93 protein-coding genes, 3 tRNA genes and 4 pseudogenes are annotated in these 108,251 nt (G+C 42.6%); 38 read left to right on the plus strand and 62 right to left on the minus strand.

The annotated features are described in order from the left end of the window. From VB073_RS16200 to VB073_RS16215, 4 genes and pseudogenes are all read right to left on the minus strand, one after another. A pseudogene (locus tag VB073_RS16200) lies at window positions 1–408 on the minus strand (IS21 family transposase); the annotation flags it as partial. A 240-nt stretch (window positions 409–648) separates the two neighbouring features. Then, window positions 649–722: transfer RNA gene (locus tag VB073_RS16205), tRNA-Asp, on the minus strand. Between the two features lie 189 nt (window positions 723–911). Continuing rightward, on the minus strand, window positions 912–3,020 hold the full coding sequence (locus VB073_RS16210) for a prolyl oligopeptidase family serine peptidase (RefSeq protein WP_416349568.1): 2,109 nt from the start codon (window positions 3,018–3,020) through the stop codon (window positions 912–914). 115 nt (window positions 3,021–3,135) lie between these two features. Further along, window positions 3,136–3,792: an ABC transporter ATP-binding protein gene (locus VB073_RS16215; protein WP_323405234.1), complete on the minus strand. Its 657-nt coding sequence runs from the start codon at window positions 3,790–3,792 to the stop codon at window positions 3,136–3,138. A gap of 221 nt (window positions 3,793–4,013) precedes the next feature. Here VB073_RS16215 and pdxH point away from each other — a divergent pair, with 221 nt between their 5' ends. Next, window positions 4,014–4,652: a pyridoxamine 5'-phosphate oxidase gene (gene pdxH, locus VB073_RS16220; RefSeq protein WP_323405235.1), complete on the plus strand. Its 639-nt coding sequence runs from the start codon at window positions 4,014–4,016 to the stop codon at window positions 4,650–4,652. 29 nt (window positions 4,653–4,681) lie between these two features. Here pdxH and tsaB read toward each other — a convergent pair whose 3' ends face one another. The 3 genes from tsaB to VB073_RS16235 all read right to left on the minus strand — a co-directional run bounded on the left by tsaB (window position 4,682) and on the right by VB073_RS16235 (window position 8,114). Beyond that, window positions 4,682–5,380 (minus strand): tRNA (adenosine(37)-N6)-threonylcarbamoyltransferase complex dimerization subunit type 1 TsaB, encoded by a 699-nt coding sequence (gene tsaB, locus VB073_RS16225; protein WP_323405236.1) that lies wholly within the window; start codon window positions 5,378–5,380, stop codon window positions 4,682–4,684. Between the two features lie 111 nt (window positions 5,381–5,491). Further along, complete coding sequence (locus VB073_RS16230; protein WP_323405237.1) at window positions 5,492–5,812, minus strand: RNA-binding protein; 321 nt, start codon at window positions 5,810–5,812, stop codon at window positions 5,492–5,494. 208 nt (window positions 5,813–6,020) lie between these two features. After that, window positions 6,021–8,114, minus strand: a complete 2,094-nt coding sequence (locus VB073_RS16235) for a M3 family metallopeptidase (protein ID WP_323405238.1) — start codon at window positions 8,112–8,114, stop codon at window positions 6,021–6,023. 287 nt (window positions 8,115–8,401) lie between these two features. On the opposite strand from VB073_RS16235, the gene VB073_RS16240 reads away from it, so the two are divergent. The 7 genes from VB073_RS16240 (at window position 8,402) to VB073_RS16270 (ending at window position 17,870) form a co-directional block, all read left to right on the plus strand. Beyond that, a complete protein-coding gene (locus VB073_RS16240; RefSeq protein ID WP_323405239.1) occupies window positions 8,402–9,814 on the plus strand; it encodes a PhoH family protein in 1,413 nt (470 codons plus the stop codon). A 236-nt stretch (window positions 9,815–10,050) separates the two neighbouring features. Further along, window positions 10,051–11,418 (plus strand): histidine--tRNA ligase, encoded by a 1,368-nt coding sequence (gene hisS, locus VB073_RS16245; protein WP_323405240.1) that lies wholly within the window; start codon window positions 10,051–10,053, stop codon window positions 11,416–11,418. Between the two features lie 26 nt (window positions 11,419–11,444). Then, window positions 11,445–12,833, plus strand: a complete 1,389-nt coding sequence (locus VB073_RS16250) for a retropepsin-like aspartic protease (RefSeq protein ID WP_323405241.1) — start codon at window positions 11,445–11,447, stop codon at window positions 12,831–12,833. 19 nt (window positions 12,834–12,852) lie between these two features. Further along, the gene (locus VB073_RS16255; RefSeq protein ID WP_323405242.1) at window positions 12,853–14,769 is read left to right on the plus strand and encodes an ABC-F family ATP-binding cassette domain-containing protein; all 1,917 of its coding nucleotides are present in this window, start codon (window positions 12,853–12,855) and stop codon (window positions 14,767–14,769) included. Window positions 14,770–14,877: 108 nt separating this feature from the next. Continuing rightward, a complete protein-coding gene (locus tag VB073_RS16260; RefSeq protein ID WP_323405243.1) occupies window positions 14,878–15,420 on the plus strand; it encodes a 1-acyl-sn-glycerol-3-phosphate acyltransferase in 543 nt (180 codons plus the stop codon). Window positions 15,421–15,487: 67 nt separating this feature from the next. After that, complete coding sequence (locus tag VB073_RS16265) at window positions 15,488–16,039, plus strand: hypothetical protein (RefSeq protein WP_323405244.1); 552 nt, start codon at window positions 15,488–15,490, stop codon at window positions 16,037–16,039. Window positions 16,040–16,073: 34 nt separating this feature from the next. Then, entirely contained in the window at window positions 16,074–17,870 is a 1,797-nt protein-coding gene (locus VB073_RS16270) for an HAD-IA family hydrolase (RefSeq protein ID WP_323405245.1), read from the plus strand. Window positions 17,871–17,955: 85 nt separating this feature from the next. On the opposite strand, the gene dinB is transcribed toward VB073_RS16270, so the two are convergent. The 11 genes from dinB to VB073_RS16325 all read right to left on the minus strand — a co-directional run bounded on the left by dinB (window position 17,956) and on the right by VB073_RS16325 (window position 32,457). Beyond that, window positions 17,956–19,044: a DNA polymerase IV gene (gene dinB, locus VB073_RS16275; protein WP_323405246.1), complete on the minus strand. Its 1,089-nt coding sequence runs from the start codon at window positions 19,042–19,044 to the stop codon at window positions 17,956–17,958. 95 nt (window positions 19,045–19,139) lie between these two features. Beyond that, window positions 19,140–20,198, minus strand: coding sequence for a winged helix DNA-binding domain-containing protein (locus tag VB073_RS16280; protein ID WP_323405247.1), 1,059 nt, complete (start codon window positions 20,196–20,198; stop codon window positions 19,140–19,142). Further along, window positions 20,191–20,892 carry a type 1 glutamine amidotransferase gene (locus VB073_RS16285; protein ID WP_323405248.1) on the minus strand — a complete coding sequence of 234 codons (702 nt, stop codon included), beginning with the start codon at window positions 20,890–20,892 and terminating at the stop codon, window positions 20,191–20,193. Before VB073_RS16285 ends, VB073_RS16280 begins: the two co-directional genes overlap by 8 nt. A 148-nt stretch (window positions 20,893–21,040) precedes the next feature. Then, window positions 21,041–22,198, minus strand: coding sequence for a sodium ion-translocating decarboxylase subunit beta (locus VB073_RS16290; protein WP_323405249.1), 1,158 nt, complete (start codon window positions 22,196–22,198; stop codon window positions 21,041–21,043). Between the two features lie 6 nt (window positions 22,199–22,204). Next, a complete protein-coding gene (locus VB073_RS16295) occupies window positions 22,205–22,636 on the minus strand; it encodes a biotin/lipoyl-containing protein (RefSeq protein ID WP_323405250.1) in 432 nt (143 codons plus the stop codon). Between the two features lie 22 nt (window positions 22,637–22,658). Next, entirely contained in the window at window positions 22,659–23,561 is a 903-nt protein-coding gene (locus tag VB073_RS16300; RefSeq protein ID WP_323405251.1) for an OadG family transporter subunit, read from the minus strand. 452 nt (window positions 23,562–24,013) lie between these two features. Further along, window positions 24,014–24,613 (minus strand): nitroreductase family protein, encoded by a 600-nt coding sequence (locus VB073_RS16305; RefSeq protein ID WP_323405252.1) that lies wholly within the window; start codon window positions 24,611–24,613, stop codon window positions 24,014–24,016. A gap of 103 nt (window positions 24,614–24,716) precedes the next feature. Further along, on the minus strand, window positions 24,717–25,949 hold the full coding sequence (locus VB073_RS16310) for a TlpA disulfide reductase family protein (protein ID WP_323405253.1): 1,233 nt from the start codon (window positions 25,947–25,949) through the stop codon (window positions 24,717–24,719). Between the two features lie 85 nt (window positions 25,950–26,034). Next, window positions 26,035–27,564 carry a SusD/RagB family nutrient-binding outer membrane lipoprotein gene (locus VB073_RS16315; protein ID WP_323405254.1) on the minus strand — a complete coding sequence of 510 codons (1,530 nt, stop codon included), beginning with the start codon at window positions 27,562–27,564 and terminating at the stop codon, window positions 26,035–26,037. A 141-nt stretch (window positions 27,565–27,705) separates the two neighbouring features. Continuing rightward, window positions 27,706–30,903, minus strand: coding sequence for a SusC/RagA family TonB-linked outer membrane protein (locus tag VB073_RS16320; protein WP_323405255.1), 3,198 nt, complete (start codon window positions 30,901–30,903; stop codon window positions 27,706–27,708). 258 nt (window positions 30,904–31,161) lie between these two features. Beyond that, window positions 31,162–32,457: an O-acetylhomoserine aminocarboxypropyltransferase/cysteine synthase gene (locus VB073_RS16325; protein ID WP_323405256.1), complete on the minus strand. Its 1,296-nt coding sequence runs from the start codon at window positions 32,455–32,457 to the stop codon at window positions 31,162–31,164. A gap of 429 nt (window positions 32,458–32,886) precedes the next feature. Here VB073_RS16325 and VB073_RS16330 point away from each other — a divergent pair, with 429 nt between their 5' ends. The 4 genes from VB073_RS16330 to VB073_RS16345 are packed head-to-tail and all read left to right on the plus strand — an operon-like array spanning window position 32,887 to window position 35,285. After that, window positions 32,887–33,711: an ABC transporter ATP-binding protein gene (locus VB073_RS16330; protein ID WP_323405257.1), complete on the plus strand. Its 825-nt coding sequence runs from the start codon at window positions 32,887–32,889 to the stop codon at window positions 33,709–33,711. A gap of 14 nt (window positions 33,712–33,725) precedes the next feature. Further along, complete coding sequence (locus tag VB073_RS16335; RefSeq protein WP_323405258.1) at window positions 33,726–34,520, plus strand: hypothetical protein; 795 nt, start codon at window positions 33,726–33,728, stop codon at window positions 34,518–34,520. A gap of 7 nt (window positions 34,521–34,527) precedes the next feature. Continuing rightward, window positions 34,528–34,896: a GntR family transcriptional regulator gene (locus VB073_RS16340; RefSeq protein ID WP_323405259.1), complete on the plus strand. Its 369-nt coding sequence runs from the start codon at window positions 34,528–34,530 to the stop codon at window positions 34,894–34,896. After that, on the plus strand, window positions 34,893–35,285 hold the full coding sequence (locus VB073_RS16345; RefSeq protein WP_323405260.1) for a hypothetical protein: 393 nt from the start codon (window positions 34,893–34,895) through the stop codon (window positions 35,283–35,285). The genes VB073_RS16340 and VB073_RS16345 overlap by 4 nt, the downstream gene beginning before the upstream one ends. Window positions 35,286–35,304: 19 nt before the next feature. On the opposite strand, the gene arfB is transcribed toward VB073_RS16345, so the two are convergent. Continuing rightward, entirely contained in the window at window positions 35,305–35,718 is a 414-nt protein-coding gene (arfB, locus tag VB073_RS16350) for an alternative ribosome rescue aminoacyl-tRNA hydrolase ArfB (RefSeq protein ID WP_323405261.1), read from the minus strand. An 84-nt stretch (window positions 35,719–35,802) separates the two neighbouring features. Between arfB and VB073_RS16355 the strand changes: the two genes are divergently transcribed. The 4 genes from VB073_RS16355 to VB073_RS16370 all read left to right on the plus strand — a co-directional run bounded on the left by VB073_RS16355 (window position 35,803) and on the right by VB073_RS16370 (window position 39,340). Next, window positions 35,803–36,447 carry a response regulator transcription factor gene (locus VB073_RS16355; RefSeq protein WP_323405262.1) on the plus strand — a complete coding sequence of 215 codons (645 nt, stop codon included), beginning with the start codon at window positions 35,803–35,805 and terminating at the stop codon, window positions 36,445–36,447. Between the two features lie 142 nt (window positions 36,448–36,589). Beyond that, the gene (locus VB073_RS16360; RefSeq protein WP_323405263.1) at window positions 36,590–37,096 is read left to right on the plus strand and encodes a pyridoxamine 5'-phosphate oxidase family protein; all 507 of its coding nucleotides are present in this window, start codon (window positions 36,590–36,592) and stop codon (window positions 37,094–37,096) included. A gap of 27 nt (window positions 37,097–37,123) precedes the next feature. Then, window positions 37,124–38,329 carry an FAD-binding oxidoreductase gene (locus VB073_RS16365; RefSeq protein WP_323405264.1) on the plus strand — a complete coding sequence of 402 codons (1,206 nt, stop codon included), beginning with the start codon at window positions 37,124–37,126 and terminating at the stop codon, window positions 38,327–38,329. Window positions 38,330–38,584: 255 nt separating this feature from the next. Further along, window positions 38,585–39,340 carry a gamma-glutamyl-gamma-aminobutyrate hydrolase family protein gene (locus tag VB073_RS16370; RefSeq protein WP_323405265.1) on the plus strand — a complete coding sequence of 252 codons (756 nt, stop codon included), beginning with the start codon at window positions 38,585–38,587 and terminating at the stop codon, window positions 39,338–39,340. Between the two features lie 21 nt (window positions 39,341–39,361). On the opposite strand, the gene VB073_RS16375 is transcribed toward VB073_RS16370, so the two are convergent. Then, a complete protein-coding gene (locus VB073_RS16375; RefSeq protein WP_323405266.1) occupies window positions 39,362–39,781 on the minus strand; it encodes a Fur family transcriptional regulator in 420 nt (139 codons plus the stop codon). A gap of 71 nt (window positions 39,782–39,852) precedes the next feature. After that, complete coding sequence (locus VB073_RS16380; RefSeq protein ID WP_416349569.1) at window positions 39,853–41,814, minus strand: heavy metal translocating P-type ATPase; 1,962 nt, start codon at window positions 41,812–41,814, stop codon at window positions 39,853–39,855. Window positions 41,815–41,977: 163 nt separating this feature from the next. Here VB073_RS16380 and VB073_RS16385 point away from each other — a divergent pair, with 163 nt between their 5' ends. Further along, window positions 41,978–43,615 (plus strand): ATP-binding cassette domain-containing protein, encoded by a 1,638-nt coding sequence (locus VB073_RS16385; protein ID WP_323405267.1) that lies wholly within the window; start codon window positions 41,978–41,980, stop codon window positions 43,613–43,615. Between the two features lie 42 nt (window positions 43,616–43,657). After that, window positions 43,658–45,256, plus strand: a complete 1,599-nt coding sequence (locus tag VB073_RS16390) for an ATP-binding cassette domain-containing protein (RefSeq protein ID WP_323405268.1) — start codon at window positions 43,658–43,660, stop codon at window positions 45,254–45,256. Window positions 45,257–45,315: 59 nt separating this feature from the next. Here VB073_RS16390 and VB073_RS16395 read toward each other — a convergent pair whose 3' ends face one another. Further along, on the minus strand, window positions 45,316–46,209 hold the full coding sequence (locus VB073_RS16395) for a metallophosphoesterase family protein (RefSeq protein WP_323405269.1): 894 nt from the start codon (window positions 46,207–46,209) through the stop codon (window positions 45,316–45,318). Between the two features lie 275 nt (window positions 46,210–46,484). Here VB073_RS16395 and VB073_RS16400 point away from each other — a divergent pair, with 275 nt between their 5' ends. After that, complete coding sequence (locus tag VB073_RS16400; RefSeq protein ID WP_323405270.1) at window positions 46,485–48,944, plus strand: outer membrane beta-barrel family protein; 2,460 nt, start codon at window positions 46,485–46,487, stop codon at window positions 48,942–48,944. Between the two features lie 90 nt (window positions 48,945–49,034). Here VB073_RS16400 and VB073_RS16405 read toward each other — a convergent pair whose 3' ends face one another. The 8 genes from VB073_RS16405 to VB073_RS16440 all read right to left on the minus strand — a co-directional run bounded on the left by VB073_RS16405 (window position 49,035) and on the right by VB073_RS16440 (window position 61,477). Next, window positions 49,035–50,360, minus strand: a complete 1,326-nt coding sequence (locus tag VB073_RS16405) for a glycerophosphodiester phosphodiesterase family protein (RefSeq protein ID WP_323405271.1) — start codon at window positions 50,358–50,360, stop codon at window positions 49,035–49,037. A 90-nt stretch (window positions 50,361–50,450) separates the two neighbouring features. Further along, window positions 50,451–51,701 (minus strand): BACON domain-containing protein, encoded by a 1,251-nt coding sequence (locus VB073_RS16410; protein ID WP_323405272.1) that lies wholly within the window; start codon window positions 51,699–51,701, stop codon window positions 50,451–50,453. Window positions 51,702–51,721: 20 nt separating this feature from the next. After that, window positions 51,722–52,618: a BT_3044 domain-containing protein gene (locus tag VB073_RS16415; protein WP_323405273.1), complete on the minus strand. Its 897-nt coding sequence runs from the start codon at window positions 52,616–52,618 to the stop codon at window positions 51,722–51,724. Window positions 52,619–52,654: 36 nt separating this feature from the next. Beyond that, entirely contained in the window at window positions 52,655–54,694 is a 2,040-nt protein-coding gene (locus VB073_RS16420; protein ID WP_323405274.1) for a RagB/SusD family nutrient uptake outer membrane protein, read from the minus strand. A gap of 23 nt (window positions 54,695–54,717) precedes the next feature. Then, window positions 54,718–57,810 carry a TonB-dependent receptor gene (locus VB073_RS16425; protein ID WP_323405275.1) on the minus strand — a complete coding sequence of 1,031 codons (3,093 nt, stop codon included), beginning with the start codon at window positions 57,808–57,810 and terminating at the stop codon, window positions 54,718–54,720. A gap of 21 nt (window positions 57,811–57,831) precedes the next feature. Further along, window positions 57,832–59,157: an IPT/TIG domain-containing protein gene (locus VB073_RS16430; RefSeq protein WP_323405276.1), complete on the minus strand. Its 1,326-nt coding sequence runs from the start codon at window positions 59,155–59,157 to the stop codon at window positions 57,832–57,834. Between the two features lie 431 nt (window positions 59,158–59,588). Then, window positions 59,589–60,494, minus strand: a complete 906-nt coding sequence (locus tag VB073_RS16435; protein ID WP_323405277.1) for an alpha/beta hydrolase — start codon at window positions 60,492–60,494, stop codon at window positions 59,589–59,591. A gap of 164 nt (window positions 60,495–60,658) precedes the next feature. Then, on the minus strand, window positions 60,659–61,477 hold the full coding sequence (locus tag VB073_RS16440) for an AraC family transcriptional regulator (protein ID WP_323405278.1): 819 nt from the start codon (window positions 61,475–61,477) through the stop codon (window positions 60,659–60,661). A 398-nt stretch (window positions 61,478–61,875) separates the two neighbouring features. On the opposite strand from VB073_RS16440, the gene VB073_RS16445 reads away from it, so the two are divergent. The 6 genes and pseudogenes from VB073_RS16445 (at window position 61,876) to VB073_RS16470 (ending at window position 65,342) form a co-directional block, all read left to right on the plus strand. Beyond that, window positions 61,876–62,112: a hypothetical protein gene (locus VB073_RS16445; protein ID WP_323405279.1), complete on the plus strand. Its 237-nt coding sequence runs from the start codon at window positions 61,876–61,878 to the stop codon at window positions 62,110–62,112. Window positions 62,113–62,209: 97 nt separating this feature from the next. After that, entirely contained in the window at window positions 62,210–63,016 is an 807-nt protein-coding gene (locus tag VB073_RS16450; RefSeq protein ID WP_323405280.1) for a DNA alkylation repair protein, read from the plus strand. 43 nt (window positions 63,017–63,059) lie between these two features. After that, window positions 63,060–63,410 (plus strand): DUF4180 domain-containing protein, encoded by a 351-nt coding sequence (locus tag VB073_RS16455; protein WP_323405281.1) that lies wholly within the window; start codon window positions 63,060–63,062, stop codon window positions 63,408–63,410. A 4-nt stretch (window positions 63,411–63,414) separates the two neighbouring features. After that, window positions 63,415–63,675, plus strand: a pseudogene (locus VB073_RS16460) (class I SAM-dependent methyltransferase); the annotation flags it as partial. 666 nt (window positions 63,676–64,341) lie between these two features. Continuing rightward, complete coding sequence (locus VB073_RS16465) at window positions 64,342–64,788, plus strand: DUF1016 N-terminal domain-containing protein (RefSeq protein WP_323405282.1); 447 nt, start codon at window positions 64,342–64,344, stop codon at window positions 64,786–64,788. After that, entirely contained in the window at window positions 64,728–65,342 is a 615-nt protein-coding gene (locus tag VB073_RS16470; RefSeq protein ID WP_323405283.1) for a PDDEXK nuclease domain-containing protein, read from the plus strand. Before VB073_RS16465 ends, VB073_RS16470 begins: the two co-directional genes overlap by 61 nt. 192 nt (window positions 65,343–65,534) lie before the next feature. Here the strand turns inward: VB073_RS16470 and VB073_RS16475 are convergent. After that, window positions 65,535–65,619: transfer RNA gene (locus VB073_RS16475), tRNA-Ser, on the minus strand. A gap of 136 nt (window positions 65,620–65,755) precedes the next feature. Between VB073_RS16475 and VB073_RS16480 the strand changes: the two are divergent. Next, window positions 65,756–67,033 (plus strand): annotated as a pseudogene (locus tag VB073_RS16480) (DEAD/DEAH box helicase); the annotation flags it as partial. Window positions 67,034–67,718: 685 nt separating this feature from the next. Here the strand turns inward: VB073_RS16480 and VB073_RS16485 are convergent. The 14 genes and pseudogenes from VB073_RS16485 to VB073_RS16550 form a co-directional block, all read right to left on the minus strand. Next, on the minus strand, window positions 67,719–68,273 hold the full coding sequence (locus VB073_RS16485; RefSeq protein ID WP_323405284.1) for a 2-oxoacid:acceptor oxidoreductase family protein: 555 nt from the start codon (window positions 68,271–68,273) through the stop codon (window positions 67,719–67,721). A 14-nt stretch (window positions 68,274–68,287) separates the two neighbouring features. Beyond that, the gene (locus VB073_RS16490; RefSeq protein ID WP_323405285.1) at window positions 68,288–69,049 is read right to left on the minus strand and encodes a thiamine pyrophosphate-dependent enzyme; all 762 of its coding nucleotides are present in this window, start codon (window positions 69,047–69,049) and stop codon (window positions 68,288–68,290) included. 244 nt (window positions 69,050–69,293) lie between these two features. Beyond that, window positions 69,294–70,376 carry a 3-methyl-2-oxobutanoate dehydrogenase subunit VorB gene (locus VB073_RS16495; RefSeq protein ID WP_323405286.1) on the minus strand — a complete coding sequence of 361 codons (1,083 nt, stop codon included), beginning with the start codon at window positions 70,374–70,376 and terminating at the stop codon, window positions 69,294–69,296. Window positions 70,377–70,412: 36 nt separating this feature from the next. Next, on the minus strand, window positions 70,413–70,643 hold the full coding sequence (locus VB073_RS16500; RefSeq protein ID WP_323405287.1) for a 4Fe-4S dicluster domain-containing protein: 231 nt from the start codon (window positions 70,641–70,643) through the stop codon (window positions 70,413–70,415). 174 nt (window positions 70,644–70,817) lie between these two features. Beyond that, on the minus strand, window positions 70,818–71,576 hold the full coding sequence (locus VB073_RS16505) for a Rossmann-like and DUF2520 domain-containing protein (protein ID WP_323405288.1): 759 nt from the start codon (window positions 71,574–71,576) through the stop codon (window positions 70,818–70,820). A gap of 17 nt (window positions 71,577–71,593) precedes the next feature. Beyond that, the gene (locus VB073_RS16510; RefSeq protein WP_323405289.1) at window positions 71,594–72,082 is read right to left on the minus strand and encodes a gliding motility lipoprotein GldH; all 489 of its coding nucleotides are present in this window, start codon (window positions 72,080–72,082) and stop codon (window positions 71,594–71,596) included. A gap of 13 nt (window positions 72,083–72,095) precedes the next feature. Beyond that, window positions 72,096–73,214 (minus strand): annotated as a pseudogene (locus VB073_RS16515) (PSP1 domain-containing protein); the annotation flags it as partial. 194 nt (window positions 73,215–73,408) lie between these two features. Beyond that, on the minus strand, window positions 73,409–74,518 hold the full coding sequence (locus VB073_RS16520) for a DNA polymerase III subunit delta' (protein ID WP_323405290.1): 1,110 nt from the start codon (window positions 74,516–74,518) through the stop codon (window positions 73,409–73,411). Next, complete coding sequence (locus VB073_RS16525; protein WP_323405291.1) at window positions 74,519–75,469, minus strand: methylenetetrahydrofolate reductase; 951 nt, start codon at window positions 75,467–75,469, stop codon at window positions 74,519–74,521. Window positions 75,470–75,542: 73 nt separating this feature from the next. Beyond that, window positions 75,543–76,865 carry an RIP metalloprotease RseP gene (gene rseP, locus VB073_RS16530; RefSeq protein ID WP_323405292.1) on the minus strand — a complete coding sequence of 441 codons (1,323 nt, stop codon included), beginning with the start codon at window positions 76,863–76,865 and terminating at the stop codon, window positions 75,543–75,545. A gap of 40 nt (window positions 76,866–76,905) precedes the next feature. Further along, window positions 76,906–78,069, minus strand: coding sequence for a 1-deoxy-D-xylulose-5-phosphate reductoisomerase (locus VB073_RS16535; RefSeq protein WP_323405293.1), 1,164 nt, complete (start codon window positions 78,067–78,069; stop codon window positions 76,906–76,908). Window positions 78,070–78,076: 7 nt separating this feature from the next. Further along, window positions 78,077–78,598: a ribosome maturation factor RimM gene (rimM, locus tag VB073_RS16540; protein ID WP_323405294.1), complete on the minus strand. Its 522-nt coding sequence runs from the start codon at window positions 78,596–78,598 to the stop codon at window positions 78,077–78,079. Between the two features lie 6 nt (window positions 78,599–78,604). Continuing rightward, the gene (locus tag VB073_RS16545; protein ID WP_323405295.1) at window positions 78,605–79,198 is read right to left on the minus strand and encodes a DUF4290 domain-containing protein; all 594 of its coding nucleotides are present in this window, start codon (window positions 79,196–79,198) and stop codon (window positions 78,605–78,607) included. Between the two features lie 94 nt (window positions 79,199–79,292). Further along, window positions 79,293–80,243 (minus strand): glucosaminidase domain-containing protein, encoded by a 951-nt coding sequence (locus tag VB073_RS16550; RefSeq protein WP_323405296.1) that lies wholly within the window; start codon window positions 80,241–80,243, stop codon window positions 79,293–79,295. A gap of 1 nt (window position 80,244) precedes the next feature. Between VB073_RS16550 and cdd the strand changes: the two genes are divergently transcribed. Beyond that, window positions 80,245–80,724 (plus strand): cytidine deaminase, encoded by a 480-nt coding sequence (cdd, locus tag VB073_RS16555; RefSeq protein ID WP_323405297.1) that lies wholly within the window; start codon window positions 80,245–80,247, stop codon window positions 80,722–80,724. Here cdd and VB073_RS16560 read toward each other — a convergent pair. Further along, entirely contained in the window at window positions 80,716–81,213 is a 498-nt protein-coding gene (locus tag VB073_RS16560; RefSeq protein ID WP_323405298.1) for a DUF4348 domain-containing protein, read from the minus strand. The two genes, cdd and VB073_RS16560, sit on opposite strands and share 9 nt — an antisense overlap. Window positions 81,214–81,391: 178 nt before the next feature. Between VB073_RS16560 and VB073_RS16565 the strand changes: the two genes are divergently transcribed. From VB073_RS16565 to VB073_RS16580, 4 genes are read left to right on the plus strand one after another with little or no spacing between them, the layout of a single operon-like run. Continuing rightward, window positions 81,392–82,234, plus strand: coding sequence for a DUF4922 domain-containing protein (locus VB073_RS16565; protein WP_323405299.1), 843 nt, complete (start codon window positions 81,392–81,394; stop codon window positions 82,232–82,234). Window positions 82,235–82,245: 11 nt separating this feature from the next. After that, window positions 82,246–83,478, plus strand: a complete 1,233-nt coding sequence (gene serB / locus VB073_RS16570) for a phosphoserine phosphatase SerB (protein WP_323405300.1) — start codon at window positions 82,246–82,248, stop codon at window positions 83,476–83,478. A 25-nt stretch (window positions 83,479–83,503) separates the two neighbouring features. Then, window positions 83,504–84,415, plus strand: coding sequence for a hypothetical protein (locus tag VB073_RS16575; RefSeq protein ID WP_323405301.1), 912 nt, complete (start codon window positions 83,504–83,506; stop codon window positions 84,413–84,415). Then, window positions 84,412–86,631: a hypothetical protein gene (locus tag VB073_RS16580; protein ID WP_323405302.1), complete on the plus strand. Its 2,220-nt coding sequence runs from the start codon at window positions 84,412–84,414 to the stop codon at window positions 86,629–86,631. The genes VB073_RS16575 and VB073_RS16580 overlap by 4 nt, the downstream gene beginning before the upstream one ends. Here VB073_RS16580 and nadD read toward each other — a convergent pair. The 5 genes from nadD to VB073_RS16605 form a co-directional block, all read right to left on the minus strand. After that, a complete protein-coding gene (gene nadD / locus VB073_RS16585) occupies window positions 86,609–87,223 on the minus strand; it encodes a nicotinate (nicotinamide) nucleotide adenylyltransferase (protein WP_323405303.1) in 615 nt (204 codons plus the stop codon). The two genes, VB073_RS16580 and nadD, sit on opposite strands and share 23 nt — an antisense overlap. Window positions 87,224–87,305: 82 nt before the next feature. After that, a complete protein-coding gene (locus tag VB073_RS16590) occupies window positions 87,306–87,554 on the minus strand; it encodes a GlsB/YeaQ/YmgE family stress response membrane protein (protein ID WP_323405304.1) in 249 nt (82 codons plus the stop codon). Window positions 87,555–87,664: 110 nt separating this feature from the next. After that, window positions 87,665–88,807 carry a carboxynorspermidine decarboxylase gene (nspC, locus tag VB073_RS16595; RefSeq protein WP_323405324.1) on the minus strand — a complete coding sequence of 381 codons (1,143 nt, stop codon included), beginning with the start codon at window positions 88,805–88,807 and terminating at the stop codon, window positions 87,665–87,667. Window positions 88,808–88,819: 12 nt separating this feature from the next. Then, the gene (locus VB073_RS16600; RefSeq protein WP_323405305.1) at window positions 88,820–90,421 is read right to left on the minus strand and encodes a beta-N-acetylhexosaminidase; all 1,602 of its coding nucleotides are present in this window, start codon (window positions 90,419–90,421) and stop codon (window positions 88,820–88,822) included. Further along, window positions 90,418–90,966: a nitroreductase family protein gene (locus tag VB073_RS16605; protein WP_323405306.1), complete on the minus strand. Its 549-nt coding sequence runs from the start codon at window positions 90,964–90,966 to the stop codon at window positions 90,418–90,420. Before VB073_RS16605 ends, VB073_RS16600 begins: the two co-directional genes overlap by 4 nt. A gap of 215 nt (window positions 90,967–91,181) precedes the next feature. Between VB073_RS16605 and VB073_RS16610 the strand changes: the two genes are divergently transcribed. The 4 genes from VB073_RS16610 to sucD all read left to right on the plus strand — a co-directional run bounded on the left by VB073_RS16610 (window position 91,182) and on the right by sucD (window position 94,792). Continuing rightward, on the plus strand, window positions 91,182–91,895 hold the full coding sequence (locus tag VB073_RS16610; protein WP_323405307.1) for a hypothetical protein: 714 nt from the start codon (window positions 91,182–91,184) through the stop codon (window positions 91,893–91,895). After that, on the plus strand, window positions 91,888–92,493 hold the full coding sequence (locus VB073_RS16615) for a helix-turn-helix transcriptional regulator (protein ID WP_323405308.1): 606 nt from the start codon (window positions 91,888–91,890) through the stop codon (window positions 92,491–92,493). The genes VB073_RS16610 and VB073_RS16615 overlap by 8 nt, the downstream gene beginning before the upstream one ends. A gap of 144 nt (window positions 92,494–92,637) precedes the next feature. Then, window positions 92,638–93,768 carry an ADP-forming succinate--CoA ligase subunit beta gene (gene sucC, locus VB073_RS16620; protein ID WP_323405309.1) on the plus strand — a complete coding sequence of 377 codons (1,131 nt, stop codon included), beginning with the start codon at window positions 92,638–92,640 and terminating at the stop codon, window positions 93,766–93,768. A gap of 157 nt (window positions 93,769–93,925) precedes the next feature. Beyond that, window positions 93,926–94,792 carry a succinate--CoA ligase subunit alpha gene (sucD, locus tag VB073_RS16625; RefSeq protein WP_323405310.1) on the plus strand — a complete coding sequence of 289 codons (867 nt, stop codon included), beginning with the start codon at window positions 93,926–93,928 and terminating at the stop codon, window positions 94,790–94,792. 155 nt (window positions 94,793–94,947) lie between these two features. On the opposite strand, the gene VB073_RS16630 is transcribed toward sucD, so the two are convergent. From VB073_RS16630 to VB073_RS16680, 11 genes are all read right to left on the minus strand, one after another. Beyond that, window positions 94,948–96,360, minus strand: a complete 1,413-nt coding sequence (locus VB073_RS16630) for a Gfo/Idh/MocA family protein (RefSeq protein ID WP_323405311.1) — start codon at window positions 96,358–96,360, stop codon at window positions 94,948–94,950. 298 nt (window positions 96,361–96,658) lie between these two features. Next, window positions 96,659–99,421, minus strand: coding sequence for a M60 family metallopeptidase (locus VB073_RS16635; protein WP_323405312.1), 2,763 nt, complete (start codon window positions 99,419–99,421; stop codon window positions 96,659–96,661). Window positions 99,422–99,449: 28 nt separating this feature from the next. Then, a complete protein-coding gene (locus VB073_RS16640; RefSeq protein WP_323405313.1) occupies window positions 99,450–101,513 on the minus strand; it encodes a M60 family metallopeptidase in 2,064 nt (687 codons plus the stop codon). 122 nt (window positions 101,514–101,635) lie between these two features. Next, window positions 101,636–102,007, minus strand: a complete 372-nt coding sequence (locus tag VB073_RS16645) for a hypothetical protein (RefSeq protein ID WP_323405314.1) — start codon at window positions 102,005–102,007, stop codon at window positions 101,636–101,638. 13 nt (window positions 102,008–102,020) lie between these two features. Continuing rightward, window positions 102,021–102,653, minus strand: coding sequence for an HU family DNA-binding protein (locus VB073_RS16650; RefSeq protein ID WP_323405315.1), 633 nt, complete (start codon window positions 102,651–102,653; stop codon window positions 102,021–102,023). Between the two features lie 39 nt (window positions 102,654–102,692). After that, window positions 102,693–103,985: a 30S ribosomal protein S12 methylthiotransferase RimO gene (gene rimO / locus VB073_RS16655; protein WP_323405316.1), complete on the minus strand. Its 1,293-nt coding sequence runs from the start codon at window positions 103,983–103,985 to the stop codon at window positions 102,693–102,695. Between the two features lie 51 nt (window positions 103,986–104,036). Beyond that, on the minus strand, window positions 104,037–104,990 hold the full coding sequence (ftsY, locus tag VB073_RS16660) for a signal recognition particle-docking protein FtsY (protein WP_323405317.1): 954 nt from the start codon (window positions 104,988–104,990) through the stop codon (window positions 104,037–104,039). 218 nt (window positions 104,991–105,208) lie between these two features. Continuing rightward, window positions 105,209–105,370 (minus strand): DUF4295 domain-containing protein, encoded by a 162-nt coding sequence (locus tag VB073_RS16665; RefSeq protein WP_019539519.1) that lies wholly within the window; start codon window positions 105,368–105,370, stop codon window positions 105,209–105,211. Between the two features lie 13 nt (window positions 105,371–105,383). Then, window positions 105,384–105,572 (minus strand): 50S ribosomal protein L33, encoded by a 189-nt coding sequence (gene rpmG / locus VB073_RS16670; protein ID WP_323405318.1) that lies wholly within the window; start codon window positions 105,570–105,572, stop codon window positions 105,384–105,386. A 19-nt stretch (window positions 105,573–105,591) separates the two neighbouring features. Further along, window positions 105,592–105,831: a 50S ribosomal protein L28 gene (rpmB, locus tag VB073_RS16675; protein WP_294081180.1), complete on the minus strand. Its 240-nt coding sequence runs from the start codon at window positions 105,829–105,831 to the stop codon at window positions 105,592–105,594. Window positions 105,832–106,014: 183 nt separating this feature from the next. Continuing rightward, window positions 106,015–106,560: a hypothetical protein gene (locus VB073_RS16680; RefSeq protein ID WP_323405319.1), complete on the minus strand. Its 546-nt coding sequence runs from the start codon at window positions 106,558–106,560 to the stop codon at window positions 106,015–106,017. A 324-nt stretch (window positions 106,561–106,884) separates the two neighbouring features. Here VB073_RS16680 and VB073_RS16685 point away from each other — a divergent pair, with 324 nt between their 5' ends. The 3 genes from VB073_RS16685 to VB073_RS16695 all read left to right on the plus strand — a co-directional run bounded on the left by VB073_RS16685 (window position 106,885) and on the right by VB073_RS16695 (window position 108,197). Then, on the plus strand, window positions 106,885–107,589 hold the full coding sequence (locus VB073_RS16685) for a tetratricopeptide repeat protein (RefSeq protein WP_323405320.1): 705 nt from the start codon (window positions 106,885–106,887) through the stop codon (window positions 107,587–107,589). A 5-nt stretch (window positions 107,590–107,594) separates the two neighbouring features. Beyond that, on the plus strand, window positions 107,595–108,086 hold the full coding sequence (gene ribH / locus VB073_RS16690; RefSeq protein WP_323405321.1) for a 6,7-dimethyl-8-ribityllumazine synthase: 492 nt from the start codon (window positions 107,595–107,597) through the stop codon (window positions 108,084–108,086). 25 nt (window positions 108,087–108,111) lie between these two features. Further along, window positions 108,112–108,197, plus strand: a tRNA-Tyr gene (locus VB073_RS16695). Window positions 108,198–108,251 lie beyond the last annotated feature (54 nt).

The following is a 108,251-nucleotide window of genomic DNA, read 5'->3' on the forward strand; positions in this document are numbered from 1 at the left end:
GCTTACTGCCCGGTTCTCCCTGCGCGCAATATGATTACAAACCGTGGTATAGCCAATGTCAAACCCTCGCCGGTGAAGTTCCTCAAGGATGTCCTTTTTCTTTAGCATCTGCTTGCGCAGGCCTTGCCCACGCTTACGCTCGTTGTCTTCAAGTAATTCATCGATGACAGTTTCCACCTCGCGTGTTAATTTGAGCCTCAGACGAGGTGTAGCCATTTTATAGACCGGTTCACTGGATAGATTACCCGATTGGGATGTTTCTATACAGACTACCAATTGCAATGCCTTTTCGTGTTCCTGCAGGTACTTCCTGATTGTTTTGCGGCTAATTTGCAAATCACGGGCTATTTGACGCTGACTTTTTCCATCGCGGAAGCTGCTTATTATAATCTCCTGTTTTGTATACATACTTATCATTCGTTATGAACGAAGTTGTTCCGTTCAAGTTTGTAAGTGGTATACTTTTCGATTGAAATGTGGGGTCCTTCTTAATTAATATATACATTGAGGTGGTTTTTTGTGTTGTTATGCGGGTATGATATAAGAGTATGCACATAAAAAAACCTACACTTTTAAAGAGTAAATCTTTATAAATGTAGGTAATTTTGTAGGTAAATTCTGTAATATGCTTATTATCAGCACCGTTTGCGGTATGGACGGGACTCGAACCCGCGACCCCCTGCGTGACAGGCAGGTATTCTAACCAACTGAACTACCACACCATTTTTATTTGCTTTCGTGACTTAAACCACCACTGTGGCTCATCATTTCGATAGCGAGTGCAAAGGTAAGGATATTTTCAGAATTACAAAATATTTGGTGAGATTTTTTCTATCAAAAGTTCACTTTTTTACTCTCGCTACCGAATAAGAAATTATTTCAAGGAGCTAATTACATCTTCAAAGAGTCGATCACTTCAACCACTGATCGAACCAGCGGAAGAACTCGCGCTGGAAGAGGATTCCATTCTGCGGCTTGGCGATCCAATGATTCTCGTCGGGGAAGATCAACATCCTCGACGGAATACCTCTCAACTGGGCCGCATTGAATGCCATCATACCCTGCGATGCCAGAATGCGGTAGTCATTCTCACCATGGGAAATCATGATCGGCGTATCCCATTTATCAATAAACTTATGTGGGGAGGTTGCATAAGTCTTTTGCGCCACGGCATTCGACTTATCCCAGAAAGGACCGCCCATATCCCAATTGGCAAAAAACATCTCTTCCGTTTCCAGATATTGCGCTTCCAGATTGAAGATACCGGCATGTGAGAAAAATGCTTTAAAACGCCCGTCGTGATTTCCGGCCAACCAGTAAACGGAGAATCCACCATAACTGGCGCCGGTACAACCGAGGCGGTTCTCATCCACATAAGGTTCTTTCGACACTGCATCGATAGCAGCAAGATAATCCTTCATATTTTGTCCACCGTAATCACCGCTGATCTGCTCCAGCCATTCCTGTCCGAATCCGGGTAAGCCACGACGGTTGGGCGCCACCACGATATAACCGTTGGCCGCCATCATCTGAAGGTTCCAGCGATACGACCAGAACTGGCTCACCATACTCTGCGGACCACCCTGACAGTACAGCAGTGCCGGATACTTTTTCGCGGGATCAAAATCAGGCGGATAGACTACCCAGGTGAGCATCTCCTTGCCATCGGTAGTGACGATCCATCGCTCTTCTACCTCTCCCATCTTTAACTGATCGAGTATTTCTTTGTTCTCAAGCGATATGTCGGTAGCCTGTCCCGTGGCAATATCCACACTGTAGATCTCTGCCGGTTGCGACATCGATACCCGTTTTGCAATCAGTTTGTCATTACCAAGGGCGACAGAGGTATAATCATACTTTCCCTTTGTAATAGGTGTGATCTCTTTAGTAACAATATCGGCTGCATGCAGTTGGGTGGTCCCTTTTACGGATGCCACCATATAAATGGTACGATTATCGCTATTCCAGACGAACTCATCGGTATTGTAATCGAACTGTTCGGTCACATAAGTTTTTTCTCCACTCGCCAGATCCATCACGAATAAGCGGTTCTTATCCGCTTCATAGCCGTCGCGTTCCATACTCTGCCAGGCAAGGTATTTCCCGTCGGGCGAGAACTGCGGATTCACATCGTAACCCATCATCCCTTCAGTCATGTTCCGGGTTTTTCCGGTCTCCAGATCATAAAAATAGATATCTGAGTTGGTAGAAACGGCATACTCCTTTCCTGTCTTTTTACGGGAAGTATAGGCAACGGTCTTGCTGTCGGGACTCCAGGCAAGTTGTTCCATCCCACCGGAGGGGAGCATCGGCGCTTCATACGGTTCTCCTTCCAGAAGGTCTTTTATATTCGACAGCTTATTGCCTGAAAGATCGGCCACAAAGGGATGGGGTATGCTCTCCACCCATGTATCCCAATGCTTATACATCAGGTCATCCACTATCCTACCAGAAGCTTTTTGCAAATCAGGATATTTGTCGGCTACAGTCTCTACACTTTTCACACTTTTGATGAAAAGCACCTTCTTTCCGTCGGGCGAATATTTAAAACCATCTATCCCACCTTCTATGTTGGATATCTGCTTCATTCCTCCCCCATCGGGATTAATCGTCCATATCTGCGAAGAGCCGGTCTCGTTGCTCAGGAAAGCAATCTTTTTACCATCGGCGATCCACTGCGGGCTATTTTCCTGGGTACTGGTGATGGTGAGTTGTTTCTTCTCAGAGCCGTCGCTTTTCATGATGAACAACTCCGAGTTAGTCTTATTCTGCGGAATACTCACGTAAGTCACCTGATAAAGGATCTGCGATTTATCAGGCGACATCTCCATACTCCCTACCCGTCCAAAACTGTAAAGAACCTCAGGTGTCATAGTACCATTCCCTATAGTGAGTTTCGCCTTTCCTATGATTTCAGCCGTTTCTTTCGTCTCTTTGGAAGACTGCGTTTGGGATACTTCATTACAAGCAAGCAGCCCCCCTGTCATAATAATTGCCATATACAGTAATTTACTCTTCATACGATCATCTTATTTTCTACTCAGAATAATTCAAAACTAGTAAAATCTAACCTTCCAACTTCTCAACTTCTTAGTCTATAAGTCTTGGTTCTAAAAGTCTTGGCTCTATACATTATTATTGCTTTACTATCTGTCCGTCTATCATATGGATGGTCCGGTCGGTGATTGATGCCAGGTGCTCATCATGCGTCACGATGATAAAGGTCTGATCAAGCTTGTCCCGCAACTCGAAAAAAAGTTTGTGAAGTTCCTCCTTATTATCGGAGTCGAGACTTCCGGAAGGTTCATCGGCAAACACCACAAGAGGATTGTTAATCAATGCGCGGGCTACAGCCACACGTTGTTTTTCACCGCCGGACAATTCCGCCGGCTTATGGGTGATACGCTCTGAAAGACCCATCATACGTAAAAGATCCTTGGCTCTTGTTTCTGCGTCGGTATGTTTTGTACGTCCTATCAACGCAGGGATCATCACATTTTCAAGAGCGGTAAACTCGGGTAATAACTGATGAAACTGAAAAACAAATCCGATGTTCCGGTTCCTGAAATCAGACAGTTTTTTTTCACTCAGTGAGCTCAATTCGTGATTGTCAATATAAATCCTACCGGAATCGGCTTTTTCCAGGGTACCCATGATCATCAGCAAAGTAGTCTTTCCGGCACCACTTGGCCCCACAATAGATACTATCTCTCCTTTTCGTACTTCCAGATCAATCCCTTTCAACACCTGAAGAGGTTCGAAACTTTTAAATATTTTTTCTGCTTTTATCATCTGATCCCTTTTCCACACATAATCAATCTGCGAAGATAAGAAAAATACAGAACTATTTAAAAGAATTAGCGTGGTTTTCAGGAGAAAATCACGTACTTTTGCAGTCGTCTCCTCTCCAAAAGATATTTTTTTGAATATAGGATCTTCACATAATTCAAGCACCGATAAAATGAATTAGGAGTACGATTGAAAAAATTCACAGCTAATAAAATTCGCAGCAGATGGACGAATTAAATAGAATGAGGAAGGAATACCGGTCAGGAAGCCTGAAGGAAACAGAGATGACTTCTAATCCGTTTGATGAATTCCAAGTGTGGCTGGAAACAGCCATTACCTCCGGCTTATCGGAACCCAACGCCATGATCATAGCTTCAGCCACTCCCGACGGAAGACCCTCCGCACGTGTAGTACTTTTAAAAGAGCTAAATAAGAAAGGATTTGTATTTTATACCAACTATATGAGTCGGAAAGGCCGGGAATTATTAGCGAATCCTTTTGCAGCAGCGGTTTTTGACTGGCATGAGATAGAGCGGCAGGTAAGGATCGAGGGTATTGTCGAGAAGGTGGAGGATGAGGAGTCAGATGCCTACTTCAATGTACGGCCCAATGATGCCAAGATAGGAGCGTGGGCATCACCCCAAAGCAGGATAGTGAGAGGACGTAAAGAACTGGAAGAGTTGGAGAAAAAATATACCACTCAATTTGCAGGTAGTGAAATACCTCGCCCCTCTCATTGGGGCGGCTTCCTGATTCAACCGACGATGATCGAATTCTGGCAGGGACGCCCCAATCGGATGCACGACCGTATGGTATATTACAAGGTAGACAAAGGATGGAACTTGAAACGATTGGCTCCCTGAATTTGTGACAAGAACAAAAAAGTAAATAATCAACTCTTTACGTCAATCACTTTATTCTTAGGTATGGTAGCTACAAATTCTTTTAGATAAAAAGGCTCGAAATAGGCTACATCCACAAACATTTTATCGGCAAACGCCTTTTCCGCCAAAGGTACCATTCCAGATGCCAGCGGATGAATATCATCAAAGAACAAAGCATTGTGGTGTGTAATAACGGAACGGCATTTCTCTGCCCCATTTCCGAAAAAGATAATTTTTCGCTCTTCAAGGAGATCATTATAACTACCCTTTTCCACGATATCTGCCGAAGTTTCACGAACCACCCGCAGTGAACAGTCGAAGAAAGTGGCATACACTTCCATCCGCCGGGCATCGATCATCGGGCAGAGCAACGTATCCTCATCAGCTCTCCCACTCATTATCGAAGCCATTATACGGGCTGTAGGAATGGCAATCAGTGGAATATCCAAGCCGTAACTCAATCCTTTGGCTTCCGATACACCGATTCGTAACCCCGTATAAGAGCCGGGACCACTACTTACGGCAATGGCATCCAATTGGATATACTGCTCCCTGGCATACTCCATGATCTCATGGACAAACAGGCCTACTTGGCTTGCATGCGACCGGCCTTCATAATTCTCTTTATTGATCAGTATCTCTCCGTTGCGAGAAAGCGCACAGGAACAAACCGGAGTAGATGTTTCAATTGTAAGCAGCGTACACATATGAGGTATTTATTAGCGGTGTAAAGATACCAAATTTTCTATCCATTGAACTGAAAGGGCATAAAAAAACTGCATCGGGTGTGATGCAGTTTCTTTAAATCTAATTAAAGATCAATACCTGTTGTTCCTGTCGCGGTTTCCGTAACCACCTCCACGGTTGTTATTGTATCTCGGACGGTCTCCACCTTCAGCACGAGGGCGAGCTACAGAGACAGACAATGTCCGTCCATCGTATTCAGCATCGTTGAGTTCTTCAATGGCGCGCTGTCCATCACCTTCATTGGACATTTCTACGAAACCATAGCCTTTTGAACGGCGGGTTTCACGGTCAGTAATAATCTTGGCAGAAGAAACGTCTCCGTATTCTTCAAACAGTTCTTTTAAATCGGCATCAGTAATCTGATAACTTAAGCCAGCTACAAAAATGTTCATGTAAAAAATAAATAAAATAAAAAAATAAATAAATTGTGCAGAAGTCCTTTCAATTAAGGAGGAGTTAGGAAATAACTTAACATTAAGGTGTGAAGAAACTAAATAACGCCGCTAAAAAAAATACTAATGCGCAACAAAGATAGGGATAATATTATTCTATCAAAACAAATCGACAATAAATTTGCAAAAAAAATTATATGTCACCGTTTTAGTTATTAATACCACTTCTTCTGAGTAAGGCATCCACACTGGGTTCCTGACCACGAAAACGCTTAAAAAGAATCGTCGGATCTTCGGTATTTCCTTTCTCTAAAATATTGATCCTGAATGAATGGGCTGTCTCTTTATCAAAAATACCGTTTTTCTTGAAAACAGAAAAAGCATCGGCATCCATCACTTCCGACCACTTATAGCTATAATAACCGGCAGCATAACCTCCCGAGAAAATATGACTGAATGATGTAGAAATACAGGCTTCAGACATAACAGGCAGGAGTTTTACACGTACCATCGCATCCTGTTCGAATGTACGCACCTCACCTTCAAACGGAGTTTCCAAAGAATGCCATGCCATATCGAGATAACCGAATGAAAGTTGGCGAAAGGTAAGATAGCCAGTATTGAAATTAGATGCATCCACGATCTTCTGCAATAATGCTGACGGTATCTTTTCTCCGGTCTGGTAATGGAAGGCGAATTTATCGAGATATTCCTTCTCTACCAACCAGTTCTCCATGATCTGTGAAGGTAATTCCACAAAATCACGATATACATTAGTGCCTGAAAGCGTACCATAAGTGCTTTTTGCCAGCATACCGTGCAGCGCATGACCGAATTCATGAAGGAATGTTTCCACCTCATCGAAAGTAAGCAATGCCGGCTTGGTTTCGGTCGGACGTGTGAAATTCATCACGATAGAGACATGCGGGCGACTATCTTTACCGTCTCTCATATATTGTTCCTTGAACGAAGTCATCCATGCACCGGCACGTTTTCCATCACGGGGATGAAAGTCAGTATATAAGACAGCTAGAAAATCTCCATTTTCATCCAGCACATCGTAAGCCTCTACTTCAGTATGATAAACCTGTATATTCGTATTTTTCTTAAATTGCAGACCATATAAGTCGGTTGCCAACCCGAAAACACCTTTTTTCACGTTTTCCAATTCAAAATAGGGGCGTGTCATCTCGTCATTCAAGTCAAAGCGGCTATCCTTCACCTTTTCGGCATAATAACTCCAATCCCACGGTTGCAAATGAAACTCACCCCCTTCCATCTGTGAGGCGAACGACTCTACATCTTTCACTTCCTGCCGTGCTGCCGGACCAAATACCTCTGCCAATTGATCAAGCAATCCGAAAACGGCTGTCTCGTTTTTGGCCATGCTATTCCTCAATGAATATTCCGCATAACTCTTATACCCCAGCAGACGGGCAATCTCCAGACGGAGGTTGACAATTTTCTGCACATTTTCCTGATTGTCGAATTCACCTCCTCCCACACCTTTCTTACTGTAAGACCGGTAAAGTTTCTCACGCAAATCACGACGGGAAGAATATTTCATAAAACCAATGTAACTGGGAGCAGAGAGATCGATCAGCCAACCTTCTTTCCCTCTTGATTTCGCCTTGGCAACAGCAGCGTCAATCAGGCTTTCCGATAATCCCGCCAGATCAGCCTCGTCGGTAAGCAACATCTCAAAAGCGTTAGTTTCCCGCAGGTTATTCTGTCCGAATTCAAGGGTGGCTTTGCTCAACTCCATGGACAACTCGCGGTATTTCTCTTTTCCCCCGGGAGATAACGTAGCACCACTGTTTTCGAAGTTTCTGTAGTACTCTTCCGTCAGACGGACCTGCTCCGGGGTTAATCCGGATGTATGGCGGGTATCGTAAACCGTTTTTACCCGGTCGAAGAGTTTTTCATTCAAATTGATATTGTTGGAATGTTCCGATAATTTCGGACTTAACCGTTGTGATATCTCCATCATCTCGTCGTTGCTTTCAGCATTTAACATATTGAAGAAGACACTGCTCACCCGTGTCAACATCTCACCCGAATACTCCATTGCTTCAATTGTATTACTAAAGGTAGGCGCCTGCGCGTTAACTATAATTGCATCAATCTCCGACTGATGTTCTTCCATCGCTTTCTCAAAGGCAGGCTCGTAATGCTCCGTCTTGATCAGATCAAACGGAACTGTTCCATAAGGAGTATTAAATGGTTTTGAAAAAGGATTTTCTTTTACACATGCGGTCATCATTACCATTAAACAGCTAATTGTTAATAATATTTTCTTCATAAAATTCATTACATTTATAGAATGTAGGAGGCACCTGAGAAAACCCTAAGCAAGCTTGTCTTTTTTCTCTGCTTTCACTACATTTGTATAATAATAGGGGTGCTTCCTTATCTCTCGGCTTCCACTATAGTTGTAGGAAAAAGAATTGTGCAAAGGTAGCTTTTTTGTTCTAGCAGAGCAAAAATCATTTCAGGTAAACATTCTTTCCCGAATTGTGTTTTTTATTACAATTAGGTAGAGATAAACAAAGAATAGAACAGGAATTACACATATTAAATTAGAATTATATGGCAACAACGAACAGTAAAACCAGTGAGAAAACAAAAACTACCGGAACGAAGAGTAAGAGTAAGACCCACACAAAAATTACAACGGCAAGCGCCAAGAAAAACTTCATCCTCGACACGAACGTGATCCTGCATGATTTCAACTGTCTCGAGAATTTCGAGGAGAACGATATCTATATCCCTTTCATCGTATTGGAAGAACTGGATAAATTCAAGAAAGGAAGCGACCAGATCAACTTCAATGCCCGCGCTTTCGTACGGGAACTGGATTTGATTACCGACGATGACTTGTTCACCAATGGAGCCGATTTAGGTGTCGGCAGAGGTAAACTCTATATAGTGAACGGTTCGAAAGACAACAGAAAAATCATCGATGCTTTTCCCGAAAAGACACCCGACAACCGTATCCTCACCGTCGTGTCGGAAGTGGGTGAAAAGCATCCTGAAATGAAAACCATCCTGGTATCGAAAGATATCAACCTGCGTATGAAAGCACGCTCCCTTGGTATGATGGCTGAAGATTATATCAACGACAAGGTGATTAATGTCGATATCTTCTCCAAAGGCGAAGAAGTGATTGAAGGCATCAATCCTGACCTGATCGACAAGATATATGCACAGGCGGGAGGAGTGGATATCGATGAATTCAACTTCGACATACAACTCGACCCCAATCAATGTTTTATCCTCAAGAGCGAAAGGAATAGCGTATTGGCGCGTTATAATCCTTTCACACAAAAGATAACCAAGATCGATAAGGAATCCAATTTCGGCATCCAGGCACGTAACGCCGAACAGGCATTTGCACTTGAAATATTGAACGATCCGGATATAAAACTGGTAGGAATCACCGGGAAAGCGGGGACCGGAAAAACGCTGTTGGCGTTGGCATCCGCCCTGAAGCAACACAAGACATATAGCCAGATATTGCTGGCACGACCTATCGTTTCCCTATCGAACAAAGATCTCGGTTATCTGCCAGGGGATGAAAAACAGAAGATCGCACCCTATATGCAACCGCTCTTTGACAATCTGAACGTAATCAAATCAGTACTAGGCCAGAATAGTCCTGACCTCAGACTGATTGATGAGTTACAGAAGTCAGGACAATTACAGATAGAAGCGCTCGCATTTATCCGTGGACGAAGTCTTACCGGAACCTTCTGTATCATAGACGAAGCCCAGAATCTCACGCCGCATGAAGTAAAAACCATCATCACACGAGCCGGAGAAGGCACTAAAATGGTATTTACCGGCGACATTCAACAGATCGATTCTCCCTATCTCGACACACAATCCAATGGTCTGGCCTATATGATCGACAAGATGCGGGGCCAAAACCTTTTTGCCCATACAAACCTGATAAAAGGTGAAAGGAGTGAACTGTCGGAGCTGGCAAGTAACCTTTTGTAGATGTAGAAAGGTGCCTGAGTGCCTAGGTGATCAGAAGGAAAGTGAATTTTATTATAGGAACAAGCGTAGAATCAAATTTATTTGAACTATGCAGAGTGACGACAGAAAATCTACAAAGTGAATAATGAGTTTCGGGTTACAGATAGATATAGTAATCCGGAACTTGTTGTTTTTAGCGATATCCCTATACGTCAAAAATCATTATCTTTGTGCGTTAAATAAAGAACAGGAGAACAATGCAAAAACCATCCATACCCAAAGGGACCAGAGATTTTACGCCTGAAGAGACGGCGAAACGGAATTATATTTTTGATACGATCAAAGAGGTGTATCGCCTCTATGGTTTCCGTCAGATTGAAACACCGGCAATGGAGAACCTATCCACGCTGATGGGTAAATATGGAGAAGAGGGTGATAAACTGCTGTTTAAGATACTCAACTCCGGCCATTTCCTGAGTGATATGAGTGTGGATGATATTACCGAAGGAAATTCGGTGAAGACCGCCAATAAGATTTCGGAAAAAGGGCTCCGGTACGACCTTACCGTCCCCTTCGCCCGTTACGTGGTGATGCACCGCAACGATATCACTTTTCCCTTCAAACGCTACCAGATACAACCGGTATGGCGAGCCGACCGTCCCCAGAAAGGACGTTACCGCGAATTCTTTCAATGTGATGCCGATATCGTGGGATCCGACTCACTCCTCAACGAGGTGGAACTGATCCAGATTATTGACAGGGTTTTTTCGCAATTCGGCATTAGGGTTTCGGTAAAGTTGAATAATCGCAAGATTCTCTCCGGTATCGCCGAAATCATCGGTGCGGCCGATAAGATTACCGATATCACTGTAGCCATCGATAAACTCGACAAAATCGGGACGGAAAAAGTGAATGAGGAGTTGGTATCAAAAGGAATATCACAGGAGGCGATAGAAAAACTGCAGCCCATTCTGCTATTGAGCGGTACCACCCGCGAAAAACTGAATCAACTGAAAGAGGTGCTTGTTTCCTCTCCTATAGGATTGAAAGGTGTGGAAGAAATCAAATATATCTTCGATAAAATAGATCTGCTTTCATTAAAAAATGAATTGACACTCGATCTGACACTGGCACGTGGACTCAATTACTACACAGGTGCTATCATCGAAGTGAAGGCGCTCGATGTGGAAATCGGAAGCATCACCGGAGGTGGCAGATACGACAACCTGACCGGTATCTTCGGACTGCCGGGCGTTTCCGGTGTAGGGATTTCGTTCGGTGCCGATAGGATTTACGACGTACTCAATCAACTCAATCTTTTCCCGGAAAATTTTACGCACACCACTGATATTCTATTTGTCAACTTCGGTGAAACTGAAGCTGCCTATCTCCTTCCCATGATACAACAGTTGAGAAGTGCAGGTGTCCGCTGCGAACTTTATCCCGACGAAGCCAAAATGAAGAAGCAGATGTCATATGCCGATTGCAACCATATCCCCTTCGTCGCCATCGTGGGTGAAAACGAGATGAAAGAGGGAAAGATCACGCTAAAGAATATGGAGACGGGAGAACAAAGGCTAGTAAACCAAGATGAAATCATGCAACAGTTCATCTCGGACAGGTAAAATTGCATCTTTCAACTATAAATTCTATGAAAAAATTTATAGCCCTTATCGCTTTTCATTCGCTTCTTTGGGGTAACCTTATTGTTGCTCAAGTAGAATCCAATCAGGCATTGGGCGATCTGATCCAGGCTGGGAACTGGTTTGAAGTCGAGAAATTCTATCAGGAAAACAGAGAGCATATCACCAACGAATTCGTGTTACTCTGGTACGAAGCTGAAACGGGAAAGAGATTCAACCGACACAAGGAGGCCATCCAAGCTTATGCGGATCTACTTGAGAAGAACTTACTCTCAATGGACTTGCTAACCTTGATGGATTTTTTTGTACAGTCAGCCGTGGATCTTTGCGCCGAGACGCAGGAATATAAGAAAGGAAAAGAGATCTGTGGAAAAATGATTTCATTGCTGGAGGATGACACCACTGTAAGCGACGATATTCGGCAAAGCCTTACACAAGACTTTAAGGGAATAATAAAGTTCTTCGAACAAATGGAGCAAGACGCCTATCCTGCACTCGAAATAGTCGACACCGATCCCGCTTCCGACGGCACAATAAAGATGATAACGGAGGATGGTGATAATTCGATACGGTTTATGGCAAACTGGAATGGGATTCCTTTGAGGACTATCTTTGATACGGGAGCCAGCGGTGGTTATATCTGGAACAGGGAGGTTGCAAAAAAGATAGGAGTCCGTTTCCTCTCGCAAGATACCGTCTACCTGAACGGGAATATCAAAGCATTACCGGCAATTATCGATAGTCTGGAATTGGGTAAGTTTAAAATAAAAAATACCCATGTTTATGTCAATATGGAGGAAATTGACATAAAAGACCCCAAGCAAGCATGGTGTGATTCCATAATGGACAGCCAACTGGATATTGTACTTGGCATGCCGATTATTCGGGAATTAGGTGTTATTGGTATCGATTTTATGGAAAAAACAATCTCTTTTCCCGGAAAGAAGAAGAATGATAAGACCTATTCAAGAAGAAATATGTTTTTGGAAAACGGGATTGTCTATTTGATGATGAAAGTGGCCGATGAAAATTTTATTACCTTCTTTGATACCGGTAGCGGTGGGGGACTTTCTATAAATGCTAACTTTTATAACAAGCATAATGAGAAGATCAAACTAAACGAAGATAAGGGTAGCAAGGATATCATGGATGTTGTGGGAGGATGTAATGAAGATAGTTTTTCAAACCGGGAAATTTATTTTTGTGATCAGATAGCCATTGGAATAAACGATATAACACTACAGTTGGAAGATAATTGCCTCATAGCAAAAGATCAAGCAAACGACAATCCACATGGTCATGTTGACGGAGGAATGTTGGGAATATATTTTTTCAAATACCTCAAGAAGATTTCCTTTGACTTTAATGACATGATCTTTTCTGTCGAGCCAAAATGAAAATTAGCAATCTGTTTTAATGATTTCAATCGAAAATATAACCGTCGAATTTGGCGGATTCACTTTACTCGACCAGATATCGTTCGTCCTGAACAGGAACGAACGGATAGCCCTCGCCGGTAAGAACGGTGCAGGGAAATCGACACTGTTGAAGATTATGGCGGGGTTGCAACAGCCCACCAACGGCGTTGTATCCTTACCCAAAGGTGTCTCCATCGGTTACCTGCCTCAACAGATGAAGTTGAGCGACAGTCGCACCGTACGTGAAGAGGCTGCGCTGGCCTTCGACCATCTGCAAAAGATGGAAAAGGAGTTGAAAGAACTTCACACTGAAATGGCAGAACGTACCGATTACGAGTCGGATGCCTATCAGACGGTCATTGAACGGGCAACCGATCTTCAGGAAATACTGCAAATGTCGGGAATCCACAATTTCGAGGCGGAAGTGGAAAAGACGCTGATGGGGTTAGGATTCCTAAGAAGCGATTTCGACCGCTCCACCCGTGAGTTCAGCGGCGGCTGGCGTATGCGTATCGAGTTGGCGAAGATACTGTTGCAGGCTCCCGATGTGCTATTACTTGATGAGCCAACCAACCACCTTGACATTGAGTCGATCCAGTGGTTGGAAAATTTTCTTACCACTCACTCTAACGCAGTGATGCTGGTATCGCATGACCGTGCTTTTTTGGATGCGGTGACCAACCGTACCATCGAGATCGTACTGGGTAGCGCCCACGACTATAAAGTGAATTACTCCAAATATCTGGAATTGCGCAAGGAACGGCGAGAGCAACAGCAGAGGGCCTACGAGAATCAACAAAAGCAGATCAAGGATACCGAAGAATTTATCGAACGGTTCCGTTACAAGGCTACCAAATCGAACCAGGTGCAGTCACGTATCAAACAATTAGAGAAGATTGAACGAATAGAGGTAGACGAAGTGGATAACTCACGTCTCAACCTGAAGTTTCCACCCGCACCCCGCTCCGGCTCCTATCCTGTCATCATTGAAGATATATCGAAAAGCTATGGAGACCACCTTGTCTTTAAAGATGTGACCCTGACTATCGAACGGGGTGAGAAGGTGGCCTTCGTAGGGAAAAACGGTGAGGGGAAATCCACCCTCGTGAAATGTATTATGAACGAAATTGACCACGGCGGAAAACTGGATCTGGGACATAACGTGAAGATCGGCTACTTTGCCCAGAACCAGGCACAACTGCTGGATGAAGAGTTGACGGTATTCGACACCATCGACTATGTGGCAGTGGGCGACATCCGTACCAAAATACGGGATATTCTCGGAGCATTTATGTTTGGCGGTGAAGCGTCGGAGAAAAAGGTGAAAGTATTGTCGGGTGGTGAACGAAGCCGACTGGCAATGATTCGCTTGCTTCTGGAGCCGGTCAACCTGCTTATTCTGGATGAGCCGACCAACCACCTTGATATAGCATCAAAAGAGGTATTGAAAAAAGCGATTAAAGAGTTCGACGGTACGGCAATTATCGTGTCACACGACCGTGATTTCCTCAACGGGTTAGTGACTAAAGTATATGAGTTTGGCAGCGGGAAAGTGAAAGAACACCTGGGGGGTATTTATGATTTTCTTGCCGAAAAGAAACTGGAAAACCTGCGACAATTGGAGCTTTCCATATCTACTGCGAAAGAAGAGAAGAAACAGGAGCCACCTTCGAAAAGCAAACTATCCTATCAGGAACAAAAAGAGTTGAGTAGAAAACAGCGTAAATTAGAGAAACAGATTGAAGAAGCCGAAAAAAAGATAGAATCGCTCGAAAAAAAGATTTCTGAGATGGAAGTCTCGCTCTCCACACCGGAAAGTGCGTCGGACATGGATTTATTACAGAAATATCTGGACACCAAAGCCCGGTTGGACCAGACAATGCACCACTGGGAGCAGTTACAGAACGAACTTTGAACCCTATCTTCATTGATTCTGTTCTATATTCATTCCAGTAAAACTCAAACAGAAACAACCCTTGAAGGTGATACTAAACAATATACCAACGCATTAAAAACAGAGAAAATGAAAGATTTCAGTAAATTTATCTTCAATAATATCCTCGGCTGGCGTATCAAGGGCGAATTTCCTGTTCTCTCCAAATGTGTGATTGCCGTGGCACCGCATACCAGCAATTGGGATTTCCTGATCGCGAAGTTGGCATACGCTTCCATCGGTAGGACAGCCAATTTCCTGATTAAGGCAGAATGGTTCATCTTCCCTTTCAACCTATTCTTTAAGAGCATTGGGGGTATCCCTGTGACCCGGGAAAAGAATTCCTCTCTTACCGATACCCTTGCAGTGGAGTTCGACCGGCGCGATCAGATGCAACTGGCCATCACCCCGGAAGGCACCCGTAAACCAGTGAAAGAGTGGAAAAAGGGATTTTATTATATTGCTTTCAAGGCGGGTATTCCTATCCTGTTAGTCGGCTTGGATTACGGCAAAAAAGAGGCTATCTCTCTTGGTGTTATCCATCCTTCGGGAGATTTTGAGAAGGATATTGAGGAGATAAAATCGCGTTACAGAAATATTCAGGCCAAAAAACCGGAAAATTTCTTATTGTAGAATTACAAAGAAATTACAAATTGCATCTGTTCACCCCAAACTCAATTCCCCCTTTAAAATAGACACCATGGCACCAGTATCAAATTTTGATCTAAAAACCAGACTATCTCAACGGATCGGGATACAAGACATTCATGAAATCACTTTTCTTATCCAAAATAACAATCAGAAAAAACAGGAGTTGTATGAATGCCTTTTTGACTCCGACGACCATATCGGATATAAGGCGGCGTGGGTAATGACTCATTTCAGCCTTAACGACAATGTATGGTTATATGGTAAACAGGACGAATTGATTGATGCCCTCCTCATATGTGAACATCCGGGAAAACGAAGGCTGATCCTCTCTTTGTTGTTTCGGCAGCCATTACACGATCCGCCACGGATCGATTTTCTGGATTTTTGCCTGGAACGGATGATCTCGAAACGGGAATTACCAGGTGTGCAGTCCCTCTGTATGAAACTGGCCTATGAACTCTGTCGTCTCACACCTGAATTGTCACAGGAACTTAAAACAATACTCGAAATGATGGAACACGATCTGATTCCATCCATACACACAGTCCGCAAGAATATATTGAAAGCAATGCCGAAAGGGAAAAGTCTGCAATCTTATTAAGATAAAATATTACCTTTACAGAAATTTGCATTCAATGAACTACACTTCCTATTTATTCGATTTCGATTATACGCTGGCTGATTCATCACGAGGAATTGTAACCTGTTTCAGGAATGTCTTTGATCGTCGTCAGTTCAGCGATATCACCGACGAAGCGATCAAACGCACGATCGGGAAGACATTGAGAGAATCATTTTCTATCCTTACGGGGATTACCGATCCTGAACAACTGACCTCCATGCAAAAAGAATATGGTAGGGAGGCGGACATCCATATGAATGTAAATACAGTACTTTTCCCTGAAACGGTGGCTGTATTAACCAAGCTGAAGGAACAGGGAGCACAGATTGGTATTGTCTCTACCAAATACCGTTTCAGGATAAAGAGTTTTCTAAATGACTATTTCCCCGATGATTTTTTTGACGTGATTATTGGTGGTGAGGACGTAGAATCACATAAACTATCACCGGAAGGCATATTCCTTGCCCTTGCCCAATTGGGTTGCACTTGTGAGGAAACATTGTATGTAGGAGACTCCGATGTTGATGCTGAAACGGCACAAGCGGCAAGAATGGACTTCGCCGGGGTACTGACCGGAATGACCACCGTCAAAGAACTTCGTATCTATCCTCACAGGGCCATACTAACCAATTTAAACGATTTGTTGCTTCCTCCTCCCCAAAAAGTAAAGAAAAATATTTTCCGCAATAAACTTCGGAAATGGGTCGCAGTCAGAAGAATGCTTCACATCAAACGAATCCGGGGACGTTCCATACCCCAAGCCGATCTGGAAGAGGTCACCATTTGCAAAAACTGTGGGCATACCTTCACCGGAAACTATTGTAACCATTGTGCCCAAAGCAAAAAAGTAGAGCGGTTCAACTTTCGGTCAGCCATCGCAAATGCATTGAGCGCAGTGAGCAGTATCGATCGTGGTTTTGGGTACACATTGCTCGAATTGATATACCGACCGGGATATATGATCAGTGATTATATTGCAGGAAAACGTGTTCGCTATTTTCGTCCCTTCCAGACTCTTTTCATATTGGCAGCTGTCTATATTTTGTTGGTTCAGTTTATCGATCCGGATGCATTAAAAAAGGATGATGATAATAGACCGGCAAAAAAGGAGCAAACAACAGATACCAAAGAGCAGACACAGGCACCACTGAATAGCACGCAGGATAGAACCGGCAAGAAAGTAACCGCACAAGATATTAAAGAGATAAATAAGTCGGAAGATAGTGGCCTCAATCAATCAAATGGTAAAAAAACTCAGGATGATGAGGATGAATCTACCGAAAGTTCTCCCGATCGGATAGACAAGTTTGTAGACAGCATTGAAGATAATCTGGCAGGTCTTTCTGAAAAAAAATTGACAGAAGGCTCTTTCCTTGATAGGGTATGGAATATTCTGAAGAACTGGGCACATGGAAACAAGGCGTTCAGTATCATTTTGACTCTTCCCCTTTTCGCGTTAGCTACCCGTATGGCTTTTCGTAAACGTACCTATAACCGCCGTTATAATTATACCGAACATATTTTTGTACAAACATATATTGCCTGTCAGATACTGATTGTGAGTACGATTCTATTGTTACTTCGTGGAAAGGCTGAACTAAATAATGTATATGATATTTCCAATTGGGGTATGTTTTTATTATTTACTTGGGATTATAAGCAACTTTTCCATGGTACCTGGTGGCAAACTATCAGACGGACAATATTAATGTTCTTTTACAGTCTTCTGCTACTTATTCTCATCGCATTCATATTGGTTGCTTTAATCGTTGCAGTAGCCTTTCTTTTAAAATCATTCGGTATTAGTTAAAAACTTTATCCTGTCTTAATGTTGTGGTAAAATATTTATCTGTCTAAACATTCAACTATTAATCAATTGGTAATTAGCAATTAACTCAGTCTTTAAAATCGAATGATAACTGAATTCCATCAATCAGTGGTTGCATTGAATCGGCGTCTGCATTTTTCAGAGTAAGCCCCATCAGGCGAATCTTTTTATCTTCCAGATCATCAACCTGGAACAGTAACTCTTTGCCTAATTCGAACAACTCCTGATAGGTTTTAATAAAATGACCCACGGTTCTACTTCGGGTAATAATTGTAAAATCGGCATACTTAATCTTTAGTGTAAGCGTTTTGGCGAGAAATTTCCGCTTTTCTGCCCTTCTTGATACCTCACGTGCAATTTCATCGAGTGCGGCGAGCATATCTACAATTTCTCCCAAATCATCTAAAAAAGTCTCCTCGGCACCCAATGACTTCCGGACTCTCTCCGACTCCACCTCCCGGTCATCCACACCTCTGGCAAAATGATAATAGGCAATGCCTGCTTTCCCGAACTCCCGGACTAAATCGACTTCGCTCCATTGTTTCAGGTCATATCCTGTTTTGATCCCCAGCTCCAACATCTTTGCAGCCGTCACTTTCCCCACCCCGAAAAACTTATCTATGGGCAGATTTTCTATAAAAGATTCAGCCTTATCCGGTTCAATCACAAACATCCCGTTCGGTTTTTTATAATCCGAAGCAATCTTTGACAGGAACTTATTGAAGGAAACACCGGCGGAGGCTGTAAGCCGTGTACGGTTGAATATCTTTTGCTTGATCTCTTTAGCAATCATGGTAGCGGAACGGAGCCCTCTGTGATTCACTGTCACATCGAGAAACGCCTCATCGAGTGACAGGGGTTCCACCTTATCGGTATATTCAAGAAAAATCTGCATGATTTGGTTGGAGACATTCCGATAGACATCGAATCGTGGCATGACAAAGATAATCTGGGGACATTTTCGCAAAGCCGTCACCGAAGCCATCGCCGAATGAACCCCATATTTCCGTGCCTCATAACTCGCAGCGGCTACCACACCCCGTTTTTCACCATATCCCACCGCAACGGGTTTACCCCGAAGTTCGGGATTGTCGCGCTGTTCAATGGAGGCATAGAAAGCATCCATGTCGATATGGATAATTTTCTTATGGTTCATGGTAACAAATATAGTCTCAATTTATTACAATTCAAAAGATATCTTTAGTTTTCTTATTTTGAGATTATTTGAGAACTTTTTTTATCCCGGGTATATCAGGTAGAATAGAATTTTTCCAACCGCTTAATTTCAGATTTAAAAAGGTCTTGTTTCTTTTTAGTTGTCTTTTCGAAAAAAGATAGTTCTATCCGTGGAGAGCCTTTTTGAGCAACTTTCTTCCATGAACCGATAATTTCTCCATTGAGTATAATCGTTGGGGAAAAGAGACCGTTTTTTGTCATTACCTTGGCATAATGATGGTCTTCAATTATTTCAGAACGATTCTGATAACTCACCACAAACTCATCGAAAGGGGGAAGCAGCAAGGCATAATCTTCATCCGTAGGTGGAATCTGGATATCGTTCTTCATCCAGAAATCACGCCCGTTGATTGTCTCACAAATAAAATCAGACTTTATCATTTCAATAGCCTGTCGGCATTGAGTGATAGTCAATCCCGACCACCAGATAAAATCATGGATGGCAGCCGGACCGTGGCTAGTAAAAAATTTTCTGGCAAGACGTTCCAATGCCTCTTCTTTATCAATGGTTTCCCGGCGGGGAACCCATTCTTCCAATAACGTGAAAGTCTGCTTATTTCCTTTTTGCCGACCATTGACCAATATTCCTTCTGTCTCAGCATAAGAAATAGACAGATGCAAAGTCCTGTCATCTAATTGTAAATCCTGCTCCGACAGTAAAGTCCCAATCTCCTGTCTTGTCAGGTGCTTTCCTCCCATCAATAATTTTTCTATCACAGGAACTGTTCGATGGATCAACGATTCATTTGCACCGGATGCCTTCGCATAAGAACGATAGATAGGTTTTAGTCGGGGGCTGGAAAGATCGAACATCCAGTGAATATCCTCTGCTGACACGAAATGCCAAGTCGGACGTAAAATATGAGTACGGATAACCTTACCAGTGTTCAATACTTCATTAATATCCTCTATATTTTTGTCTTCCAAACGTGCACCGATCGCCCATTTAGCCATCTCAAGCGCCTGGGACTGCATAGCCCCCATCCAGTAAACGATTCCTTGAGGGTCTTCTATTTCATGAGATAAAAGCAGATGGTTATATAGACGGATATTGAGTAATTCTATACTATTCATTGAATAAATTTAGTAAAATACCATCCATTATCCGATTACAGTTTTCAGTATAAACTATCATTCCAACACTTATTTGCTCTTTGGTTTGTACCCAATGACTTTCACAGAGTTCATCGGCACAGTTCTCCAATATTGATGCCACCGTTTTCTCTGTCACCTCCAGATGAAATTGCAGACCTATTACATTTTCATTGTAATAAAACGCCTGATTGCTGTTGGCGCCGGATGAAAGGAGATTGAGTGCTCCTTCCGGTATTTCAAATCTATCGCCATGCCAATGAAAAACGGTTGAATTATCTTTGAACAACTCACGAAACCATGCTAACTGCTTACTCTCTTCTGTGCACGTTACAGGAAACCAACCGATTTCCTTATGTGCAGCTTTATCTACCTTGGCACCCAAACATTCTGCTATCAGTTGAGCTCCCAGACAAATCCCCAATACTTTTTTACCGGATTGAATGCAGTTCCAGATAAATGCTTTTTCTTCCTTCAACCATGGGAAACGGTCTTCGTCATATACACCCATTGGTCCACCCATAACGATCAATACATCCACATTTTTCACTTCAGGCAAATAACAGTCTGATTCATAGAATCGTGTAAACGAAATAGTGTGGCTATTCTTCGTCAACCAATGTTCAATATAGCCCAATCCTTCAAAGGATACGTGTTGCAGATAATGTACTCTCATATTTTTTCATTATTCAAATAGTTTTATTGCTGTTACGTGGTAATAACGATTTAGCTTTGGATATGGAGACAAATTTATAAAAAATGATCGGAATTTCTTCCGACCATTCTTAACTATATAGTACAATTCTGATAACTCCTACTAAAATTTATCCTAAAAATCCGAGCATGACGCCGGCGACAACTGCGCTTCCGATGGTACTTGCAACCGTCGGTCCCATCGCATGCATCAACAGGTGATTATTCTTATCATATTCCAACCCCATCATCTGGGAGACGCGGGCTGAGTCGGGCAAGGCAGAAACACCGGCATTACCGATAAGTGGGTTGATTTTATTCCCTTCCCTGAGAAAAAGGTTAAGAAACTTCACGAAGAGTATCCCCGCGGCAGTTGCTACGATAAAAGAAATGGCCCCGATCCCGAATATAAAAAGCGATCTGGTCGTAAGGAAAGTAGTCGCTTGTGTGGAAACACCCATGGTAAGACCTATCAATATGGTAAGTACATCAGTCATCGGCCCACTGGCTGTAGTAGCAAGACGTTTGGTCACACCGCATTCTTTCAACAGATTACCAAAGAAAAGCATCCCCAGAAGTGGAAGACCTGCCGGTACAAGGAAACAAGTGAGTAACAAACCGACTATGGGAAAAATAATTTTTTCCATCGAAGAGATCACACGTGGCGGACGCATCCGTATCACTCGCTCTTTCTTCGTCGTCAACAATCGCATAATGGGAGGCTGGATAACAGGCACTAGTGCCATATAGGAATAAGCCGAGATCGCTATAGCCCCCATCAGTTCAGGGGCAAGACGCGAGGACAGGAATATGGAGGTAGGTCCGTCGGCACTACCGATAATACCGATGGCTCCTGCTTCGGAGGCTGTAAAACCAAATTGCAACGAGATCATATAAGCGGCAAAAATTCCCAATTGGGCAGCAATGCCTATCAGAAAAAGTTTCGGGTTGGAGATAACTGCCGAAAAATCGATCATGGCTCCAAGTCCCAGAAAAATCAATGGAGGATAAATCCCCTTGAGCAGTCCGAAATGGAGGAAGTAGAGCAGTGATCCTTCTTCATAGATGCCCACCTGTGTGCCGGGGAGAAAGGGTATATTCCCAATCAGAATACCAAAACCGATCGGTACCAGTAACATCGGTTCCAGTTTTCTTCCAATACCAAGGTAAAGGAATATTAATCCCATCGCAATCATGAAATAATGACCGGGAGTAGCATTGGCAAATCCGGTGAATGCTATAAACTCGTTGAGATTCTGTACCAAAAAATCAAATATTCCGTTGTCCATTATTTTCTATTTGATAGTAAGCAAAACATCTCCTTCAAGAACGGCATCTCCTCTATAGGCTTTGATCTTTTCAATAATGCCATCCCTATCACTTTCTATATTGTTTTCCATCTTCATAGCCTCAAGTACAAGTAAAAGTTGACCAGCTTTGACTGCATCGCCTTCCTTCACTTTCAGTTCCATAACTACCCCCGGAAGCGGTGATCTCAATTCATATGCTTTTCCTGAAGATATTTTAGGCTTAATAACCGGCTCTATTGATTGTAAAGTAGGTTTATGTATCTCTTTAGTCGTCAACCGGGTGGGATTGGTGGTGATCCCTTCCACTTCCACTTCGTAAGGAACATCATTCACTGTCAGATTGACGATTTTATTCTCTACATTCTTTATTTTTACTGAATATTCAGTACCGTTTATTTTTATATTGTACTTCTTCATATGTATTATAGCTTATTTATGATTATCTTCCGTTAGAGGTTTGAGAAACACCGTATATTTTCGAACTCCATGGGGAATAAACTCTTGCAACGCGATTAATTGTAAGTACAGTATCTTCAATATCATGCAAATCCTCTGAATACTTGTAAATTGCAGCAGCAATCACTACCAACTCTTCACGCGTCATCACTTCTTGTCTCACGGGCATTGCAGTACCGGTTTTAGCAGCTATCACCCTCATTTCCCTCTTTTTTGTCACCCGGATATGGAACTTGCCCATATATTTGAAGATGAAATAAAGTAAGGTGAGCGCAATAGCAACAATAGTGATAGCTGTAACTGTTAACACAAGTCCTGAAGGATCTGCCTGACGGAACAATTCCGAACGCGGTACATTATTCGATGTATTATTACTGGCTCGGGGAGTGGAAGAAGGAAGATTCATCAGTTTCTCTACGCCATCATAATCTTTAAACCATCCGAAAGATAGGTTTTCAATCATATTAGCCCTATTGAAATATAAAGAGTCAATCACCTCTTTTTTGTTGCCTGGGCCACAGAAAACAATATAATCGGTATCCTCTAATTTGAAATTGGTATAGAATGTGCCCTTATCCGTATCACCTCCCGTATAGAAAAGAATGTATCCCTGCGAACCAAGCGCTGTCTTGGGATCACCCTGAGGAATACGGTATTCTTTTCCTCTTACCCTCAGACAGGCACCTCCTACGTTTACTTTCCCATACCCGGTATTACGGAGTTCTATCCATCCCGTCGTACGTCCATAATCGTCCCTGAGGCCATCTGTATTATATACTAAAATTTCGTTGATACGAATATCTCCAATAGATTGTGCTGACACCGCAAAGACCGAAAGTATACATACGAAGAGTAATCCTGTTTTTCTCAATAATAATTGTCTCATATCTTATTTGTTTTATATATATCAATACATCTTTAGTCAATTAGTAGCTAATTAGTATTCAGATATATACGAACATGGTTTTACATAAAAATTTAACAGGAAGCTGAATTTCAGCAACTTTATAGTGAGCCACTACCGTAAATTACGGTATACACATTAAATATTTGTAGTCTACCTGTGGAAAATGAATTTTTCAGGTATAAAGATACGTTTTTTATAAGCAAAAAAATATATATATTTATTTTTATAAGATAATTTAAAAGTTCTTTTCCTTTTCCAACAATGGTTACACCCCTATTTTATCATTTTGTTCAGATAAAAAATGACGAAAGACGAACAAAGCACAAAAAAATGACACTTATTTTGTTCCTCCATTATTGTCAACAGAGTAACAAAATAAGTATCAGTATTATTCAGATGCAGACGGAATTAAAACGTAAAATTTTTTCGTTCTAAATAGTCCGGATTACATTGTCCATATCCAGACGAAATTTGGGAGTAACAGAGGGTTGGTTTACATCATCTTTATCCCGGTAACCGATAGCGACTGCAAACAATGTTTTGTAGCCGTCCTGCTTTAAAATGCGGTCATACTCTCCGATCTGGATCCCTTCCATAGGAGTAGAATCTATGCCCATATTTGCACAGGCACTCAAGAAAAATCCCAGAGAAAGATAGACCTGACACGACAACCATGATTTAATTTCTGCTTCACCTTTAGGTTTCACCATGCGGTTGTAATATGATCCTGACCTTTCCGGTAGAAGAGATAGATTCCATTTCTCAAAATCCTCCACATTTTCAATCACACTGAAAACAATGACATGACTGGCATCTTTGACTTTTTCTTCGTTATGATATGAAACTTTCGACAATTTATTTTTCGTTTCCGCATCCGATATAAAAGTAAATTTCCAGGGTTGACTGTTGATAGAAGAAGGACTTAACCGAATGATCTCTTTTAACTGTTCGATCGTTTCATCTGCAATTTTCCCATTCGGATCATACTTTTTAGTCGTGTATCTGCTCTTTGCAATATCTAAAAAACTCATATTTTCAAAACTTGATTATCCCTTTTTGCGGATACAAATATAGTAATAGTATGCCATCTCTGCAAAAACGAAAAAGCACAAGCAGTGAGAAACAGATACCGTATCATTCCGATAAAAGACTATTTATCAAAGAATTGAAGTCTCTCTTAAATTCTTCATAGAAAAGTCCTGTCGCCGGGCCGTTGAAACCGGTATGAATTTTACGTACAACTCCTTTTTTATCTATAAACAACGTAGTAGGATAACTGGAAAAATTATCCACCTCTGGAAGCGCATTAGCTACGCTTTCCCGTCCTACTTCTCCTCCAAAAAGTATCTCATAATTCGCACCGTATCTGTTTTTCAAGCGGGTCAATGCTGTCTTCGCGTAATCGAAATCGTTCTTTCGTTCAAATGCGATTCCTATAACTTCCACACCTCGCTCTTTGTTCTCATCATACCAGGGCGCAAGAAACTCCATCTCATCCAGACAGTTGGGACACCAGCTTCCAAGGATGGAGATGATAACGACTTTACCACGATAACGTTCATCGTTCAACGATATGTTTTCTCCTTCCAGATTGGGTAGGTTGAAGCCAAGAGAGCTGAATTCCGGCTTTAAATTGGCTAATGAATAAGGATCCGCCAATTCAGCGTAATCATTTCTTGTACCAACAATCCCTGTCACACCCCGGGTAGTATAGAACTTCCCGTTAAATACCGAATCATTGGAAAAACGGATCTCGAGGAGATACGGGCTTAAACCGCCAAAAGCCGACAAATTTACTCCCGACTCGGTATAAGCGCCTTCCAAGAACCGCAGATCTCCTGAATTAGTCAGGATAGAGCCGGTGACAATATTATTATTTTCCGATTTAAAAACACCCACATTACGGCTAGTATCATCCTTTTCACTGATGAAGAGAACATCCCACTTTCCGTCGATGCGGATATCAGAGATAGTCTCCACCGGCTTAAAACGCTCTTTGACTCCAAAGGTGGCGTGGAAAGGAATTCCAGGATCATTTTCAATATAATTCTTGATAAATTTCCCTTCGATGGTATCACCGGAAACAATACCTTCTATATAAGCATCATAAGCCGCGATGGGAATAATAAGTGTATCGGATTGAAGACGTACGCTGTCTAATTTCACCCGTTCTACCCCGTTCACTAACGTAACCGAAGCAGTATCAGTTCCGGCAGCACTGACCTCAAACAGGAAAGGTGCTTTCTTGTTATCCGCTACAGCGAGTTCTCCTCTCCAGACTCCATTTTGTAGTCTGTCCTGCTTTTGACACGACACAACAAAAAGTGTCATTACAACTAAATAAACCAACCATTTAACTTTCAGCATGATTTCTGATATTTTATTGTTTTACAAAGCTAAGAAACTGTTTTGAATTTAACGAATGTATACTTCAAAACAGTTCCTCAATGCATTATTTAAAAATCCATAACTTCGTTTGAATTAAATCATTCCCCTGTGCAGCAATTGCTCCCTGATAATTTTTCAGATTGACAGTCTGCTCCTTAACCGGATAATATAATCTGGCGGGAATACCACCATCTCCAAATAAGGGAGAGAAAGTATAGGAGACAGACTGCCCTTCAATCACTCCGGAGAAGATCACATCATCCTTTTTTATCAGGAAATCAGGGTATCCGGTTCGTCGGTAATCGCTCCAGGCTTCCAGAAATTGTGTAAAAAGGGCAATATATTTCTGGTTCAGCACATTCCGTTGGTTCGCTGAAGGAAGTTGGGACACGTAAGCATTGATATCGGCCGTGGCAACGCCCCATTTTTCAAGGGATGCTCTCACTCCGTTCACATAGTTGGCCTGGTTCCAGTTATTATATTCCGAAATTAAAAATTCCACTTCGGAATATTCCAATAGCACCTCCCCGAAATCAGCAGCACTATAGATAGTTCCGGGAAGACTTACATCACCTGACGAGAAACTGCCTGCCTGCGCTTCCGTCAATCCGTAAGCCAATCCTTCATATACACCAAGGTTATTTACTGCTGCATACTTACTTAAACGTGGATCGGCAAGCGGAAGTTGGGAATTTTGACCTTTAAGCAAATCGATAAACGGTTTTGAGAGAGCAAAATCCCGTCTGTTTGCTGTAACCGTAGCACGATAGTAAGGCGCTTCGTTGGGAGCAGCGGCAGCATACTTATAAACAGCATTGTCCGCATTGCTTGTAAATACTCCTTTCTGTAAAGCATCGGAAAAATGAGATTGGTACAGGGCATTATTTTTTGCTTTTAAACGGGTAGCAAACCGTAATCGCAACGAATTGGCAAATTTCGCCCATTTGACATTGTCACCACCATAGATAATATCCGAAACACCAAACGTTTTTTCTCCCGAGTACTTCAACAAAGAATCAGTCGCCTGCTCCAGTTCATTAAGGATATCTGCATAGATTTTCTCTTGCGAAGCATATTTGGGCGTTATATTATCCGGATTTTGCTGCAACGCCTGAAAATCGGGATCATTACTACCATACGAATTATAGGGTACATCACCGAAAATATCGGTAAGGGCATAGTAGGCGTACGATTTCAGTACGCGACTGATGGCTATCTGAGTGGCATTCCTACCCGCTCCGTCTGCCGTCACTAGATCTTTGGTAGCGGGATCGGTATTCAGGTTGATGATTTCCTGCAAATTGTTCAATACACTGTACAATCCGCTCCATATATCAGCCGAATAGCCAAAAGGAATATCATAACGTGACTGGCTGGTGTAAGTGACCTGACTGATTTGCTGGACAAACAGGGCTGAACTTCGCAAAGATGCTTCTTCGCCTCTTACATTGTCTATCAGATGCTTCTGTGCCGTTGAGATCAATGAGGTTGTCGGAACTGATGACGGCCGGTTGGGATCGATATTCAGATCTTCATCGATGCAGGATATAAAGCCTATCGCCGACAAAATAAAAAGTATATATAATAGTTTCATATAATTTATGATTTGTGATTTGTGATCTACTAAATGTCTTGAATCTTGTTTTTGGGACCTTTTAAGAAATAAAATGTTTCATTTCATTTTTTGAACGGAGAAACGTTCCGTGACACGTGGTCCTAAAAGTTTTGGTTCTCTTCAAAACTTAATATTCAGATTTATTCCATAAGTTAACGGGGTAGGCATATTACCACCTTCAATTCCCTGCACGTTCCCACTACTGTTTGTCAATTCAGGATCAATAGTTTTACTCTTTCTGTACAGGTAAAACAAATTGCGTGCGTAAAGTGAGGCTCCGATATTTTTAACTATCGCATTCCCGGGTAACTTGAAATCATAACCTAATGAGAGTTCCCTTAGTTTAATGAATGTAGCATCGAAAATATCAAAAGTTGTCGGCCCATTGTAATGGTTTCTTGCCCACGCCTGTGCTGTTACATTCTTAGTATTTGGGGCTGTGTTGGTTACCGAATAGGTACCATCAGCATTAAATGTTACGTCGCCAGTCACACCATCAGCCACAACTCCTGTTTCGCGGATACCGTTGGCAGCCGTTTCAGGCAGGATTCCCGAATACATCGCCACCTTGTAGGTTTGAGAGAAGAATTTTCCACCGACGCGTGAGTCGATCAGGAAATTGAAGCGCAGGTTTTTATACCGTATCCCGTTTTGAAAACTCCACAGAAAATCGGGTAAGACACTGCCAAGCGAAACCAGTTGTTGGGTACGCATGTAAAGTCCGTCACTGCCGATCACCTTTTGTCCATCAGGTGCATACACGAAGTCATAACCGTATAGTTGTCCGTAACTTTCGCCCTCCTGTGCCGCCAGACTGACCAGAGAGGTACTTAAATCGAGACGGCTTACCGCATCGGAAAGTTCAATGATCTTATTATTATTTTTGGAATAATTAACGGCGAAATTCCAATCCAGATCACGTGTCCTGACCGGATTCACTCCCAGGATCAGTTCAATTCCCTTGTTATTGATCTCTCCGGCATTAATCAGTTTTGAAGAATATCCAAATGCATCGGATGTGGGAAGCCAAATAATCTGATTGCGACTTGTATTGTTGTAATAAGTAAAGTCGATATTCAACAGGTTATTGAACAGCTGAAGTTCCAACCCGGTTTCGAGAGAAGAGGTTATCTCCGGCTTGAGATTCAGGTTATTCAACTGGCTGGGCAATGTATAGGCAATTTTCCCGTTAATAGGTGTAACGGCCTGATATACCTTATAAAGCCGGTAGGGATCGGTATCATTACCCACTTGTGCCCATCCCAAACGGTATTTGGCAAACGATAACCAACTCTGATCTTTCAAACCGGGTAAAGCACTTAAGATCACAGATGACGTTACCGAAGGATAAAAATAGGAATTATGCTTTACCGGTAAGGTCGAAGACCAATCGTTACGGAACGTACCGTCGAGATAAAAAGTACTCTTCCATCCATAAGAAACACTTCCGAACACAGAAGATAATTCTTTCTTGTATAAACCGGTTTCAGGATTAATCACTGTAGATGTAGCATTGTTCAGGCTATAATAATTGGGGACGATTAATCCTCCGGAAGTAGATATATCGCTGACACGCCGGTTCCGCTGCAGGAAGTTCGTTCCAAGATTGGCCACTAAAGAATGATCATTCCATGAACGATTGAGACTGGCTAATAATTCATAATTGAATTCACCATAATTTTGATTGTATTCCTGATAGGAGGATTGCGAACGTGAATTATAGGCGATCCTGTCCTGGAAACTATATTGAAACACATCAGCATAAATCCGGCCGGTTAGTGAAAACCAGGATACGGGAGAAACTTGTATTCCGAAGTTACCATATAACCTGTCCCTATCCTCCTGAAGATAACTTTCGTAAGCCGACCAGTACGGATTATCGATATATTTTGTTTTTTCATCCGCAACTGTATTTCTGTAGCCTGTACGGTTCCATGCCCGGGGAGTACCATCGGGACGCTTATAGTCACTCAGTTTCTTGTAATCCACTTGCACGGCACCCCACTGGTAGGCTTCGAGGATGATATTACGGTTAGATGCACCTGTCCAGGGACGGCCATTAGATACCGTCTTCAGGTAGTTGGCGCTTGCGAAGAACGAAACATATTCCCCATCCACGTTTCCCGAGACACTAAGCGAATTCTTATCGAGTGAAGCATTCGGTATGGTACCTGTGACATTTTTGTTGGTGAACGATACCCTGAAAGCGGAATTATCATTCGACCTGGAGAGCGAGATATTATTGGTATTGGCAACCCCGGTTCTAAAGAAATAATTCACATCATTTTCGGGATATAACCACGGCTCTGGTTTCAGGTACTGGTCCGGATATTCGGGGTCAAGATTGTACCAGTGCAACACAGGTGTACCGTCCAATTTAGGCCCCCAGCTTTCGTCGGCAGCATAATCTACGATATTGTAGGTTTGACCGTCGATGGTCGCGGTGGCAAAAGTTGTATTGTATCCACCCCCGTACAATTTTTGTCGTTCCGGCAGCCTTACTACATTTTCAAATTCCAGACCCGTATTAACTTCAATAGCAATTTTACCAGTTTCGCTCACCCCCTTCTTTGTGGTAATCAGGATGACTCCATTGGCTGCCCGGGATCCATAAAGTGCAGCGGCAGAAGGTCCTTTCAGCACGTTTACAGAAGCGATATCGTCAGGATTAATATCCTGAATGGTACTCCCCACATCTTTACCGGCACTACCATGAATAGTGGGGGAACTGTTCAGATCACTATTATCCAGCGGAACACCATCGATAACATACAAAGGTTGGTTATTTCCCGTGATAGAATTGATTCCACGCAAGGTGATACGGGAAGAACCGCCGAGGTTACTTCCTCCCGAAATAACCTGCAATCCTGCAATCTTTCCGGCAAGGGCAGTCAACGGATTCGTCGGCCGAGTCTGAAAAGCATCGGCAGAAACATTTTGTACTGCGTAACCGAGCGCCTTCCTTTCGCGAGGAATATTCAGGGAAGTAATTACTACTTCACTCAATGCGGTAGTACTTTCCTGAAGAGTAATATTAATCCTCTCCGACCTCAACGCCTTAATTTCCTGTGTTGAAAAACCGATATAGGAAAATTCAAGTGTTCTTCCGCTTTCGATATTGATCCGATAATCGCCGTCAATATCAGACACTGCTCCCACCCGGGGATTGTCTTTATCGACGATGGTAACACCGATAAGCGGATGGCCTTGCGTATCGGTTATTTTTCCGGTAATGGTAACCGTTCTGTTATTCTGTGCATTGAGATTCAGAATAAACAGACAGAGAAATAAAAATAAATTTGTTTTGATAACCTTCATAATCGTTCTAATATTTATATTTAAAAAAATATTTTTCGTCATTTTTCTTTATAATTCTCTTCGTTTTTCGACCGTTATGTATCAAAAAAAACGGATGATTCATATTTACTGATCAGCCGTTTCCATTATATATCTGTTTCGCTATAGACATAAGAGATGCCGACTGTCGGGTAATTTGCGACAATTCATCATCATACACATACAATTTGCCATAGCGAAAAGAGGATACATCTGATTATTCTTTAGAGGATCATATTTTTAAATTTTGTCGAGAGCCTGTTGCAAGTCGGCTTTGATATCGTCAATATTTTCAATACCGACTGAAATACGGAGTAATCCGGGTTCCACCCCACTTGCTTTTTGGGCTTCAGGCGATAACTGCTCATGAGTCGTAGCCGCCGGATGGATAATAAGGGATTTAGTATCTCCTACATTGGCAAGATGGCTTAATAACTGTACATTATCGATAAGTTTATCGGCATCCTCTGGTGTACCTTTCAGTTTGAAAGTAAGTACTGCTCCGGGGCCTTTCGGGAAATATTTCTGGGCCAACGCGTAATATTTACTGCTCTTCAATCCGGGATAATTTACATATTCCACTCTGGGATGCTGTTCAAGCCATTCGGCCAATGCCTGTGTATTCTCCACATGGCGTTCCAGACGAAGTGAAAGGGTTTCCAGACCTTGTACCAGAAGAAAAGAGTTGAACGGGCTGATGGTATTACCCCAATCACGTAATCCCTCTACCCTTGCCCGGATATTGAAAGCGATATTACCAAACGGGCCGTTAGTACCGAATACATCCCAGAATACCAGTCCGTGGTAACTTGTAGAAGGTTCGGAGAAGGAAGGGAATTTTCCGTTTCCCCAGTTGAATTTTCCACTATCGACAATGATCCCCCCAAGGGAAGTGCCGTGACCGCCAATCCATTTGGTTGCTGACTCGACCACTACTGCCGCACCGTGTTCAATCGGACGGAAAAGATAACCACCCGCACCGAAAGTATTGTCCACAATCAGCGGAATATCATGTCTGTGAGCCACCTCTGCAATGGCATCGAAATCGGGAATATTCAGTTCCGGATTACCGATCGTCTCCAGATAAAGGGCTTTGGTGTTATTGTCAATCAGCCTTTCAAACTCTTCTGGATTATCATTTTCGGTAAAGCGTACTTCAATACCCAGGCGTTTGAATTGCGAGTTGAATTGATTGTAAGTCCCTCCATAAAGGTGAGAAGTGGTCACGAAATTATCGCCCACCTGTAAGATATTGTTCAGTGCAATAAATTGTGCCGATTGTCCCGATGAAGTAGCCAGTCCGGTCACACCACCTTCCAGCGCAGCCACCCGCTTCTCAAAAACGTCGGTCGTGGGGTTTTGCAAACGCGTATAGATATTTCCGAATTTACGGAGTCCGAAAAGATCAGCGCCATCTTTTGCATCCTCAAAAACATAGGATGATGTCTGATATATCGGTAAAGCACGAGAGTGCGTTGTTTTATCTACTTCTTGTCCTGCATGCACCTGCAGGGTCTCAAATTTATAATTGCTCATATTTGTAATGTTTTATATAATATTTATGTGTGAATAGAAATAATAATGCTTTGCAATTGCAAAAGGGTATATAGAAATATAAATGTGCTGTCAGCAGCACATTCGCTTTATCTGAAGAGATATTTTGTGACAACTATTGCTGTGAAGTAGATTACTGAAATAAAAATCTGTCATTTCCATTATTTCTTTATTATTTGCCTTGTTTAACGATGCAAAGATAGGGTGAGGCATTAAGCATGACAATACCACAAATATAGTATATTTCAATCAGCCTTTATAAAACGATTGTTTTGTGGCTATCTGCTTGCAAGGCAGATTCACGTTGAAATAATATCGAAGATGAAAAAAGTTTAAATAAATTACGAAAAAAATTGTATTATAAAAAAAAGTAGATATATTTGCAGTGTATTAATAAACTAATACACTATTATGATTAAGATTGAGAATGTTCATTTCAGCTATGGCCGCCATAAGGAAGCTCTCCCGGGCATAAGTCTCGAGTTAGAAACAGGTCATGTACACGGTATATTGGGATGCAATGGCGTCGGTAAAAGTACCTTAATGAAGATCATGTCGGGGGTATTGATTCCTTCCAAAGGTTCCATTACAATCGGGAGCAATAATCCCAGTCGGCGCCTGCCTTCATTCTACCGGGAGATAATAATTATTCCGGAGGAATTCGACTTGCCCCATCTGACATTTGAGGATTACACCAGGCTCAACGCCTCATTTTATCCATCATTCTCGTCCGAACTACTCGAAACGTATGCTACAGACTTGGCCATCAAAAGAGAGGTTTATCTCGATGGAATATCTATGGGTGAACGCAAAAGGGCCTATATCGCCTTTGCTCTCGCCTGCCAGTCCCGTTACTTATTCATGGACGAGCCCACTAACGGTTTGGATATTCCATCAAAGTCAGTATTTAAGAAACTATTGGCGTCATTCATCACTCCCGAAAATACAGTTGTAATTTCAACACATCAGGTGGTCGACGTAGAGAATATAGTGGATAGTGTGGTCATTATGGATAAAAGCGGAATCCTGTTAAATGAGAACATTGAGCGTATTGGACAACGTTTACGTTTTGGAATTATTCATACTGATGAGACACCTATATGGAGCCAGGATAGTTTATTGGGCAAACGGGGAGTCATTGAAAACCGTAATGGGCAGGATTCCATCGTGGACATCGAGATACTGTTCAAGGCGGTATTGAGGGACAAGGAGCGTATTATAAAAATTATGCAATAAATCATCATTGAATCATGAACGATACTTTTAATTTCAAACGATTTGCCGGTTATACGGCAAAGGTTTACAAGGAGAATTCCCGCAATTACCTGATGTATGCCTTACTGTTATTCTGCATTCAGATAGGAACTATACTTCTAACCCTGGATAGAAGACATCCGACAGTAGTGGTATCATTCATAATTTGGATATCACTGTTATTTGGAATACTGTTTGTATTCAGTGAAATGAAACCCTTTCGAAATAAACATATCTCCATCATAAACAACACGTTACCAGTTTCCTATTTCGAGAAATATTTATTAATTTTACTCAACACGACATTGATATACATAATCGTTTACTGGGGTATTTTTTTTATAATGACATTGTTGATATCAGGCATCTTCAGCTATGGAGATATGACCAGCTATTGGCTAAGTGAAGAAGGGGTATTCTATCGAGGGAATACGACCAAAATCATGGCTATTTTTATATCTATGGCAATTTTTGCTGGAACAACAAATATAAAAAACCATCTGTTGGCTTTTCTGATTATGATGGCTGTCTCACTACCTCTCCTCACATTACCTATTTTCTTACCCACCTGGGTTAGCAATGCTTCCGATGAAGTTATTTTCTGGCAATACATGTTCAATCGATTTGAATTGATGGTCAGTTCAGGGGAAACTTCTGTAGTGTATGGCAATACACCTATTCTGGGTAATTTCTTTCGATGGCTTATTGGTCACGAATACAATTTTTTCATATGGGCGATCCTGTTTCTGGTCGCAGGTTATTTCAACTTCAAAGAACGTCAGATAAAGTAAAAAAGCGATGGAATTCAATCAGGAAAAACCGATATACCTCCAGATAGTCGATTGGATGAACGACAAGATACTGGGAGGAGAATGGAACAGCGATGAGCGTATCCCATCCGTACGCGACGTGGCCATGGTGTTGCAGGTAAACCCCAACACCGCAATGCGTGCATTCGACCACCTGCAAAGCGAACATGTCATCTACAATAAAAGAGGTATCGGCTATTTTGTCGAACCGGACGCCCGGACAAAGATTCTGGATAGTGAGAAAAAACGTTTTCTTACGGAAATATTGCCCGATATATTCACCCGAATGGAATTGCTTGGCATTTCCAGTGAAGATCTACACGAAGAGTACAAAAATCATAAAGCTTCAAAACAATGAAAACAAGCACTAAAATATTTGTTGTCTATGGATCAATCGTCGTTGCCTTACAACTGATTTTCCTCATACACGCCCTGATTCAATACCAACGATTAAAACCTTTAGGGGTCGAGATGAGTAAAAAGCTTGAAAACACAGCTATCCATCATATTGTGATTGATGCGCCAACAGCTAAGTATGATCCCGCAAAATCAGTGTTTAGAAATGCCGGATGGGACAGGAACTTCTTTTTAGATGCTTATCTTGCGACAAGCCATATCAGCAATGATACACTTTATATCAAAGGGGTAAAGGATTATAATTCAGTACTGCAAGATAAGCGATTCATTGGAGAATTACGCTCAACAACCATTTTTACCAGCAACGACACCATTCGTTTTGACTATTGAGAATTGGCATGAGAAACAGTTATATATCAAAACCACTGGAGCGGAGGCGTTTTTTCTCGGATTGTCGTTTTTTATCGTCCAGCCGTTTTTGGACGGATTGAAATGAAGGTTTGGTCGCGATCCGTTTTCTTTCTGTCTTGAGGGCTTGACGGATAAGAAGTATAAACTTTAAGGTGACCGCCTTTTTATTCAGCCATTGAGTCCGTTCGGAATCACTACTGACCTGCAGTACCCCGTTCTTATTAATACGATTGGCCAGTTTTTCAAAGATACGTTGCTTTTCTGTTTCAGTTAATATTTCGGAGGTGTTTACATCGAAGGAAAGGGTAACTTTCGAAGCCACTTTATTCACATTCTGTCCCCCGCTGCCACTACTTCTCACTGCAGTAAATTGACACTCCTCTACCAGACTCTCTATATTATCGCTCATCATTATTACATGCTAAATTGGCTGGCAAATATAAGGATATTTTGAAACTTTTGCGTAACTTCGTCGCACGTTCATTCAGACAACAAAATGCGCACTTATATCATCGCCGACAATCAGGATATTACACGGGAAGGGCTTATATCTGTATTAAAATCACAGGATATAAAAAACCAGGTGGAGACCGTACATGGCCGTAACGAATTACAGGGTCGGCTGCGCACCTATCCCGAATCGATCGTGATATTGGATTATAGGTTATTCGATTTTGTTTCCGTCAACCAATTTCTAAATATGAAGATGGGCGCAAAGAAATCGGCGTGGATTTTATTCTCCGACGAATTGGAGGAGCATTTTCTCCGTCAGGTACTGCTGATTGATCCCTCCATCAGCGTAGTAATGAAGAATAATCCCCTACAGAATATTCTCGATGCCATCACCTCTGCCACCTATGGTGAGACCTACTTGTGTGATATTGCCGAGTCGGTGCTGAATGACAGCCCTCCCCAGAAAAAAGAATCGGATAAACTGACCGTATCGGAAAAAATTATACTCAGGGAGATCGCTCTCGGGAAAACTACCAAAGAAATCGCTTTTGAAAAACATCTTAGTTTTCATACCGTCAATACTCACCGCCGGAATATCTTCCGGAAACTGGCCGTCAATAATGCCCATGAAGCCACGAAATATGCACTGCAAGCCGGATTACTCGATCTAATGGAGTACTATATTTAGTCGTAAGCATCACTATTCAAACGACTTATCTACTATCATACGATTTGCATTTAATTCCATACTCACACAAAACAAACCAAAATCACAGAAACATTGTTATAGGAAAATACTAGAATTATTCATCCTTAAAAATCACAGCCTTATGAGTACAGAAAATTTAAGCAACCGCAGTGCCATTGACAAATTGAAAGAGCTGGTCGACAAGATCGACGTCGGCATGTTATGTACCTTCGTATCGGGAAGCGATTACCCGCACGCCATACCAATGAGCAGACAGGAAGTGGACGAAGAAGGCAATATCTGGTTCCTCTTCTCTTCAGATAGTACAGCCTATCAGAACCTTCAGGGCAATAAGAATGTAAGCTTGTTGTACGCCCACGTAGGGGACTACAATTTCCTAAGTATTAACGGCACCGCCGAAATTTCTGAAGACCAGGAAAGAATTAACAAATACTGGAACAAGATGATAGAAGTCTGGTTCGAGAAAGGAAAGGAAGATCCTCGCATCCGTGTGCTGAAAGTAATCCCTGATGAAGCCCACTATTGGGATAATAAAAACAACAAACTGGTCACCCTGATGAAACTGGCAGCAAGCGCTATCTCCGGCCAGCAGATGGATATCGGCAGGGAGGGTGAATTACGTTTATAAATTCTCACCACTTTAATCGCAGACAATATGGATTTAAAATCGAACGAACCGTTCTGGTTGGTAAAGAATGGCTTATTGTCATCATACCCTTCGCTTCATGATGATGCCGAATGTGACGTACTGGTAGTTGGTGGCGGTATCACCGGCAGCCTGATAGCGCATCAATGCGTAGGAGAAGGATATAAAACGATATTGATTGACAGGCGTGAAGTGTGCAACGGGAGTTCTTCCGCTACTACTTCGATGCTGCAATTCGAAATCGATACCCCCTTGTACGAGTTGATTGAACTGGTCGGTGAGAAAGGTGCCGTAGCGAGCTACGATGCCTGCTACAAGGCAATCGACCAGTTGGGAGAAATCACTTCAAAAATAAAATCGAAAGCCGGTTTCAAAAAAAAAGACTCGCTTTACTTTGCCGCCTTAAAAAAAGATGTAAATTGGCTTAAAAAAGAGTTTGAGACCAGAAACAAAGCCGGTTTTGAAGGTAAATGGCTCGAAGCGGAAGAGATCCTGAAGAAATATGGTATACACGGTTCCTATGGTGGAATTCTTTCCAAACAGGGAGGGAGCATTGATGCTTTCTGCCTGGCGCATGATTTGCTGGAATATAACCACAAGAAAGGATTGGAGGTCTATGATAAGACCGAGTTAATGAATGTTGATTACAAAAGAAGTTTCAATCTTTGTACGACAGCCACCGGAGCGATTATCAAGGCCAAAAAGGTGGTTTATTGTGTAGGCTATGAAGCCGCCAATATGATCAAGGAGAAGTTCGTGGACCTGATCAGTTCCTTTGCCATTGTTTCGGAAGTGAATGAAAAGCTCTACCAGCAATACAAGGACGTGCTTATCTGGAACACTGCCGATCCCTATTTATATATGCGGACTTCGGATGACGGACGTTTCCTGATTGGAGGAGAAGACGAAGAATTCCGGAATCCTGCCAAACGTGATGCACTGATCGGCAAGAAAGAGCAGAAGCTTGTCAAGGCGTTCAAGAAACTTTTTCCGGACAAGGAGTTTTATTCCGATTTCGCGTGGGCAGGTACTTTCGGGGAGACTAAAGACGGATTGCCCTATATCGGTGAGCACCCCGATTTCAAAAATTCTTATTTTATCTGTGGCTTCGGAGGTAACGGTATCACTTTCTCTGTGGCAGGTATGGAAATGGTCTCCCTCTGGCTCAAAGGAAGAAAGCATTTGCTATCACCCTACTTTGCCTTCGGACGGTAAAGTAAATAAAACTATTATTCATTTTTTCGCGTGTTCACCTTTTGTGAACGTGTGTTTTCTGTGAAATACTAAAGAGATCATGAAAAGGGTTTCCTTCCCGGTGCTACTAAAGATAGTCTGATATAATTAAACATTTTTCTTTTTTAATTGTCTTAACAAAAAAGAAGAAATGAAGAAGATTTTGACATTGGCACTGTTATTCTTGGCAGTGATGAGGCTTTCCTCTAAAAATAACCAGATAAAAAAACGTCCATTATGGGTAGGTTAGTAGTTGGTATCTCCACGGAAAACGATATGCCAGAGAAGATAGCGGTAAAAAAAAGATATGTAAATGCGGTTATCCAAGCCGGGGGCATTCCTCTTCTTCTCCCTTTTACCGACAATGTAGAAGTGCTGCGATCTGTTGTTTCCCTTATCGATGGTTTACTTTTAATTGGAGGAGATGATGTTTCGCCTTTCCTTTATGGAGAGTCTCCTATTGCTGGGTGTTTTCTCATCTCTCAGGAACGGGATACATTCGACTATACTTTATTGCGATTGGCGTGTAAACGACAGATACCTGTATTCGGTATCTGCCGGGGATTGCAGGTGATTAACGTCTATTTTGGAGGTACGCTATACCAGGATCTGCCTACTCAATTCCCCTCGGATGTATGTCACAAGTCCCAATCTCCTGATAAGGTGTCACAACACAGGATTCATTGCCTGGAAAATAGTATCCTGCACACTGCCACCGGAAAAGAATATTTGGACGTATCTTCTACCCATCATCAAGCTGTGAAGGAGTTAGCGAATGGTTTTACGGCTACGGCCTTTGCCGATGATGGTGTTATAGAGGCAATCGAATCGGATTCTAATTCTGTTTGGGGTGTCCAATTTCATCCTGAACTGTCAATACCCGATAATCATGAAGATATGCAACAGATATTCAGCTATTTTATTACTCAAATGAAATTAAAAAAGGAACGACGGTATCACGGTAATCCTAATAGCGCATCAATGTATGGGTGAAGAGTATAAGACGATTACCGTTCACCGGGTGGTACATTGAGCGCAAATTCCTTTCATCACGAAATTGACACTCTCAAGGCGGAAGTTTTGGGGTAATGCAATATTGGGAATGGAAATACTCTCCATGCAGTAGGTATTGCCGCACTTGTTACAGTGGAAATGCACGTGCATATCGCCGAGGGAGCATTGGCAATCGTCACGGCAGACCGAATATTTGATAGAGCCGGAACCGTCGTCTATGCTATGGATCAGGTGATGCTCATGGAAAAGGGTTATCGTGCGGGAAAGGGTCGATTTATCCACTGTTCCCATTTCACTTTCCAAGTCGGAAAGACTGAAAGCGGCATTATGGTTCAGCATGACATCCAACACCAGCATCCTGATAGCAGTAGGTTTTATATCCCTGTGTCGAAATATTTTCTCGATATGTTCCGTATCCATAGATGGCAAACTATTTATTCAATACAAGACGTAAATATAGCCATTCCCGTCTAACTACCACCAGGAAATCCTTAAAATTTCTTCCGCATGATGCGGATAGCATTGAATATGCCCAATAGCGATACACCCACATCGGCAAATACAGCAGCCCACAAACTGGCTATCCCAAGCGCCCCGAGAAGCAATACGGCAAGCTTCACGCCAATAGCCATGGTGATATTCTGGAGGATGATCTGCCGGGTCTCCTTCCCGATGCGGATAGCCATCGGAATTTTGGTTGGCTGGTCGGTCTGGATGATTACATCTGCCGTCTCAATGGCCACATCACTACCCAGACCACCCATCGCGATTCCCACGTCACTCAGGGCCAATACCGGCGCATCGTTGATGCCATCTCCCACAAAAGCCATCCTGTTGGCACCGGTTCTCATCAACTCCTCGAATTTTTCCACCTTTCCTTCCGGCAGCAAATTACCGTAAGCATGGTCAATACCGAGCTCTCCGGCCAGTTTGGATACGATAGCCTGCTTGTCTCCTGACAGTATCACGATATCCTTTATCCCCGTTTTGCGTAACTCTTCGACAGCTATTTTTGCATCTTCTTTGGGTGCATCGGCGACAATGATATATCCAGCATACTTGCCATCAATCGCGCACAAGACCGTCGTCTCGGGAATATCCTTCACCTCATCAGGATAAGTCACACCATTGGCATGCAGCAGTTTTATATTCCCGGCAAGGATATTCTTCCCGTCTATTTCACCTTCCATCCCCTGTCCTGCCACCTCCCTGACATTCATCGGCAGGGAAGAGACCATGTTATCGGGCAATGAAGGAACAATGGCTTTGGCTATGGGGTGGTTGCTTTGCGATTCCAGTATCGCCACGGTACAAAGCAACTCATCTTTCGAAAGACCTTCCACAGGGACAATATCCTGCACCTCGAACACGCCTTTCGTTAGCGTGCCGGTCTTGTCCATCACCACCGTATTGATTTTTGTGATGACATCCAGATAATTGCCGCCCTTGAACAGGATTCCCTGACGGGAAGCGGCGCCGATCCCACCAAAATAGCCCAATGGAATACTGATGACCAATGCGCAGGGACAGGATATCACCAGGAATACCAGTCCACGGTACAACCAATCATTGAAGAGATAGGTGAATTCCGGATTGACAAGCGACCATAACCAGGGTAACATGACAATCAGCGCAGCCAACAGGGTGACCAGCGGTGTATAGATGCGAGCAAACTTGCGGATAAAGTGCTCGGCAGGCGCCTTGCGTTCGGTGGCATCTTGCACCAGTTCCAGGATGCGGGTAAGGGCGCTCTGTCCAAACGGTCTGGTCACCTTTATCCGGCAGACGCTATCCACGGCAATCATACCGGCCAACACCTCTTCATCTTTCTTGATATGCCGGGGTACGCTTTCTCCCGTCAATGCCGATGTGTTGAACGCAGCCGAACCGGAAAGCATGACGCCGTCCAGCGGGACCCGTTCACCGGCTTTCACCTCGACCGTATCCCCTACCCTGACCTCTTCAGAGAAAATGGTCTTGATACCATTCTCCGTGACCATGGATGCTTTCTCGGGACGTACATCGAGCAATGCGCCGATATTTCGCCTGGCACGGCTGACAGCCGCATCCTGGAAGAGTTCACCGATGGAATAAAACAACATCACCGCCACACCTTCGGGATACTCACCGATAAAGAAAGCGCCGATGGTGGCAACGCTCATCAGGGTGAATTCGTTGAAGACATCCTTCTTCCACATGGCTTCCCATGCCTCCTTCAACACGGGGATACCTACCGGAAAATAGGCAACAAGATACCATCCCAACCGGATCCATTGATTCTCGAAGAAAGAAACTCCCATAGCGGACAGGATGATACCTGCCATCAATAGGAAGAAAGAAATCAAAGCCCTTGTAATGGGCCCTTTTTGGGACGTACCCTCTATTTCATGTGTATGGGTGTGGGGAGTGGCCGAAGCTACCGAACAAGCACCCTCACTACAACAATGTGCCATAATTCTATTTTTTTCATATTTCTAGTGCCAAAAGTACAACCAATCCTATGCAACTGGGTTGCAAAAAATAATTATCTTTGTTGGTCATAAATAAAACCCCATTGGATTTATTGCTTCCCCCAGTCATTTTCAGTACCGGGGAGATTAAAATCACGGATAATTAATGAATTCAAATCAGGAAAGTGCTACTCGATGGCTGGGTAAGAGGGTTGTAGAAGCAAAAGGAGCATATATTGCTGCCTCGGCATTTACGATTATAAGTGCAACAAGTTTTGTAGTTTTTTGCTGGTATTTGTCGGGATTCGCAGCAGCATGGGTCGATAAGGGAGTTATACTACCCGATAGACTACTCTATGCATCACTATTTCTTACCGGAAGATATGTCTTTGCCCATTTCGCATCGCAATACAATTACAATGCCGGCAATATCATCGTCTCCAAAATCAAGAAGAGATTATATCCATTATTACTCAACAACAGCCAGTTGGATTCCACTGCGAGCGCTTTGTATGTCACAAGGATAAGTGACGACCTAAAGCCCTTCTACGCCTTTTTCATCCCTTATGCCGTTGCAACGGGATTGGTCAGTTCAGTATTATTGATCGTCTGTTTCTGGATCGAGATGTGGGTGGGTATTATCTTGTTGATATCTTTACTGGTTATCCCGATGCAAATGGCGGTTATCGGCATAGGCGCTGAAGCGCTTCACAGGAAACACACCAATTTATTCCTGAAATATTCGGCAGTGTTCTATAACCGCCTGCAGACCATCGCGGAGATTGTCAACCTGGATAACTTCAAAGCACAATACCGTTTTTTATCGGGTAAGAGCAAGGAGTTAAGCAAGGCCACTACCAGCGTGATGCGGGTCGCTTTCTTATCCTCCACCGCTTTAGAACTTTTCGTAACCATAGCGATTGCTGCTATTGCCATTTACCTGGGAATGAGCTTGCTTGGCATAATGCCCGGTGCCAGTTACGGGAAAGGATATGATTTCGGGACCGCACTCTTTTTACTGACTATTACACCTTATTTTTTCTTCTACTTACGGAAGTTCGTAAGTGCCTATCACGACCGGAACAGGGCTTTGGCATCGGCAGAATTGTTGATACCCATATTGAACCAGGAGGTTGCTCCTCCTTTGGCTGATATACACGAGAAGATCAATAATTTTACTATCAACGGCCTGCATTTCACTTATCCCGACTCACCGGCGAAAGTATTGAACAACATAAGCTTGCAGCTACCGGTAAAGGGATTGGTGTTGGTGAAAGGAATTTCGGGCTCGGGTAAGTCAACCCTGCTAAAAATCTGCACAGGAAGCTTGTTTCCTCAGGAAGGTACAGTTTCTGTCAACGGGAAGGATAACCAATGGTCACACCGCTGGTTGAAGGAGAACTCATCGTATATGAACCAGTTTCCGTTCATTTTCGACGGAACACTGCGATACAATGTTTTCCTTGGAAAGGAAACAGACCAGGATAGCGATTACCCCAAGTTTCTTGACAAGATTATTGCCAAAAAGAAAGATGGCTGGCAGAGCGAGTTGAGCCACAACGGCAAACAACTTTCCGGCGGAGAAAAGCAACTGGTGACACTTGCAAGAATGATGCTCCACCCAAAGCCGGTAGCCATTCTGGACGAACCGACAGCCAATCTGGACAGTGATACGATAGATGTTATCCTTCCTCAAATAGTTGCATTATCCAGGGAACGCCTGGTAATCGTCGCTTCACACGAGAAGATGTTCGATGCGGTGGCCGACGTCACACTGAATTTAAACTGGGGGGAACAGGTGTAATATATGAATGTGCCAATGATACAAACAAAGAAAATGAATCAAATGAATGAATTTATCATACAATATATATTGCGGCCTTTCACAGGCAAATGGATAAGAGGATTTCTGCTGCTTGCCCTGTGGACAGCAGCGTTTATTGCCATGCCTGCCGTGTCGGGATGGTTCCTGGCTATCTGTAGCATAGTATTCATTACTGCAAATACGGCGTTCTCCTACCTGATTCCGTCGGCTATTATCCGATTGCTGGCGTTATTGCGTACGTCAACAAGGTATTTCGAGCGATTGGAAAATCACAAAACTACTCTCGACGCACAACAGAACCTGCAGCTCAAAATATTTCGGTCGGTAGCCAGGTTTCCCTATTTCAAAAAGCAGGTCAATAATAACTCTACATTGCTAGAGAACAGTACCCACGGTGTTGAGCAGATACTGAACCATATCCTTTTATGGATCATGCCGCTGTGGGCATTGGTCGTTTCACTGATTATCTACTTTGTTTTTCTTTTTCTGTTTTCACAGACCATTGCAGTAGAGTTTCTGGTTTCTTCGGCCATACTACTGTTTATCGTGCCCCAATTTTTTTTCCGGAAAAATGGCAAACTCTATGACTCTTTGAAAATGCATCGGGAAGAGAATAACCAGATGTTGATCGAAAGTTTCAGAGGAAGGATAGAGATCTCGAAATACAACATGGAAGAGAAAGTCATCGGGCAATACCAGCAGAAATTGGGGCAACTGGAACGACTCGAAAGTAAACTGCAAACCAACTCATTCTATCTGCAACTGATTGCCGGACTGGGGTTGAGTTATATAGCAGCTTTCCTGCTCTGGAATTCTTCGAATGTTGGTGTTGACGGACCTACTGCAGTCGGCATTTTCTTTGGTATCATGGCACAAGCCGAATTGTCGGAGATGCTTTTCTCCGGAAAGTCGGAAAGGAGTTCGGTCAGACAGCAGATCAGCGACGTGGACTCGATCATCAAACAAGGAGAAGAACCGGATGATAAAGTTCAAGTTGATGCTACGCTGGAGAGTCTGACACTGAATGGTTTGAGTGCTGAAATCCCCGATACGCCGGTACGCACAGGCGAGGTGTCGTTGGAGATTAAAAAAGGAGATTGGATTGCGCTCTTCGGTGAGACAGGGAAGGGTAAAACCACCCTACTGAACGGTCTTTTTTACCCTGAGTACCGCCACAGCGGTTCATTGAGGTGGAACGGTGAAAAAGAACTGTCGCATTTACCCGTGCCCGAATCAGTCTATGTCACCCAGAAAGCCTATCTGCTTACCGGCACGTTGCGTGAGAACTTCGAAGGATATCCCGATGAAGCGATCGAGCAGGTACTAAAGACAGTCGATCTGTCGAGTTGGCGTTCATCGCTCCCTGAAGGATTGGGTAGCTGGCTGGGGGAAAACGGGGAAACGTTAAGCGGCGGACAACGGAAGAAACTGCTACTGGCACAGGCGCTCCTCAAAGAACCTCAACTGCTGGTCGTAGATGAGCCCACAGCCGGCATCAGTTCCGAGAATGCAATTGCCATTTTCCAAAATATCAAACGCAGATATCCTCACATCACCATACTGATGGCTACCCACCTGAGAGATTTTGAAGAGGTTGTCGATAAAGTGATCAGAATTTAAGGCCCGATCCTAATTCTTCACTCTTAATTCTTCATTTTTCACTCTTCACTTTTAATTTTTCACTTCCCTGCATCCCAGCCATAATCAACATAATCCCAAGACATGCTACCGTTCTTATAGACCCGGACGAGCATATACCCTTCCTCGGTATCAAGCAACGGACCTCCCCACCATGAAGCAGAAACCGCTCCACCGGTTATAAAATGTGTCCTGTTGACCAACATCTCCTCATACAGATGCTGGTGTCCCTGAAATATAACTTTCAGATTATATTTCAACAGAATATCCCAAACCTCCTTAAAATTAGAGAACATGTCTGCATCTTTGACTACCCCTTCCATAGCAGGGTAATAAAGCGACTGGAAAGGAACATGCGTAACCACCACCAATGGGGTTTCAGGAGATATGGCTGCCAGATCAGTTTTGAGCCATTCCAACTGTTCCGGTCCCACACAATAGTTCCTTGTAGTCTCATTGATTTGAACACTGTTCAATATCACATAATGAACGCCTTTGTGATCAAAGGAATAATAGGTATCACCATAATTTTTCTCGAAGAATTTAAATCCCGCAGGATCGGGTTCATTGTTAAAGGTATAATATCTATCATGATTACCGATAGTAAAATAAGCTTTTACGCCCGACTCGGCCACAACTGATTTAAACCGGCCCACAATCGAATTGGCTTTATCCGAATCTTGCGGCTGAAAATGATCCAGATCCGTAAGGTCGCCTCCAAAAATCACAAAATCTATGTTTTGCGACTTGGCATGTTCCAGAGCCTGCTTTAATCCGGCAGCACTGACATCTGCATTATTGGTGTTCATATGCACGTCGGTCAGGAATGCAAACCTGAATGCTACTTCTTTCCCGGGATTATTAATTTTACCGCTATTTCCTGTGCAGGAAAAAAATAAAATCATTAATGAAATGGCAATAATTAATTTTCTCATATGATTATCTTTTTATTCGGCGTACGGTTTTCACGACCATTTCACCTTGATATTTGTTCAATGACACAAAGTTAATTCAAATAAATATTATTTGTACACAAAGAAACTTTTATATCACCTTCAATGGATGATAAAATGAAGTGCGGAACTACTTTTTCTGATAGTATAATTTTAACTACATTTGTAGAATGTAACATGTGCCTCAGGCCAACTCAAGCAAGCTTGGTTCGCTATTCGGCTTTTATTACATTTGTATTTTAAAAGAATAATATTTTATGAGGTTTTTTCAGGTAACAGTTTACAATCTTCTTCTGACACTATTTCTCTTTACTGCAATCACCAGTATCTCAGCCCAAAGCAATGGAACTTCAACGAGTTATCAGTTAAAAGGCCGGATTATCAACAAAACAAACGGTACCCCTGTAGAATTTGCCACCCTTATTTTATATAACGTAAACGACAGTACGCCTGCAGATTACACTGTGACCGATCCTTCAGGTGAATTCACCCTAACTACCAAGGATAAAGGCAAATATTTCATTAAGGCCAGTTTTGTCGGCTATAAATCAATAGGGACCGATCCATTTGAGATTTCTACCGAAGGAAGAAAAATTTCATTGCCTGATATTCTGTTGGAAGAGGATGAGCAACTCCTTTCAGAAGTGGTCGTAACAGGCCGGAAACGACAGGTGGTATATAAGTTGGACAGACAAGTGATCGAAGCGGCAGAATTTCTCTCTGCCGCGGGAGGTACTGCCGCCGACATCCTGATGCAGACTCCCTCCATTCGCGTGGATGCAGAGGGTGAAATTACCTTCCGGGGGAGTTCGGGATTTAAAGTATATATTGACGGGAAACCGGGATCGCTAAACGGTGCTGCGGCATTGGAACAGATCTCTGCGGGTCAGATCGATAACATCGAGGTATTGACCACCCCTTCTGCCCGGAACGAAGCCGATGGTGCGGCCGGTATTATCAATATAAACACCAAGAAAAGTGATATAGAGGGATGGAGCGGAATGGTCAACCTGATGGGAAGCTCCGTCTGGTCGCGAAACATTGATTTTCTGTTTGCCCTCCGCAAAAAGGATTTCCGGTGGCAGTTATCGGGTGAAGCATCCCGCCGCTTTGTATTGAGCGATTATGATCAACTGAAAAAAATCATCACACCGGAGTTATTGACGACTGATCATTCCACGGGCTTAAGGAAAAGGCATACGGCATGGTATTACCTTACATCGTCTTTCGACTGGTACAGGGACAACACCACCTGGTCGGCTGCCATCACGGGAGGCTGGAGAGATCGCTGGAGAGGCGGAGAGTTGCATTACGAAGATACCTACGAAACGGTAGCCACAGGAGAAAAGAGATACGGATCTTTTAATGGCAAGGATTTCGTTCACCTGTACGAATCCCATTCCAGACTTGACTTAGGCATGGACCATAACTTCCCGGACAGGAAAGGGCACAAGTTGACTGCCTCCCTATATGGATTATACGAAGGCGGCGCAATGGAGAATTTCCAGACCGACCTGTGGGATATGCAGGGTAAGCAGGTGCAGGGACATCGTGCCTGGGAATATGAATATCGCTTTACCGGACAGGTAAAAGCCGATTATATCTATCCTTTTGGCAATGAAACCGGTAAATTTGAATCGGGTTATCAGCTGTTTTCATATACTGAAGACGGGGACTACAAGATTGATATGTTTGACCAACAACAGGATGCTTTTGTCCGTCAGGACGATCTCTATAATAAATACCTTTTTCGCAGGGATATCCATGCCTTGTATACAATGGTCTCGGATGTACACAACCGCCTCGGATATCAGTTGGGATTAAGGGGAGAGTACAGTTATCGCAAGCTGGGAAACAATTTTGAATGGGCACGTCATAACTGGCATCGTTTTGACTTCTTCCCGTCGGTACATCTTTCCTATATTTTAAATGACCATTCACAGATCCGGGCAGCCTACAGTCGCAGGATTACCCAACCGGAACTGTTTTACATGGAACCCTATGTCGTATATGTGGATTACAACACGGCCCAGATGGGAAATCCGTTCATCAAACCGGAATATACCAATTCGGTGGAGACAGGATATAATTACACTTTCAAGAATAGCAATACGATTTCTGCTACCCTCTTCCACCGTGCCCGCAAAGATAAAATTGAACGACTACGTGTCCCCTACCATTCAAGTGTCACGCTCGACTCGATGGCCAATGTCGGGAACGACTATTCTACCGGCTTGGAATTGGCGGCGAGCCTGCAACTCAATAAGTATTGGAATCTGGACGCCAATACCAGTTATTACTTCTACAAGATAAAAAATCAATTTAAGATCGATGATGACGAAGAGAGCTGGAATTGGCAGTTGGCAGTCAATAACAATTTCGATGTGGCAAAGAACACCCGTGTCAGGATGGAGGCCTATTATGTAGGACCGATGGTAAGTACCCAGGGACGTGTAGATGGGTTCTTCTACCTGAATCTCGCAGCCCGACAACAATTCCCCAAACAGAAATTGACGGCCAGCCTTGTCGTCAGGGATATTCTCTCCTCTGCAAAGTATATCAACACACGGTCCGGCATCGGTATGGAGACACTCAGTAAAATCTATCCCCGCTCCCCTCTGTTCACAATGACATTGACATACACTTTCAATAATTTCAAGCCACAGCGTAAAGCAGAAGGCCCCAATCACGATCTGTTCGAGGGAACTAACAGATAACTCATTGAGATAATGACAAGACGAACTATCTCATATTTCGGGATATAAAATGATTATAGGCACTGACTACACCTAATTTATCCCGAATAATTATTTTGAGGATAATAATTCTTTGAGGAGTTGCGGTTGATCGGTCGTGATAAAATCGACACCCATTGTTATAAAGTAATCAAAGTCTGCGTTGGAGTTGACTGTCCATACATTTGTTGTCAATCCCAGACTTCTGGCAGACTGCACCCAACCGGTGTTTGCTTTGAGTATGGCGGACGAATAATCGAGCCCCCAATATCCGTCTGCATTTAATGCTTCCGGACTCAGATTTCCATTGAGATAAGCCACACGGTTTTGTGGATTAGCAGCAATAAGTCCGTTACATATATTTTGACTGAAAGATATATAATCCACCTTATCCACCACTCCGCTATTCTTTACGAGATCGAGTACGGCAGTCACCGCCCTGTTTTCGTTGGCTGCAGAAGAGTGAGGTTTAATTTCAATGATCAACTTAGTCCGTCCTCCTTTTTTAATAAGTTCAATACAGTCCTGTAAGGTCGGAATTGGTTCACCATTGGATAATTTTATATCCTTGAGGTCTGCATAATTTGAATTTTCCACATTTATCCCACCAATAGTCGCATCATGATTTAATACCAGCGCTCCATCTTTGGTTATCCAGACATCCAGCTCTGATCCATACACACCCAGATCAACAGCTCGTTGCAATGAAGCGAGCGAATTCTGCGGATATTCCGGAACCAGCCAATATCCCCGATGAGCGATGATCTTGGTAATGGCTCTCTGAGTCACAGAGACAGAAACATGATTGGTTGTGGCAGATTCCCCTTTCGGTTTAATGATTACCAGTCCATCCCGGTAGAATAAGTCATCCGGTAAGGCTGTGAGTAAAAATGTATATTTCTTCCTGCCCTTTTGCCAAGCGTTGTCTTCTTTCTCTCTAATCCATTCGGGAAGTTCAAGGTCGAACCGGATATTAGAAGTTATTTCCAAAGTAAACTCCTGTTTTCCGAACTGTATAACCACACTATTCTTGTCTACCGATATATCAGCCTGCATACCTTTCTGGTTGATTGTAATACTTTTACTCTCCAAACCATTGCTGACCGTAACGATCGCTCTTCTATCCTGAAACGACTGATTTTCAGAAATAGCTATTTTCAGGTTATCAATTGAGACATTTGACAGAGTAGGCTTACACCAATCAGGACTATCGGAACCAACCTGAATGGATCTATCTGACTTGACAGTAAAATAGTTATTTGTAGCCTCCGCATCTAAGTTCAAAGTCAGGTTTGTTGGATTGACCGTAAAGAAATCGGTATTTCCGGTCTTATCTTCGCTACCGCATGATAATAATAAACCGATGGAAAGAAAAAAGTACGCTTTAAAAAATCTCATTATAATGTATTTCAATATATTATGCATACAGAATTGGGAGCAAAAGGGGATGTACAAATCTTCGACCTGACACCCCCTCTTTACAAAATCTTATTCAATTCCTTCTAATTCCCTGATGTCGTCTGCTGTCAATGCTCCGTTCCAGATACTGATCTCGGCAATATCAAACTCATTATCATCTTTCTTTGTCCAAGGACCTCCACATAGTATTACAGCTGCAGGATTGATCCTGAAACGGGCATCGGTGGTGGTACTGGTATGGAATAGTTCTCCATTCATGAAAAACTTCACATCTCCCGGCTTGAAAGAAAGGTAGAGTCTATTCCATACTTCGGGTTGTACATTCCCGGCATAACCGGTCGCACCTACGCCAATTGTCGCCGGGTTGGTACTTCTCACGAATATCTCGCCATCGTCGTTATTATTAAGATTGGTCTGGAAAAATGTATAGAATCTCCCTATAGCCGGAATCTTAAATTCGAAGAAGAGTGTATATTCCGTGATATAGTTTTGTTCCTCTTTGGGTATCATACCATGATCTGCCAAAAAATGACAATTGACCGGAATACGTACAGCTTTATTATTGCCCGCAGGTCCATCTACCGAAACAAATTCAGCATCAGGATTATGAGCGATATTACGTACCATCTCCAAAGCCTTTCCTACTGTAGGTTTTGTCAGGTTAGCAGGATCATCAAACAACCAGGAACCAACCTTTTTTATACGTTCCCTTTGTACAATAGGCACACTTAGCCTTGTTGAAGAACTCTCATCGGTAGCCTTGATGATAATATTACCAGAACGTTCACCCGGTGAAATTGCACTAAAAGCAAAAGTGTAGGTACCATCAGGTTGGCTGCTTTTTTCAGTTATCCAATCCGGCAACTCCAATTCATAATCAATATTTGTCGTAATCTTCAGGGTAAACTCCAGATTGTCATTATTCAGTAAAAGATATGGTTTATCGGTAGTAATAGAAGCAGTCCATGTCTGTGTCACATCAATAACAACATTATCGAATCCGGCTGAAGAAACCGTAATTCGAGTGGCACGATCGCTTGCCTGTTCATTTTTGGAGACTGTTATTTTCAGATTATCGACCTTATCATCTATTATTTCAACCGCACACCAGGAAGGGTCAGAAGATATCGCTGTAAATTGCTGATTGGTATTTACCGTAACATATTTTATTTCTGGATCTCCTGAAAAAGTCTGCGCCAAATTATTCCCGGCGATGCCAAAATAGGGTTCGGTTGACACTGTAACATTCTCATCATCACTGCAAGCAAATAATATACCTGCAAAAAAACAGAGAATACATATTCTTATTATCTTATCCATAATATAATTTATTTACAAAATTAGAATTCATCTTCTTCCAGTGGCGGTGCATCGATATTTCTTATGAAAGCAGTTACATTCTGGCGATTCGCGGCAGCGTCCGTGAATTGATAATACAACTCGAACGACTGTCTCTCAGGGTCGTATTTGCTACCACCGAGATCTGTGACATCTGCAACTCCCCACGGAGAAATAGAAACGCTGTTGTCCTTTGCTATTGTCAACACCATGAAATTGGTAAGAATATCCTCTTCATCATCAGAGAGGTTATGAATAGGCATTCTCACCTTATTAACGGACAAAGCCTTTAATACAGGTTGTATACCCGCGATACTTGCCGGAGAGGTCTGTGAACTACCATTATAATTTCCAGCATACTGGTTTATCATTTCAATCTGGTATACAATTGATTTCAATTTGGGATTTATTTGATAATCTGCATTATTTGAAACCAAAGACAAAGGCAGTACATAAGGTATGGAGGGATCTAGATCCGAAAAGTCAAACGGAATATATAAAACGCCGTATTGTTTTCCTGCTTTAATGGTAACATATTGCTCTCCATTCAATTGGTAATTATCCTCGGGTAACATTACCCTGTTAGTATAGGAAGGATTTGCCAAAAGCTGAAGGGCGTTCAGGGAGTCTAATGCAAAGCGATCGATTTTCAATCTCACCCGTAGATCCTGAGTGATAGGCTCTGACGATGCACAATACACAGAGATAGCTATTGCATCATTATCTGTATCAAATGAATGTTCTCCAACATACAATAGATTATTGCTGTTTACAAGGTACACAGTTTTTTTGTATTGCTCACCGAAATCAACTTCATTAGAACAGGATGCCAATATTAAAATCAGGCAAAACATAATGACTGTGTTCAGCCCGGTTGCTTTTATCCTATTTGTCTTCATACGATTAACTTTAATAATAATCATTATAACATTGAATTAATACCCAATCATCTGGATAAGATTGTAGTTCTTATCGATCTCTCCTTTAGGTATGGGCCAGAAAGTCTGACGGGTAGAGAATACCTTATAGAGATAAGGCCTCTCTGTAGCCTTTATAACACTATAGAATCGTTCCGGATCCTGCGTCCTGGCACTTACATCAAGACCCATAACCGGCTCATTTTCGTGAACTACAGCGGTTTTATTACGGCGTGTATCGAAATAGCGCCTTCCTTCCCACATCATCTCAAGCAAACGCTCCCGGGCTATCAGCTCTCTCATTCTTTGCTGATTGGCCACATCGGCATCAGTAATACCTGGTAGGCCTACCCTATAACGAATAAGATTGAAACAACGTTTCATTTCCGCCTGATCGCGTGAAACCGTTATTTCACCCACAGTATAACTGCCATCCAACTCGTTCATTGCCTCCACATAATTCAGGTAGACCTCTGCCATCCGGTAAAGAATTCCATATTTTGCTTTTCTTCGTCCATTAGGAAGCCAGGAATCTTCGTAATGATTGAATTTGCGGCACAAGTAACCAGTCATCGCATACTCTTCCCCTTGTGCAGAAGGACGTTGGGCTGCAGCTTCTTTTCCACTTATGCTATTGGCAAAGTATTTGGCGACTTTACCATCGGCACCCACCCTGTCGGGAGGTGTAGAGACAGATGGATAAAATGAATTATTGAATGCAACCGTAGCATAAAAACGGATCTCTCTGTTAGCGTACCACTTCCGGGTTCCAGCCAGTAAAGTGTAACCATTGGTCATCCTATCTCCGGAGAAAGTTGAGTCCCGATCGGTATATCCAGTTTGCTCATAGGGATATTGAGCGCTTGAATTGCTTATATCCCTGCCATCGGCCATATAATACATATCCACTATACGCTGCGGGAAATAGAAACCACTCCACCCGTCTATCATTCCAGGATCCATATAACGCCCGTATTCCGAGGCATCAGAGCCTTGCTTGGTAAATAATAGTTCTATGTTGGATGAGGCCTGTACACATTCTCCATTGAACATATCAATGTAGGAATGGTAATGATCTATACCTCCTGCTCCATTGGGGAAGTTTCCTTTTTCATTTTCCGGGATAGGAACATCCGGGGTATTTACCATAGCGGGAACAGTGTACAGATCATTCGATTTCAAAGTGACTAACTCTTTGGCAGCAGCAGCAGCTTTGGCCCATTTTTCCATACTCTTTTCAGGATTCAACAATGGAACTCCCGCTTTATTCCTGAAACTGGCAAACTCACCATTTTGCCCATTAAACAATGGACTGGCCGTATATAGGGTAAGGCGTGATAATACTGCCCTTGCAGAATTTTTAGTTGCCTTACCTATGCTCGACTTATCCATGATAAATTCCGGAAGTAGTGCTATAGAGGTCTTCAATAGACCTTCTACATATTCACTACATTCATCCCAAGTACTGCGTTCAACCATTAGTTCACTCATAGGAGTATCGAAATCAACCGGATAATTCGGTACAATGGGTATGGGACCATAGGCCAGCATCAACTCAAAATAGCACAATGCTTTGATAAACGAGGCTTCTCCTTTCCATTCCGATATCTGCACAGGACCTGCTTCTTTACATTCATCTATCCTCGTAAGGAAAGTATTGGCTTTACGGATACCTTCGTAAAACAACGCATAACGATTATCAAAACCATAGAAATTTTCGGGGGTCAACTCATTATTCGACCACAATGCATAATTATGATAATTACCACGTTTGTATCCTGATACAGCTTCATCGGAGATGGGTGTCCAGGGCATGGTAATATTATTTCTGCCCGGGTTTCCACGGAAAGAGCCATTATCGACTACATAACTGTAAATGTTATAGAGATATCTCTCCGCATATTCCTGCTTGGCGAACACCGAATCCAGGGTAAACAGGTCAGTAATATAGGGATCAATATCCAGAAAAGTACAGGAGGAGTGAAACACCGACCCCAGGGTTAGTGTGATACTTGCGAAAAATATGCCTAGTTTTTTTAATATTTTCTTTTGTAACATAGTAGTGATTTTTAGTCTGTTCTTTAAAAAGACATTTGTAATACAGCGGTATAAGACCTGGTAAGCGGATATACGGCACCATTATCACTGGCTTGTTCCGGATCCCAGAATTTCACTTTATCCCACACATAGAGGTTGTCTCCAATGATTGAGATACGCAAGTTGTTCATTGCCATTTTTTGAGACCATGCTTTTGGGAAGGTATAACCTATCTCCATTGTCTTTAATCGTAAAAAGCTTGCATCAGCCAACCAAAACGTTGAATTACGGTTATTATTCGGGTTATTACCATAAGTCAAGCGTGGAAAACGGGCATTGGGATTCTCAGTTGCAGGATCTCCAGAATAGGATGCCGGCGTCCATCTGTTTTTCTGATCATTCACAATGGTGAGTACGTTACCCAACTTTTCTCCAACAAAAGGATAAAAACCTGTTCCTCCAAAGAAGAAGTCCGATTTACCGGATCCCCGGAAGAAGACATTAAAATCGAATCCTTTCCATTGTGCCGATGTGGCAAATCCATATTGAATCCGGGGAATCCGGGCATTTCCGATAGGTACTACATCATAGCTGTCAATTACACCATCACCATTCACATCCTGGTATTTGATATCCCCTGGCATTACTTTTCCAAACTGTGTGGGGCTGTTCTTTACATCATCTTCATCCTTGAACAAGCCCAAAGCAATAAGTCCCCGGGTAATTCCATAAGGATTGCCTTTTCTAGCCAGATAAGGATACCTGGGTATTACCTCATCGTAGTCTATGATTTTATCCCTGGTAAAAGTAAAGTTTCCGCGTGCCTCAATAGTCCAATCTCCAAATTTCTTGGTATAGGAAGCAGTTCCGTCGGTACCCCAGCTCTTCATTCTTCCCACATTACCCCAGATAGTGGATCTCACTCCCAATGTACCGGGTAATGTATTACGTTCCATGAATATATTGTCGCGCTTGTCCAGAAAAGCGTCTACTGTAATGTTTAACGCATTATCCAGCAAAGTGAGGTCTATACCCCAGTTATGCTTTTTTGCACTCTCCCATACCAAACCGGTAGAACCCAGTTCAGAATCCGTAACACCGTAATAATAACCAGGTATATCACCGAAATAATAACCAGTGGCATTCATATTTACCCTGGTTAGATAAGGAAAACGGACCTCAGAGCCATCTCTTTCTATCTTATCATTCCCTACCAATCCGAAAGAGTAACGAAATTTTAATGTATTGATTACAGGTAATCTATCTTTCACAAACTCGTAGTTAGATACCACATAACCCAAGGCTACCGAAGGAAAGAATCCGAACCGTTGCCCTTTTGGGAAATTTTCCGAACCATTATATCCGAAATTGCTTTCTACAAAATATATATCATCCAAAGAATAGGTGAACCTACCGGCAATACCCTGATGTCTCCTTGGAATAGAAGAAAGTTCGTTATATACGTCTGTTCGCTGGTAATCTTTTTGCTGGTATAAAAAAAGTGCTCCCACACGGTGCCTGTCATTGATAATCTGATCGTAGTTCATTCGTCCCTCAATATAGATGGTACGCCTTCCATATGAACTACTTGCATAACTCATCGGAGAGGCTACCACTGTTTTTGTCGTGAGGAGCTCCCCTGTCTGCCAGTTCCGGTCGACTGCCATATACAAATCAGGCATTTTATAACGCGCTTGAGCATGATTATTATCATTATCGAAAGAAATACTTCCTGTAGCTTTTAACCCATTGACCAATCCTCCCAGATTCTGTTCTATGGTCAACAATGTTTCAATCGTATTGGAACGGTCGGACCTGTAACCGGTCTCATTAAGTAAAACAGTGGGTGAGGTACTGTTTCCCTCACCATAAGAAGGGAACATGCCATTAGAATACCTTACGGGGACCGTCATTGGCGTTATATTAGAAACAGCATTCCATATCTGTGTTGTACTACTCAGACCGGGACGGTTCTGGTCTATCAATTTTGCCGAAAGTAACAAACTAACTTTGGTAGTAGGGGTAGCATCTACATCTATATTACTCCGGAAAGAATATTGGTTACGACGTACATCGGAATGGTATTTTTTCATTCCTTCCTGTTTGTATATAGCATCGTTAGTGCGGTAAGACATACTCATATAGTATCTCGCCAATTTTCCACCACCGGATATATTGATATTACCCTGCATAGCATACGCCTTATCCCTTAATATTTCCTTTTGCCAATTCACATCAGGATAAAGGTCAGGATCCATCCCATATTGAATGATATCGAATATTTCCGGCGAATAAACCGGAAGTCCTCCTCTTACGACCCTTGCCTCATTAGCTAATTTTGCATAATCATAGGCATTCAAATATTCCGGTAATCTTGGGAGTGTCTCCATACTGCTTTTAAAATTGGCACTGATGGTTATTTTCCCCTCTTCACCTCGTCTGGTATTGATAAGAATGACCCCATTGGCTCCACGAGCTCCATAAATTGCCGTAGCTGTGGCATCTTTCAACACCGAGAAACTTTCAATATCTTCAGGTGCCAGATCATTCAGACCCGCAGTACCTCGATCTATTCCATCAATTAATACCAATGCGCTGCTTCCTCCACCAAAAGTACTGATACCACGAATCCAGAACTCCGAGACATCCGATCCCGGTTCACCACTGGATTGTACACCAATTAACCCGGCAATACGTCCTGCAAGGTTATTTGTAACAGAAGTAACACCGCCCACTTTCAGTTCATCCGGCTTTACAGTAGCTATTGATCCGACAACACTCACTTTTCTCTGGATACCATAACCCACAATGCTGACTTCTTCGAGTTCCTGGGCGGATTCTTCCAACACTACATTTATAAACTGGTTATTGTTGGTTCCAAGCTGTACTTCCTGAACAGAATATCCGATATAAGAAAAGACCAGTATACTTCCGGGCGGTACGCTTAATTCATACCTTCCGTTATAGTCGGTAATAACCCCTGTACCAGGATCCGATTTGGCATATATACTTGCACCAATAATGCTTTCACCCATTTTATCGGTAACTACACCTGAAACTTTTATATTCGATTGAGGGTAAACTGCGAAGGAACATAATAAAAAGCATGTAAATGCTACAATTTTGTTGAATTTCATTTTCATAATATCTTATAGTTATTATTGGATGGAAATACAGCGTACAACACGGTTAAACGTATCAGCCACGTAAATAAGGCCATCATATGTAGCAGTAATATCGTACGGACGGTTAAAAAGGGCTTCCTCCGGTTTTCCGTCCCTGTAGCCAGAGACAGCGGGACCTGCGGGAGGACCGGCAAATATCGTACAATTAAGAAGCGGGTCAACCTTCCATACACAATGGAATTTCTGGTCGCAGATATATACATTACCTTCATGGTCGGATCCTAAGCCACACAATGTACCTAACTGGGCTTCACGTCCGTGTCCCTCTTTCGAAGTGGAAGAGACAAGACCCGTTCCAATAATCCATTCCATATCATCCCAGGTAATCCAAGGAGTAGTCCTTCCGGGTGGAATATATTGTGGATCGAAACGCATAATACGTCCGGATGCTTCTAACGAGAGGTACATTTTACGGTCTACAGCATTGAATGTCATATGAGAATATTGTCCTGTCGGAATATTTTGACCGATCAATTCTACTTTTCTAGTTTCCTGATGAACCCTGACAAAACGTTCACCACTCTCACTCATCATATAAACATATGTATCATCAGCACCAAGAGCACATGCTGTATAGGAGCCGAATATCCAGTTTCCCTGTTCATCCTGCTGATCATAATATATATCCGATTCGATATAATTACTCGCCTTACTCATACTATAAAATAAAATGGGTCGTTCAGTGCGGTTTCTTTCCATCACGAAATTATGCGTGAATTGTTCGTTAAAGGTAGTACTCCAGGGTACTTTCATATTAAGCACTGTAGTCATTCTGTTTTCACTCGTCGATATCAACCGCATACGTGCTCCGGTCTGGTCATCCGCAACCAATACATTCCCGATATCATCGACTGATATCTTTGCAGGGCGATAGAATGTAGCATCTAATGCAGGACCGTCGACTGGAGGATTTGCGGAGACATTCCATCTCCCCGCAATAGTTGTCACTACAGCTTTTATATAGTACTGAAATTTAGTGTTTTGCAACACAGACTCCTTACCATCAACTATAACTTTAATAGTTGAATACTCCCCGGGCTGTTTGGGAACCAAAGCATAGATAGCATTATCCTGTACTTTTATGATCAATGCCTCTTTGTCATTGAAAAAAAGCCTGACCTTCTCTTTGTCATTCCCAAAATTATCCCCACTAACAACAACTTTTGTGCCTAAACCTCCTTTTTTGGGGCCAATATCCTCAATGACGACAGTTCTATTGGGATCATGAGGTTTGTCGTATTGGTTTGACTGTTCATCACTATTACCGTTACAGCCTATGAGTAACGGCAATAAAATCATAAAGAAAAATTTTATTTTACTCATGCGAATTAGTAATTAAAAATTAATAAATAGTTTTCATAGATTCTCATTATATTTATTATTAAATGGTTTTATCTTATAATATATAATGGCGATTATTCACTTATTATCCATGGATTGCCCATAAAAAGTCTGAATTGGTTTTATATAATCATCTCTGTCATTATTTTAAATAATCACAAATATATAAACAATATTTAATTAAATAAACGTTTGACTAATTTTGTATAGTTAAAAAATACTAATTCAAATAAAAACCGATTCCACATCATCGGAGGTGAAATCGGATACAACTTCTCATAGAAAATAATGGCGAGCTGTTAAAAACCCGCCACTATTATTATACACCTGTTATTAAAATTCACAAGTTGTATATTTATAATCAACCATACTCACGAAAGAGAAATACTTCATTTCAGATTTTTACGATAGAACTCTGTGAGTTTGGCGACAGCCTTATCGGTCACTTCGGGATTGTCGTACAAGTCGTAATGGCTTGCACCTTCAATAACATACAAATCCTTGCCTTTGGATGCCGCCCTTGCATACACCTCTTTTCCGGTGTTGTGAGAAGCGAATGCAGCCTTTTTATCCCCAATAATAATTTGGAGCGGCTGGGTCAATAACGTTTCTATCATATTATAAGGATCAAATGCCATCACGTTTGCCATACTTATAAAACGAAGTCTGTTAGTCGAGTTAGGATGTTGTCCACGAGGGGTACGATAATATTCATAAGCTTCCCGAAGATCGATGTCTTCCGCTTCCTTTTGGTCTTCCGTCACCCAGGGTACAATCAACGGATCGGCTCCTTGTGCTTCGGTGGTACGCTGCTTACCAATTTGTTCCAACATCTTGATAGTTGCTATGGGATCTTCTCCACGATACAATCTCCCGACGTTGGCACCTGCCGATGTAGCTACTGCTTTGATACGGCGTTCGGTCATTGACACATTGATCACATAACCACCTCCGGCACAGATACCCAATGCACCGATATGTTCGGCATCCACATAAGGCAATGTAACCAAGTAATCGATGGCACAGCGGATATCTTCCATACGTGCAGCCGGATCTTCGATATCACGGGGTTCCCCACCGCTTGCTCCCTGATAGGAAGCATTTACGGCCAGTGCAACAAATCCTTTTCTGGACAGTTTTTCAGCATAGATTCCAGCGGTCTGCTCTTTACAACTGCTGCCGGGATGGATCACTACGATAGCAGCATATTTTTCATTTTCATTACAATCTACCGGAAGATAGAGATCGGCAGCTACATCAATCGCGCGATTCTTAAAAGTGATACTCTTTTTCATTTTCTTGATTTTTATACATTAATACTACGATTTATATTCCATGCGTTTCATATCTTCGGATAAAACCTGATATTGAAATAAGCACGATACAAATTTAGTATATAAAAAAAAGAGTCTGTTTTTCTTATTGGCTCAAATATATTTTCCTGAAACGCTCACCCTCTTTACTGCGTAGGGGTAATGCCATACTGTCTTTTGAAAGCAGTGGTAAAATGTGCCCTATTCTTAAATCCCACCTCGAAACAAACATCCGCAACCTTCTCTCCCCTTATCTTTATCTTCTCATAAGCTACGTTCAATCTTTTCCGGACAATCCATTTTTGAGGCGACAACTCACTGATCTTACTGAAATCCCTTTTAAAGGTAGCGAGGCTTCTACCTGTATAGGAAGCTATTTCCTCCACGGTAAGATCGTACATATAATTCTTATTGAGGAAGTCGAGGATATCTATTTTCCAAGGCTCTGTAAAGTCGAATAGCGTTGGATAGAAATGCTGGTCGATATGGAGTAATGAAATCAATCCCTCTCGTATTTTTAACTGCATCAGTTCGTCATTGGGCTTATTATCAGAATCAAAATAAGGAATCATTGAATAGAACAGACTGTCGATATCCGGTGATTTAGAGAGTTTCACCACAGAAGAAGAGAATGATTCCAGATTTTTAGGAATACCTTTTTGATCCAACCCCCTGAAATAATCCCTCAGAAAATTACGTGCAAACGTCAATGAGATACCCTGATACCTCTCTCCATTGTACGGACCTTTGTCGAACACTACTGTATGGTCACGTTTCACAAACACACATTCTCCTGCTGTCACAGTTATCTGTCGACCATTCTCTGTAATGGACATCTTTCCTGAATAGACATATATCAGCGCATGCGCCGATGCCTTATGCGTACAGACCGAATCATCATTCACGATATAACTGAAGATAATATCCGAATAATTAAAAATGGTTGTTCCCTGTGGAATTGTCATAGTTTTGCATTTAAAATTTTACGCAAATATATACAATAAAATTTTATTATTATTTTCTATATGGCTCAAATTTATTATTCTTAAAAGTTCATTTGCTTTTATATTCAGCTGTTTTTCTAAGAGAGAGTATCGGTCCTCTATTATTACCTTCTCCCATAACAACTAACTTGCGCAACAATTAAATAAAAGTCTCATCTTTACCACTAATATTAACAAACTCTGTGAAACCTACAATTATAAAGTTTAGAAAAATCCTAATAAAAAATAGGCAATAACAATTGTCGAGGTTAAAGAAATTAATCTAATCCATGATAATTTTCAATTATTTAGTATTTTTGTGTACCACTTCTGATAATATTAAAATATCAGAAGTTCATAATTCAAATTCAAGGTAATCTATGCTCCCCGAAGAAAAGGTACGATTAGAAATAAATCAAAAACTAAATGATACCGAATGGTTAATAGCCGATAGGAAAAATTATTCACTGGTTGTTTCTGCAGTTGCTATTTCCGAAGGCATATTGATAGGAGATATAAAGGCTGATTATCTACTTTTTGAAGGTGAAGCTATTGGAGTACTTGAAGCGAAAAAAAACAGACACAACCTTATTCAATGTGGTCGCAAAACAAGCTGAAAACTATACTCATAAATTACTAAACAGGTATCAATCTTGGCAAAATCCATTTCCTTTTGTATATCTATCCAATGGTAAAAAGTTATTATTTAAGGATATGCAAAATGAAGAATCGGATTACCAGCCGTTATCTCAAATGTATACTCCTCATGAATTAGTAAAGATGGAAAGTATTATAAAAGACATCCGTCAAGCCTTGATCGACAGTATTGACTCTACGGTATTGGCATCATCTGTTCGTTACCATAAAGAGGGTGAAGCCCCAAGAGTACATGGCGTGCGAATGGGTGAAGTGAGTAAAATTGCCAAAGAGGGCCTGAAACAGATAAAATACCTTCCTAAACAGGAGATATTCAAACTTTGCGAAGAGCTTTGGAAGGCAAATTATTTGGAAGAAGCGGTCGTTGCCTGCATCTGGTCGGAATCGTTGCATAAGCAGTACGAGCCTGCCGATTTCAAGATTTTAGAGCGTTGGGTACATAACTATCTGAATAATTGGGCAGATACGGATACGCTTTGTAATCATACCATTGGGGAATTTGTAATGAAATATCCCGAATATATTACTGAATTGAAAAAATGGGCTATATCGGATAGGCGATTTGTGAGACGTGCTGCTGCCGTTACGTTGATTATCCCTGCCCGCAAAGGTCTGTTTTTGAATGATATTTTTGAAATTGCAGATACATTACTGCTCGACCAAGACGATCTTGTACAGAAAGGTTACGGTTGGATGCTGAAAGCCGCCAGTGAAGCGCATCAACAAGAAGTATTCGATTATGTGATGTCGAAAAAAGAAATTATGCCACGCACGGCATTTCGCTATGCAATCGAAAAAATGCCTGCTGATCTGCGATCAAAGGCAATGAAAAAAATAAAAACAAGAAATGGAATCATTAAATAAATACGTTGCTAAATATAAAGCAGAATTAGTGTAATTATACAACATGAGAATTGAAACACACAATGTCAACGGCAAAAAAGTAGCCGAAATTATTACGGACGAAATTATTTTAAGAACTACTGAAGATGGATTAGATTTATTGGGTAATCTATACTATCAAGAGTTTGATAAAATCATTATTCACGAGAAGAACATTACTCCTGACTTTTTTAACTTAAAAACTAAAATAGCAGGAGATATACTTCAAAAATTTACACAATATAAAATGCCATTAGTCATTGTTGGAGATTTTTCTAAATTCAAAAGTAAGAGTTTAGATGACTTCATTTTTGAAAGTAATAAAGGAACACAAGTAAATTTTATCAACTCTCAATCAGAAGCAATAAAAGCATAGACAAATGGATAGAGGTTATAAAGTTGGCGATTTAATTCATGATGCAAATATTTATGATGGAATGAATACCAATCTGACTGATTTGCAATTCCATAAACAGTGGCTGCCCAACAGTAAGGATACTCGAATACTTGAATTTTGTTGTAGTACAGGCAGACTTACTATCCCAATAGCAAGGGATGGGAATGATATTACTGGAGTTGATTACACTTCTACAATGCTTGACCAGGCAAAAATAAAAGCTTCCCAAGCAGGAATTGACATTCTATTAACAAGCAAATGATACACATTAGTTTAAAAGCAAAATACTCAACTCTACATTCTCGGGTATAAAAAAAGGGTGTAAATCCCGAGACTACTTGATTTACACCCTTTATTGCGGAGTGAGAGGGGTCACGTTCGAACACCTTATACCATTATTAAATTTTTTCAATAGTATCAAAGATCTGATTAGTAGAAAATAATCTCACTTTTACATGTAATCTCATAAAGTCAATGCCCATTGTTACAGTCATGCGTGAAATTGGAGAGGACAATGTCACAAATTCTCAAATGAGTATCCTCAAATCTCATTTGAAAAACATTCCTGTCGAAAAAATTAAATTAGTATCTATCTGAGAACAAAAAACTATTAAGAGATGAAATACGTAGGCCTGTCAAAAGAAGATCAACAGGAAAGTTATACAAATACGAGGATTGCTCCAATTCATTATCGGACAAAGATGAATTTTCTTCAGTTTATCACAATGTTTCCGGATTTTGAAGGGCATAGTGATTACAAAGCAAGAAAACCTACATTGATATCGCTGATGATATCAGGGCTAATGCAATGGACAAATTTAATCAGTTATGATATATTCTGATTATATTTGCACTACAACACGCAAGAGGTTCTTGCACAATCAAAAAAAGAAAGAAACTGATGAGCAATATGAGCACGGAACTTCGTAAAGATTCCGTTTCCGATATAAAAGCAATTATCACTTCAGCCAGAAATTCTGCAATAAGGAATGTTGACTTTGAACGGGTGAAAATGTATTGGAGATTGGGTGAGCGTATTTTCGTTGAAGAACAACAAGGAAAAGAAAGGGCTGAATATGGAAAATATCTTATTCAAAACCTTTCTAAAGAAATAGAGCCTGAATTTGGCACAGGTTTTTCAGCAAGACAATTAGAGCGTGCAAGGCAATTTTACAGAACATATCCAATTGCGTCCGCACTGCGGTCGCAATTCAACTGGTCGCAATATAAACTCCTTATGCAGATTGACAATGAGAACAAAAGAGAATACTACGAGTTAGAAGCTGCAAACAATGGATGGACAGGGCGGGAACTGGAAAGGCAAAAAATTCGGGATTATATGAAAGGCTATTGCTGAGTAATGACAAGAAAGCTATTTTAGAAGTTGCCCGCAAACAAAGAATACCGGAACAGCCCACAGAGATCATAAAAGATCCGATGGTACTGGAGTTTTTAGGACTAAAACGTGATGCTACATATTACGAGAAGGATTTAGAAAGTGCATTGATAACCAACTTACAACTCTTTTTATTGGAATTGGGAAATGGATTTTCGTTTGTTGCAAGACAAAAGAGAATCCTGCTGGAAGATGATGAATTTTTTATTGACCTGGTATTTTATAACCGTCTGTTACGTTGTTTCGTTATCACCGAAATTAAGACGCACAAGATTACCCATGCGGACATCGGACAGCTCCAGATGTATGTGAATTATTATGACAGGAATGAGAAACTATCGGACGAAAATCCGACTATCGGCATTCTCCTTTGTGCAGATAAGAATAATGCCGTTGTAAAATATACACTGCCGGAAGAGAATAAAACCATCATGGCCAGTAAATATCAGCTTTACCTGCCAACGGAAAAGCAACTATTGACAGAATTAAAACGGGAGATAAACGAGATAGAATAATTAATTATGAAGAGGCAAGTAATCTTGGAATACATAAAAGCCATCAATGAATCTAAAATTGACAAAATATATTCGTTAATGCCTCCTGACTATATTTTTATAGATGATCATGACAATTATAGTATAGTCCAAATCGAGAATATTGGGTATAAAAAGGGTGCAAATCTCGTAATTGATTTACACCCTTTATTGCGGAGAGAGAGGGATTCGAACCCCCGGAAGCTCTCACTTCAACGGTTTTCAAGACCGCCGCGATCGACCACTCTGCCATCTCTCCTTGCAATTTCTCTGAAAATGCGAGTGCAAAGGTATAACTATTTTCGGAAAGAAAAAATAGCTATCTGACATTATTTTTCACTGATTCAAAAAAAATCAATTATTCATCGTATCTTTGCGTAAACGATCAATTAGTCATGTTATTTACCGAACTTTCCCTTTGTGATACTCTGCAGGAAGGGCTGCAGGCGATGAACTTCAAAGAGACCACTCCAGTACAGGAAAAGGCTATTCCTGTCATCCTTGAGAAAAAGGATGTGATTGCCTGTGCCCAGACGGGTACGGGAAAGACTGCCGCTTTTTTGCTTCCACTATTGAACAACCTCCAGACTGATTCCCACGACGAAGGTAAGATCAACGCCATCGTGATGGCCCCTACTCGTGAACTAGCCCAGCAGATCGACCAGCAGATGGAAGGTTTCTCCTACTTCACCCCTTTCTCTTCGGTCGCAGTCTATGGCGGAAACGACGGAGAAATATGGGACATACAAAAAAGAGGGTTACAAAGTGGCGCCGATGTGGTGATCGCCACACCGGGACGACTTCTGTCGCATATCAACCTCTATAACATCGATTTTTCAGGGGTGAAATACTTCATCCTGGACGAGGCAGACAGGATGCTGGATATGGGATTTCATGACGATATCATGAGAATTGAAAAACTGTTGCCGAAAGAGAGACAGACGATCATGTTCTCGGCAACCATGCCTCCCAAAATACAACAACTGGCAAAGACAATTCTCCATAACCCGGTGGATATCACTATCGCTGTATCCAAGCCGCCGGAAACAATCCTGCAATCAGCTTATATCTGTCACGAAGCGCAGAAAATCAATATCGTCAAGCATCTCTTTAAAGAGAAAGCACCCAATAAAGTGATTCTCTTCTCCGGATCGAAACAGAAAGTAAAGGAGATTGCCAAGATATTAAGACACATGGGATTGTCGGCCGACGAGATGCATTCTGATCTCGACCAGGCCCAGCGCAACCACGTGATGCACGAGTTCAAGAATGAACGGGTGAATATTTTAGTGGCCACAGATATTGTCGCCCGTGGTATCGATATTGATGATATCTCTCTGGTAATCAACTTCGATGTACCTTATGATGCGGAAGACTACGTACACCGCATCGGACGTACGGCACGGGCTGGTGACTCTGGAATGGCTATCACTTTCGTATCGCCTGATGAACAGTATCGTTTTTCCAAAATCGAAGAATTTCTGGGGAAAAAGATCTACCGGATCCCGGTACCGTCGGAACTAGGTGAAACACCGGAATATAATCCTGTCCGCGACAACAGAAGAGGTGGCACATCCGGTCGTTCATCAAAAGGAGGAAAGAAAGGCAAAGACTCCGGAAGGAAAGGCGGAAAACCGGAAGGAAGGACAGAGAGATCAGGCAATTCCGGAGAAACAGGAAAATCCGAGAACGCAAGAGGATCAAAAAGATTCGACAAGTCGAAAAAATCCAATGACCTGGAAGGAGCACCTCAATCAGATAGAACGGAAGGAGTTGACAGGTCTGGAAAAACAGAAGAAGCTAACAAGCCGGTACGACAGGAAGGAGTCAACAAAACCGGGAAAACAGGTGTTGAAAAGTCGGATAAGGTGGAAGGAATCGAAAAATCCGGAAAGACTGAAAGAATCGAGAAGTCCGGAAATCGGGAAAGAAATGAAAGACCCGAAAAATCAAAAGGTCCCAGAAAAAACGACAATTCACAACAACAAGAGGCATCTCATTCTGAAAGGAGTCCACAAGAAGGACAGGCATCCCAAAGACAGGGAGAACATAAGAAACATCGTAAACCTAAAAGAGAAGGAACGCCTCAACCACAAGGAGGACAACAGGGTTTAACAAGAGAAAGAGAACAAAGACCACCACGGGAGCAAAGAGATGGTGAAAGATCTCATAAACCAAGGCAGCCTCGGGATTCTAATTCACCGGCAAATGATACTCAAAGAAAAAGGCCGTCAACAAACAATCCTTCATATAACAAAAGAGTATCAACTCCTCAAAAAGCCTCTCCTGCACCGGAGCAGGCTACTGAAGCCAAAAAATCAAAAAGATGGTGGTGGCCGTTTGGGAAGAAATAATTTCTTATTCCGCCTTCTGTTCCTGTTCGATAATTTCCATCCCCCGAAGGATGGCTTCTTCATTCATGGGCAGCAGTTTGTGATGACGTTCAGGAAGAGATTTTTTAAGTCCCAGCATCACATGTTCCACATCCACCATCGGTGAAATCTTGAGCAAACCACCCAGAACAATCATATTGAATACTTTCGTATTATTCATTTTCATCGATTCATCCATCGCATTGATACGATATACGTTGATATCGGTCCGTTGCACCTTCTTGTGGATACCATATCCATCATAGATCAATGCTCCCCCCGGTTTCACCGCGTTTTCAAACTTTTCGAGCGAGGGTTGGTTCAATACAATCGCAACATCGTATTTGTTCACCACAGGCGAACTGATGGGTTCATCGGAAATGATGACCGTTACATTGGCGGTACCACCCCGTTGTTCCGGACCGTAAGCCGGAAACCATGATACCTCCTTATCCTCCATAATTCCCGAGTAGGCAAGGATCTTCCCCATCGAGAGCACACCCTGCCCTCCAAAACCTGAAATGACTATCTCCTGTAACATGATATCTCTTTGCTTTAGATGTTTTTCAAATCGCCAATAGGATATATCGGGAACATATTCTCGACCATCCAGTCGTTGGCCGCTGCCGGTGTCATTTTCCAACCGGAATTGCAGGTAGAAACTACTTCCACAATAGATGTTCCTTTCCCTGCCATCGCATTTTCAAATGCTTGCTTGATCATCCGCCGGGTCTTTTTTACCGCGGCTGCCGTATGTACACTTACGCGTGTAGCAAGGCAAACACCATCGAGCAAAGCCAACATATCAAGGATTTTCAAAGGATTTCCCATCGTCTGCACGTCGCGACCATCAGGACTGGTGGATGTCACCATATTCTTCAAGGTAGTAGGCGCCATCTGTCCACCGGTCATTCCATAGATACCATTATTGATAAAGATGATGGCGATATTCTCTCCACGGTTGGCGGCATGAATAGTCTCTGCCGTACCGATAGCAGCCAGGTCGCCATCACCCTGATAAGTAAATACCATCCTGTCGGGTAACAATCGCTTGACAGCTGTAGCTACTGCCGGTGCACGTCCATGAGCAGCCTCCTGCCAGTCGATATCGAGGTACTTATAGGCAAAAACGGCACAACCCACCGGTGCGACACCGATGGTCTTTTCCTGTAAGCCTAACTCTTTGATCACTTCTGCAATCACTTTATGTACTACTCCGTGTGAACATCCGGGACAATAGTGCATGTGATTATCGTTCATCAACTCCGGTTTTGCATAAACCAGATTTTCAGGACTTACTATATTGTTTGCGTTCATAATGATTGTTTTTTTGAACTGAGAAGTTAGAAATTAGAAGTGGAAAAGTCATTCTTAATTCTTAATTTTTCACTTTCTACTGAATCTGACAATAAGATAAAATACGATAGTTGCTCCGGCAAAACTCCAAGTGAGAATCATATTCCTTTGAGAAACAAAATATACTACAACTGTTGCCACGAAAGCAATCATATACAATACCATGAATATTTTCCTTATTTTGGGATCCATTCTTGTATTTTATCTATTGAACTATTTTTTCTTTTAAGGCATTGAGCACCTCATCGGGTGTAGGTACGATTCCACCCAAACGACCGTAGTGTTCTACGGGGACTTTCCCGTTCACCGCAAGTCGTACATCCTCTATCATCTGTCCCGCATTCAGTTCCACAGAGAGCATACCCTTCACCTTATCGGCATAACTGTGCAGTATTCTGGTCGGGAAAGGCCACAGTGTAACAGGTCTAATAAGTCCTACCTTAATTCCTTCCGCCCGTGCCATTTCAATAGCCTTTAGACAGATGCGTGCTGCAGATCCAAATGCCACCAATATATAATCGGCATCATCGCATTTCCCCTCTTCATACAGCACCTCGTTCTCTTCCACGACACGGTATTTCGCCTGAAATCGTTCGTTATTCTTCTCCATTAGGGCAGAATCGAGTTCAAGCGAGGTAATGATATTGGGTTCCCTGTCCGGTGTCTTCCCTAAGGTTGCCCATGGACATTGAGCCCTCACCTCCTCTTCGGTCCGTCTGCGTCGGAATTCCGGAAGTCTTACTTTCTCCATCATCTGTCCGATCACACCATCGGTCAGGATCATCGCCGGATTACGATACTTGAAGGCCAGGTCAAATCCAAGCGCCACAAAATCGGCCATCTCCTGGACAGAGTTAGGGGCAAGAGTAATCAACTTATAGTCACCGTGTCCTCCTCCTTTCACCGTTTGAAAATAATCGGCCTGTGATGGCTGGATCGTCCCCAAGCCGGGGCCTCCCCGCTGCACATTCACGATAAGGCAGGGCAATTCCGCTCCCGCCATATAGGAGATTCCTTCCTGCTTCAGGCTTACACCGGGACTGGAAGAGCTGGTCATAGCATATTTACCGCAAGCTGCACCTCCATAAACCATGTTGATGGCAGCTACTTCACTTTCGGCCTGTAATACCACCATCCCTGTCGTTTTCCAGGGGGCTGCTTCCATGAGTGTCTCTATTATCTCCGATTGGGGAGTAATGGGATAACCGAAGTAACCATCTACCCCATAGCGGATAGCCGCATAGGCAATGGCCTCGTTTCCCTTCATCAAAGAAATTTCTTCTGACATAATAATTAGTTTGTTTCTATTCTCTTTTGAAGAAGATCACACCACTTTCTTCCGATAGACCGTTATACATCCTTCAGGACATACAAATCCACAGTTCGCGCATCCAATGCATTCATCGGGGCTCTTCATATAAGCATAATGATACCCGCGATCATTCACTTCACGCGGCTGCAAATCCAGCGTATCGGTTGGACATGATACAACGCAGAGATTACACCCCTTACAACGTCCGGTATTTACCTCTACATAACCCTTGACTTTTCCCATTATTAGATATGGTTTTTTGATTGTCTGTTACAAATGTAGCAGTTGTTTTTCAACAACTCAATTTTTCTATGTTAATTTTTCTCCTTTTGTTAATAGTTCTCCTTTTTAGATCCCACAGGCTGTATGATGGCGAACAGGTGTCTCCGCTTTCGTTGTGTGCATTTTGTAAAACTCCTATTGATGAGTTTTGTGGATGCTTCTACTTAAAAGGGAATAAATATCCTTTTTCATTGAATCATTTAACAATTCCATATGCTTTTGCATCACTTTTTCATCATACCGAATGGCGGGCCCGGTCTGAGCCTCGTACGGATCCATCACTGCCACTTTCGCCACTGTTTCGGTAATCAGTGGATTCAACAGGTGAAAAGGAAGATCCTCTTCTCCCATAATTTCCGATGCAAGGGTGTACATATGATTGGTGAAATTACATGCAAAAACAGCCGCGAGGTGGAGGAAACACCGCTTCTTCCCTGATAGTATATACACATATTGCGATATCGTTTCCGCCAGGGTTTTCAGCAGGGCTGTAGTTTCATCACTCTCCCCCTCTACAAAGAGCGGTATATCCTGAAAATTCACTTCTCTTTTCCTGGTGAATGTCTGTAATGGATAGATGACTCCAATCCGTTTATGTGGAAACAAAATGGAAACGGGAATACTTCCTGCGGTATGGGCCCACACGCCTGTGGTTGGGGGCATTTTCGATACAATATCCGGCAGGGCGTCATCTTTTACTGAAAAGATATAGAAGTCGGCATTACGATAAATAGCATCAATGTCATTAATCGGCTCAGCATCCACCTTACGAGCAAGCAGTTCCGCATTGTCAAGCGTACGGCTGTATACCTGAACAATCGAATTGTCCACTTCTTTCAGCGCCATGCTCATGTGAGTAGCTACATTTCCCGACCCGATGATAACAACATCCATGTTATGAAATGATTACATTATCGATTGCTCCGGTTGTGCTCAACCATTTTAATTCCCACTTTCTCAACCCCACGCAACAGTTCATCTTTCATACCTTGACGGATTGTCAACCTGTAGTTGGTGACCGAATCCCGTGTGATGAAAGTACGATAAGGCAAAGACAACTGGTTTAATCCTCCGGCACTACTACCCAACCATTTTCCATGCGTATCCGCCAACAGACAACGAATTGTATCGGTACAAACAAGTGAATCTGTCAGATTCTGATCTATAAGCAACCAAAGATCACGATAAGGATAACTACGGTTAGTAGCCAGTTCCACTGTCACATCATATCTTATCCCAAAAGCAGTCAATGAATCCAGAGAAAAAAAAAGGAGGGAATCACGATACCATTTCCCGTTCTCAATATGGTAAAACCGGGAATAGGTCTCTCCTCCCGCACAAGACGTCAGAATGGCGAAAAGCAAACCAATAAATAGAAAGATATTACTCTTTGTCCTCACCCGGAGATCTCCTGTTTCTGGATTTTCTGTTCTCTGATAAATTATCGGGGCGTCTTTTACGGGGTTTCCGTCTTCTTTTTTCCTGGCTTCCTGCCTGATCATCGAAACGGGTAATACTCTGGTCTCCGAGAATATCGCCGGGATAGGCTTCATTCTGAGGTTTTTCTTCCGTCTCCACTACCAACTTCACAGGCTTTTCCCCTTTTTTATTCATCCTGATGATTTCGAACACACGTTCTTTATCTATTGTCACTAAATTGGTAGCATTATACTTATCTGACGAATAGGTGATCCGACCGGAGAAAACGTCGGTTTTGAAATGGTAATAGCTCCCATCTTTCGTCTCCAGCACGATTTCGCGTGAAGGCAGGGCACGTTGTGCTTCCACATAAGCATCCACTTCGTAGTTCATGCAACACTTCAATTTTCCACATTGTCCGGCTAGTTTCTGCGGATTAATGGAGATATCCTGACACCTGGCGGCAGAAGTAGATACCGACACGAAACTCGACATCCAGCGGCTACAGCACATCTCGCGTCCACACGGGCCAATGCCGCCGATACGTCCAGCTTCCTGACGCGCACCGATCTGCTTCATTTCGATCTTCACCCTGAATTCGGCGGCCAACACTTTTATAAGCTCGCGGAAATCGACTCTATCGTCTGCAATATAGTAGAAGATGGCTTTGTTTCCGTCTCCCTGATATTCCACGTCGCCGATTTTCATCTTCAACCCCAGTTCTTCGGCTATCTCGCGGGATCGAATCATTGTAGACTGTTCACGAGCCTTTGCCTGTTCGTATTTCTCCAGGTCGGTAGGGCGTGCAATACGGTAAATCCGTTTCAACCCCCCATTGACATCATCCCGAAAATTGTTCTTCTTCATCTGTAACTCGACCAGTTTCCCGGTCAGGGTTACAGTTCCTATATCGTGTCCGGGTAAAGCTTCTACCGCGACTACATCACCCAGTTCAAGTTCGATATCGTTGCTATTGATATAATAGCCTTTACGTGTGTTTTTGAACTGGACCTCCACCATTTTCGTTGCTTTCTGCAACTCCGGGAAGTCGTGTAACCAGTCGTAGACATGTAGTTTATTATTATAACGCGTACATCCCCGGCAACTCTTCATATTTCGTACGGTAGTCGCACTCAATGGTGCAATGTCCGCTAATCTGTCTGCTAATTGTTCTTTGTCCATATATATATTAAATCGTCCTACCGCTCCCGGCAGACTAATTGAATTTTAAATCCAAATTAAAGATCGACATAGTCAAATCTTAAATCTGAAGTTTTAAATCTGAAATTTGAATGCAAGTTACAAAATTATTTTCTTAAAAGCACCGTCACTTTCAGACAAAGATCAAGGAAAATAATTTTGGCATTACCATTTTGTTCTATCTGACGATAAGCGAGTGAAAACTCATCACTCAACGCTTCTATATTTTTTTCATTGATAAAAGGAGCGAAACGCTCTCCAAACTCCCATTCTTCACCACTCAGATAAATCATTTCCGGTTGATGGAGATTACTCACAAAATATTCCCTGAACAACCTCAACGAATAGAACAGAAAACTTTTTTGCATCTCCCGTCCGATCCCTGCGATCTCACTGGCAATCTCTTTGATGGCTTTAATCTTTCCTGAAAAGGCATTCCGCATCATCTGTCTGAATAACTCGAAGAAGTACTCCGTATGTTCCAATGCCTGTATGATCTCGATAGCTTTAGTAAAACTCCCATTGGCTATATGCGCCGTCGAGCGGGCCTTTTCGACCTCCAATCCGAATTTCTGCTGTAGCGCAATTATCATCTCTTCCTTTTCAATAGCCCGGATGTGTAAAGGCTGGCATCGTGACCAGATGGTTTGCAATACGTTTTCCCGATCTTCCGAAATCAGAAGGAAAACGGTATATTCAGGCGGCTCTTCCACCAATTTCAACAATTTGTTGGCACATGCCTCATGCATCTTTTCAGGTAGCCATACGATCATAATCTTGTAAGCCGCTTCATACACTTTAAGATTAAGTTTCCGGATGATCTCATCGCTCTCTTTCGAATAGATGATTCCCTGTGCATTCTGGGCATCAATAAAGTTGAGCCAGTCATTGAGATTAAAATAGTGATGATTCGACAAGAATTCACGCCATTCAGGCAGGTACTGGTCGCTCACCTTCGATTTCACCACGGGAAACACAAAGTGCAGGTCGGGATGTGCCAGTTTATCGAATTTATGGCATGAGGGGCATTCTCCACAGGCATCCTCGGCACCAGGGTTACTGCAATTGAGGTATCTGGCATAAGCGATTGCCAAGGGTAACTTCCCCACCCCTTCCGGGCCGTAAAAGATACGGGCATGCGGAATAAACCCCTGCCGCACCGAGTTAATCAGGTGTTCCTTTACATCGTGGAGTCCTATGACATCGCGAAAATACATTTAGTATATCTCCCTTGCTACCCTACACACACTTTCGGTAGCCATCAATGAATAGAAATGAATACTTGGAACTTGATTACGGATCAACTCTTTACACTGTGCGGTACACCATTCGGCACCCACCTCTTTCGCCTCATCATCATCTCTGCATTTACGAAGTGCAGAAGCCAGTTCTTCGGGAATATCGGTTCGAAAAATACGGGGCAGCGCAGTAAGTTGGTCTTTCAAGTGGATCGGTTTGATACCCGGAATAATAGGAACTGCAATTCCTGCATCCCGACATCTTTTTACAAACTCAAAATATTTATTGTTATCGAAAAACATCTGAGTTACAAGATATTCAGCACCATTATCTACTTTCATCTTAGTATAATAGATCTCCGAGTCCATATTGGGCGACTCCTCATGTTTCTCCGGATAACAGGCCATACCGTAGGAAAAGGGTTCCTCGGGAGCGGTAAAGGGAGAGCCGTCAAAAGTGATACCCTTATTAAAGTTATTCACCTGCTCCTGCAGGCCAGTAGCATACGAGTGGCTATCCATCTTTCGCTGTTCGACATCTAACTTCTTGCTATCACCTCTTAGCAGCAGCAGATCGGTAACCCCCAGGAAAGAGAGATCAATCAATGCGTATTCGGTCTCTTCTTTCGAGAAGCCCTGTGAAATGATATGGGGAACCGCCCTTATCCCATACTTGTTCTGTATGGCAGCGGCGATAGCTACCGAGCCGGGGCGTCTACGCACATTCACCTTACGGTAAGTACCATTTTCGTCTTCCTTGTAGATGCTCTCGCTATGATGCGTCGTGATATTGATATATTTAGGGTCGAACTCCTTCAGCCGGTCAATAGTATTATACACCTGCTGAATGCTGTTTCCCTTCAATGGGGGCAGCAGTTCGAACGAAAAAGCAGTCTTCCCTGTATTGTTAATTAATTCTGAAACTTTCATCTTCAATTGATTTGTTGATTCCGACAAGTCGGGACAAGTTATGAGGATTTACTCATTTGATGATTGTTTGCGACTATTTAAAAATAGCCCTTACCACATCCATACCATTGGCATACAATACCAGACCTAAAAGTAGCACCATCCCTGCAACCTGGGCATATTCCAGGAATTTCTCGCTGGGCTTCCGCCGGGTAATCACCTCATAGAGGAGGAACATCACGTGACCTCCATCAAGGGCTGGAATAGGCAGGATATTCATAAAGGCAAGGATCACCGACAGGAATGCAGTCATCTCCCAAAATCCTTGCCAGTTCCATTGTGCCGGAAAGAGATTCCCGATTGCACCAAATCCACCTAAAGAAGAGGCACCAGCTTTCGTAAACACATATTTAAACTGTGCCACATATTCTTTCAATTTATTAATACCCAATCTTATGCCAGCCGGGAAAGATTCGAAGAAGCCATATTTAAGTGTGACGGTCTGATAGACCTGATACATTCCCTTTGCATAAAAGCCCAAAGTTCCGGCCGAATCTACATCTATGGATATTACCTGTAGCGATCCGTTACGGTAATAATCCAACGTAACTTGCTGGTTACGATTATTGTCGAGAACAGCACGCATTTCACTGAAAGTCGGCGTAGCCACGCCGTTCACACCCACGATACTATCGCCAGGAGTCAGTCCCGCCCGAGCAGCAGCCCTCCCTTCTATTGTCTCATGCACCACGGCAGGAACCCTGAAAGCAGCAAAACCCTCTTTATCTTTCAGCAGGTTTTCCATTAACCCTTCCTGCATGGTCAGTACAACCTCTTTTCCGTTACGCAATACCGTCACCTTTTCAGCTCCGGCTACATCGAGCAATGTACGGACACCGAAGCGTTGCAGCTCTTTATTATCGGCTTTTAGCAAAACATCACCATCCTGAAATCCTGCCTTATGAGCAGCCTGACTGAATTCCATCCCCTGTGTCACATTCTTCAGAGGAAGATAGGTATCGTTCCAGGTAAAGAGTACCATCGAATAGATAAAGAATGCAAGCAACAGGTTGAACAGTACACCTGCCACCATTACCATCAGTCGCTGTCCGGCTGGTTTGGAACGGAACTCCCATGGTTGCACGGGTTGTGCCATCTGCTCCTTATCCATCGATTCATCTATCATTCCTGCAATTTTCACATATCCTCCTAATGGCAACCAACCGATACCAAATTCTGTATCGCTGTTTTTGGGTTTATAACGAAAGAGTGCAAACCAAGGATCCCAGAAAAGATAAAACTTCTCCACCTTGATCTTGAACATCCTCGCAAAAATATAATGTCCGAACTCGTGTACGATCACCAGTATCGACAAACTCAAAATGAGTTGTAACGCCTTAATTAAAAATGTCTCCATTCAGTTATCACTACACACACCTTAGCGGTATGCCATTTTATCAATTTGTAAATTCAATTATTTGTTCTCTGGTTATTTCTCTTGCTTCGGCATCGCTCTGCAGATAGTCGCTTAACGACGGTGATTGCACGAACGACGCTTTGCTCATAGTTTTTTCTATTAAACGGCTCATTTGTATATAGCCTATCTTCTCCTTTAAAAAGAGTTCCACTGCCACTTCATTGGCAGCATTAAAGATACAGGGCATATTACCGCCCTTCGCAATCGCTTCATAAGCGAACAAAAGGCCAGGAAATCTATCCGTATCGGGAGGCTCAAATGTCAGTTGCGACAGTTCAAGAAAGTTCAATGGTTTCACATCTGATTCCAATCTGACCGGATATGAAAAGGCATACTGGATAGGCATACGCATATCCGGTTCTCCCAACTGAGCTATCACAGAACGGTCTTCGAACTGCACCATGGAATGGATAATCGACTGGGGATGTACGAGCACTTCTATCTGAGATGGCTCCACTCCAAACAACCACTTGGCTTCGATCATTTCTAAACCCTTATTGATAAGGGTGGAGGAGTCGATAGTAACCTTCTCCCCCATATTCCAGTTAGGATGTGCAAGGGCCTCTTTCCTTGTCACATGACGCAACTGCTCCTTCGAGAAAGTCCGGAAAGGGCCACCCGAAGCGGTAAGCAATATTTTCTCGATCTTATTATCACCTTCGCCGTTAAGGCATTGGAAGATGGCCGAATGCTCCGAATCGACCGGCAGGATAGGAGCCCTGTGTTTCAGGGCCAAAGAGGTGATCAACTCACCGGCCACGACTAAAGTCTCCTTATTGGCCAATGCGATGGTTTTACCTGCTTTGATGGCGTTTATAGTAGGCTGTAGACCCGAAAAACCGACCATCGCCGTAAGAACAATATTGATCTGTTCGTCCTGCACCACCTGTTCAACCCCTTTGCTTCCGCACCATACTTTGATAGGCAGATCGCTCAATGCCTGTTTCAGTTGCTCATATTTCGATTCATTAGCAATCACCACCACTTCAGGGAGATAGGTGCGTGCCTGTGTAATAAGCAAATCGACCCGGTTATTGGCCACTAAAGCATACACCTCAAACTGGTCGTGATGACGGGATATAACATCAAGGGCCTGCGTTCCGATTGAACCGGTAGAACCTAAAATTGCTATATTTCGTTTCATGCTTGTCTCATTCTTCAATCAATCCCTGGGGAAGATACATCTCAATCAGATTGTTCTCTTCATCGATAGCTGCAATAAAATCCTCTGTAGCAGGGATAAGACACTCTTTTTCCTCTTTTCTCACCACAAAGAGCACATTCATGGTGGAATCATCCACATCTTCTATGACACCCAATTTTTCTCCATGCTGGTCAACTACAGTGAAGCCTGTGAAATAATCCCAATCGGCCATATCCTGTTTGGTTGGAGATTTCACCAGTTCGCGTGGTAGATACATATCCATGTTGACATATCGGGCCGCTGCTATCTCATCGTCGACATCCTCAAACTTTACCCGGGCAGTGACATCAGTTGAATAAGTAAATTCCTCTATAAAGAAAGGGACGGGAATACCCTCTATTTCCAGGAAATAGTATTCTGTTTCCACATCTGCATACTCTGCCTTGCGGAATCGGATAATAATCTCACCCTTTATTCCGTAAGGTTTCTGTGTACTTCCAACCTGTAGGATATCTTTTCTGGAAATCACTCTCCGTTATTTTCTACGTTGATACTTTATATTCTTCATCTTTTCCCGGGTGCCATTTACTTTCATCTCGGGGATCACATACTCTTCCACTTCGATTTTTATCTTCCCTTCAGACAGAGCATAGAGGTCATGAAATATCTTCTGATCCTCTACATCCTTATTCCATTGAGAGTAGGAGCGTTTCATCTGGCTTAGTAACAACTTTACCAGGTAATCTTTCTTTTCTCCGTCCTCCATATTGGAAGCGATCTTGATCATTCTTTCCATGATCTTGCCATAATGACGATACTGCATTGTGGGCCGGCTATAATCGAGATGACCGGGAGGAGTATTCAATTCCTCGGGGGTGATTATCTCGTAAGGATACTCGATATCGAGTTTAAAGTCCGACATAATGGCCAAATGATCCCAAAGGAGATGTTTGAAGTTATTGACATCGCGAAGGTGGGGAAACATACTCCCCATAATATCGATAATGGTATAGGCACACCTTTTGCGCTCATCGGGATTTTTAATACCCACGCAGTGATCTACCATATTCTGGATATTGCGTCCATATTCGGGCAACACCAGTTTTTTCAATTGTGTGTTGTATTGCATTTTCAGTTTTTGTTCTATTGTAAATTTAGTTTATAGAAAACATTCAATTATTATCATACGAATTCACCTGTCCACTTACCTTTCCACTCCTGAATCATCTCAACTTCAAAATATTCCCCTCTTCAGGTATGTATTCGTAGCTTTTTTTGTTAATTCGATATAAATTACGCAGTTGAATACCATATTTCTGCGAAATGCTGTACATGGATTCCCCCACCTGTACGGTATGAAATTCATACTGCATATCGGCACGTGGCTTTTTCCTCTGGAAATAAACGATATCACCCTCGCTAAGAGGGAAGTCTTCAGGGACTTCGTTGAATTTCAACAAGTCCTTTTCCTTGAACCCGAATTCCTGTGCTATATTGGCGAATGTATCACCATCGACCGCAATCACGTATACCAGGCCATGAGTGATATAGGGTTGGTGTGTCCAGGTTACCTGTGCCACTTCTCTTTTGCGTTGCTCATTCCGCTCCTGACGGCTTATTCCTTTCCGATATTTTACATCATCGAAGCGATACAACTCATAATCCTCGATCAGTTTGATCAACTTGTTGGCATAAGCCTTATCGGTGGCGTAACCCGATTTTTGCAATCCCCTGGCCCATCCCTTATAATCGGTGATAGAGAGATCAAATAAAGTTTTATAGCGACTACTATAAGATAAAAACTCCGAATGATCCTGATAGGAATCCTCTACACTGTTATATTTCCGAAAGCAATCGTTGGGTGTATCGTCGGCAGCATAAACAGTTGATCCGTTCCACCCACGATTACATTTAATTCCAAAATGGTTATTGGAGCGGCGTGCCAGATCACTCATCCCCGCTCCCGATTCCAGAATGCCCTGTGCCAATGTAATGGATGCAGGTATTTTGTATTTCTCCATATGTTCTACAGCCAGATCACTATATTTACGAACATAATTCTCGTAGGTGCTCACTCTGGGCTGTGCCGACAGTTGCTGAATCGTGCCAAATAAAAAGGAGAAAACGACAAAGAGCAATAAAATATATCTATATTTGCGAAACAAATTTTGCATTATGAGAGAAATCAATTTAACCACAAAGATAGCTGTTTATCCGTTAGCGGAATGCTCCGAAATAGAAAAAAAACTTATTGAGGCGGCAAAAGAGGCTACAAAAAAAGCCTATGCTCCCTATTCGGGGTTTAGAGTAGGAGCAGCAGTCCTGCTGGAGAACGGTGAAATTATTTCCGGTAACAACCAGGAGAATGCTGCTTATCCGTCGGGATTATGTGCCGAAAGGACCGCCGTTTTCTTTGCCAATGCCAACTATCCCGATCAGAAAATTGAAGCTATCGCAGTGGCGGCCTGGCATAACGGAAAATTCACCGACGATGTGATCACACCCTGCGGTGGCTGTCGTCAGGTGCTATTAGAGGCAGAGAGCCGGTTCAATGCACCCATGAAGATACTGATGTACGGCAACGAAGCCGTCTATCTTCTGGAAAGTGCGAAAGACCTGTTACCACTTAGTTTCGGAGACGAGATGTTAAAATGACGCTTCGTAGAGTGTCACCAGATACCATTTCTCATCGATCAGAGCAAAGTAGTAATCCGCATAAATACCGTTGTTAATTCCACGGATTTCCACTACTGCTGTATCTTTCCGGTAACGCACACCCTGATAATACTGATCATAGGGGCGTGTCAAATAAGTGCTGTCATAGCTAAGGTCGAGCAGTTCCCATTCGTACCTCCCTACCGTCTCCTCCATAGGAGCCATCCCTTCATGTTCATTATCGGGAATAATTACATTGATCGGGAATTTAATTCTCTCCATCTGAAATGTTTCATGGGTGCTGAATTTACGAATAAACTGGTCGAAATTCTCCTCTCCGGAGATATTTTCCTGTACGCTGTTCACCCCTCTTGTTTCCGTATCCACCTTTCCTTCATCCGACAAATGTCCTTTCTTCTCCCCACCCTGTGTACAGGAGAAAAGGAAAAGGGCAAACAAGCAGAAAAAGAGACGATTCGAAATTTTCATTACCGAGTAGACACTTATTGATCGAGTTCTGATTCCAACGATCTGTTATTTATCACACAAAGGTATAAAAATTAAGGTGATAATCAAATAGTAATCTCACTATTTTTATTTCCTGTCATATCCATAAAGAGTAAAAGAAAATATACTTATCTTTGCTTTTATAAAAAATCGGTACTGAATGAATCTTCAAAGGGAAATAGGTCATTTGTTTTCTGCACAACAGAACGATTGGGAGCAATTAAGAGATGGCATTATACAGTTGGATAATCTGCGTGAGAAAGTGTTTACATGGGGAGGCGATTATCATGTAAAATTACAGTATAATCCTGCGCGGATAGTCTCTACTGCAGCCACTATCAGCAACGAGGCGATTGAAAAGCGCCCCTGCTTCCTCTGTGAATCCAACCGTCCTATTCAACAAAGAGGAATTCCTTTCATGGAGAAATATATCATTCTCTGCAATCCGTTTCCCATCCTCAAAAATCATCTCACAATCCCTCTCCATTCACATGTACCGCAGCGCATCCGGCAAAAAACGGGAGACATGCTCGCATTGGCCGAGCAACTACCCGATTACCTGATTTTTTACAACGGCCCTAAATGCGGTGCCTCCGCACCCGATCATTTCCATCTGCAGGCGGGACTCAAACAGCCTCTGTTAATACAAGGCGATAACGAACTCCGATCCTGTTTGGTAATCGAAAGTGAAAACAAAAACGAAGCACAAGGGCTTTTTGAGGATGTGTATCAATACTTTCATCATCTTCAACCGGAGGAGGCGGAACCGATGATGAATGTGATCGCTTTCACCGAAGAGAACAGATATAAGCTCCACCTCTTTCCGCGTAAGGTCCACCGCCCCGCGCATTATTACGAGAAGGGTAAAAGACAATTACTTATCAGTCCCGGTGCACTGGACATGGCCGGATTGATGATCTGTGTAAGGGAGGAGGATTTTGAGAAAATCAGCAAACATGACATTGAAGATATTTACTCACAGGTATCCATGCCTGTTATTTAAAATAAAGAGGAATGGAAAAATCAGAACTTATTTTGCTTAATATTCATGGAGAGGATAAACCGGGTCTGACAGCAGCACTCACAGAGATACTGGCACGACACGGCGCTTTTATTCTTGATATCGGACAATCGGATATCCACAGGAATCTGTCACTGGGTATCTTATTCAGGTCGAAGACCAACATCTCCGGTGAAATCATGAAAGATTTGCTGTTTAAAGCATATGAGATGGAAGTGAATGTCCGTTTCACACCTATCCCCGATGAAGAGTACACCAACTGGGTTGGTTTACAGGGAAAGAATAGGTATATCATTACTCTTTTAGGGAGGATTCTTACAGCTAAACAAATCGCTGCGGTGTCGAGAATTATAGCAGAACAAAACCTCAATATCGACAATATAGTACGCCTCACCGGCCGTATTCCGCTTGACGAAAAACAACGTGCAGCACAATCCTGTGTAGAGTTATCGGTCAGGGGTACACCCGTCGACCGCCAACAGATGCAACAAGCATTTTTGGAACTCACCTCATCACTCAATTTCGATATCTCTTTTCAGGAAGAGAGTATGTTCAGGCGGATGCGCAGGTTAATCTGTTTTGATATGGACTCCACCCTCATCCAGACGGAGGTGATTGATGAATTGGCCGAAAGAGCGGGAGTTGGCAGCGAAGTGAGGGCCATCACTGAACAGGCCATGCAAGGTGAAATTGATTTCAATGAAAGTTTCAGGCAGAGGGTAAAGCTGCTGAAAGGCCTGGATATTTCCGTTATGAAAGAGATTGCCGAAAACCTGCCCATCACCGAAGGTGTAGGGCGATTGATGAAAGTATTGCAAAAAGTAGGATTTAAAACCGCCATATTGTCAGGAGGATTTACCTATTTCGGCAATTATTTGAAAGAGAAGTACGGATTTGATTATATGTATGCCAACGAGTTGGAGATTGTAGATAGTAAACTGACCGGCAACTATTTGGGAGATATTGTAGACGGTAAGAGGAAAGCGGAACTATTAAGGCTCATAGCCCAGGTAGAAAAGATCGACCTGCGCCAAACGGTAGCAGTAGGTGACGGAGCCAATGATCTTCCCATGTTGGGAATAGCCGGTTTAGGTATTGCTTTTCATGCCAAACCAAAGGTAAAACGGAATGCAGGACAATCGCTCTCAACAGTGGGTATTGACGGCATCCTCTATTTCCTTGGTTATAAAGACTCTATGCTCGACAGCGAGATTATTAACGGTTAATTTTAATCACAAAAAACAGGGTGGTATGGATTTTGCAGATATGTTATTAAACCGTTTCGATGGTGAGGCAGAAATGAAAAAAAACAATAGTGCATTAATCTGTTTTTCTATGTTGGAAACAGGTAAATTATTGAGCAGGCTGGCCATCCGTATTACCCGATCAAAATCGGAAAAAACGTCCATCACGCTCCTGTACTTTATTGATAAATCGGAAGAGATGCTCCATAGTGAAGATATGGACGAATATCAACACAAGATCATCACTGATTTCATACCCACCGAAGAGAAAGATAAGATCACGCTGCGTCTTTTTATTCGGTCATCTGAAGATTACTATGCAGATATCATACAGATTTCGGAGGAACAGAAATCGAATATGATATTAGTAGGAATCAATAACAACGAGTTCAGTTCCCGATTACTAAAGAAATACGGACAACTCAAAAGTGAGCCTGCAAACTCAGAACTTTTCATACTCGATCAGTTTGAGGAAAAGGAGGCACAAGCATTGAAAAATATCAATGCATTACTTAATCGGGACACAGTGTCAATAGGTCTATTCTTTGATAGTGGTACGACTCTGTTCAGGAGATTATTTATTCCTATTCTGCAAAAATCCGACATCCATCTCTTCACCTATCTTTACCGGATCGGGCAGCAGGAGAACATGAAGATGATGATTTGGGATGCGATCGGTATTATTGAATCGGATGTGAAGATACAGAAACTCTACCAGTTCATTAGTAAAAAAACCGAAGGACGCATCTATTTATGGGACAATAATAAGAAGATAGGGAGCGACTTTATTCAGGAACAGGATCTTGTTATTATCGGTACGGAAGGATGGAACAAATTGATCTGCACTCCACTTCCATGGACTGACAGTCTCCCCTCGACACTGATCATCAAAGAGACAACAAATTCAATCCAATTATGAATTCATCCGATATAAAGAATAAACTGGCCCTTATTTACACATACATCGAGCAAAAGCAACTGAAAGATGCCCTTACGGCGATTAAGGAGCTTTCAGCCATGCAACAGAACTGGGCGGTAACGGAAAAAATCACAGAGTTAACCACCAACTATCAATATATGCTTCATTACCTGATTGAAGGTAAAAAAGACCCGGAACAGCAACGTATTTATAATAAATTGATTCGTGATATATATACCGTGGCAGAAGATGCTGCGGAACAGCTACTGTTGCAAGAGAGCTCTTCCATCTTTTTCGATAAAATGAAATTGATGGAAGTCCGCCCACCCGTAACAATAGAAGAATACAAAACAATTATCACCCGACAGGCAGATACCCTGTCTTTCATCGACCTGCTGGAGGAAAGTTCTGAAAAAGAGTCCAGAATCAGACAGAGTACCATCACCCGTGAAAATACGCAACAAGATTTGTTTTATACAGTTTTTGCTTCTCCACGGGCAAATGAAGATTTTATTATCGCCTGCCGTAGCTTTATGGAAGAAGAAGCTGTACCACAGCACGACAAAGCACTGTTTATCTCAGCATTGACGATAAACATTCTGCAGCGTTTCGATGCACGTAAGATTGAGCTTCTACTCGACTTATGCAACCATCCGGAAGCGCAACTGGCCATCCGCGCAGTGACAGGTATTATTCCTATTTTCCAGATATACCATTCCCGGTTAGCGTTATATTCCGGATGCAACGACCGGCTGACATTGTTATCTGATGACAAAACTTTTGGGCGTCGTTTTATCGCCGCAATCATTGGTTTTATCCAAGCACATGAGACCGAGAAGATCACAAAGAAGCTAACTGAAGAGATCATTCCCGAAATGATGAAACTGAGCCCGATGATCGGCAAAAAGATCAAACTGGACGAATGGATGGGCGAAAGCGGATTCGATGAAAAGAATCCCGAATGGCAAAAGATACTGGATGAAACAGGATTAACTGACAAATTACAAGAGTTTACCGAGTTACAGTTGGAAGGTGCCGACGTGTTCCACTCTACCTTTTCGAATCTCAAGTCTTATCCTTTCTTTCAGCAGATGAGCAACTGGTTTCTGCCCTTCACCCCGCAACACAGTAGCGTGCAGCCGCTCTTTGCCGACCGGTCGGAAAGAGATTCTCTTGTGGAGGTCCTTTCCGGATCATCGCTCATCTGTAATTCCGATAAATACTCCTTCTGCCTCAGCATCATGATGATGCCCGATAACTACCGGAGGATGATGGCTTCCCAATTGGGAGCGGAGAGTGATGAACTGAAGAATATGGAGACGGAAGAAGAGGCGTTGAAACCTTTCCAAAAGGAAGAAACAATGATCAAGCAATATATCCAGGATCTCTACCGCTTCTTTAAATTGTTTCCCCGTCGCATCGAATTCCGCGATATTTTCGAGTTGCCACTCAACTATCATCGGTTACCCGCGTTTCAACCAGCGGTGATGCAACCCAATCACTTAGAAAAAATAGCGCTCTATTATTTCGAGAAAAACAATTTCACCGAAGCACTCAGCGCCTATACCCTATTGGCAGAAACCAGGAATGCCAAGAGTGAAGTCTGGCAGAAAATAGGTTATTGCCGGCAGATGATGGCAAATATGAAAGGGGCTCTGGAAGCCTACCTGCATGCCGATCTGATAGAAGAGAACAACACTTGGGTGCTTGGCCGCATCGCACACTGCTACAGGATATTGAAAAAGCCCGCCATAGCGTTGGAGTATTACCACCGTCTGGAACAATTCCGTCCCGACGACTTGAATATACAGCTAAATATCGGGCATTGCCATTTGGAGTTGAAAGAGTATGACAAAGCGCTCAACTACTACTTCAAAGTGGAGATGCTCAATAGCAACCATACCCGTGCTTGGCGCTCCATAGCATGGTGCGCTTTCCTCTCACGTAAACTCGATGTGGCTGAACGGTATTACGCCCGCATATTAGAAACTAAACCCAATGCCCACGACTATCTCAATGCCGGGCATGTGTCACTGTGCCTTGAACAGACAAAACGATCAGTAGAACTGTATAAACTTTCTCTCGACAAAACAGGCAATTTTGAAACATTCCAATCGATGCTCGCCGAAGATGAAGATGAGCTACAAGAAGCAGGGGTAGATACCTCCATCCTGCCTATCATATTAGACAAGATCAGGTACGATAAGGAGGAGTAGCAGGAACATGACCATATAGTCCGTTTTGAACTATAAAATCATATACTTTAGGAGGGAGGAAGCCGCGCATATTCTTCCCGTTCCGAATGCTTTCACGAATAAATGTGGAGGAGACCTCCACGATGGGAGCGTCCACCACTCTCACCGAAGTGCTTAACTGATCAGGAATCACCACCGCATCTCCCAATCGCGGGTAAACAAGAAGTGGATAGTTGTTTACCAGCTTCTCACACTCTTTCCATCGATGTATTTGTCTCCAGTTGTCACCGCCAATAATGAGGGTGAAACCTTTATCGGGGTGTTCATTTGCCAGTTTTGTAAGGGTATCTATAGTATAGGAAGGACGGGGCATATGAAATTCCACATCCGAGACCTTCATTCGATCGAACTCCTCCAATGCCAATCTAACTATTTCCAGACGCAAGTCGTCATCCAGGAGATCTCCAGGATCTTTAAGCGGGTTATGCGGGCTCACCACAAACCACACCTCTTCCAAATCGGTGAATTCGCAGATATAGTTAGCCAAAATGAGATGACCGATATGGATAGGATTAAATGATCCGGAAAAGATACCAATCGATTGTTGTAACATATACTTCACACGCTTTTAAACAGAAAAACCGATGTGCGGAAAATACACATCGATTTCTCTAATTTATTTCTCAGGTGCCCCGTCACCTGTTCCTTTTAAACAGGGAAATAATCCAGAGTAGCAAAACTGCACCGACAAGGGCTGTAATAAGACTTCCTATAACTCCATCTCCGGTGCTGATACCCAGCAGGCCAAAAACCCAACCTCCGAGAACACCACCTATAATACCTACCAAAAGATTTACAAGGAAACCAAATCCACCACCTCTCATCAAATTACCTGCCAGCCAACCGGCCACGGCACCTACTATGATCCACCATATAAAACCCATAACCATTAGTTTTTAATATTAATACTCTTTGACAAGAGATCAACTCTCCTAATTTGTTAAACATTATCAGTTTAGAAATTGTTTAAAAATATCAAAGAATATTAGTTAACTTAACTCATTCTCTGCTTGTAGTCTTCATAACCGAACCGGCGATAGAGTTCGAATTCTCCCCTCGCAGTCCAAAGCCCGATAGAGGGATGGGATACACCGTTAAACATCGTGGTCTTTACAATTGTATAATGAATCATATCTTCAAAAACTACCTTGTCACCTATCTGCAGCGGTTCATTAAACGACCAGTCTCCCATAAAATCACCACTCAGGCAACTGTTTCCTCCCATGCGATAGGTCGGCTTACCCGGTACCGGCTCCTGGCTTGCCCCACGGATACGGGGTTTATAAGGCATCTCTAGACAATCGGGCATATGACATGCGAAAGAGACATTAAGCATCGCAGTCTTTATTCCCCTGTTGTCTACTATATCAGCCACCGTGGCTACCAATACTCCGGTTTCCCAGGCAAAAGCGCTACCCGGCTCCATAATAATTTCCAGATGGGGATAACGCTCTTTCAAGCCGGTCAGTACCTGTATCAGATGTTCCACATCGTAATCCTTATGAGTCATCAGATGTCCACCACCAAGATTGAGCCATTTCACCTGTCCGAAAAGATAACCGAATTTCTGTTCCACCACCTCCAGTGTCTTTTCCAGATCGTAAGAATTATTTTCACACAGGTTATGAAGGTGCAATCCCGTTATTCCTTCGGGCAACTGCTCCCCTATCCTATCGGCAGTAACACCAAGCCGCGAACCGGGAGCACTGGGATTATACAGATCGGTATCGACCACCGAAAATTCCGGGTTAATCCTTACCCCACATTCTACTTTCTTCCCTGACGCCTGTACCTGCGGGTAGAACCGTTCGAACTGCGAAAGCGAATTAAAGGTGATATGGCTGCTGCATTTCAAAAAGTGGGGAAAATCGGTGTCGGTATATGCAGGAGCATATGTATGGGCGAGACTGCCCATCTCTTCGAATGCCAACTGTGCTTCCGCCACTGAACTGGCAGTAGAATGCCCGATATATTCACGTACAATCGGGAACGCCTTCCACATGGCAAATGCTTTAAAAGCCAGAATAATCTGTACTCCACCACGATCCTGCACCGATCTGATCAACCGGAGATTACGCCGCAGTAATTCCTCTTCCATCACAAAACAGGGAGAGGGTATTTGTGAAAAATCAATCATCATTTACTCGTTTTATTCAACCTCACCATAAACGATCCCTTTATCACTCCACTTCTTCAAAAAGAACTCCAGGGCATTCAGGAAGCGCTGATAATCTTTATTATCAGCACCAGTCCAGCCTGTTTCGGCATATGCGGCAATACGCGGGTAAATCTTCATATTCATACTCTCCACTGTCGGGATAAATTCACCCCACATCTGACAACCCAGCCCCAACACAAGTTTCTTCTGTTCCGCGGTCAACCCTTCCGGTACCGGATTGAATTCGTAGGATTTCTTTAAAGGGATAGACTCGTACGAATAGTCTATATAAGTATAACTGTGGTAAGAATTCACTACTTCATATCCTTTTTCAATAGTCTCTTTAATTAAACCCGGATCACCTTTCCAGAAGTGGACAATGGTACCCTTGGCCAAATGTACATCCCCTTGGGCATCCTCTTCTGCCTGGTATTCGTGTAGCCTGGCACCCGTTATTTCATTCCATCCCATCATGCGACGATTTTTGGAAGCCAACACATTGGACATTCTATTGGTAAAAAAGACCTGTAATTCGGCAGGAGTCTTCAAGTTGTTCTCTTTCATGTAAGCTTGTACGAATGGAGATTCATTCCATTGGTTATACCTTACCTCATCACCACCGATATGGATGACCGATGAAGGGAACAAGGCAATCACCTCATCAATCACATCTTCTAGGAACTGCACGGCTCGTGGATCAGCCACATTTAAAACATCATACATTACCCCAAATCTGGCCGGCACTTTGATTTGCTTTCCGCTTGTGCCTAACCAGGGATAAGAGGCTATTGCCGCGCTTGAATGGCCTGGCATATTGATTTCCGGCACAATCATGATATGACGTTTGGTTGCATAATCAACTATTTCCCTGATTTCGTCCTGAGTGTAAAATCCCCCGTGAGGCTTCCCGTCGAATATGTTACTATGAAAATTGTTTATCTCCGACGAATCGCGGTAGGCCCCCACCTTTATCAGTTCAGGGTATTTCTTTATCTCGATGCGCCATCCCTGATCGTTTGTCAGGCCCCAATGAAAAACATTCATTTTCAGTTCGGACATATTATCCAACAACTCAAAGACGACATCCTTTCCTTTGAAGTAACGCCCCTCGTCAAGCATGAAAGCCCGCCATGAAAAGGAAGGATAATCGGTTATCACCGCCTTCTGTACTACAAAGCGTTCTCCGTCAGCCTTGATTATTTGCCGTAAGGTTTGAATTCCGTTTAACACACCGGCGGGTGAATTGCCCTTAATAACAATATTCCGCGAAGCTGCATCCAGCACATATCCTTCTTTTTGGCCGGTCAATAGAGCCGTATCCAATTCCAGCACAATATCAGCGTTTCTCTTTCCTTCCTTCAAATTAGCCTGCATAGAGAATTCAGCATTCAGATAGGACTGCAAAAGTTGTGCCTCACTGAAAAGGTCGGCAGGAAAAGCGATGTCAGGCTGTTTTTTCAATCTGACCATTCCCATAGAATATTCAATCTTCACAGGCTGAGGAATAATAGTATACTCCTCAACTTCGGATACCATACAGGAATAAAAAAAGAGAAGGCTAAGTAAAATAAGTGTTTTTATATTGTTTTTCATAATGATGTGTCAGTTTGGCGGTATGCTCCTATATGTACTTTTTCCCAATGGAGATTATCGGTGTCGGCAGGTGTTCTCTCCTTCTCTTTTTTACCAAAGGCAATCATACAGAGAACTTCCAGCGGCATGGGGATCTCCAGCACATCATTGATATATTCACTGGCAGATATACTGTCTGAATAATTCCGGTTTCTCACCTGCACCCAACAACTACCGATACCCAGTTCTTCGGCCTGCAACTGCATATTGATGGCGGCAATGGAAGCATCTTCCACCCAGGCATCACTTACCAGAGGATTTCCCAGGACAACAATGGCAAGGACGGCATCGGCAATAAATACCGCACTACCCGGTTTACAAACTGATAATTTGGAGAGGGTCTCTTTCTCTTCCACAGCAATAAACTCCCATGAGTGCCTGTTTTTGGAAGTGGGAGACAGCAGAGCCGCTTCAATAATTTTCCGGATCTCATCAGGAGATAACAATTCTTCAGTGAATTTCCTGATGCTACGGCGCCGGACAAGTAAACTTTGAAAATCGAACATTTTTTTACAATTCAGAGCACAATGATACAAAAAATTCAGAGATAAAACGTCATTTTCCAAAAAATCAAGATGACTTATCAGATATTAATATAGAACCATTCTAAATTGGGATATTTTTTGTTACTTTTGCAGAGCGTTTTCTTTAAGTAATGAACAGGAATAGAGTAATAAAAAAGTGAAAACGCCTGTTTTAGTAAAAAAATTGATTTTACGGTATGTATCATTCTTCCAGAATTAGAGTAAAGCCCTATATGAAAATGGCCGACCTGATTGACGGCAATCCTTATCTGTTATTGATGTTACAGCATTTTAACATCGACTTTCGGGTAAGTGACCGTACCGTGCTGCAACTTTGTAACCAATACGGTATCAGTGAGCAACTCTTCATCAGCATAGCCAATCTTTACAACGGTTCCGGAATTAGAGGAGAACAGCCCTTCACTAAAAAGGATCTGTTGCGGGTAATCGATTTTTTGAAGAGTAGCCATAATTACTATCGCTTCGACAAGTACCCGCAGATCAGCACTTATATCCGTCAATTACAAGAAAATCATCCCGAAAAGGAGTTGAAGTTATTAGAAAAATTCTTCAATGAGTATTTTACAGAGGTAAGGGAACACCTGGATTATGAGGATGAAGTGGCTTTCCCTTATTTCATCACACTTCTGGACAGGGAGAAGAGTGTTCATAATCAGGAAGTTTATTCATCAAGGGAATACAGTGATCATCATACTGATATCGAACTGAAGTTGAAAGACTTGAAGAATCTCCTGCTTAAATATATTAAAATCGATAACGATTTGGATCTTCGTCGTAAATTGTTTATGTCTCTTTACGAACTCGAATTCGATCTTTACATCCACTCCCTGATAGAGGAGACTATTCTGATTCCGTCGGGGATAGACATTGAAAAGGAACAAAATGAATAAGTCTGCACAACTCCATATAGCCATCCTGGAATCTTCGAAGATTATTTGCGAAGGTATACAGGCTATTCTCTACCAATCAGATATGGATTGCCGTATCTACAGGTTAGAGACACTGGACGACTTGATCGAACTTCTCGAATCCAATTCCGTCGACATACTAATTGCCAATCCGTTACAATTTGTGAACCGGGAAAAAGAAATCAAGAAAATCAGGAAGAGTTATCCTGCTATGGCTGTTGCCGGCATTGACTTCGGAATGATGCATAAACCTTCGACACTCACAGACATCACTTTTACCCTTTACGATACCACGGAACACATCGTGCATTTACTTTTAAAGCTTGACAAACAGAGTCAATCTCATCCAAGTGAAAAAGAGGGAGAAGAAAACCTCACTAAAAGAGAGATCGAAGTTCTGACCGGCCTTGTGAACGGAATGCTGAACAAGGAGATTGCCGATGCACTCAACATCAGTATTCATACCGTAGTAAGGCACAGGAAGAACATTGCCATGAAAACCGGGATACGGAGCCAATCGGGTCTCACCATCTATGCTATTTCCAAAAAAATCATCTCTATCGAGGATATAGAGATTTAGTTTAACAAAAAAATTACGGCTTAGTTAAACAATTCAACGCAATAGAGCGTTCTCTTTTAACACTATTAGATTTCTTAATTCAAAATATTTTATTAGTGTTACAGCATTTTTTAATCATTGTAAAATTTTATAGTAAAAGGCCCCATGAAAATTCATGAATATCAGGCAAAAGAGCTATTTGCAACGTATGGGATACCTGTCGACAGAAGTGTAGTATGCCGTTCAGTGGAGGATGCAGTCAAGGCATACAGTCAGTTGGATTCACAAAAAGTGATCGTAAAAGCACAGGTACATACCGGAGGCAGGGGAAAAGCAGGTGGAGTAAAACTGGCAAACGGAGAGGTAGAATTGCGTAAACATGCCGCCGCCATCCTCGGGATGGAGATCAAGGGGTTTACTGTCGATCGTATTCTGGTAGGCCAGGCGATTAACATTGAGAAAGAGTATTATGTGAGCTATGTCATCGACAGAAAATCAAAATCCGCCATCCTCATGTTAAGCAAGGAGGGAGGTATGGATATTGAGGAGGTAGCCCGCATATCACCCGAGAAAATTCATAAGTTTGTCATTGATCCCTCCATAGGTATACCCGACTATCTGGCTCGTGAAGCAGCATTTAAATTACTCGACGACATCAAACTGGTACGGCAGGCTACTCCAATCTTCCAAAAACTTTATAAGCTTTTCGTGAATACAGATGCCTCTTTGGCAGAGATCAATCCGTTAGTGCTCACCACAGAAGGAGAGATCATGGCCATCGATGCAAAAATGACATTCGATGACAATGCTCTCTTCCGCCATAACAAAATAGCAGCGCTCAATGAACCCTCCGAAGAAGAAAAGAAAGAACAAAGTGCTAAAAACAAAGGATTCAGCTATGTAAATCTGGGAGGCAAAATAGGATGTATGGTGAACGGCGCTGGTCTGGCAATGGCCACTATGGATATGATTAAACTCTATGGCGGTAACCCTGCCAATTTCCTTGATATAGGTGGAAGCTCTAATCCTACAAAAGTGATTGAAGCAATGAAACTGCTGTTGAGCGATCAGAACGTCAAAGTGGTACTTATCAATATCTTCGGTGGCATTACCCGTTGCGACGACGTAGCAAAAGGTTTATTAGAAGCTTTCAAGCAGATAAAAACCGACATACCAGTCGTGATCCGGCTTACCGGAACCAATGAGAAAGAGGGGCGTGCCATGTTACTGGAAACAGGTCTTCATGTAGCAGACACGATGGGGGAAGCAACCAGTAAAGCGGTTTCAATGGTCTAATTCGGCTTCGCTGTTATTCATGCTTCGCATGTAATTTAGTTGTTATTCATTCACACGTCGCACGTAAATACAACCAACAACAACTGAATAACAATCGAACAACTACTGAATAACTATTGAGCAACTATTGAACAACGATTAAATAAACATACAAAATATGAGTATTCTGATAGATAGTAATACCCGAGTGATTGTACAGGGAATAACCGGCCGTGACGGAGGTTTTCATACATCAAAAATGAAGGCATACGGCACCCATATAGTGGGTGGAACATCACCCGGCAAGGCGGGAGAGTTAGTAGACGGAATTCCTGTATTCAATACGGTAAGAGATGCGGTAGAAAAAACCGGTGCCGACACATCGGTCATTTTCGTTCCGGCTCCCTTCGCAAAAGATGCTATGATGGAAGCTGCCGATGCCGGAATAAAACTGATTGTCACCATCACTGAAGGGGTACCTACACTCGACGTTGTGGAGGCATACCACTATATTCGACGTAAGGGAGCTAATCTTATTGGTCCCAATTGTCCCGGGCTGATCTCTCCGGGAAAAAGTCTGATAGGCATCATGCCTTCCATGATCTTCAAGCAAGGAGGAACCGGCGTAATTAGTCGCAGTGGCACACTTACCTATGAAGTAGTTTATAATCTTACTCAAAAAGGAATTGGACAATCTACGGCTGTGGGTGTAGGAGGTGATCCTGTGGTAGGGCTCTATTTTATCGAGTTACTTGAAATGTTCGAAAATGATCCTGAAACTGATTCTATCGTGTTGATCGGTGAAATCGGAGGAGATGCCGAAGAACGGGCAGCGGCATATATCAAGGAACATGTCACCAAACCGGTAGCCGTGTTTATTGCGGGACAGCAGGCGCCTCCAGGCAAGCAGATGGGACATGCAGGCGCTATTATCTCCAGCGGAAGCGGTACAGCTGCCGAAAAGATAGCGGCTTTCGAGGCTGTAGGAGTGCCAGTCGCTCAAGAACCAAGTCATATTCCCGAACTTTTAAAAACCAGAAAATAATCTTGATTCAACGATACGAAAAATCCCTCTCAAAAGAGAGTTTAGTATAACTGCTTTTTTGAGGGGGAATTTTTTGCAATAACCCCTAAAGATCTATTCCGACCTTTAGGGGTTATTATAACTTGAGCTTTCAGGTAGTTTTTTAACTAATTCACTTAGTCAACAAAAGCGTGCCTGAAACCTTTAATCTTATCCCAGTTACCACGGGTAAAGTCGGGTATGGCAACAGAAGCACTATTATTCTCAATGGAGATACAGCTTAATTCAGCCAGAGAACACCACTCGGCCAGGTCATAGACATCCATATCAAGCGGTAATCCATTGCGAAGACAATAAATCAGGCGATAATCCATGATAAAGTCCATACCACCATGACCACCCACCTCTTTGGCTTTCTCTTCCAGTTCACGATGAATACGATGTTTATATTTCTCCATCAAAGCCTCTCTCACCTCTTTCGATACAAAGTCATGGGCGCTCAGGTTCTCATGGTCCGGCACATCACCTTCTGCAAGCGCATCGCCCTCAAGGGCATAACCCTGAGTAGGATACTTATTGGCAAACCCTTTGGTTCCACTCACCTGATACATGCGGCTATAGGGACGGGGTGAAGCAACATCATGTTGGATATGGATTGTCTTTCCCTTCTCCGTACGGATCATCGTCATCGTATGCTGTCCGTTCGCAAACTGGTAAGCACTGTCACGATCCACTCCTCTTTTCTCTATCATGTATTCAGGAAGATTTGCTGGCTTAGTGTCCATTGCTACCAGGACATTCATTTTATCTCCACGGTGAATATCCAAAGCCTGAGCTGCAGGACCCATACCGTGAGTGGCATATACATCTCCACGGAACTGCCTGTTATATTGTAAACGCCAATCTCCTTCATAATCTCCCCAGAAGTCACTCAGATTATGGATATAAGCTCCCTCGGTGTGAAGAATCTCTCCAAAGAGGCCTTTCTGAGCCATATTCAGTGTGGTTAACTCAAAATAATCATACACACAGTTTTCTAACTGCATACAATGTTTTTGTGTTCTCTCCGCGGTATTCACCACATTCCATATCTCTTCGAGAGTCATCGCCGAAGGCACTTCACATGCCACATGCTTTCCCTGCTCCATCGCATAGATCATCATGGGCGCATGTTTTGTCCAATCGGTCGCAATATAAACCAAGTCTATATCATCCCTTTCACATAACTCTTTCCAGGCCTCTGCGCTTCCACTGTAAGAAGCGGCACGGGGCAATCCGGCTTTATCAAGAATACCCTGGGCTTTCTCTACTCTGTCGGCATGCAAATCGCACAAAGCTATTATTTTTGTACCGGGAATATGTGTAAAGCGCTGTACAGCACCGGGACCACGCATACCCAAGCCTATAAATCCGACCCGTACAGTATCGATCTTGGGGGCAACCAATCCCAATACATCTTTTTGTCCTGAAGAACGTTTGGGCACATCCGTCTGAATGGTATACCCGTTACCGGATTTTTCCGTTGCTGGAGTACATGTTACAAAGAAAATCAGCAGTAACAATAAAATAAAAGAATTTGTTTTTGTCATATTGAATAAAGATTTGAATATTGAATATCTGTTATTGATCATTTTTTCCCATAAACTGCAACTATAAAAGGCCAATCCTTGTTTTCATAATGTTTAAGTCCTTTACGATATATAGATGCGATTTATGTCTGACCGCTTTATCCTCTTTCGCGCCACTACAAACAGTCACTTCGGAAGGAGAGATAATTTTATAAGAAATCTCTTGCACTTTAAAATCCTGGGCGTGAAGTTTTATAGGAGCCATCACGAGTAAGTAAATGAAGAGGCGACAGGAAAATTTATGGAATGACTTGACCATTTATAAAGTAACCTTAGTTTTATTTCCATCGTAAGCAACCGCATATACAATAATCTCATTTGTTGGCGGGCTATCCAAAGTAAACGAATTTCTGTTGGAAACGAAAAGCAATTGTTCTCCCTCGTACACTTCGTACGCCACCACATTTTTCCAACCATTCATTGTTATAGTAGATCCACTTTTAGTTGCTGTCCCCGGCTGAACGGTCAATCTGTTTTTGAATATCTCCCAATTGGCATCACAAATATATTCAATTTTTTCTGTCATGGGAGAATAATTCTTCTCTTTTATATCATTGATTAACTGATCGATCTGATATATAGTAATGGTAAATTTACCGGAACCATAGTCGTCGATTGTCCCATCATAGGGAACGAGATATCCCCAACGAGTGAAGAATCCGGTCAAATCGGTTTGAGTAATATCACACATCATCCTCACAAAATCAAGTTGTTGTTCACCGGGAGTAGGTTTATCGGGAGATGTGCGTACCCTTTCATATAATTCCTTATATGTATCATTAAAACCGCGGGCATTCGCAAAATAGAGTTGCAGTTGCCATAGTGACACAAGTTTACAGAAGACGTCCTCTTCCGCGGGATGAGGAGTTTTACGTATGAACGAGTTATGATAGGCTTTCTCATATCGGTTATTGTATCTGCCCATATTTTCGGTTTCAATTCGTGAAGGGTTTCCCCATTGTGTCTGCACATAAAGGGAATGGACATTATTGGTCACTTCGGTCATACCCAACCAACGGAAGCCGGGACGCGTTTGCAAGGTATGGCCCGTCTCATGGGCGGGTCCCCACGGTTCCGATTTGAAGCGTTGCAGCGAGAGGATATCCTGCTGCGTATCTGATATATATGCCGTACGATAAGAGGTAGCATACATGTACGAGGTGTACATGACATGAAAATAGGCACGATTGACAGTAGGTCTATTATATTTCATCAGACCCATAAACTCCTGCTCGAGGCGTACCAAATCATCGTAGGCTGCTATTAATTGAGGGCCATTATTTGCTGCATACGATCTGAAAGCTGCTGTCTCAAAGGTGAGGTGTGCATATTTTCCCAAGAGATCAAAATGCTTGTTGGTAGCGTTTGCTAAAAGCCGACTCCATTCTGAGGCATCATGCTTCTGCGAGTCAAAATAACCATTCACCTTTCCGGTAGCGAAGTGGACTGTTATCGGCTTTGCCGATTCATAATCGGACGTGTGGTAAAACAGGTAGGCCAATCCCTTATTTCGCGTCTTTATCTTATTGACTCCCGTTGTGAGGGGATAGAACGAAGCATTATTATACCCGTCTTCTCCCGGTGTATCGAGATCCTGAATCTTAAGGCTGATTGTATTTCCATGTGTATCCCCCACGAAAACAATCAATTCTTCATCTTTCGCCACTGCTATCCCTGTTGGATTATCCAACAGGCTTAAGGTAGATGTCTTATTCACTTTTGCCCATGCATCAGGATGGGGCCATGCCTTGTACTCCTGAATCCTAAACTCACGTGGATACTGATCATGAAACAGATACAAAGCAATATTACGATACAGCCTATTCGACACTTTCTCTATTTCATCGAGTGTAATGTCCGGCTTCAATTGAGTACAAGCCTGATCAACAAAGAGTTGTTGCGGGTTAAAATTATCGGGGTTGATCCGGTAAAATTCCATCTCGGCACAACTGGCAAAACCTTGTCCGTCTCCTGCACCGGATTTCACGACAAAACGGATCGTTTTTGGTTTGATCAGAGGTTGTGTAAATGCGATCTTCGAAGCTGAGCCGGATCCATTGAAATTATAATCCAATAGTTTTTTCAATACGGGTTCCGACTCGGTAGCCCCCCATATCTCAACCTCTTTGAAATTACCGTTCGACCCGCTGCTACGGGGATAGTAGACCAGATAGTCGATACTTTCCTGATTCTGGAAATGATAATCGAGCGTTATCGGGAAATAGTACTCACCGATATTATTCCAGTTAGAATGATAGATGGTCGTAAAATCATTGTCGAACGATTTTTCAATCTCTCCGCCAGGCTGTGGGTCCGGACTGGCTTTACCATTGCTTACCGGGACTTTGATATCATCTTTGATATCTTTTCCCGATTCTCCGGAATAACCCTCCTGCGCTTTCTGGACAATACGTATTTCTTTCTTGAGATCGCCACCCTTCTGTCGTACGGTCAATACGGCATTACGCACAACTTTATCACTGTTCCATACTACCTGGAACCAATGCTCTTCTTTGACCATTTCTCCCGCACGGACATCCGGTTTCTCTTTCACCCAGGTCACCTCTTCAGGTATAATCACATCATATTCAATATTGGAGGTGATTTCCAAAGAGATATCTCCACCATCGGCAGGTAAGTTAAAGGTCTCTGAAGATACTAATATAGCTGGTGCCGTACCTAATTGCTCTACTGATATCGTTTCGAAAAGGTTATCGGCAACCACTTTTATCTCTGCTTTACGCGAATCTGCCTCTCTGTTTTCTCCCACGGTTATCCGTAACGTGTTTTCACGACGTTCGACTCCAAGCCACGACTGTACATCGGGCTGGACAGATGCAGACCAGTTCTCCACACTCGTCTGCACGACAATATCGCGCGTGGAAGTCGCAGCTTTAAAATTGACTGTCTTTATTTCAATCGTAAGAAAAGGAGGGATACCATCTTCTTTCTCATCACAAGCCGTCAATAACGACAGGATAATGACGAAAAGAAACAGGAATAAAGTTGATCGTAGTCTCATCTCTTGAATATTATTGTTCAACAATCAATTAATCTTCGAATAATGTGATATCTGTTTTTGGTTTAGGCAAACTCATGGCTGCTATAGCTCTTTTAACGGAATCCACATCTTCCCGTGTCACTTCATAGCGATAGAATCCATAGTCATTGACCAATATTTCACCCACGTAAAAGAATCCCCAGCGCTCAAAGAACTCAGTCAGGTCTGTCCGGGATACTTCACAAGCCAGTCTGCAAAATTCCAGCATATTCAGATAATCCTTGCTACGGTCACCACCGCCGAGAGGTTCCTGTCGACGCATAGCAATCATCAGGTCGGGGTAGAAATCGGAATATCCCTGAGAAGTGAAATAGAGATGCAATTGCCAGAAAGGAACAAGACGATGGAATACATCGGTATTTCCACCACCTCCATATTGACTGGTAGAGACAGCCTGACCCGGGAAATAGAGGTAGGAGATCCCCTTATCGAGAATCGTTTCGCGCGCTTTTGCATAAATCCCCTGCTCGGAGAGGCGGCTTCTATTCCCAAGCTTTGTCGTGGAATAGAGCGTCATAATATTATTACTTACCTCGGTCATTCCACCCCATGTGAGTTGGGGCCGCATCTGAAGTACATGTCCCAACTCATGGCTAAACCCCCAGCAGGGATCGCCTTTGATTATGCTCGACGGATCGGCCACCAGCCTCATCGCCCAGTCTATATAGGCCACGCCATCCCGATCACGGAACATATAATAGTGGTAATTGATACGTGCCAGCACATGATTTGTAGGAAAGAACCTCTCCTTATTCCATCCGATAAAGTGACGTTGCAGCGCAACTATGCTATCAAAATTCTGCAACAGTTCCACTCCCCTGTTCCATGTAAACCGTTTAAGGCTGTCAACCGGAAAAGCCACTTGTATGTACTTGCCCCGCATATCCATCACCGGGCTGATCGCATTCTCAAGCAGGGTGTTGAAATCGCTGTCGGTATCTCCACGTGTAATATCGAAATAACCGTTTACCTTCCCGGTCGGAAAATGGACGGTAACCGATGCATGATCCTGAGGATTATCTTCGGTAAAATATTGAATATAGGCATGGCCTCCCTTTTCCAGACGAACCAGATTGACACCCTCCTGTAGGAAATGTGTCTCGCTCTTCAAACCCCATCCGGCAGGATCTTCATCGGGTTTAATCCCTTCCGGGGCCCGGCGAGTCCACTCCGGAACGATAAGTATTACCTTGGCACCTTTCGTTTCTCCGACAAAAATAACATTCTCACCTTTATCCAATACAATACCGGTTATTCCTTCATATTTACTGAATCCATCTCCAATACGCATTTTCTCGCCCAACACATCCGGGTGAAGATAAGGAGTATAATCAGCCAGTCGCAACCCCGGACTATATTTCTTTTCATATAACTGCAAGGCAAGCTCTCTGATCGCCGGGATTTTTAACCGTTTGATATCCTTCATACGGATATCCGGTTTCAATGTCGTGCCGGCCGGATCTGCAAAAACCCTACACTCCGCATCCAGTTTCGCCCGGGTAATGGCATTCTCGGGAAGCATCAGGCACTGCATTTCACCCAAACTGACCATATAAGTATCTGCAGACCGTCTATCCCGATAAGTATCGGTAATAATCAATTTAATTTTCTGGGGATTCCTGATAGGTCTATCCAACTCAAGGTGGTAGGGAGCATTCGAAAGAGAAGGATTCAGATCGGCCACTTTACGGTAAACACTTTTTTCCATCACCCATACTTCTGCTGTTTTAATAATACCATTAAGACCAATACCCCGAGGGGATAACAGTACCTTATCCAACCGTTTTCCCTTTCCCTTCAGATCGGCCTCGATAATAACAGGCTGCCTGGAAATTCCATCCCAAAGGGTATGGAAAATCTCGGAATCCTTCTCCCGTCGACCATCGGTAATATTATTTACTCCGGAATTAGGTTGTGCTATATCCGAAGGTGAAAGTGTAATATTCTCCATCGGAATAAGTGTTGCGATAAGTTTAAGGTCTCTTCTCTGTTGCGGATAAGCAACCGCAACAGTAAACACGAAAAGAAGGGAAAAAAGTGCTCTTACAGTCATATTACATTTTTAATATAATCAATTTACACGTCAAACAGCAAAGATACAAAATAATTTAAATTAATTTTAACGAATAGGAGTTTTGTTTTTATCATTGAATAAAGAGAGTTGAAAAATTACGACTAAAGCGTTCTTAATATTTCAGTTCCAAGGGATTTTGCTTTTAGAACCGATTGTGAATCTGCGGCATTAATAAAGTAAATGGATTTATCGGGCAGAACCAACTCTATACCGGAAGGGACCCTGTTTGGATTCGGTATTTTATCTTTATTCTGAAGATAGATATAGACCCAGAATTCACGGTTTCCAAAAAGATCCAAAGCCAGTAACCGTAATGTTTTACCTTGTGGAAGAATAACCTTTTTCACCTCTCCCTCAGACATTTCAACAATCGGATTGGATTGTTGTGCGGAAACAACATTTTCCTCAAGCGATTCTTCTTCTGAAAGCGACGCTGCATCTACCTGCGGAGGTACTACAGATATTCTCTCCACTAACGTTTTGTTTTTACCCGCGGCTCCTGTCCCCTTTGAAAAAAAAAAGTGATGCCACGACAATGGCTATCCCTCCCGCTATCGGGATCCAAACCGATAATGTTTTCTTATTCCTTCTTAATCCCTGACGGGAGCGGGATCGACGAGGTGGTGAGGACAACTTCTCATCTTTTTCATCTTCAACACCAGCTCCATCTTCAACGTTATCTCCAACACTTACTTCAGCGTCATCATCCTTTTCCTGTTCCCCCACCTCCAGTTCAGGAATCCCTGGAAACATTAAGCCTTCATCCAATGGAGTAGGTTCAAACGGTGAGAAAGAACTGTTTATCTCATTATGTAATTCTTCTGCTGCTATAAAATTGATAGTAGGAAATGACTCTGCTTCATTCTCCAGAGAAAGGCCTTCGAAAACAATTTCTACGGCAGGGGGCATCAGGAATCGCTCTTTGGTTTCCGGATCCACCAGGATATATTCGGGTTGAATATCGGTCTTCAAAGTTCCGAAATCGTCGAGAACCACAAAATTATTCATTTTTAATTCTGCACTCACCACATCAAGGATTGTTTGAATAGCGCCGACTACCTTTTCTTCCGGCCATTCAAGACGTCTGGCTACCTCAGCAATAAATTCTTCGTATATCATGCTAATCCCAATTTAAGATACTACATCCCAAATCTTACATCAAATTCTTCCCATCAAATCAAAAGGCATCGCCGCATAGATGTTCACGTCATAAAACCGGCCAATCTCCAAAGGAGTTTTCTTGTCAATCAATACTTCCCCATCTACCTCGGGAGAGTCGAATTCAGTGCGACCGACATAATATTCAGGATCTTCCCGATCGACAATCACTTTAAGGGTCTCGCCCACCTTCGCTTCATTTACCGACAGAGCGATTCCCTCCTGCAGTTCCATCAACCGGTTCATTCTTTCCTGTTTCACATCGGCAGGTATATCATCGGAATAATATCTGTAATTATGGGTATCTTCCTCATGCGAATAGGGAAAAGCACCGAGCCGTTCGAACCGTGTCTTCTCCACAAAATCGAGGAGCTCAAAATAATCCTCTTCAGTTTCACCGGGATGGCCTACCATCATGGTAGTACGCAGGTGGATACCGGGAACTTCATCACGGAAACGTTGAATCAGATCAATGGTCTGCTGTTTGGTGATATTGCGTCGCATCATTTTCAACATATGGTCGCTGACATGCTGTAAGGCAATATCCAAATAATTACATACATTGTTCCTTTCTCGTATCACCCGTAATAAATCCATCGGGAAGTGGGTGGGATAAGCGTAATGAAGGCGAACCCATTCCACTCCTTCTATATCAGAAACCCGTCCTATCAGTTCGGGCAGTTTCATCTGCCGGTATAAATCAAGACCATAATAGGTAAGATCCTGCGCTATAAACTGGAATTCCTTTACACCTTTACTCACTAATCGGCGGATCTCATCTTCGATCTCCTTGACAGGACGTGATTTATATTTTCCGGTGATCAACGGAATAGAGCAATAGGAACAGGTTCTATCGCACCCTTCCGATATTTTCACATAGGCATAATGGGGAGGGGTCGATAACGACCGGTCGAATTCCCACTCCTTATAATATGATTTACCCAGATCGGTAATAAGTCCTTTCCAGTCGAATTTACCGTAAAACCTGTCTACTTCAGGAATCTCTTGTAACAGTTCTTCCCGGTATCGTTCCGAGAGACATCCCATCACAAAGAGTTTTTTGAGTTTGTTTCTTTTTTTTGCTTCGGCAAAGGAAAGGATCATATTAATCGATTCCTCTTTTGCATCACCGATAAAACCGCATGTATTGATTACCGCAATATCGCCGCGCGGTGTTTCGGGATCATGCTCCACCGTATATCCATTGGCTACGAGTTGGCGCATCAGTAATTCCGAGTCCACAAGGTTTTTTGAACAACCCAGCGTAACGACATCTATCTTGTTATTAACCATTTATTATATTTAGCAATACCTTTAATATTATACTTCTCTCATTGGGTCATTTTACTCTCCAAAAAGGGAATCCACAAATTCTCTTCTATTGAATACCTGCAGGTCTTCCATTCCTTCACCCAGACCAATATACTTTACTGGTATCCTGAACTGATCGGAGATACCGATCACCACTCCTCCCTTAGCAGTTCCGTCGAGTTTGGTGATGGCAAGCGCCGTCACCTCGGTTGCCGCCGTAAAGTGCTTGGCCTGCTCAAAAGCATTTTGTCCGGTAGATCCATCGAGTACGAGAAGCACTTCATCGGGAGCATCCGTCACGATTTTCCCCATCACATTCTTAATCTTGGTCAGCTCATTCATCAGGTTGATCTTATTATGCAGACGGCCAGCCGTATCGATAATTACCACATCGGCATCATGTGCTTTTGCCGAACTGACTGCATCAAATGCAACCGAAGCAGGATCGGATCCCATTTTTTGTTTGATTACCGGCACTCCTACCCGCTTCCCCCAGACATCGAGTTGCTCTACTGCCGCAGCACGGAATGTATCGGCAGCCCCCAGATAAACAGAGTACCCTTTTTGTTTGAACTGGTGAGCCAGTTTACCTATAGTAGTAGTTTTTCCTACACCATTTACACCCACTACCATAATAACGTAAGGCTTTTTTTCTTCCGGGAGGGTGAACTCCGACAAGTCATCACTGTTATTTTCAGTCAGCAGTAAGGCTATCTCATCGCGGAGCATGGCGGTCAACTCGTCTGTTCCCACATATTTATCCCTTGCTACACGCGTCTCAATCCGGTCGATAATTTTGAGAGTAGTATCCACTCCCACATCTGAAGTAATCAGTATCTCTTCCAGATTATCCAGTACATCATCATCAACTTTCGATTTTCCGGCTACAGCACGGGTGATCTTGGAAAAGAAGTTCTCTTTTGTTTTTTCGAGACCTTTATCCAACGTTTCTTTTTTCCCTTTTGTGAATCTATCAAAAAAGCCCATAGAACATTTATTACAATATCTTTGATTTTCCTTCTTTCTGCGCAATATAACATACAATCTGCACAACTTACAAAGCTACAAAATAGTCAATAAAAAACTTCCCCGCGTTTGAGCACAGGGAAGCTTTTACATATTTTTAACAGGCTTTTTCGTCAGACATCCATAAGAATAAACTTATACATTGGGCCCAACATTGAAAAAGTCGGAACAAATCGAATTTATTTCGAAAAATAATCTTTCACCTGATCATTCAGGATCATCTCTTCTTTGAAACTGTATGCACCGGTTTTGGGCGATTTTACCATTTTAATTACTTTGGTATGACTGCGACCGGTAGTTGTATTTTTGTCACGGAATCCCGCCACTGCTTTCTTTGCCATAGTCTATCTTGTTTTACTTGATTTCTTTATGAACAGTCATTCTTTTGAGAATAGGATTGTATTTTTTTAATTCCAACCGCTCTGTAGTATTCTTTCTGTTCTTTTTGGTGATATACCTTGAAGTACCGGGCATGCCACTATCTTTATGCTCAGTACATTCCAGAATCACCTGTATCCTGTTCCCTTTTACCTTTTTTGCCATTGCTGCTTCCTCCCTCTCGTTAAGCGTTTAAATATCCATTTGCAGCGGCTTTTTTCAAGGCTGCATCTAAACCTATCTTATTGATGGTACGCAAACCGGATGCCGATATATTAAGGCTGATCCAGCAATCTTCTTCCACCCAATAGAATTTCTTTGTGAACAAATTGACATTGAATTTACGTTTCGTTTTCTTGTTAGAGTGGGAAACGTTGTTGCCAACCATTGCTCTTTTTCCTGTTATTTGACAAATCTTAGACATCGCTATATAATGTGTTGTAATTATTATTCTACACTCACAAAATTCATCGGAAGGCAATTTTCCGATAAATCAGGGCGCAAAATTAAGCATATAATTTCAATTTACCAAAGCTTTAGGCAAATTAATTTATAAAGAAATTAACTTGATAAATCGATCATGCCCACTTGTATGACAACAGAGGGTTTACTTAAATAAACCCGATACATCTTTATATAAACCATTCAAAAATGAAAGCGTGGCTTTTCGGGTACTACTCCTCGTTTGTCCCTCTTCTCCCGAAGCACTCACCGCCTGATCAGTAATGATCTGCTCGGCTGTAATTGTCTTTGGCAAAGAGGATGTACCCTGCTTCGGAGTACTTTGATAGGTAATGTCCCTCACCACCAATACACATCCGGCATTGGCTACAGAAAGGTCGAACCGATAGTTCATCACTGTTTTCTCAGCTACACCAGCAAGTTCGGTCTTTGCACTTACTGTGACCGATTGGTTTTTATCGTCGAAACGAATGCCTGATACTAACGGACTACCCGTATATTTATCTTTTACCCATTTTTGCAGGACAGCATATCTCTGATTGGCGGAGATCTCCTGATTGGCCAGTATGAATTGCTCAAAAACCACTTTCCCATTCACAACCGGCACATTGGTAAAACCTGCATCTACCTGCCCGGTCATACGTGACAAGCCGATGATCAACATACTTACAATTAATATATACTTCTTCATATCAGTTTCATTTTTAGAATCAAGAACCAAAATTTTCAGAACCAAGACTATGTGAATGTGCAAATTAATTAATATCCCAATATACCAATTTAAATACAAATCATTCAATCATTATTCATATTGGACACATTAAAATTACTTATCAATTTCAGACCCCGTTTCTTAATTCGGCACATTAAACATGTAATTAGACTACAAACCTACGAAAAAGATTAAAAACAACCAGCACTTTTATAAAAAACAGCCGTCGAAATTTTATTTATCATTTAAAAAACTGTACTTTTGCAACTCGAAAAATAAAACATAACATTTTTTCAATAAAATATGTCTGCTAAAAAAACAACAGAATCGAAAGCCGAAAAGAATTTTGAAAATATCGGGGAGGCACTCACCACTTCCGAACAATTTCTCGAAAAAAATCAGAAGGCTATTATCACCGGATTAGTGATCGTGATCGCACTTGTAGGTGCTTTTCTTGCTTACCACTATTTATATAAGGTACCTCATGACCAGAAAGCTCAGGAGGCTATCTTTATGGGTGAACGCTATTTCCAGAACGGAGACGACTCGCTTGCAATTTTTGGTAACGGAAACGACTACATAGGGTTTGAAGCCATTATAGACCGTTATAAAGGGAGCCGGACTGCTGATTTGGCCCATGCCTATGCAGGTATCTCTTACAACCGGATGGGTAATAGTGAAAAGGCTCTGGAACACCTGAAGAAATTTAAGGGTGGAGATCTGCTGATCACACCGGCCGTTACAGGTGCCATAGGAGATGTATATATGAATATGGGGCAGACTGACCAGGCCATCAACAATTTCCTAAAAGCAGCCAAAGAGGCTAACGACGAAATGCTCAGCCCCCTCTATTACAAGAAAGCGGGAGAAGCTTATTTAGGTAAAGCCGACTACGACAAGGCAATTGAGATTTTCACCCGTATCAAAGACACTTATCTCAACGCTCCCGAATCACGGGAGGCGGAGAAATTCATCCAGCAGGCTCTATTCCTGAAAGGAAGCAACTAAGCGATATGGCTACAGCATTGAATAACCTCTCGTCATACGATCCCACGGTAGTCCCTAACGGGGAAGGAAGGCGGGTAGCTATTGTGGTGTCAGACTGGAATTCCTCCGTCACCCATAGTTTGCTTAACGGAGCAACCGATACACTCTTAAAATTTGGGGTATCAGCCAATGATATAATCATTGAACATGTACCGGGGAGTTTCGAGTTGACTTATGCTGCAAAAGTTATGATCGAAAGAGCAAAGGTGGATAGTGTAATCATCCTGGGATGTGTCATTCAAGGCGAAACACCTCACTTCACTTTTGTCTGTGACAGTGTAACCGAAGGTACTACCCGGCTCAACCTCAAATATGATGTACCGGTAATTTTCGGCTTGCTCACCACTCTTACTCTCGACCAGGCACAAGCCAGAGCCGGCGGCAGGCACGGAAATAAAGGAGATGAAGCGGCCATCACCGCGTTAAAAATGATGGAACTTCAATCGAGATACAAATAATTTTTTGTATCTTTGTACTTTCAAAGGGCAGTTACCAGAGTGGCCAAATGGGGCTGACTGTAACTCAGCTGGCTTACGCCTTCGGTGGTTCGAATCCATCACTGCCCACCAATCAATTTGCCAATGTGCAAATCAGTCAATGTGCCAATTAAAAACGGAGAGCGG

Source organism: Proteiniphilum sp. (assembly GCF_034927365.1).
In the GTDB taxonomy this organism is placed as follows: Bacteria; Bacteroidota; Bacteroidia; order Bacteroidales; family Dysgonomonadaceae; genus Proteiniphilum.

What these genes read in the sequence shown, in the direction of transcription:
- VB073_RS16210 (WP_416349568.1), bottom strand. Translation starts at nt 3,020, where the DNA reads ATGAAGAGTAAATTACTGTATATGGCAATTATTATGACAGGGGGGCTG.
- VB073_RS16215 (WP_323405234.1), bottom strand. Translation starts at nt 3,792, where the DNA reads ATGATAAAAGCAGAAAAAATATTTAAAAGTTTCGAACCTCTTCAGGTG.
- pdxH (WP_323405235.1), top strand. Translation starts at nt 4,014, where the DNA reads ATGGACGAATTAAATAGAATGAGGAAGGAATACCGGTCAGGAAGCCTG.
- tsaB (WP_323405236.1), bottom strand. Translation starts at nt 5,380, where the DNA reads ATGTGTACGCTGCTTACAATTGAAACATCTACTCCGGTTTGTTCCTGT.
- VB073_RS16230 (WP_323405237.1), bottom strand. Translation starts at nt 5,812, where the DNA reads ATGAACATTTTTGTAGCTGGCTTAAGTTATCAGATTACTGATGCCGAT.
- VB073_RS16235 (WP_323405238.1), bottom strand. Translation starts at nt 8,114, where the DNA reads ATGAAGAAAATATTATTAACAATTAGCTGTTTAATGGTAATGATGACC.
- VB073_RS16240 (WP_323405239.1), top strand. Translation starts at nt 8,402, where the DNA reads ATGGCAACAACGAACAGTAAAACCAGTGAGAAAACAAAAACTACCGGA.
- hisS (WP_323405240.1), top strand. Translation starts at nt 10,051, where the DNA reads ATGCAAAAACCATCCATACCCAAAGGGACCAGAGATTTTACGCCTGAA.
- VB073_RS16250 (WP_323405241.1), top strand. Translation starts at nt 11,445, where the DNA reads ATGAAAAAATTTATAGCCCTTATCGCTTTTCATTCGCTTCTTTGGGGT.
- VB073_RS16255 (WP_323405242.1), top strand. Translation starts at nt 12,853, where the DNA reads ATGATTTCAATCGAAAATATAACCGTCGAATTTGGCGGATTCACTTTA.
- VB073_RS16260 (WP_323405243.1), top strand. Translation starts at nt 14,878, where the DNA reads ATGAAAGATTTCAGTAAATTTATCTTCAATAATATCCTCGGCTGGCGT.
- VB073_RS16265 (WP_323405244.1), top strand. Translation starts at nt 15,488, where the DNA reads ATGGCACCAGTATCAAATTTTGATCTAAAAACCAGACTATCTCAACGG.
- VB073_RS16270 (WP_323405245.1), top strand. Translation starts at nt 16,074, where the DNA reads ATGAACTACACTTCCTATTTATTCGATTTCGATTATACGCTGGCTGAT.
- dinB (WP_323405246.1), bottom strand. Translation starts at nt 19,044, where the DNA reads ATGAACCATAAGAAAATTATCCATATCGACATGGATGCTTTCTATGCC.
- VB073_RS16280 (WP_323405247.1), bottom strand. Translation starts at nt 20,198, where the DNA reads ATGAATAGTATAGAATTACTCAATATCCGTCTATATAACCATCTGCTT.
- VB073_RS16285 (WP_323405248.1), bottom strand. Translation starts at nt 20,892, where the DNA reads ATGAGAGTACATTATCTGCAACACGTATCCTTTGAAGGATTGGGCTAT.
- VB073_RS16290 (WP_323405249.1), bottom strand. Translation starts at nt 22,198, where the DNA reads ATGGACAACGGAATATTTGATTTTTTGGTACAGAATCTCAACGAGTTT.
- VB073_RS16295 (WP_323405250.1), bottom strand. Translation starts at nt 22,636, where the DNA reads ATGAAGAAGTACAATATAAAAATAAACGGTACTGAATATTCAGTAAAA.
- VB073_RS16300 (WP_323405251.1), bottom strand. Translation starts at nt 23,561, where the DNA reads ATGAGACAATTATTATTGAGAAAAACAGGATTACTCTTCGTATGTATA.
- VB073_RS16305 (WP_323405252.1), bottom strand. Translation starts at nt 24,613, where the DNA reads ATGAGTTTTTTAGATATTGCAAAGAGCAGATACACGACTAAAAAGTAT.
- VB073_RS16310 (WP_323405253.1), bottom strand. Translation starts at nt 25,949, where the DNA reads ATGCTGAAAGTTAAATGGTTGGTTTATTTAGTTGTAATGACACTTTTT.
- VB073_RS16315 (WP_323405254.1), bottom strand. Translation starts at nt 27,564, where the DNA reads ATGAAACTATTATATATACTTTTTATTTTGTCGGCGATAGGCTTTATA.
- VB073_RS16320 (WP_323405255.1), bottom strand. Translation starts at nt 30,903, where the DNA reads ATGAAGGTTATCAAAACAAATTTATTTTTATTTCTCTGTCTGTTTATT.
- VB073_RS16325 (WP_323405256.1), bottom strand. Translation starts at nt 32,457, where the DNA reads ATGAGCAATTATAAATTTGAGACCCTGCAGGTGCATGCAGGACAAGAA.
- VB073_RS16330 (WP_323405257.1), top strand. Translation starts at nt 32,887, where the DNA reads ATGATTAAGATTGAGAATGTTCATTTCAGCTATGGCCGCCATAAGGAA.
- VB073_RS16335 (WP_323405258.1), top strand. Translation starts at nt 33,726, where the DNA reads ATGAACGATACTTTTAATTTCAAACGATTTGCCGGTTATACGGCAAAG.
- VB073_RS16340 (WP_323405259.1), top strand. Translation starts at nt 34,528, where the DNA reads ATGGAATTCAATCAGGAAAAACCGATATACCTCCAGATAGTCGATTGG.
- VB073_RS16345 (WP_323405260.1), top strand. Translation starts at nt 34,893, where the DNA reads ATGAAAACAAGCACTAAAATATTTGTTGTCTATGGATCAATCGTCGTT.
- arfB (WP_323405261.1), bottom strand. Translation starts at nt 35,718, where the DNA reads ATGATGAGCGATAATATAGAGAGTCTGGTAGAGGAGTGTCAATTTACT.
- VB073_RS16355 (WP_323405262.1), top strand. Translation starts at nt 35,803, where the DNA reads ATGCGCACTTATATCATCGCCGACAATCAGGATATTACACGGGAAGGG.
- VB073_RS16360 (WP_323405263.1), top strand. Translation starts at nt 36,590, where the DNA reads ATGAGTACAGAAAATTTAAGCAACCGCAGTGCCATTGACAAATTGAAA.
- VB073_RS16365 (WP_323405264.1), top strand. Translation starts at nt 37,124, where the DNA reads ATGGATTTAAAATCGAACGAACCGTTCTGGTTGGTAAAGAATGGCTTA.
- VB073_RS16370 (WP_323405265.1), top strand. Translation starts at nt 38,585, where the DNA reads ATGGGTAGGTTAGTAGTTGGTATCTCCACGGAAAACGATATGCCAGAG.
- VB073_RS16375 (WP_323405266.1), bottom strand. Translation starts at nt 39,781, where the DNA reads ATGGATACGGAACATATCGAGAAAATATTTCGACACAGGGATATAAAA.
- VB073_RS16380 (WP_416349569.1), bottom strand. Translation starts at nt 41,814, where the DNA reads ATGGCACATTGTTGTAGTGAGGGTGCTTGTTCGGTAGCTTCGGCCACT.
- VB073_RS16385 (WP_323405267.1), top strand. Translation starts at nt 41,978, where the DNA reads ATGAATTCAAATCAGGAAAGTGCTACTCGATGGCTGGGTAAGAGGGTT.
- VB073_RS16390 (WP_323405268.1), top strand. Translation starts at nt 43,658, where the DNA reads ATGAATGAATTTATCATACAATATATATTGCGGCCTTTCACAGGCAAA.
- VB073_RS16395 (WP_323405269.1), bottom strand. Translation starts at nt 46,209, where the DNA reads ATGAGAAAATTAATTATTGCCATTTCATTAATGATTTTATTTTTTTCC.
- VB073_RS16400 (WP_323405270.1), top strand. Translation starts at nt 46,485, where the DNA reads ATGAGGTTTTTTCAGGTAACAGTTTACAATCTTCTTCTGACACTATTT.
- VB073_RS16405 (WP_323405271.1), bottom strand. Translation starts at nt 50,360, where the DNA reads ATGAGATTTTTTAAAGCGTACTTTTTTCTTTCCATCGGTTTATTATTA.
- VB073_RS16410 (WP_323405272.1), bottom strand. Translation starts at nt 51,701, where the DNA reads ATGGATAAGATAATAAGAATATGTATTCTCTGTTTTTTTGCAGGTATA.
- VB073_RS16415 (WP_323405273.1), bottom strand. Translation starts at nt 52,618, where the DNA reads ATGAAGACAAATAGGATAAAAGCAACCGGGCTGAACACAGTCATTATG.
- VB073_RS16420 (WP_323405274.1), bottom strand. Translation starts at nt 54,694, where the DNA reads ATGTTACAAAAGAAAATATTAAAAAAACTAGGCATATTTTTCGCAAGT.
- VB073_RS16425 (WP_323405275.1), bottom strand. Translation starts at nt 57,810, where the DNA reads ATGAAATTCAACAAAATTGTAGCATTTACATGCTTTTTATTATGTTCC.
- VB073_RS16430 (WP_323405276.1), bottom strand. Translation starts at nt 59,157, where the DNA reads ATGATTTTATTGCCGTTACTCATAGGCTGTAACGGTAATAGTGATGAA.
- VB073_RS16435 (WP_323405277.1), bottom strand. Translation starts at nt 60,494, where the DNA reads ATGAAAAAGAGTATCACTTTTAAGAATCGCGCGATTGATGTAGCTGCC.
- VB073_RS16440 (WP_323405278.1), bottom strand. Translation starts at nt 61,477, where the DNA reads ATGACAATTCCACAGGGAACAACCATTTTTAATTATTCGGATATTATC.
- VB073_RS16445 (WP_323405279.1), top strand. Translation starts at nt 61,876, where the DNA reads ATGCTCCCCGAAGAAAAGGTACGATTAGAAATAAATCAAAAACTAAAT.
- VB073_RS16450 (WP_323405280.1), top strand. Translation starts at nt 62,210, where the DNA reads ATGCAAAATGAAGAATCGGATTACCAGCCGTTATCTCAAATGTATACT.
- VB073_RS16455 (WP_323405281.1), top strand. Translation starts at nt 63,060, where the DNA reads ATGAGAATTGAAACACACAATGTCAACGGCAAAAAAGTAGCCGAAATT.
- VB073_RS16465 (WP_323405282.1), top strand. Translation starts at nt 64,342, where the DNA reads ATGAGCACGGAACTTCGTAAAGATTCCGTTTCCGATATAAAAGCAATT.
- VB073_RS16470 (WP_323405283.1), top strand. Translation starts at nt 64,728, where the DNA reads ATGGACAGGGCGGGAACTGGAAAGGCAAAAAATTCGGGATTATATGAA.
- VB073_RS16485 (WP_323405284.1), bottom strand. Translation starts at nt 68,273, where the DNA reads ATGTTACAGGAGATAGTCATTTCAGGTTTTGGAGGGCAGGGTGTGCTC.
- VB073_RS16490 (WP_323405285.1), bottom strand. Translation starts at nt 69,049, where the DNA reads ATGAACGCAAACAATATAGTAAGTCCTGAAAATCTGGTTTATGCAAAA.
- VB073_RS16495 (WP_323405286.1), bottom strand. Translation starts at nt 70,376, where the DNA reads ATGTCAGAAGAAATTTCTTTGATGAAGGGAAACGAGGCCATTGCCTAT.
- VB073_RS16500 (WP_323405287.1), bottom strand. Translation starts at nt 70,643, where the DNA reads ATGGGAAAAGTCAAGGGTTATGTAGAGGTAAATACCGGACGTTGTAAG.
- VB073_RS16505 (WP_323405288.1), bottom strand. Translation starts at nt 71,576, where the DNA reads ATGGATGTTGTTATCATCGGGTCGGGAAATGTAGCTACTCACATGAGC.
- VB073_RS16520 (WP_323405290.1), bottom strand. Translation starts at nt 74,518, where the DNA reads ATGTATTTTCGCGATGTCATAGGACTCCACGATGTAAAGGAACACCTG.
- VB073_RS16525 (WP_323405291.1), bottom strand. Translation starts at nt 75,469, where the DNA reads ATGAAAGTTTCAGAATTAATTAACAATACAGGGAAGACTGCTTTTTCG.
- rseP (WP_323405292.1), bottom strand. Translation starts at nt 76,865, where the DNA reads ATGGAGACATTTTTAATTAAGGCGTTACAACTCATTTTGAGTTTGTCG.
- VB073_RS16535 (WP_323405293.1), bottom strand. Translation starts at nt 78,069, where the DNA reads ATGAAACGAAATATAGCAATTTTAGGTTCTACCGGTTCAATCGGAACG.
- VB073_RS16545 (WP_323405295.1), bottom strand. Translation starts at nt 79,198, where the DNA reads ATGCAATACAACACACAATTGAAAAAACTGGTGTTGCCCGAATATGGA.
- VB073_RS16550 (WP_323405296.1), bottom strand. Translation starts at nt 80,243, where the DNA reads ATGCAAAATTTGTTTCGCAAATATAGATATATTTTATTGCTCTTTGTC.
- cdd (WP_323405297.1), top strand. Translation starts at nt 80,245, where the DNA reads ATGAGAGAAATCAATTTAACCACAAAGATAGCTGTTTATCCGTTAGCG.
- VB073_RS16560 (WP_323405298.1), bottom strand. Translation starts at nt 81,213, where the DNA reads ATGAAAATTTCGAATCGTCTCTTTTTCTGCTTGTTTGCCCTTTTCCTT.
- VB073_RS16565 (WP_323405299.1), top strand. Translation starts at nt 81,392, where the DNA reads ATGAATCTTCAAAGGGAAATAGGTCATTTGTTTTCTGCACAACAGAAC.
- serB (WP_323405300.1), top strand. Translation starts at nt 82,246, where the DNA reads ATGGAAAAATCAGAACTTATTTTGCTTAATATTCATGGAGAGGATAAA.
- VB073_RS16575 (WP_323405301.1), top strand. Translation starts at nt 83,504, where the DNA reads ATGGATTTTGCAGATATGTTATTAAACCGTTTCGATGGTGAGGCAGAA.
- VB073_RS16580 (WP_323405302.1), top strand. Translation starts at nt 84,412, where the DNA reads ATGAATTCATCCGATATAAAGAATAAACTGGCCCTTATTTACACATAC.
- nadD (WP_323405303.1), bottom strand. Translation starts at nt 87,223, where the DNA reads ATGTTACAACAATCGATTGGTATCTTTTCCGGATCATTTAATCCTATC.
- VB073_RS16590 (WP_323405304.1), bottom strand. Translation starts at nt 87,554, where the DNA reads ATGGGTTTTATATGGTGGATCATAGTAGGTGCCGTGGCCGGTTGGCTG.
- nspC (WP_323405324.1), bottom strand. Translation starts at nt 88,807, where the DNA reads ATGATTGATTTTTCACAAATACCCTCTCCCTGTTTTGTGATGGAAGAG.
- VB073_RS16600 (WP_323405305.1), bottom strand. Translation starts at nt 90,421, where the DNA reads ATGAAAAACAATATAAAAACACTTATTTTACTTAGCCTTCTCTTTTTT.
- VB073_RS16605 (WP_323405306.1), bottom strand. Translation starts at nt 90,966, where the DNA reads ATGTTCGATTTTCAAAGTTTACTTGTCCGGCGCCGTAGCATCAGGAAA.
- VB073_RS16610 (WP_323405307.1), top strand. Translation starts at nt 91,182, where the DNA reads ATGTATCATTCTTCCAGAATTAGAGTAAAGCCCTATATGAAAATGGCC.
- VB073_RS16615 (WP_323405308.1), top strand. Translation starts at nt 91,888, where the DNA reads ATGAATAAGTCTGCACAACTCCATATAGCCATCCTGGAATCTTCGAAG.
- sucC (WP_323405309.1), top strand. Translation starts at nt 92,638, where the DNA reads ATGAAAATTCATGAATATCAGGCAAAAGAGCTATTTGCAACGTATGGG.
- sucD (WP_323405310.1), top strand. Translation starts at nt 93,926, where the DNA reads ATGAGTATTCTGATAGATAGTAATACCCGAGTGATTGTACAGGGAATA.
- VB073_RS16630 (WP_323405311.1), bottom strand. Translation starts at nt 96,360, where the DNA reads ATGACAAAAACAAATTCTTTTATTTTATTGTTACTGCTGATTTTCTTT.
- VB073_RS16635 (WP_323405312.1), bottom strand. Translation starts at nt 99,421, where the DNA reads ATGAGACTACGATCAACTTTATTCCTGTTTCTTTTCGTCATTATCCTG.
- VB073_RS16640 (WP_323405313.1), bottom strand. Translation starts at nt 101,513, where the DNA reads ATGACTGTAAGAGCACTTTTTTCCCTTCTTTTCGTGTTTACTGTTGCG.
- VB073_RS16650 (WP_323405315.1), bottom strand. Translation starts at nt 102,653, where the DNA reads ATGATATACGAAGAATTTATTGCTGAGGTAGCCAGACGTCTTGAATGG.
- rimO (WP_323405316.1), bottom strand. Translation starts at nt 103,985, where the DNA reads ATGGTTAATAACAAGATAGATGTCGTTACGCTGGGTTGTTCAAAAAAC.
- ftsY (WP_323405317.1), bottom strand. Translation starts at nt 104,990, where the DNA reads ATGGGCTTTTTTGATAGATTCACAAAAGGGAAAAAAGAAACGTTGGAT.
- VB073_RS16665 (WP_019539519.1), bottom strand. Translation starts at nt 105,370, where the DNA reads ATGGCAAAGAAAGCAGTGGCGGGATTCCGTGACAAAAATACAACTACC.
- rpmG (WP_323405318.1), bottom strand. Translation starts at nt 105,572, where the DNA reads ATGGCAAAAAAGGTAAAAGGGAACAGGATACAGGTGATTCTGGAATGT.
- rpmB (WP_294081180.1), bottom strand. Translation starts at nt 105,831, where the DNA reads ATGTCTAAGATTTGTCAAATAACAGGAAAAAGAGCAATGGTTGGCAAC.
- VB073_RS16680 (WP_323405319.1), bottom strand. Translation starts at nt 106,560, where the DNA reads ATGAAGAAGTATATATTAATTGTAAGTATGTTGATCATCGGCTTGTCA.
- VB073_RS16685 (WP_323405320.1), top strand. Translation starts at nt 106,885, where the DNA reads ATGTCTGCTAAAAAAACAACAGAATCGAAAGCCGAAAAGAATTTTGAA.
- ribH (WP_323405321.1), top strand. Translation starts at nt 107,595, where the DNA reads ATGGCTACAGCATTGAATAACCTCTCGTCATACGATCCCACGGTAGTC.